The following is a 115,343-nucleotide window of genomic DNA, read 5'->3' as shown; positions in this document are numbered from 1 at the left end:
TGGGAGCCGCCAGATCCAGGAAAGCCAGAGGCCCCGCGGGAGAGAAATCCTCTTTCCGTATAATCAGATGGGGCGAAGATGTGGCGCTGACCACAATTTCACACTGTCTGACAGCCTGCCTCCAGTCTTCGTAAGGAATTACCTCCAGCCGGGGAAATTCCTCCCGGAGCTTTTTCGCATGGGAATAATTCCTGCTGCAGGCAATGACCTGGATTCCCTGATATTCATATATGTATTTCAATGCAAGAGACGCTGTTTTCCCGCTGCCGATGACCAGAATCCGTTTCCCCCCGATACCGTAGTCCTCCTGCAGCTTCCGCACACCGATATAACTGACAGACAAAGGCTTTTCGCTGACCTTCCATTCCGTTTTAATCTGCTTTGCGCAGGTGATGGCGTCCCGCACCACTTTATTCAGTTCCTTTCCGCTGTAACCCATGGTTCTGGAATAATCCAGCGCCTCTTTTACCTGCCCCAGAATCTGGTCTTCCCCCAGCACCAGGGATTCCATGCCTGCGGCAATCCGGAACAGATAGCCCATGGCTTCCTTCCCGGACAGCTTCATCAGATATTCTTTCAAATCCACATCCGGAAACATGGATTCATATATTTCCTGTATCTGCCTCTGCTGCTCCTCTGTCTCATACAGATAATAGACCTCGCTTCTGTTACAGGTGGAAAGCACCATACACTGTTCCACCCCTGCCTTTTCCCCTTTCTGGAAAAATTCCAGCTTCATGGCATCTGTGAAAGAGGTCTTATCCCGGACGTCAAGTCCGGCTTTCTTATAGTTTATCCCCAAAAAACCAAACTGCATGGTTTCCTTCATCTCCTTGTGGCGTTTTATAGAAAAAGAATGCGCCTGCGCATTCTTCGCGCGCGAGCGGATTGCCTGGCAATAAATTTCCTCTCCGCGAGCTGTGCATATTAATTTTTATCTTATAGGAAGACACTTTCACGCTTTAGCGTGACAAGGTCTTTCCTGTCTTTCCTATAAGATAAAAAACGAGGCTGCACATCCGGCAGCCCCGCTTATGCTTATTCAGCATAACATATTTTTCGTCATATAGGAAGATAAATTATTCCTCCGGCGTCTCTAGCCAATATACCCTGCGAAAAGGAATGCAAAGATATAGGAAGATGCGGCCACACATGCCCAGGTAATTCCCCCCAGAGCAATGGGCTTGAGGCCTTTGGAAAATACATCCTTAAACTTAATCTTAAATCCTACGCCCGCCAGTGCGGAAGCAAACAGGAATTTACTTACCACTTTCAGCAGATTACTTCCCACATCGCTGAATACACCATATGTATTCAGGCCTGCCATTACCACAAACCAGAGAATGAACATGGGGAATGTTTTCTTTACTACTGCCAGAATGCTGTCGTTGCTTCCTGCTTCACCATTCTTCTTAGCGTCTCTTGCCATCAGAACAGTCCATACGATAGCCACAAAAATCAGCATGGTGGTACGCACCAGTTTTACATTCAGAGCTCCGCTGAATTCCGGATTGCCAATCATGGCCTGGTAAGTTGCCTGAGCTCCGGCCACAGAAGATGTATCATTGATAGCTGTTCCTGCCACAAATGCAAACTGATTCTCGGTAAATCCGATTGCCGGTGCAATATACGGATAGGAGAATGCTGAAATTGTATCAAACAGGAAGATTGCCGCCATACCAAATGCGATTTCCGCATCTGTTGCCTTGATAATACGGCTTAAAGTAGCAATTGCAGTTCCGCCGCAGATACAGGTTCCGCCGCCTACCAGAACAGAAGTATTCTTTGTAACTCCGATTTTTCTGCCCACCAGCATTGCAACTGCAAAGGACAGACAGATGTTGAACAGGATTAAAGGCAATGCCCTTACGCCGGTTCCCATAATGTCAGCAAAGCTCAGTGTTCCGCCGGTCATGATAATACCCCAGTTCAGAAACTGTTTGCTGCAGTAGGTAGTTCCTTCTTTAAAATCCTTATCCACAGAAGGGATAATGTTGCAGATAATCATGGAAACTAATAATGCAACCATCGGTCCGCCCATAACCACGCGCCCGAATACGGAAGACTGCAAATCTGTAGATTTTGTCGCCAGATATCCAATCACCAGGCACAGTATGATGGCGCCATATTTTTTCTTTGAACCCATCTCTCAAATTCCTCCCAAATTAACAGGTTGCTCCTCCTGCCAGATGAAGCTGTGCATCCAGTATTTCCTGTTTTCTTTCTAAAATATCATTTGCCATAAGCTGTTTTTCCACTTCCTCAAATCCGATTCTCGCAATGGTATCTGCGAAACGCTCTCCCGTCTTGCCCTGTTCACGGAAGAACAGAATTGCTTTTTCCACGGTATCCAGAAGTTCTTCTTCCGTGGTGAAAATTTTGGATAAAGGCTGTCCGTGAGCAACTTTCTTGCCCCATCTTCCGCCTATGTAAATCTTATATCCCGGTGTTCCCTCTTCAATCACATCAAACGGACACTGCTCGATACAACGTCCGCAGTTGTTGCAGGTATCTTTGTCAATGGCAAGTTCACCGTCTTCCACTTTTGCCGCGCCCATGGGACAGGCAGTTTCCACCTGGCATTTCTTGCAGCCGTTGCACATATCTTCGTCCACGTTCGGAATAAGCTGGCCCACAATACCCAGATCATTCAGGTCAGGTTTTACACAGTTGTTGGGGCAGCCGCCTGTTGCAATTTTAAATTTATGCGGCAGCTTCACGGTATGATATCCCTTGTAGAAACGCTCATGGATTTTCTGAGATAAATCAAAGGTATCATACAGTCCGTACTGGCAGGTGGTTCCCTTGCAGGATACTACCGGACGAACCAGCGAACCGGTACCGCCGGTTTCAAGGCCAGCCTTTGCAATGTACTCACGGAACGGCTCAATATTGTCAAAATGAATTCCCCGTACCTCAACGGTAAGACGTGTGGTAAATTCCACATCGCCGTTTCCGAACTTCTCTGCTGCCTCTGCAATCACTTTGGTCTGTTCTGCTGTGATTTTACCATTTACGGTAATCACACGTCCGTTAAATAAATCTGTTCCTTTGTTGTTCAGAAATCCGAGTCCTTTTACTCTTTTGATTTCTTCCGGTTTAATTGTGCATCCCATGTCTCTCAATCTCCTTTTTCTGTTTTTTATGCTTCCACATCATTAAATGTAATACCGCCTTCCAGCACCTTTGTATTCTTATAGCCGTAGAATTTCAACCGGTTCTGGAGCAGGTAAGCTCTCTTGCCTTTATTACATACCAGCAGTATCTTATCATCCGGCTCCAGACCTTCTACAGGCCCTTCCACTGTGGTCAGCTCCACATAAGGCGCTCCCTCAATGGACGGCGCCAGGCAGGCGTCCACTACCTTATAGCCTTCTGCCGCCCCTGCCGCATATTCCGCCGGGGTAAATGTCTCGAATTTACCGTTGATTTTGTTCATCAGAACATTCAGCGTATGCTCGAAGGGGTGAATGGCTGTGGAAAAAGGCGGTGCATAAGCCAGATCCATATCTGCCAGGTCGGTAAGGGTTCCTTTCAGCATAATACCTGTAACTGCAATATCCACTACCTTATCCACTGCTCCTGCGCCGATTACCTGTACGCCCAGAAGTTTCAGGGAATCCTTATCTGCAATCATTTTAATTAGTGTCTGCTGATTAGGTTTAAAACACTTGATTTTACCGACTTTTACCGCATTTTATGGTATAATACCTGCAAGGATTTTGATAAAATCAAACCGTTTTTCTTGCAGTTATTCTGCATATTTTATGTATAAAGGGGCTAAATCAATGTACAAACCTATTAACAAGTTACACCACTCGTTTCTCGATTTCAACCAGCCTATGGGACTCCACATGAACTCGGATAACCGCTGGATCAAACTGGCTGACCGAATCCCATGGGATGAATTTGAAGTAAAATATGCCAGACTGTTCCCGAGTGGTACGGGTAATGTTGCCAAGCCATTTCGGATGGCGTTAGGAGCCCTGATCATCCAGACCAAGTTCCAGTATTCTGATCGTGAACTCGTGGAACAGATCACAGAGAATCCATATCTGCAGTACTTTATCGGACTTCCCGGCTATCAGGAAGAAGCTCCGTTTGATGCAAGCACACTGGTTCTTTTTCGCAAACGCATTTCTGCTGAAATGCTGATGGAAGTAAATGAGTATCTTCTTGCTCACAAAGATGATGACAACAATACACCACCATCTTCCGGAAACTCCGGCGATAATGACGCTTTGAAAGAAGACACAAACAAAGGAACACTGACACTGGACGCAACCTGTGCACCGGCAGACATCCGTTATCCCCAGGATATTTCACTCCTGAACGAAGCAAGGGAGAAACTGGAAACCATCATTTACCGTTTTTGCAAATCCTATGGTCTTCCACTGCCAAGACGCTATAGAAGACGTGCCAGAAAAGATTATCTTTCATTTGCCAAAAGTAAAAAACATAGTGCAAAGAAAATCAGGAAGGCACTGCGCAAACAGCTTGGTTACGTTGCAAGAGACATCGGATATCTGGAAAAGTTCATGAGCGACGGATATGCGATGACAGATAAAGAAATTAGTTTGTATCTGACTATCATCACGCTGTACGAGCAGCAGAAGTACATGTACGATAACAAAGTACACTCAGTGGAACATCGTATCGTAAGCATCTCGCAGCCATGGCTTCGTCCTATTGTCAGGGGGAAAGTAAAAGCCCCAGTTGAATTTGGTGCAAAGTTTGATCTAAGCCTTGACAGTGAAGGATACGGACGCATCGAAAAAATATCGTTTGAAGCATATAACGAGAGCACCTGCCTGATTGAAGCGGTAGAACGCTTCAAGGAACGCACCGGTTATTATCCGAAACGTGTGCTGGCAGATCAGATATACCGGACCAGAGAAAACAGGAGTTATTGCAAAGAGCATGGGATCCGTCTGTCAGGACCAAAACTGGGCAGACCAAGTGCTGCAGTAAAAGTTGATAAAAAACAAGAGTATCAGGATAATACTGACAGAATCGAAGTGGAACGTACTTTTAGCTTAAGCAAACGCTGCTATGGCATGGACTGTATTACCACCAAGCTGGAGGAAACGCAGTTAACTTCTGTCGCATTATCTGTATTTGTGATGAATCTATTCAAGATTCAGAGGCGAATACTTTATGCTCTTTTGTATCTGATCCGATTTTGGTGTAACTGGAGCAGATGTAAGAGTTGGAAGTTGCAAATATTTGCTTAATCAGCAGACACTAATTACAAAAGTGCCTGCTCCGGGGAAATAATGTGCTTTGTCATCCACAACAGTAATTACGCTGACCGGATGGAAGCCTTCTGCCTCAGCCTGCGCTTCTGTCAGTCCGGTTCTTCCCACGTTCAGTCCCGGCAGCTTACATACGGCAGTTCCCAGCACACCCCGGTATCCAAGATTTGCGCCCATGATATTCTGAGCAATCAGACGTCCGCTGATGTTGGCTGTGGAGCCCATGGGGGACCATGCAGCCTTTCCGGTCAGAGCGTTGTGAACCATTGCACAGTCTCCTGCCGCATAGATATCGGGAAGATTTGTCTCCCCGTTCTCATTTGTCATAATGGTTCCCTTAAACATTTCCAGTCCGATTCCCTCCAGAAATGCCGTGTTGGGCCGGATTCCGGCACTGAGTACCACCAGATCCGCCTTGTATGCTTTCTTACTGGTAATTACCTTTTCAACTTTTCCGTCTCCTTCGATTCCGGTTACCGCCACTCCCGTTACCACCGGGATTCCGCTTTCCTGCAGTTTGCCTTCCACATATTCAGCCATCTCCGCGTCAAATCCGGGAAGAGCATGTTCCGCCATATCCAGCACGAAAGGACGAACGCCCTGCAGTTTTAAATTCTCTGCAATTTCCAGGCCAATGTAACCTGCGCCTACTACTACGGCACGTTTTACATTTCCCGCATCCACCACGTCACGAATCTGAATGGCGTCTTCCGGCGTCCTTACAAAGAACACATTTTCCAGATCACAGCCTTCCATGGGAGGTTTCACAGGGCTTGCTCCAACGGAAATAATCAGTTTGTCGTACTCATGAACCTGTTCCTCTCCGGTCTTCAGATTCCTGGCCACAACTTTTTTTCCTTCCGGGTCAACCTTTACCGCTTCCGTCTCTGTCAACACGGTAACGCCTGTCAGTCTGGAATACTTCTCCGGTGTGTTCACAATCAACTGCTCCCGGTCCTCAATCACATGGCCCACATAATAGGGAAGGCCGCAGCCTGCATAGGAAATGTCAGCCCCTTTATTCAGGACAACCACTTCATTCCCGCGGTCTTCCCGCATCAGTTTTGCAGCCACTTTGGTTCCGGCAGCAACACCTCCAAGAACTAATACTTTCATCTCATACCTCCTTCATCTATTGAAAATCGACAAAATTTTCTATATTATTATGATAGCACTTGTTAAATTCCGCGTAAAATAGTAAAATTCAAATAGTACCATAGGCATTATCCTATAGATAAACGGAAGAAAACGGAGGAGTCATTATGGCTACTTTAAAACAACTGAAAACCTTTATTGCAGTAGTGGAATATAAGAAGATGAGCGAAGCCGCCAGACGTCTGTACATTTCCCAGCCCACCGTAAGCCAGATTATCTCAGACCTGGAAAACGAATATCAGACCAGACTGTTTGAACGGTTCCCCAGAGAGCTGAAAATCACCCCGGCAGGTATGCTCCTGTTAGACAGCGCCAGAGAAATTGTCGCAAGCCACGAACATCTGGAACAGTCCATGAAACATGCCAATTCCCTGCGCCCCCTGCGTATCGGCGCAACCCTCACCATCGGCAATACCATGATGGGCGCACTGGTGGAAGAGCTGAACCGCCTGCACTCCGACATTGACGTAACCGTATTTGTGGACAATACCAAAATCATTGAACACCGGATGATTAACAATGAACTGGACATTGCACTGGTAGAAGGAATCATCGTCCGGCAGGAAATTATGACGGAACCTGTTATCGAGGATTCCCTCTGCGTCATCTGCGGCAATAAGCATCCCTTTGCCTCCAGAGACTCCATATCCATCGAAGATCTCAGACATCAGGATTTTATTATGCGGGAAAAGGGAAGCGGAACCCGTGCCATTTTTGAAAATATCATGCTGACCCATCACATTCCTTTTGTAACGAGATGGGAATGCAGCAGCCGCTGCGGGATTGTGGATGCAGTACGCCATAACCTGGGCCTTGGCATCCTGTCCCGGCGCTGTATCACAGAGTATGTGGAAAAGGGTGAAATCCGTTCCCTGCCTCTGGAAAATGTATCCATGAAACGGTATTTTTATCTCTGCCATAACCAGAGCAAGCCTGTTACCTCCCAGATGCAGGATTTCATCCAGCTTGTGGAATCCCTGCCCCGTACACAAACATAACCCCTCTGCCAGATTAATCTCCTGACATAAAAAATCTTTCTGTTTTATTTTCCCGGTTAAATTCTGCCAATATGGGAATACTGTTTCCGTATTCGTATTATCTGTCATCCTAATTTCACAGGAGGTCATTATGTCCAAAGATTATATAGCAGAATTTCGGGGAGATTTGCAGGAATTCCATGAAATGACGGAAAAATTTTACCGGAAAGACATAAATATCGCAGAATATAAGCGCTTTTCCGGAGGTTTCGGAAGTTATGCCCAGAGAGGCGGCGCCTCCAGTATGCTGCGTCTTCGCCTGACCGGCGGAGAAATCCGCAAAGAACAGCTTCTGTTTATTGCGGAAAGTATCGAAAAATACAAAATTACACTGGTACATTTTTCCACCTGCCAGAGTCTGCAGCTTCACAACCTGTCTGAGGCGCAGGTCTGCGCCCTGATAGAAGAATCCTTCGACCATGGCATTATCACCAGAGGCGGCGGAGGCGACTATCCCAGAAATGTCATGTGTTCCCCTCTCTCCGGCGTACAGAAGGGAGAATATTTTGACGTTCTTCCCTACGCAAAAGCTGCCGCTGACTATCTGCTTGGATTTATCCATACCGTAAAACTTCCCCGGAAGTTAAAGGTATGCTTTTCCAGTTCTCAGGAAAACATCACTCATGCCACATTCCGGGATCTGGGGTTTGTGGCCACAGAACGAAACACCTTTGACGTATACAGCGCAGGAGGTCTGGGCCGGGAGCCCCGCATGGGAGCTCTGGTGGCCTCTGATGTGGAGCCTTCCGGAATCCTTTACTGTATCAAAGCAATGGTGGATACCTTTGTCACTTACGGGAACTATGAAAACCGCGGAAAATCCCGTACCCGCTTCATGCAGGATACTCTGGGATGCGAAGGTTATATTCAGGCATTTCAGGAAAAGCTGTCTCTGGCATATTCCGAAGAACATCTGGATATTCATCCTGATATTCCGGTAACAGCCAAACCGGGGGACGGAACCACTCCCCGCCATCCCCGTATAATCCCTCAGAAACAGGAAGGGCTGTACGCCCTGCACTACCATCCGCCCGGCGGCAGCCCTCACCCGGAATTTTTCCGCAGCCTGTACAACGCCATCCTTCCCATGGAGGATGCGGTGCTTCGGATTTCTCCGGACCAGAGCCTTTATATTCTCAATCTGACCGGCTCCGAAGCGGAAAAGCTGCTGCCCCTGACTGCAGACAGCGCGGAAACCTTATTTGAAACTTCCGTATCCTGTATCGGCGCTTCCATCTGCCAGATTGGCGCCAGAGATTCCCAGGCTCTGCTGGCTGCCTGCCTGAAACGTGTCCGTCAGGAGCATTTTCCTGACGGAGTGCTTCCCAAAATTCATATTTCCGGCTGCCCCTCCTCCTGCTCCGGCCATCAGATTGCTTCTCTTGGCTTTCGGGGCGGCGTCCGGCAGACTCCGGACGGACCGCGCCCGGCCTTTGCCGTATATGAAATGGGCTGCCCCCTCCGGGGCCGGGAAGCATTCGGCACGGAACTGGGCCTTATGCTGGAATCTGAAATTCCTGAATTTCTCGTGGAACTGGGAACGGAGATTGCTGCCCGCAGCATGACTTACGAACAGTTTGTGAAAGAGCACCATGATGATTTTCTGAACATTGTAAAAAAATATCTGTGATTCCGTTCTGACAGAATTCACACATTTTACGGACTTTGCAGCAGGTGCAAAGTCCTGTTCTGAACTGTTACCGAAAACTTTCCCATTTTCCAAAAAGAAGTTGCAAAAACCTTAATTCACATTATAATGGAGTTATATCATACGGAGGAATCTATACTGCCACCGGAGTCCACCTGTACAGTTCCACCGATTTATACAACTGGACAGACGAGGGCGTTGTCTTAAAGCCCATGTCATCCGAAAATGATTTCCGGACAGATTATTTCCGTAATCTGTATGGAGCACTACAACAATCAATATTATATGGTGGATTCCGGCCTGCGCCAGTACGCTGTGGCAGACAGCCTGTACGGCCCATGGTCCTCCCATCCCCTTATGATGTGGAACGGAACAGAAACCACCCCTGTTGACTATCACACGGAAAGCAGCAGCGTGCTTCCGGTACCCACGAGTCAGTGCTGTACTTATATCCACATAGGCGACAGCTGATTTCTCTTTCACTCCATATTCCCAACCCCCTGCAGATTCTGTTCATAAAACCTCTGCCGGTCCACCGGCTTTCCATAATAGAAGCCCTGAATATAATCGGGACTCAGCCTGCGCAGCTTCATCAGTTCTTCCTCCGTCTCTATTCCCTCAAAGCAGACGCCCATGCCAATGCTGTGAGCCATGTCCACAATATGGCCAATCAGCTTATAGTCGAAATCACTGGAAACTGCCTTGGAGGTAAAGCTCCGGTCCAGTTTCAGCAGATTCACCCGGAGATTCTTCAGATAAGCAAGGGAAGAATAACCCGTCCCAAAATCATCCAGCGCAATCTTGACCTGATTCTCATTCAGCACATCCAGCAGCCGCTGCACCGAATCATCATAGGAAATCATCCCGCTTTCGGTAAATTCAAACAGTACCGTTCCCGGATTGATGCCCAGCTCCCGAATTGCCGCCATAATTCCGCTTACCACATCCGACTTGCAGATCTGAATAAAAGAAAGATTGATATTGATGCGGAAATTCGGTATCATTTCCTGCCACTCCATCCCCTGACGCATGGCAGTCTGATACACCCACTCTCCCACCGGAATAATCAGGCCGCTCTCCTCCAGAATGGGAATGAAAATTCCCGGGGAAAGCATTCCGTATTCTCCACAGGAAAACCGAAGCAATGCCTCCGCACCCACAATCTGTTCTGTCTTCACGGAAATAATGGGCTGATAAAACACTTCAAATCCTTCGAACCCGTGATTCACCGCATAACGGAGCTTCTCCTGAATATCCAGACTCTTCATATAAGCCTTATAATCTTCCTCCCGGAAAATATAAGAACAGTTCTTGCCGTTTTTCTTGGCCATGCCCAGCGCAAATTCAGAATAATTGCTCAAATCCTCAAAATCCAGCTCTTCACTGGAAAATCCCACCACGCCGGAAGAAATGGTATAAAAGTTCCGGTATCCCTGCTCCCTGCGCTGTTCTTCAATCAGAATCCGGACCTGGTGATATTTCTTCCGGGCCTCCTGCACGTCATCTTCCATAAACAGTACCAGAAATTCGTCTCCGTTTACTTTATAGCAGCGTTCTGTCCCGCTGACCTGCTCCATACACTGGGCAATCATTTTCAGAACACCGTCTCCCACCTCTATCCCATAGCGCTCATTCACTTCCTTAAAATTATCCACGCCGATGCGAAGCAGCGTTCCCCGTCTTCCTTTCTTCCTGATTTTCTTATAATCCAGCTGAAACTGACGTTCCGCAAACAGTCCCGTCACATCATCTGCCTTGCGCTTGCTTCCGATTTCCGTAATTCTTCCCACCAGCATCCGGCTCATTTCCCTGGTATCCTGAATTACCACACCGCGGCAGCTGATCCAGACCAGGCGCCCCTCCCGGTCCATCCATCGGTATTCCATATCATGTTCCGTCCCGCCCATATATTTCAGACGGTCCAGATCTTCCGATAAAGCCGGAAAATCCTCCGGATAAATTACCTGCTCCAGCACCTTGCCCGCATTGGAAAAATGCGTGGAAGGCAAATTAAACTTTTCCAGTGCACGCTGAGAAATAATATAATCCCCGTTGTCCAGATCCAGCAAAAACAGATAATCGTCGGTGCACCTGCCGAACACTTCCATGATATGCTCAAATTCTTCTTTCCCTGCAAGATTAAATGACGCCTTTTTCTCCATAACTCTGCCTCACATCTTTTCTTATACAAATTCTTACCTTTATTGTATCATTTTTTATCTGTTTTTCAACAAAATCTGATAAAATTCTCTCATTTTTTGTACAAAATGCAAAAATAGTTCTTGACCGATATACCGGTATATCGTATAATGGGATTATAAAATAAAAAAGGAGGAAGTTATGAGTAAAGTTGGTTTTATCGGTCTCGGCATTATGGGAAAACCCATGGCCCTGAACCTGTTAAAAGAAAAGGTTGAGCTCCTGGTATGCGACCTGAACAGAGAAGCGGTGGAAGAAGTGACAGCGGCCGGCGCAGCTTCCGGTACCTATGGGGAAATTGCCGCTCAGTGCAGCATAATTTTCCTGATACTTCCCAATGGAGACATATCCAAAGACGTCCTGTTTGGTAAAAGCGGGCTGGCCTCCGCCATGACCAGCGGAACTATCGTCTGCGATATGAGTTCCGTCACCCCTGTGGAGTCCCAGGAATGTTACAGCGAGCTGGCAAAAATCGGCGTGGGCTTTGTGGATGCTCCCGTATCCGGCGGTGAACCCGGCGCCATCAACGGAACACTGGCCTTTATGGCGGGAGGCGACCGGAAAGATTTCGATGCTCTGACGCCCTATTTTGACATTATGGGCTCCTCGGCAGTACTGATTGGCGGCAGCGGCAGCGGTTCCGTTACAAAACTGGCCAACCAGATTATTGTCAACAACACCATTGCCATTGTCTCCGAGGCTTTTGTCCTTGCCACAAAGGCCGGCGCAGATCCTTTGAAGGTATACCATGCCATCCGGGGCGGCCTTGCCGGAAGCGCTGTGCTGGACGCCAAAATTCCCATGATTGTGGAGCGGAATTTCGTACCCGGAGGCAAAATATCCATCAACCACAAAGACATCAAAAATGTAGTGAACACCGCCCACTCTCTGGATGTACCCATCCCCTACTCCGCCCAGTTGTATGAAATCCTGCAGACCCTGAAAATCCACGGGCATATGAACGACGATCACGGCGGAATCGTACAGTATTTTGAAGGGCTGGCTGACGTGCAGGTGAAAAAAACAGAAGAATAGAAAGGAGGTCCCCATGTCATTACATGCAGATGTGCTGAATTCTTACGCTCCGGTGGACGAATCCCTGGCCGATACGCTCCTGGAGCAGGAAATTTCCAAAAACAGCAAAAAAATTGTGGTGCTGGATGACGACCCTACGGGCGTCCAGACCGTCCATGACATTTCCGTATATACCAGCTGGACAAAAGACAGCATCACCCAGGGATTTGCAGAAGAAAACAAACTGTTCTACATACTGACAAATTCCAGGGGATTTACAGCGGCGCAGACAGAACAGGTGCATAAGGAAATTGCAGCTGTTGTGGATGAAGTTTCCAGGGAAACCGGAACCGAATACATTTTTATCAGCCGAAGCGACTCCACCCTCCGGGGACATTATCCCCTGGAAACCGCAGTCCTGAAAGAATCTTATGAAAAAAACACCGGAAAACCTGTGGACGGTGAAATTCTCTGCCCCTTCTTCCGGGAAGGCGGCCGCTTTACCATTGACAACGTCCATTACGTCAAAGACGGCGACCGGCTGATTCCCGCAGCCGAAACAGAATTTGCCAGAGACAAAACCTTCGGCTACACGGTTTCCAACCTGAAGGAATACGTGGAGGAAAAGACAAAAGGAGCTTTCCGGAAAGAATCTGTCACCGCCATCTCCCTGAAAGACCTGCGGGAAATGCGTCTTGACGCCATAGAACAGCAGCTTATGGAGGTCACCGGATTTAACAAAATCATAGTCAACGCCATTGACTATGCCGACATCAAAGTATTCTGTATCGCGCTGTTCCGGGCCATGGCCAGAGGCAAAGTCTTTCTGTTCCGCACCGCTGCCGCCATTGTTAAGGTAATGGGCGGCGTTTCTGACCAGCCCCTGCTGACCAGAGACCAGATGGTAGTCCGGGAAACCGGCAACGGCGGAATTATCGTGGTGGGTTCCCATACGGAAAAAACCACCCGGCAGCTTGAAATGTTAAAGGAGAATCCTGACATTGCATTTGTGGAGCTGGACGCCACGCTGGTCAGAGAGGAAGATGCTTTTGACAGAGAGGTAGCCCGCTGCCTTGCTCTGGAAGAAGAATATCTGAAAGCCGGAACCACGGTCTGCGTCTATACCACAAGGGCTCTGATTACCGCAGATACCGGAGATAAGGAAGACGACCTGCGGCTGTCTGTAAAAATCTCGGACGCGGTACAGTCCCTGGTAGGCAGATTATCCGTAGTCCCCGCTTTCGTCATCGCCAAAGGAGGCATTACCTCCTCAGACGTGGGCACCAAAGCCCTTGCTGTACAGAAAGCCAGCGTACTGGGACAGATTAAGCCCGGCATTCCCGTATGGCAGACCGGGGCGGAAAGCAAATTCCCGCTGACTCCCTATGTCATCTTCCCCGGAAATGTAGGAGAAATTTCCACCCTGAAAGAAGCCGCTGAAATCTTAATGCAGCCATGAAACATGTGCAAAACCATATTACATATTAAGGAGGAATTATTATGTTTCTGTTTTTATCTCATCCCCTGGACCCGGAAGGATATGCATGGCCGGGAGAACCCGTTGTTCAGGTAAAGCAGTGTACAGACGTGTCAGAGGACTGTCCTTTCTGCAGTTTTACCTCAGAACTTCCCAACCACTGCGGTACCCACATGGATGCGCCCCGTCATTTTGTAAAAGACGGACTGAACATCAATGAACTGCCCATAGAGTATTTCTGCCATACAAAAGTAGCTCTGCTGGAAATCCCAAAAGGCCCTGCTGAAGGTATCCACAAAGCAGACCTTCTGCCTTTTGCAGATACTTTATCAGAGGTTTCCTTTGCACTGATTCGCACGGGAATGGAGCAGTACCGGGATACCAACCAGAATCTTTACCAGAACGAAGGCGCTTATATCGCACCGGATGCAGGCGACTACCTGACAGAAGAATTTCCCAATCTGAAAGGTGTGGGCATGGATTTCCTTGCCATCGGCTCCGCCTCCTCCAAATGTCCCGAAGGAGAACTTCCGCCGGACTGCCACAGACATATGCTTGGATATTATACCGGAAAATTTGTCACCGGCGTAGAAGACATGCATTTATCCGAAATTCCAAAAGGTGCAAAAATCACAAGATTCTTCAATGCTCCCCTCAGAATCAAAGGACTGGATTCCAGTCAGGTGGTATGTATTGCTGAAATCGAAGATTAGTAAAAATCAGAAAGGCGCCTTTTCGTAAATTCCGTTTTGACAAATATTATTTACAGAAAAGGCGCCTTCCCCAAAATCAGAGCTGCAACTTCTGATTTCACTGTCAAGTATAGCGCAGATAACCTGTAAAATCAATAGTTTCATTCATGTATATACACGTATATATTTATTGTATTGCATTCAATCACAGGAGGTATTATTACTTATGATAAATATTTTATGTCTTATTGCTGCATTCGGAGGCGGTGTATTTGCCGCTTCTGTCGGCGGACTGGCATCATTCGTCCTGACCGGTGTTTTCGCCATTGCAGGTTCTGTGGCCAGTATGTGCGGCGCAGGCGATGCATCCAATATCTTACTGAACTATGTTGCGTTCGGACCGTTTTTCGGACCTTATGTGGCCTTTGCCGGAGGCGTGGCCGCTTCTGCTTTTGCCAAAAAGAAAGGTATCACAGAAAACGGCGCCGATATCATTACGCCTCTGTCCGGGCTGAACGAACCCGGCGTACTGCTGGTGGGCGGTATCTTCGGCGTAATTGGCTTTCTGTTCAAAGAACTGGTGGCGGGAAATCTCTTTGCCGGGACGATTTCTCCCCGTCTGGTTACCGATACCCCAGGACTTACCGTATTCTGCTCTGCCATCCTGGTCCGCTTCCTGTTCGGCGGAGGAAAACTGAGAACGGGAACAGCACTCATCAGTAAAGGCAAGGCCTTCTCCACCACCCTTCTGATTAGCATGGCTTACAGCCTTGTGGTGGGCGGCGTCTATGTGGGAGCCGTTTATGCAGGCGTTCCCATCGACGGGTTTGGCGGCTGCTATCCCCAGCTGATTTTCGGTATGGCCGCATTCGGCCTGGCTTTCGCAGCCATGGGCCACAACTTCTTTGGCTGCCATCATATTGTAATCATCGCCGCTGCCGCCGTGGTACAGTCTTACGGGGCAACCGGCAATCTGTATCTTGCTCTTGCAGTCAGTATCCTGTTCGGCACGCTGTCCGGGCTCCTTGCCGATATCACAGGCAATATGGTCAACAGCGGAACCGATTCCCATATTGACCCGCCGGCAACTGCTATTTTAATTATGACCTTTCTGATTAACGCCTGCTTTCCCATAGGTTAATGTCAGACGTATTCTGCAAAATAACATAAGTTTCCTTTTATCAGAAGGAGCCCTTTCCACTGCCTGGGAAAGGGCTCCTGCCTGTTATATCTGCCGCCATTTTCATTAAATTCCATTCAGTTATATTTAAAAGGAATCTTCCATTTTGCCGGATAATTGCTGTTTTAACTGTTCTTCCTTTTTCTCCAGAAACTGCAGATTGATATTCTGGGCAATGGTAAGATGGTGCTCAATCAGCCATTCCAGTCTGTCCAGATCCCGTTCCCGTACGGTTTCCAGTATGGTTCTGTGTTCCGTAATGGTATCTTCCATTCGTCCCTCTCTGGCAAAAGAAGTAACGTTCAGCCAGAAAATCCGATACATAAAACTGCGGTAAATTTCCAGCATGGATTCATTTCCAAGATACTGGACAACGCTCCGGTGGAATTCATAATCCTTTCTTCCAAATTCCTCACTGGAACCGGTGGAGTGAAAAATTTCTTTCTGCTTTACGACTTTATTGGTCATTTTCAGAATGTACTCCTGCCCTCTGGCTGTGTCAAGGTGCAGCGAAAGCTGTTTAAAGCAGTAAGATTCAATGGCGTTTCGAATCTGATAGGTCTCCTGAATATCTTCTTTTGTCATACTATGTAAGATAAACCCTTTGCTGGGCAGCATGTCCAGGTAACGTTCCTGCTCCAGCCGCAGCACCGCATCGCGAAAAGGGGTTCTGGAAACCCCGGCCTTCCTGGCCATTTGATTCAGAGAATATATCTTCCCGGCTTCCAGTTCCCCGTCTTTTATCATTTCAATCAGATAATCATATGCCTGCCCCTGCAGTGACTGCGCTTCTTTCATAACGTATTCTCCCATACCAGTAGATTTTATTTCTATATATTATGAACGGAAACCCCGCAGCCGTCAAGTGAGGAAACTTACTTTAATTTTTCTGCAAAGTCTGCCATGGCCTCTGATATTTTAATCTGCTGAGGGCAGACTGCCTCACAGCTTCTGCAGCCCACGCAGGCGTCCGGATGTTTTTCTTTCGGCACCGCCATCAGCGCCATGGGCGCAATAAACCCACCCCCGGTAAAATTATGCTCATTGTAAAGCTCCAGCAAAGAGGGAATGTCCAGTCCCTGCGGACAGTGGCTCACACAGTAGCGGCAGGCGGTACAGGGCAGCGTTCCGTTCAGCATCCCTTCCGCCACTGAGAGCAGCATATCCATTTCCTCCTGATTCAGCGGAATATCTTTCTCAAATGTTCTGATATTTTCTTTCATCTGACTCAAATCTGACATACCGGAAAGCACCACCGTCACCTCCGGCAGCGACTGGAGAAACCGGAAGGCCCAGGCCGGAATCCCTTCCTCCGGACGAAGATTTTGCAGGATTTCCGTCTCCTTCTCCGGCAGTTTTGCAAGTTTTCCGCCTCGCAGCGGTTCCATCACCCACACCGGAAGGTTGTAATCCTTCAGCAATTCCATTTTTTCTTTCGCTTCCTGGAAAGACCAGTCCAGATAATTAAGCTGAATCTGGCAGAATTCCATGTCTTTTCCATATGCCTCCAGGAAGCGCTTCATCACCTCCAGGCTTCCGTGAGCGGAAAATCCCAGGTGACGGATACGCCCATTTTTCTTCTGTTCCGTCAGATACCTGTAAATTCCGTATTTCTCATCCAGATAAGCGTCAATATTCATCTCACAGACATTGTGGAACAGATAAAAGTCAAAATAAGAAACCTGGCATTTTTCCAGCTGCTTTTCAAAAATTTCTTCCACCTTGTCCATATTGGAAAGGTCGTACCCAGGAAATTTTGTGGCAAGATAAAAGTTCTCCCGCGGATAGCGGCTCAGTGCCTTTCCCATTACCAGCTCTGAGTTCCCATTGTGGTAGCCCCATGCGGTATCATAGTAATTCACACCCTGCTCCATGGCATTTTCGATTCCATATTTTACACTTAACCTGTTAAAGAATATAATATTTTTTTCCATGATGCAAATACTTTTTCCGTATACACTACCATAGCTGGCGGGTATACTCTTCTGATTTCTTTTTCTCTTATCCGTGCCTGCATAAAATACTGCCCTTCACATATACTGTCCCTGAGGTGATTTTTCATGAAACAATTAAAATGCTATTTTCTGACCGGCATCCTTTTCGTTCTGATAACAGGAACCCTGTCTCACTTTCTGTATGAATGGACCGGCAGAAACTTTCTGGTGGGCCTGTTTACTCCTGTAAATGAATCTGTCTGGGAACATCTGAAACTGTTGTTTTTCCCAATGCTGCTTTTCTCAGCCATAATGATTCGGAACCTGAAAAAAACTTATCCCTGCATTGCCTCCTCTCTTTGTTTCGGAATTCTGGCAGGGACACTTTTTATCCCGGTCTTTTTTTACAGTTATACGTTTATTCTGGGAAAAAACGTGTTTGTCCTGGATCTTCTCTCTTTCCTGCTGGGCACTGTCCTTGCATATTTCAGCGCTTATAACCTCACTCTGTCCTGCAGACTCAGCCCTTACCGCCTTCCCCTGTATTGTGCTGTACTTCTCCTGTTCCTGTGTTTCATGCTGTTTACCTGTTATCCTCCGGACTCCGGCATATTCACCGTATATTCTCCATAACCCTGCAAAATACTATTTTACTATTGACAAATGATGGAAAACCACTAAAATTAGAATTAGAACAATTCTAATTTTAGTGGTTTTTTATCTTAACAGGAAAGACCTTATTACGCTAAAGCGTGAAAGTGTCTTCCTATAAGATAAAAAATAATACGCGAACATGTCTTCCTGTTTCAGCGGAGGTGCTATGACGAAAAATGCTGCAAATATTCTGGAAATCATCAACAATTCTGAATGCCACTTAACGCCAGAACAGATATATCTGCGTTTAAAAGACAAAAACCAGACCGTGGCTCAGGCTACTGTTTATAACAATTTATCTTCTCTGTATCATCAGGGACTGATTCGGAAAATTTCCGTTGAAGGATATCCGGACCGTTATGACAGGGCGACCCGGCATGACCATCTGGTGTGCAGAAAATGCGGAAAACTGTCAGATATTGTACTGGAGGATCTGACTGCTTCTCTGGAAAAACAGATAGACGTACCCATACTTTCCTATGATTTAAAGATAAACTACATATGTGACGCATGTTTAAAAGAAGAAAAGGACAAATAACCATGAATTTAAGAAAAAAATCTTTATATGCTGCTCTTGCATCTGTTTCCAGGCTGACTGACATGCAATATGAGCCGGCCAACGGAGAACTGAACAATATCCATCAGCGTCTGATGAACGGGCGGAAAGAATTTGAACAGGCCGTGACAAAAACCATGGACGCAGTCATCCAGATGAGTTCCATGGATTTGACGCTGGAAACGAATGTGGCCACTGTGGAACAGATTAACACTTCTATTTCCGCCTCTGCAGGCGCCATCAGCGAATCGGCAGAACTGACAGCCGGCATTACCACGGAAGTGTCAAAGGCCCATGATAATCTGACTGCAACCATTATCGAAGTTTCTGACGAATCCGGCAAAATCATGGAAGATATCCGGAACTGTGAAAACGAACTTACTTCTATTACCGATTTGTCTTCTTCCGCCATCTCCACCGCTCAGGGAATGAAGCAGGATATTTACGGACTCCTGGAAATCATTCAGCATATGAATGAAGCAATTGAAGCAATCAATGCCATTTCAGAACAGACCAACCTTCTGGCCTTAAACGCTTCCATAGAAGCCGCCCGTGCCGGTACCGCCGGCCGGGGATTTGCTGTTGTGGCGGAAGAAATACGGAAACTTGCAGATGAAACAAGAGCTCTTACAGGACGTATGGGCACTTTTGCAGACAGTATCCAGGACGCCTCCAGAAAAAGTTCTTCCAGCGTGGATACCACCGTCTCCGAGCTGGAACATATCAATGAAAATATTCAGAACGTATGGAAAATTACCAGAAATAACCGGGCCGGAATGGACAGCATTACAGATTCCGTTTCTTCTCTGGCCGCTGTCAGCGAAGAAATCAGCAGTTCTATGAATGAACTGGACAACCAGATGCAGCATGTAAACGAACAGTGCCAGAATCTGAAAGAGGACACAGATTCCCTGACCCTTTCCAGCGATTCCATTGCAGAACTTGTGGAACCATCCAAAATAATTGAAAAACACCTGGATGAATCCACAAAAATTATGGGAAATATGGCAAGAGATGCATTTTATATGCTGGACAACCAGATTATCCTCAACTGTCTGAATAACGCCATAAAAGCCCATCAGGACTGGTTACATACATTAAAAGATATCGTTCAGACCGGACAGTTAAAAGTATTGCAGACGGACTGCACCAGATGCGGCTTCGGCCATTTCTACTATTCTTTCAAACCTGTAAACCCGGCAGTCACGGAACTCTGGAAAGGCCTTGAAAGCAAACACAAAACCTTCCATTCTTATGGAACGGAAATGATTGCCGCTGTCCGTTCGGGCCGCACCGAAGAATTACCCCGGATATATGAAAAGGCAGAATGCTGCTCCAAAGACCTTCTGTCTGACTTCCATTCGCTGACCCGGACCATTGAGACATTGTCAGAAAGTCACATTCGGATTTTTGAATAATACTTCGTCCGGTCAGGCAGCATACATAAAAACAAAGAGGCTGTCGGAAAATAGAAGATTTACGCAATATATAGCTGTGAACCGTTGAGTTTCTCTGCATATATTGTCTGCAAATTTCATTCTCCGACAGCCTTTCTGACGCTCTGAAGCGACATTATTCCATTCCTGCGGGTGTGCATAATAAAACATTTTACGCTCCCAGGTTGGTATACCCCATCAGGCTGGCGTCCACTGCTCTGGCGGCTTCCCGGCCTTCCCGAATGGCCCACACCACCAGTGACTGGCCTCTGTGCATATCTCCGGCAGCAAACACATGTTTTACACTGGTCTCATACTGTTCTTTTCTGGTCTCCACATTGGTCCGCTGATTCAATGCTACCCCGAATGCGTCTGCCACATATTTTTCCGTTCCCAGAAATCCTGCCGCAATCAGTACCAGATCCGCATCCAGCTTTTTCTCGGAACCCGGCACCTCCGCCATTACCATGCGTCCCGTTTTTTCGTCTTTTTTGCTCTCCAGCTTTACGGTGGTCAGGCCGCAGAGTTTGCCGTTTTTATCCTTCAGAAATTCTTTTACCGTAGTCTGATAAATACGGGGGTCATGGCCAAACACAGCAATAGCTTCTTCCTGACCGTAATCCGTCTTGCAGACCTTTGGCCACTGGGGCCAGGGATTGTCTTTTGCCCTCTCATCGGGCGCTTTTGGCATCATTTCAAGCTGGGTAACAGAAGCTGCCCCGTGCCGGATGGAGGTGCCCACACAGTCGTTTCCCGTATCTCCGCCGCCGATAATCACCACTTTTTTCCCTTTGGCGGAAATATATTTGTTATCTTTTAAATCAGAATCCAGAAGGCTTTTCGTGGTGGCTGCCAGGAAATCCACCGCAAAGAAGATACCTTCGGCGTCCCGGCCGGGAACTTTGATATCGCGGGGATTTTTGGCGCCGCAGGCCAGAATAACCCGGTCGTATTCCTTCATAAGTTTGGAGGCTTTTACGTCTTTTCCCACGTTCACGCCTGTAATAAATTCTATTCCTTCTTCTTCCATGATGTGGATTTTCCGGTCAATCACATGCTTTTCCAGCTTCATATTGGGAATTCCGTACATGAGAAGTCCGCCCACCCGGTCGTCCCGCTCATATACGGTAACCTGATGGCCCCGTTTGTTGAGCTGGTCTGCCGCCGCAAGACCTGCCGGGCCGGAGCCTATCACAGCCACCTTCTTACCTGTGCGGACTTTCGGGGGTTTTGCTCTGGCAAAGCTCTGCTCATAAGCATTCTCAATAATTCCGTATTCATTTTCTTTCACGGAAACTGCGTCTCCGTAATGGCCGCAGGTACAGGCCGCTTCACAGAGAGCCGGACATACTCTGGAAGTAAATTCCGGAAAATTATTGGTTTTCACCAGGCGGTTATACGCCTGCTCCCAGTTGCCCGTATAAACCAGGTCATTCCACTCCGGCACCAGATTGTGCAGCGGACAGCCGGAGGTCATCCCCATCAGTTCCATGCCGGACTGGCAGAAAGGCACGCCGCAGGCCATGCACCTGGCTCCCTGCCTCTGCTGTTCTTCTCTGGTTAAAGGAGTGTGGAACTCCCGGTAGTTCCCAATACGCTCTCTGGGTGAAGCCGCCTCTGCTGTCTGTCTGTCATATTCCATAAATCCTGTTGGTTTTCCCATGTTCGCGTCCCTCCCTAATGTTTCATATTGGCATAGAATGCTTCAATCTGTGCCTGTTCTGAGCTTAAGCCTTTTTCTTCCATCTGTACAATGGCCATCATCATACGGTTGTAATCATACGGAATGATTTTCTTGAATCTGGGCAGATATTCACTGAAATTGTCCAGCACTTCCTTCCCTTTCCGGGAATTGGTCAGTGTTACATGTTCTTTTATCATATCTTTCAGTTCCATCACGTCGTATTTGGAAGTGATTTCTTCTGAAAATACCATCTCTTTGTTGATTCTGGTATATAAATCATTCTCTTCGTCCAGCACATAGGCAATCCCGCCGCTCATGCCTGCCGCAAAGTTTTTCCCGGTTTTGCCAAGAACAACCACCCGGCCGCCGGTCATGTATTCACAGCCATGGTCTCCCACGCCTTCCACCACCGCAACGGCTCCGGAATTGCGGACGCAGAACCGTTCTCCGGCCACACCGTTGATAAATGCCTTGCCGCTGGTGGCTCCGTAAAGGGCCACATTTCCGATAATAATATTTTCATCCTGCTTAAATTTCACCCCGGTGGGCGGATAGACCACCAGTTTGCCTCCGGACAGCCCTTTTCCAAAATAGTCGTTGCTGTCGCCCACCAGTTCCAGTGTCAGGCCTTTGGGAATGAAAGCCCCAAAGCTCTGTCCTCCTGCTCCGGTGCATTTTACCAGGAAGGTATCTTCTTCCAGCGTATCGTCGAACCGTCTGGTGATTTCTGAGCCGAAAATCGTTCCGAAGGAACGGTCCGTATTGCTGACTTCCAGATCTATACTGCGTTTCTGGCCGCTTTCCAGCGCCGATTTCAACTGTTTCATCAATACTTTTTCATCTTTGGTCTTCTCCAGTTCAAAATCATAGACCTGCTTCGCATCAAAAATAACCTTTGATTTTGGCCCTGCGAATGGATTGTTCAGAATCCGGGACAAATCCAGTTCTTTTTCCCGCTCGGTCAGATCCTCCCGCACTTTCAGCAAATCGCTTCTTCCCACCAGCTCGTCTACCGTACGGATTCCCAGCTTCGCCATATATTCCCGCAGTTCTTCCGCAATAAACCGCATAAAATGGATGACATATTCCGGTTTGCCTGCAAAACGTTTCCGCAGTTCCGGATTCTGGGTGGCAATTCCCGCCGGACAGGTATCCAGATTGCAGACCCGCATCATGACACAGCCCATGGTTACCAGGGGCGCTGTGGCAAAGCCGAATTCCTCCGCACCCAACATGGCCGCAATGGCCACGTCCCGGCCCGTCATCAGCTTTCCATCTGTCTCAATCCGCACTTTGTTGCGCAGACCATTCAAAATCAGCGTCTGATGGGTTTCAGAAAGTCCCAGCTCCCAGGGCAGCCCCGCATTGTGAATGGAACTGCTGGGGGCAGCCCCGGTTCCACCGTCGTAACCGGAAATCAGCACCACCTGGGCCCCTGCTTTGGCAACGCCTGCAGCCACAGTTCCCACGCCGGCTTCTGAGACCAGCTTCACGGTAATTCTGGCATTTTTGTTGGAATTTTTCAAATCATATATCAGCTGCTCCAAATCTTCAATGGAGTAAATATCGTGATGGGGCGGCGGAGAAATCAGAGATACCCCCGGCGTGGACAGTCTGGTACGGGCAATCCATGGATAAACCTTCTGTCCCGGCAGATGGCCGCCTTCTCCCGGCTTGGCCCCCTGAGCCATCTTAATCTGGATTTCTTTCGCGCTGACCAGATAGCGGCTGGTAACGCCGAACCGCCCGGAAGCCACCTGTTTGATGGCGGAACAGCGGTTCTTCCCGTCAGGGCCTGTCACCAGACGCTCCGGACTCTCTCCGCCCTCGCCGCTGTTGGATTTCCCATGCAGGCGGTTCATGGCGATTGCCAGTGTCTCATGGGCTTCCTGAGAAATGGAACCGTAAGACATGGCCCCCGTCTTAAACCTGGTCACAATGGAATCCACACTCTCCACTTCTTCCAGAGGAATTCCTTTCTTCGGATAATTAAAATCCATCATTCCCCGGATATTGGCTTTCTTCTCCTCCGCATTTGCCGCTTCCGTATACTGTTTGAACATCTGGTAGTCCCCCCGCTTCGTGGACTCCTGCAGAAGATGAATCGTGAGGGGATTGTACAGATGGCTGTCGGCGCCGCTGCGCATTTTATGGCGGCCCCTGCTTTCCAGAGTCAGATCTGTTTCCAGTCCCAGCGGGTCATAGGCGCTGGAGTGAAGGGCGTCCACATCCTGCTCAATATCTTTTAACGTAATGCCGCCGATTCGGCTTACGGTGTTGGTAAAATATGTTTCAATAACATCGGAGCTGATACCGATTGCCTCAAAAATTTTGGCTCCCTGATAAGACTGAATGGTGGAAATTCCCATTTTTGCCGCAATCTTTACAATTCCGTGAATAATCGCATGATTGTAATCTGCAATGGCCGCATAGTAATCTTTGTCCAGCATATGGTCGTCGATAAGCTGCTTTACCGTATCCTGTGCCAGATAGGGGTTGATGGCGCAGGCCCCGTAACCCAGCAGAGTTGCAAAATGATGTACCTCTCTCGGTTCTCCCGATTCCAGAATCACCGCCAGTGCGGTACGCTTTTTCGTCTTGATTAAATGCTGCTGCAATGCGGACACCGCCAGCAGAGAGGGGATGGGCACATGATTCTCATCCACGCCCCGGTCCGACAGAATCAGAATATTGGCTCCGTCCCGGTAAGCCCGGTCCGCTTCCACAAACAGGCGGTCAATGGCCTTTTCCAGGCTGGTATTCTTGTAATAAATAATGGGGATTTCCACTACTTTAAACCCTTCCACCTTCATGGCCTTGATTTTCATCAAATCCGTATTGGTGAGAATGGGATTTTCAACCTTTAATACCTGGCAGTTGGCAGGCTTTTCTTCCAGCAGGTTCCCGTCTTCCCCGATATATACGGTGGTGCTGGTCACCACTTCCTCCCGAATGGAATCAATGGGCGGATTGGTTACCTGAGCGAATTTCTGCTTAAAATAATTGAACAAAGGCTGATGGTCGCCTGCCAGCGCTGCCAGAGGCGTATCAATTCCCATAGCTGCTGTGCCTTCCCCACCGTTTCTGGCCATGGGAAGTATGGCTTCCTTCAGAGATTCGTACGTATAACCAAAGGTTTTCTGCATCCGCTGGCGTTCTTTTTTTTCATATTCCGGCACCCGCTGGTTTGGAATTTTCAAATCTGCCAGATTGATTAAATTCCGGTCCAGCCATTCCCCATAGGGCTGCCGGCCGGCATATTTTTCCTTTAATTCATCATCGTCGATGACCCGGCCCTGCACCGTGTCCACCAGAAGCATTTTTCCCGGACGCAGACGCTCCTTTGCCACAATTCTGGTGTGGTCAATATCCAGCACTCCCACTTCCGAGGAGAGAATCAGGTTGTCGTCATCGGTGATATAATACCGGGAAGGGCGCAGTCCGTTCCTGTCCAGAACTGCTCCCAGAATATCCCCGTCGCTGAATACAATGGAAGCCGGACCGTCCCAGGGCTCCATCATGGTAGCATAATACTGGTAAAAATCCTTTTTTTTCTGACTCATGAGACCGTTGTTGGCCCAGGGCTCCGGAATGGTAATCATCACCGCCAGAGGAAGCTCCATACCGCTCATCACCAGAAATTCCAGGGTATTGTCCAGCATGGCGGAATCGGAACCTTCCGCATTGACCACCGGAAGTACCTTCTGCAGCTCTCCCTTTAAATACTCGGATTCCATGGTTTCTTCCCTGGCCAGCATTTTATCCGCATTTCCCCGGATGGTGTTAATCTCCCCGTTATGGACAATCAGACGGTTGGGATGGGCCCGCTCCCAGCTTGGATTGGTATTGGTGGAAAATCTGGAATGCACCGTAGCAATGGCGGATTCATAGTCCCGATCCTGCAAATCTGCAAAAAACAGGCGAAGCTGCTCCACCAGAAACATGCCCTTGTATACAATGGTACGACTGGACAGGGATACCACATAGGTGTCGTCGCTGGACTGCTCGAAGACACGCCTTGCCACATAAAGCCTCCGGTCAAAATCCAGTCCCTGTTCCACCCCTTTGGGCCGCTTCACAAACCCCTGCATGATATAAGGCATACAGTCCACGGCTTTCTGGCCAAGCTGATCCGGAGCAATGGGTACGTTCCGCCAGCCCAGAAATTCCATGCCTTCTTTTTTTACAATGACTTCAAACATTTTTCTGGCCTGGTTCCGTTTCAGTTCATCCTGGGAAAAGAAGAACATGCCGATTCCGTAATCACGTTCCTCTCCCAGCGTGATTCCCGCTTCCTGGGCGGCCTTTTTAAAAAATTTATGGGAAATCTGCAGCAGAATCCCCACACCGTCTCCGGTCTTGCCTTCCGCGTCTTTTCCGGCTCTGTGCTTTAAATTCTCTACAATTTTCAATGCGTTTTCCACCGTCTGATGGCTTTTGACTCCTTTTATATTGACAACTGCACCTATTCCGCAGTTGTCATGCTCAAAACCGGGGTCATACATACCCATGGCTGTTCTTTTTGTTTCCTGCATGTTCTCATCCTCCCTGCTGTCCATTCCTGGCACTTTATCATGGTAAATCATTGCTCTGTCTGAACTAAGTATACACCTTTTTTCCTTCGCTGTAAACAGTTTTTTTCTTTTTATTTTCAGATAATATGATTATATATAAATATAAATAATTATTTTCAGATAATATAAGGAAGTATTTTATAAAAAGCAGTGATTACAAACAATTCACTGCTGATATTTCCTGATTTTTCTTTTGTCTTACCGTTTAAAATCCGGAGGAAATTCAGATTTTTACGAATTGTGTGAGAATTGTGTAAGAATTGCAGACTGGAAGACATCATTTTTCCGGATATTCTTTCTCTTTCCAGTACCACCAGTTTAATTTTTCCTCTTCGTGCTGTTCATGCTCCGCATAATATACTGCGCAGCGGTATACATACAGGGCGCACCTGTCCTCCTGAAACCCTTTTTTCAGACAGTCCTGTCCATAGAGTTCTTCCGGATCTTTTCCATTTAAATCTTCAATACGGTGAATTCCAATATTTTTCAGATGCTGTTCCATTTTTTCCCGATTCCCGGAATATTTTTCAGATCCCCGGTGGGAAGTCCCGCTCCTGAAGTGTTTTTCGGTGCTTTCATTTGATTTTTCTCCTTCTCTTTCCTTTTCAACATCAGCCTCTGTCAGGCTCTCCTGAATACGAATTGTATGTGGGGGGGAAATTCCATTCGCTGACCTGACTATATCATACGGAAAATTTTTTTACAACTGAAAAAATTTATACAGTCCGCACGAGTGCGCATCCATATTTTTATCTTATAGGAAAGTCATGGACTTTAACGCTTTATAGCGGCAAGGTCTTTCCTGTAAGATGAAAAAAAGACGCCGGCTCATTCCGGCGTCTTTTATATTGCAGCATATCATACTGTCTGCTGAATAACAGGCTGCACTGCTTACTGAAGCAGGGACAGTACACCCTGTGTGGACTGATTTGCCTGTGCAAGCATGGACTGGCCTGCCTGTGCAAGAATATTGTTCTTGCTGTATTCCACCATCTCGGATGCCATATCCGTATCACGGATTCTGGATTCTGCTGCTGTGGTATTTTCCACAACGTTATCAAGGTTGGCGATGGTGTGCTCCAGTCTGTTCTGAACTGCACCGAGAGCAGAACGCTGAGCGGATACTTTGGAAATTGCGTCTGCAATGGCGTCGATTGCATAGGTTGCGGCTGTTCCGGTTTCATCGGATACATTCAGGTTCTTTACACCCAGTCCTGCTGCGTCCATGGCGTCGATATCAACAGTAATCTTATTGGTCATATCGGCGTCAGAACCTACATGGAGGTTGAAGGACAGGGATTTTTTCACTTCCACAGAGCCCTGTGTAATGGTGAATTTTCCATTTCCATCATTTGTTACAGCAGCTGCCTCGTCGGTTCCAATACTGGAAGCCTTCTGCAGTTCTTCTGCCATCATGGAATAAGCCTCTTTGGCGCTGATTACTTTTTCATCGCTCTTTGGCAGGGCAATGTCACCGATAACAGTATTGGTGGTTGTTCCTCCGTCTGTGCTGACACTGTCACCGTCATGAATCTTTGCCAGAATCGCATCTTTTGTAAGTTTAAAGGCTTCTTCATCCACATCTGCTTCGTCAACGATGGTATAGGTAACCTGGTCTGTACCGCTTCCAACGATTACCGTGTCTCCAACGTCCAGTGCATTGACTGCGTCATATACGTCTTTTGCCGCAATCGGAGTCTCTGCCGTAGCAGTTGTGGTAACGCCGGCTATGGTAACGCTGTCTCCTGTGTCGAAAGTTGCAGCTGTTGTGGAAAGTCCTGCACCTGCTTTTGCAATGGTTGCTGCTGTTTTGTCTACTACTTTTGCGGAACTGATTTCTCCTGCTTCCAGAGCAGAAACTATGGTAAAGTTTCCCGCCTTCGTCACATCTGCAGCAGCAGTAGTACCCGCTTTTGTTTCAGATACGGTCACATTGGTTCCCACAACCTGCTTTCCGTCTGCCAGGGCAGATTCCACAAATTTTGCAACTACATCCACACCAACAGTTCCTGCCGCTTCATCAGGGGCGCCGCTGCCGGCAGCTACTGTAAATTCCACACCTCCAACCTTTACTTTATCACCTGCTTTCCATTTCAGGTCATCAGCCGCAATTTTATCGGTTAAAGTATAGGTATTTCCCTGATAGGTTACGCTGTCTCCTGCATTCAGCGTAGTTGTGATAAAAGGAGCAACCGTAGATTTTACATACCCGTCCGTAGAAGTATTCAGTTCCCCGGCTTCTTTATGGTTTTCTGAGGTACCAATGGTATATTCCTGTCCGGCAATGGTAACCTTATCCCCGTTTTCCAGAGCTTTATCCAGCGCGAAGGTGGATGTTCCGCCGCCCAAATCGGTGAGTGTTCCCTTAAGGCCTGCGTCATGGGCTGCCACTTTCTGCGTGGTCACTGCCCCGGCACGGTTGCCTTTCAGCAGATAGATTTCATTGAATTTGGTCGTCTCAGCCACACGGTCGATTTCTGTAGTCAGCTGGTTGATTTCCGCCTGAATGGCATCCCGGTCAGACTCTGAATTGGTTCCGTTGGAAGCCTGGGTAGCCAGTTCATTCATACGCTGCAGCATGGAGTGCACTTCTGTCAGAGCTCCCTCTGCTGTCTGCACTGCAGATACACCGTCTTCTGCGTTGGTGGACGCACGGTCCAGACCGCGAATCTGTTTTCTCATTTTCTCGGAAATAGTCAGTCCTGCCGCATCGTCTGCCGCACGGTTAATCCGGTAACCGGAAGATAATTTTTCCGAAGATTTTGCCTGAGCGCTGGTGGTAACTCCCAGCATTCTGTTGGAATTCATTGCTGTTAAATTGTGCTGTACTACCATTGACATAATTTTTCCTCCTTGTCTTTAATGCCGCAAATCCGTTTGCGTGCATGTGGGCCGCCTCCCGCCTCTCTCTTGCAGGAGGCAGCGGATGTTGTTATACTCCGGCACTGCTGCCGGCATTTATAATAAGCAGAGGATTGCTCCGCATTATTACCTGTGCAGCTCCGTCGCCCGCTCCTTCCGGCGTGCTTTCCTGCGCTCCGCCATGAGAATGGCTTTGATTTTCTCCTTTGCCTCCGGAGAAAGTTCTCTGTCCCGGTAATGCTTTACCTCATTGCCCGGATCCGCTGCCATTCCGTAACGCTCCAGCGCCTCGCTTCTCACAATGTTATAAGCTCTGGGAGCATCAATCAGAATCCGCAGATTGTTGGAACTTCCTCCCGCAAATACCAGCTTGATATCATCCCCAATCAGCACATATTCTCCCGGCCTTACTGATAATTTCAGCATTTCAACCTCCTGTTCTCTCCCGGAATCCAGTTTTTACCGTTGCAATCCGGGGCTGCATGATTCCTGTTACCGGAAATCCCTGTACTTTTGCACTTTACCATGATAAAATTTCTGTCATATGGGAAATCCAAAGAACTTTTTACTTAAGAAAAACGTTTGCAACAGTTCTTACAATAATGTTGCAGAATGGAGGTATGGAATATGGGAACAACACAGCCAATTCGGGGAAAAGATGATTTGAAAAAATTTCTGGATTATTATCAGAACTGCCAGCCCAACATCAGGAACTATGCCCTGGTCCTGTTCGGACTGCACACCGCTCTGCGTATCAGCGACATTCTGAATCTGAACTGGGAAGATGTGTATGATTTTGAGGAAAAATGCTTTCGGGGGCATTTATTTCTCAGGGAGCACAAGACCGGAAAAGAAAATATGGTGGCCCTGAATGACCACCTGAAAGAAACGCTGCATCTTTACATGAAAAGCCGCAATCCGGCTCCGGAAGATTATATTTTCACAAAAACAACCGATTACAGAAGGCCTCTGAGCCGCTCCCAGGCCTTCCGCATTATGAAAAAAGCGGCGGAGGAAACACTGCACACCTCTCATGTGAGCTGCCATTCCCTCCGCAAAACTTTCGGTTATCATGCATGGAAACAGGGGGTTCCCCCTGCTCTTTTAATGGACATTTTCAATCATTCTTCCTACCGGGTCACAAAAAAATATCTTGGAATTGAACAGGACGAGCGGGATTCTGTTTTTACAAAAATTGATTTGTCATAAGAATTTCTCCTGAAAAATAAATTCAGGGGCTAAAGTTTTTCAGAGAAGCTCCGATATAAGAACTGTAAAGAAAAATGCAACATTATTGTAAGAAATGTTGCATTTTTAGTATAACCATTTTATAAGATTTCAATCTCCGCCTGTTCTGCCGGAGATTTTTTATGTTACAGGAAAGATTTTCCTGCAACATAAAAAGAGCTGTATTTTGCAACAGCTCCTTTTCTTAAAATATCACGGTACGGCCAAATCTTTCAGCCGATACTCCACGTCTGGTTATTGTAGCGGCCATGGCAACAGAAAATGGTCATACAGCAGGACAGCCGCTCTTTTAACCGTCTGTTACATCCTGTCCCTTTCTGTTCTGCAGCCAGATTGCTCCAATCAGAACAATTCCCGCCAGACCAAGTCCCGCTGTGGCTCCTGCAAACACGCCTCTGCTCTGCTCCATCCAGTCAAACAGTCTGGTCTCCACCCGAAGCACAGAGGTGAGATTGGCACCCATGTGGGCCAGCAGCGCTCCGTAAAAATGCCCGGATTGTTCCATAAACCAGGCCAGAAGAATACCAAGTACCCCTGCATAAACGAACTGCACCAGATTCATATGCAGCACTCCGAACAGCAGAGCCGAGAATAACATTGCTGTGAACCGGCTGCGTTTTTCCCGTTTTGTGCCTTCTTCCGTCTTTTTTTCATTGTTCAGAATCATCAGATCACAGAGCCTTCCATACACCACGCCCCGGTAAAGCAGTTCTTCCAGAAAAGGCGTCAGAAAGCAGGCGCCCAGCAGTTCAAAGAAAATACCGCCCGCAAAGAAATTCTCCGTTGCCTCCTGATACCCTTCTGAAATTTCCTCCAGGGTGGTCAGAGCCAGCACATTGTTCAGCGCCATGCCGATGACAGCTCCTGCCAGGAACATCAGCACTCCGTTGATGATTTTCTGAGCACGGGTTTTCCCGGCAAATTCCATCCCCATATGTTCCCAGAATACCGTAGGCTCTTTTCTGTCCCTCTGATAATATCTGGCAATAAATGGTATGGTTACCGCCACCGCTGCTGTCTGCAGAGCCATGTACTGTTTCTGGTAATCAGCCCCCAGAACAGAAGCCAGCATGGCAAACAGCGACATGGCCAGATTTGCCACCACAAAATAGATAAATATGGGATAAATGACATTCCACGATTTAAACATTGCGTTGTTACTGTAAGGATTATTCTTCTGATTCATGTTCTCCTTCCTTTTCCCGGTTTTGCACAGCTTTTTCATGGGATTCCTCTTTTTCCTGCTCCAACGTCTGTACCGGACCGGTCTTTCCATGTTCTTCCGGCGTTTTTTCTTCGCCGATTTTTTTATCGTCTTCCCCCGGTGCTTTCATTTCACCGGTTTTCTTATCTTCTTTTTCCAAAACCTGCTCTCCGCTGGTGTCATCCTCAATCTGAAGTTCTGTCTGCCGCACCTTCGCATCCTGGGCAAGAGCCTGCATAATCCGCCGCACATCTGCCGGAGAAAACATACCGATGGCTTTCACCAGCCCGTCGATATTGTTCCGGTTTACCACCAGGCTGCCGCCTTTTTCCAGAGGGATATTCAGACAGTTATCCGGATTGGACACATCTCCCAGACAGAGCCTGTTATTTTCATAATCACAGCGGAAGATTACTCCATTATAAATTATCTCCCCGTTTCCGTCTGCCAGTATGGAATAGGGCGCATTTCGGTCCCCGGTCAGTTTCCGGACTGCCGCTTCTTTTGTCTCAGGAGATATATGTTTCATCATATCCTGCTGTTTTTCCTGTCCGTCCTTATCGCCATCATACGCTTCCTTCAGATTCTGAGCATCCCCGGAGAAAAAGTTGCCTTTCCACATGCCGTCTGCCCCGTAACCTCTGTATTCCACGGCAGAATGATCCATCTCATCCAGAATTCTTGCCTGTTCCATGCGGGCGTATTCCGCCGCCAGCTTTCCGCCGAAAGCTCCCTGCTTTTTTTCTTCCTGTATTACTCCTGCGGCATAGCCCTGTACTGTCTGTGTAAAATAACTGTTTCCGAAAGTTCCCTGTACTTTATCTGACATAATGTTTCCTCCTTAAAAAAGAATGCCTTTCCTGCAGCATAATGGTTTTATCTTATAGGAAATCTATATACTTTAGCACTTCACAGTAACACGGTATTTCCTATAAGATAACAAAGTGGCCATGCCCACAGCAACTCCCCATCCCCTCATCCATGAGGGGCGCTGGACATCCTGTGGATGTCCGTTTAGCGCGGACCGAAGCGGAGCGTAGACCTGAACACTTTGCTGCGCCGAGTGCGGATTTGTCCTAAGGGGTACCAGGCTTGCCTGGGGGATACCTTAGGACGGTCACGAAGTGACATTTTCCTCTTGCACGAGTGCGCATCTTTGTTTTTGTCTTATAAGATAAAAAATGGCACTTATTCCCATCCTCCCTGGAAATAAATGCCATCCGTAGCTAAAGTACATATCGGCAGTTTCCGGAAAACCCTTTATATCTCTTTTATTAACAGCCACTTATCAAACGCTACCTTCAAAGAACTGCATTTTCCTGTAATTATGAAGCAATATTCGCCTTGCTTTTACATTTCATTTTGAAAACCGTAATTTCACAGTCAGCCTTAGAAAAACAGGAAAAACTCACACAAAAACCTCCGTATTCCCACTATAAATTCTACCTGCTACAGGTAGAATAGGTTCTGAATTTCTGATGAATTAATCCTGCTTCAACAAACTCATCTATTTCTGCCTGAACATATTCCTGAGACAAATTTAGTTTGTACTCCTGCAATTCTCCAACAAGCTGTGGAATTGTGAACCTATAATTCTTTTTTGAGAAAAGATGATTATAAATTATAAATTCTGCCTCTCTTTTAGAATTGCTTATTACTACTCTACACATATTTGCTCCTCCATTTCATTTATTCTTTTTTTAAGTGCTTCAATTATCTTTTGAACAATCATATTGCCTATTCTGTTTCCTATTTTTCCCAAAAGCTCATCTCTCTTTTCTTTTATTATAGAACTTCCATCTTTCATCAATACGTAAATATAAAAAACCGGCAAATAATCGGCATCAAGCCTCAATATATCAGAAATCCCACTTATTTCATCTAATATAGATATATTTCCATAATTATCATAAAAGTATATTGGCTGATCCAACCCAATAGAAATACTTTTAAATACAACAATTGTATCATATAGTTCTACATTAACAAACATATTTTGTGTTTCTTCTGTAACAATATCCCGTATAAGCGTTTCTATAGAACTCATTCCTATCGCCTTATAATGTTTGGAAATAAAAGACATTACAAATCCTCCGGCAGCTTTGGCCGTACCGCCTAAAATTTCATCAATAAAATCCAAAGTTGCACTCATATCCACCATAGTACCATCTGGTGGTGCAGCTAATCCTGACTGACCGGACAATGTATTCACTTTTAAAACAATTTTTCCAATAGCCTCCTTACTTCGTAACAAAGTTTCCTTTACAGCATCATCAATAGTCTTAAAATTCTCACTACGTTTAATCAGAGAATAATAACATTTGTTATTACGCAATAATTCGGATAATCGCTGTGATAAAATGTATTCTGATGAACCTTTTTTTATATTTTTATTACGATAATATTCCGTATAAAAAATTTGTTTTAATACGGTCATCAGCCACGAATCATTCCATTGTGACAACGCATTTGATTTTTCCACAGTTGTAGCGTTGCCTAATGGAAACCATAATCCTGACACATCAAAAGGAATTACTACTTTATTATTTTGATGATTTGGTTCTTCAGACTGCTTACTTAGATATTCTTTAACAAGATCCCTTACTGTATACTCCAGTAAATAATCTGTTTTAATGACTCTGTGATGGTAAATAATATCCTTATATATATTAAAACGACGTTTAATGAAATCCTCTACAGAGTTAACCGCTTTCAGAGGAATACAAAACAAAATTTCTTCTCCATTTACTATTAATTGCATATCATTAATAATTCTTGTATAGTCAATCTGTCCTGAATTCATTCCTGAATTAATGGAATCTCTTGTTACATAATCCAGTCTGTCTCCATCGAGACTGCTGTCAATTATTCTATGCAACGAGCCAAATGCACCTTTTTCCTGAAAAATTCTTTTCACGCTTTCCCAAACAAGAACTTCAAATAAATTTTCATTATATCTCTCATATTCATCCGTAATTCTTGTTATTATTTCTGATAGTATACTATTACTTATTTCGTCACCCATTTGTTCATGAAGTTTCTTATTATCTTCAAAATATTTAGACATAATTTCCAAATACTTCTGAAGATTATGATTGTCAGTGCTCTCAAAACTTTTGTATTCCTGATAAACCGCTTTTAAAGCATACTCAACAACGTGGCTAAAGGGCGGATGCCCAATATCATGCAGCAATGCCGCTGCCCGAATCGCCTGAATTAAAATAATGTGGATAATCTGATATTCAGAGGACACATTATTAGGTATCAGCGAATGCCGCAATTTATCAAAATCAATTTGAGGCATTTCTCCCGGAGTTACTCCTCCTAACTTCTGATCACAAAAATCTGGTTTTTCTTTTATTTCCCCTAAAATCTCTGAAAACTCATTCTCAAAAATTTGATACATTTTATCCAACATTTCTTCAGATGCGTTCAATACAGAATAAAAAAACATATCTGAACAAAGTTTCATAGTCCCAATAGAATGCTCAAAACGCTTTGTTCTGTTAGTCGGAAATGTAAGATAAACTGTTGAATTCTGATACACATCATGCAAACGGTTAAAACCTATAGTAGAAATAATTCTCTTTTCATACTCAGACAATGCAACCAAACCATGAATAGTATCATTCAGATAAATGCCTTTTCTCAAGTATTTTTACCTCCCCTTCATTTGTTATAGCAATTATAATTCTTTTTCCGTATATATTCCACCATTTTTTTCCTGTTTTATGCATAAATATCACATATCCCATCAATCCATATATTCATTAGATTGATGGGATATGACTCAAACCTTTTAAAAATACAACATATACTCTACTATAGAAACGGAATCGTTAAATAAAATTAAATCAATCATTCCAACCCTTTACAGCAAATGCTTCCGCAGTTCCTCCCCGCTCCGGGCACTGAGATAAGCCGGTGCAACATCAAATACGGTTTTGCATCCCGTCTGTCCTTCCTGCGCCAGACGGTAAGCTGCTCTGGCATAGGCTGCAATCACACTGGCGGTAAATTCCGGATTGGAATCCAGTTTCAGGCTGTATTCAATCACGTGGCTGTGTTCCTGTTCCCGGCCGGTTTTACCGGAGCGGATGACAAATCCTCCATGGGGAATCCCGCTGTGATTTTTCAGCAGCTCTTCCTCACTGATAAAATGCACCGTTGTATCATAATCTGCAAAATAATTGGGCATGGTCTTAATGGCTTCTTCCACTTTCGCCCCGTCTGCTCCCTCTTCCAGCACCACAAAACATTCTCTGGTATGTTTCTGTCTTGTGGTAAGCTCCGGATTCTCCCCGGCCCGTACAGCGTCCAGGGCGCTGTCCACCGGAATGGTGTACTGCTTTGCATTTTTCACGCCCGGAATCCGGCGTACAGCGTCCGAGTGGCCCTGGCTGACGCCCTTTCCCCAGAACGTATAGTCTTTCCCTTCCGGCAGAATTGCATTGGCGTACATGCGGTTTAAGGAAAACATACCAGGATCCCAGCCCACAGAAATAATTCCCACGTGCCCGTTTTCTTTTGCAGCCGCATCCACATTCGCAAAATGCTCCGGAATTTTTGCATGAGTGTCAAAGCTGTCCACCACATTGAAATATTTCGCATACTCCGGCGTCTGCTCCGGCAGGTCCGTGGCGCTCCCACCGCAGAGAATCATTACATCAATCTTATCTTTCCATTCCTCCGCCTGAGAAACGTGGCATACAGCCGCTTCTTTTGTGAGAATGGAAAGGGATTCCGGCTCCCTTCTGGTAAATACCGCCGCAAGCTCCATATCGGGATTCTGTTTCACCGCACACTCCACGCCTCTTCCGAGATTTCCATAACCTGAAATACCAATTCTAATACTCATCTTCCCTGCTCCTTTCCAGATACTCAATTACCTCCGCCAGCGTATCAAAGATTTCCGTTACCCCGGCTTTTCTCATTTCCTCAAAATCTTCCTCAAATCCATAGGAAACACCGATACAGTCAATGCCCGCCTCTCTGGCTCCCCTGGCGTCATACCGGCTGTCTCCAATCAGCACCACTTCTTCCTTATGGGAAATGCCGAGACGTTTCATAACGTCATGCAGCACTTCTATCTTGGTGCCTATATTTTCTTTCAGTCTGGCTCCCCCTATCAAATCGAAATACTGAGCCACGCCAAGGCGTTCCAGAATCCGGCGGCAGGGCACTTCCTCCTTCGAGGAGGCCACGCTGATTTTATATCCTTTTTCCTTCAGAATTTTTAATGCTTCTTCCACACCGGGAAACAGCTCACATTCAAACAGTCCGATGGTTTCATAACGTTCCCGGAAAACCAGATCCGCCTCTTTTGCCTTTTCCTCGGAAAACCCGTATTCCCGCTGAAAAGAATCTGCCAGAAGGGGGCCGATAAATCGTCGGATAGTGGCTCTGTCCGGTTCCGGTATTCCATATTTATCCAGTGCGTACCGCACGCTTTTTCCAACACCCTCTTCCGTATTGACCAGCGTTCCGTCCAAATCAAAGAGAATCGTTGTCTTTCTCATAGTGTCTCCTTTCTTCCTGTGCAATATTTCAGGCAATTGCGAAACTATCTGATTATCAAAATTTCATGTACAATTTCTACACTTTCCATGAAATATTTTCATCATACGAAAAGGCCGAAATGCCGGACGCACCGAACATTCCAGCGAGCCTTTGACTACGAAAGAGCATGTCAGCAAAGGCTTCCATTCTCTTTTAAGTCTCGCTTCCATGGTGCTGAAATGCATTTCTCACCTTTTGCATGAGGAAAACATTTGTACTCAAATTCACCGAATTGTACATGAAATTAGTACAATTATTGAGTTTCGCAATTGCCTGCGTGCAATATTTCTACTCCAGCCGCTCCAGCAGTTTCCTGCGCTTTTCATCAAACAGCAGTTCCCGGTTATACCGGTAATACCGTTCACAGCCGCCATTCTGCAGAAATCTTACGCTGTAATATCCGGAATTCAGCTCTGTGATAAACATAACCAGTTCCTGTCCGGTGCCGAAAGCTCCTTCCAGGAAGTCAAAGGCGTATTCCAGCGTCTGCAGGGCCAGTTCCTGCTGCCTCTCGTAGCTCTGATTTTCTCCTTCAAACAGCTCTCTGACACGCCAAAATGCTTCTTTGGGTTCTCCGGCCGGTTCCAGTTTCAGGGTCTGTAAAAATCTTTCCATGGTCTGAATCAGTCTGCGGTACTGTCGTTCTTCCTCACGGGCGAGCAGTTCCGCTTTTCGCTTATTAGTATAATCTGTATTTAATTTCCGGCACACGCATTCAAACAACTGGCCGCCTTCCGCTGTTGCAGAAGCTGCTTCTGTCAGTTCCCGGAACTCCAGCAGGCAGGACTGCAGCATTTCCATGTAGTCTTCCCGCTGAACCGCCTTTTTCAGTTCTTCATTGACTCTGGAAAGAATCAATCCCAGAACGCTGAGACGCTCGTCAAAGGAAGCATGGGCAATTTTTTTCAGCAGGATTTCATCCGGCCGCCCCTGAAAAATCTCATCCATCTGGTAATCCGTCTGATATTTATCATATAATTCCAGATAGTTGGCAAAATCTTTCGCGATTTTCGGAAACTGGATATACTGACCCACCACTTCCCTGTCCACGGTTTTCCCAAGCTGCCGGTACACTTTTATAAAATCAGACAAATCCTCCCAGCCTCTGGGAGTGGCAAAATTCCTTCCGTCTATGGTGGTTTCCATCTGGTAAAAATGCTGTTTTCTGGTATTCAGATAGGAAATCACAGCCCCATGGATTCCCTGATGGTAAGCGTACTCCTTCCATACCTCGAAATCTGCTTCCACCTCTATCTTTTTCACCCGGTCCATGGTCACCACGTCGAATTCCCGGACGGATTTGTTGTATTCCGGGGGATTCCCGGCCGCCACAATCACCCAGCCTTCGGGAATCTTATGGTTGCCGAAGGATTTGCATTGCAGAAACTGCAGCATGGCCGGCGCCAGGGTTTCCGATACGCAGTTAATCTCATCAATGAACAGAATTCCCTCTCTCAGGCCGGTCTGCTCCATTTTATCGTAAATGGAAGCCACAATCTCACTCATGGTGTATTCCGTCACCGCGTATTCCCGGCCGCCGTATTGTTTTCTGGAAATAAAAGGAAGGCCAATGGCGCTCTGTCTGGTATGATGGGTAATCGTATAGGCTACCAGCCCGATTCCGCACTCTCTGGAAATCTGTTCCATAATCTGGGTTTTGCCCACGCCGGGAGGCCCCAGCAGAAGCACCGGACGCTGGCGGATGGAAGGGATTTCATAAGCCCCGAACGTATCTTTTTTCAGATAAGCCTCTATGGTGTTTCTGATTTCTTCCTTCACTCGTCTGATATTCATAATCTTATGTCCCTCTTTCTCATAATGTCTGCAGTTCTTCTTCTCCCAGAATCAGTTTGATGGCCCAGGGAGGCACGTCCACATCCTGATAATCTTCCCGGAAAAATACAAAGGCTGTATCATACACCGGTTTTTTCAGGGGATAGATTCCATATCCGTCCGTAAAATAAATCAGTCCCCGGAGCTTTTGGAAACTCTTTTTCTCCAGAAGAGTATTTACATAGGAAAAAGCCGGACGGAAATCCGTGCCGCCCATGCCCTTCAACTGGAACTGCTCCATATATTCCTCAAGCTGACGCCGGTTTTCTATCTCCACATCCGACTGCACCCGCTCGTCGCACTGGATGATATGAATGCAGAACCTGCGGTAAAAAGATTCCGACTGGCTTAAGATACTGTAAGTCTCCTCCAGAAATTTCCGCACCAGCACTGCCTTGCAGGACATGGAGGTGTCAATCACAATCACAAAATCTTCGATTTTCTGCATTTCACGGGTCTCCTGGTGCTCAATCAGGGGCATATTCCCATATAATTCCATGCCGTAATTGTAAAAGATATAGTCAAAACTGTCCAGATCCACCTGCATTTCTTCTTTCAGCACACAAAACTTTCTCAGAAACTCCCGGTAATCATACCGTTCCCGGTTCTCCACCCGAAGCTGTTCCTGCAGCCCTCTGGAATCCTCCGCTGCCTCTTTGGAAAAAGTCTCCAGCTCCGTCTCCATTTTATCCCGAATCTCCTGCCAGCGGTTCTGCTGCTCCAGGGGAGATTTCGGCCCGGAAGGCTCCCGCTGCCAGAGCATATGATCATCCACGGTAAATTCCTGTATCAGTCTGGCTGTCACCCGGATATCAGGCTCTGCTTTCTGCAGCAAATGAAACACTCCCTCCCCGTGAATCACCGGAATTTTTTTCATGAGACCGTCGTAGACCGCCCGGCGGTAAGGTTTGGGAGGATTGCGCAGACACCGCAGAGGCAGGCTGTCCAGCACGTATTCCGCCGCAATGTCACAGGCAAGATTCCAGTACATAAGTTCTTCTTCCTGCCTCTGTTTCCAGATATGCCCATACAGGCAGTGCAGGATACTGTGGAGATAACAGCGGTTCACCGGCACCGTCCCGATTTTATACTGCCCGGCAAGAAATTCCGGATTATAACGATAGAGAAGACCATCTGTGGCCGCAGTCCTCAGGGCCATGGAAGGCTCCGGCTCCAGGCTGTGCAGGGCCACATCCAGAAACCGCAGATTCAGATACAGTTCACTTCTTACGTCCCGCAGGATTTCGTTGCAGATATCCACTTTTTCCAGTAATGCTTCCTCAAACATCATGACATCCTTTCATAAAGAATCACAAAGCGAACCGCTTCCGCTTCCCCGGAAACCGCCGGTGAGAGATATCCATCAGACTGCTTAAAACTTCCGTGTCCTTCCGAACCCCGGCTGCCTGCACCAGAAGGTCCAGCTCCTCTTTTGTCTCCGCAAAAGATTCGGCCATCCACTTTATTTCTTCCCGCTGTCCCTGTTCCAGGAAATATGCCGCCCCTTCCCGGATGTGCTGCCTCAGCCAGGAAGCATATCCGGCTTCGGCATCTTCCGATAATTCCCAGGGGCAGGAAAGCCTTGCCGCAGATATCTTTATATTATCTGTTAAATCCATATTATATTTCCCTGTTTCAAAAAGTTTATCATACTCCGCAAAAACAATTCCGGTATTCCGAAAGGTATTCCGGTACTGGATGCCCATGCCATGGGTCTGGGTGGAAATAATTCTGGCCGGGGTATTTTCCACGGCTTCTTCAAAAAATTCCGGATAGACCAGACGGCACCTGAGATTTCTCCTCTCAGAACTGCCTTCCGCCTCCCCCCGCTGGTTCTGGCTGTCCGAACCCCCGGCAGCCGCCGGAGCCCTGTCCCAATAACAGTCCACCACCACCGACTGTTTCAAATCCTGCAGGATTTCCCGGAGACAGGAGGGCCCGTCCTGCTGATAACACACAAGATGAGCCAGATTTCCGCATCCGGTAAAGCCGCCGGCTCCCATATACGCAATGTTGCTGTAAAAGGACAGCTTCCGAAACCCGGTACAGTTATAAAACACATACCTGCCCAGCCGCCGGACAGTCTGAGGCAAATCCAGTTCTTCTAATGCGTCGCCGCAGATACAGGGCAGGCCGCTGGTATTTTCCGGCTCCCAGTCCATCTCTTCCGCAAAGGTATAATCTGCCACCTCCGTCACCGGGAGGCCTTCCAGTGCCTCCGGAATGGTTACTCTGCCGCTGACGCCGTAACATCTCAGAATACGGATTCCATCATTTACTTTTTCAAAGGCAAAGCTCTGTGCTTCCATCCCAATCCTCCCTGTGCCCTTCGTTACGATTCCTTTCCAAACTCAGCCGAAACAGGCTCCAGCCCCTGTTCCGTCAGCCGGTAAACCTTCTGGCAGACTTCAGCCACATAATTCCTGTCGTGAGACACGCTGATAATGGCTCCTCCATAATTTTTCAGAAGCTGCCGGATGACCGGGCCTGACAGGGGCGAAAAATTCCGGGTTGGCTCGTCCAGAATCAGCACGTCATTACCGTCCATGCTCATTTTCAGGAAAAGCAGCTTTGCTTTCTGTCCCCCGGACAGCTCCGAGATACTGTGCCCCATTTCATCGGACGTATATTTCATACTGCCCAGATACGTGCGGATTCTGCCATATTCCTCTCTGTCACAGGATTTCTGCAGAAATTCCACCGGAGTTTTTTCCATCTCCAGCAGTTCTTCATAATTCTGAGGCATACAGGCCGCATGAATATCGGTTCTTTTCAGCAGTTCCTCTGCAATCCTGGAAAGAAGCGTGGTCTTCCCCGCTCCGTTTCTGCCCACAATACAGATTTTTTCCGGGCCCTGTACCCGCAGATGAATATTCTCCGCCAGTTTCTTTCCATATTCTTCTGTGTACAATGTGTCAATAGTTAAATCCAGAATTATTTTCCCGTTTGGAATTCGGATATCTCCGGAAAATGCGGCAAAAATAGCTTCTTCCGTATCCGGCAGTTCCGTCCGGTTTTCCTGCTGCTTTTCCAGCCTTCTGCCCATGGCTTTTACGCTGTGCATTTTCTTTTTCAGCATCTGTCCTCCATGGGGATCCTGTCTGGTTATAACATTCTGCTGATGCTCCACCTTCTGCTGAATCTTCCGGTACCGCTCCATCTGCTTATCATGCTCACTGCGCTCTTTGCGGGCAAGCTGTTCCTGCCGCTGCAGACCGTTCAGCCGTTCCCGGATATACTGGTCGTACCCCATTTTTGCTATGGTATGCCTGGCCGCGGTTTTGCGCTTCACCTGTTCCATATGAACAATCACATTGGCAGTCCGCCGGATGAACGTCTCGTCATGGGATACATAGAGCACCGGCAAATTACTCCGGCTGATAAACCGCTCCAGCCACTCCAGCGTATTCAAATCAATGTCGTTGGAAGGTTCGTCCAGCAACAGGATATCCGGCTGGTTCAGCAAAATTCCCGCCATCTGCATTTTTACCTTTTCTCCGCCGGACAAGGTACGGATTTCTCTGTCTTCAAAAAAGAAACTTCCGGAAAGTCCCAGCTCTCTGGCCAGGGCTCCCAGCTCTTTGGGGGTCTTTTCAAAAAATACGGGAATCTGATAAAAATATTCGTCTACTCTTCCCCTCTTCTGCTCCGGGGACAGTTCCTGGGCCAGATAGCCCATACGGTTGCCATTGCGGATAATTTCTCCGGTATATTCCGCATAGGGTTCTATCAGAGCTTCCTGATAAATCAGCTTCAGCAGCGTGGATTTCCCGTTTCCTTCTTCCCCGATGATAACCGCCTTATCTCCCGGATGTAATACAAAGGAAAAATCCTTTACGATTTCCCTTAAGTCTTTTCTATGTGTAATGGTTATATTTTTCAACTGTAACATAATGATACCTCCTCCTGTACGGCTCCGGAACCGGAATTCAGAAAATTCCCATGTTCTGAAATACGTCAAAATCTGCTTTCACCTGAAGGCAAGGATTGCCGCCGAAAGCAGATTTCTCCCGGACATGATTCCGGTATCACATCATAAATTTTCCCGTAGTACTCTGCGTACAGACAATTACCTGTCTGTGCAGACAACATTCGGAATATCACGTACAGAATCCGCTTCGGCAAACAATCAGAAAAAATTTTCTGTTGATACAAAATGGATTATCTGAACATGTTATCCCTCGCTTTTCTTCTTATTCTCTGATTCTGTCAGGCTCTGTAAGATTAACACCCAGGCTCGATAATGTAACTTTCAGCTCAATATAACATTTATACATCATATCTTCCAGTTACCGCTCCTATTATATCAGACGGCCTTTAAAGTGTAAAGCCTGTTTCTTCCGGTTATGTGTCCATCTGCTGCAGTTCCGCCAGCATCCGTGCCGCAGTTTTACCCAGCAGAGGATGACGGAACTGAGGCGCCAGCTCTGCCAGCGGTTTCAGTACAAACTCCCGGTTCTTCATATCCGGGTGGGGAATGGTCAGATCCGGTGTGTCAATGACGCAGTCATCATAGAAAATAATATCCAGATCCAGCGTTCTTGGCCCCCAGTGCACCAGACGTTCCCGGCCGGCCTCCTGTTCTGTCCGGTGAAGCTGCTCCAGCAGTTCCCAGGGCGTCAGCAGCGTCCGCAGTTTTACCATTCCATTCAGGAAATCCGGCTGGTCTGTCATCCCGTAAGGCCTGGTCGCAAGAATCCCGGACACCTGTTCCACCTCACAGTCCTCCAGGTTCTTCAGGGCTGTGACTGCCTGCTGCAGGTATTCCTCCCGGTTTCCCAGATTGGAGCCCATAGCCACAAAAGCCTGGTGCCAGCCCCGCTCAATCTCCACAGATACGGATTCCAGGGGCAGGCCGATGGGAGCCCAAGGTTTTACAATTTCAAGCCGGATGTTCTCCAGGGCCGGAAAGGCAAGGAGCAGGGCGCGGGCCATCTGCTCCGCTGCCGTCTCAATAAGCTGAAAGGTATGCTCCATCATAAAAGAAGACATAAAACGCGAGACTTCTCCATAATGAATTGTCTTTGTTAAATCGTCTTTTAATCCGGCTTCTCTGGTATGGGTGTAAAGAACTGCATTAATCTGAAATTTCTGTCCCAGTCTGTTTTCTTCCGGCAGTACCCCGTGCTTTCCAAACACTTCCAGGTTCCTGATGTGTATTTTATCCGGATTTCTGCTATTTTCCATATCCGTCGTCCTTTCCCTCTTTCCTTTCCCGCATCTGCTTCCCTTTTCTTCCACTTCTGTCGTTTCATACAGGCCTTTGTCCGGGCTTTATCTTTCCGCCTGTACCTGCTTCCATCCATCCCGGACTGCCTCCGCCATCTGAATGGCCCGTTTATTCTCCCGGATATCGTGGACTCTCACAAACGCACATCCGCTCATGACTGCCTGCACCGTGGTAACCAGCGTGCCCTCCATTCGCTCTGTTACAGGAAGGTCCAGGGTCAGGCCAATCACAGATTTTCTGGAAGCTCCCAGCAGTATGGGAAATCCCAGGCTTTTCAGTTCCTTCAGCTTACAGATTACCTCCAGATTGTGCTCATATGTCTTCCCGAACCCAACCCCTGGATCCAGGATAATTTTCTCATCTGAAATTCCTCCTGCTCTGGCAATTGCCAGGGTTTCCTGCAAATCAGATTTCAGTTCTTCCATCAGATTCCGGTAAAGGCTTTCCTTCCGGTTGTGCATCAGGCAGCAGGCAGCCCCGGAGCTTCCAATCAGTTCTGCCAGTTCTCTGTCGTATTTCAGGCCCCAGACGTCGTTAATCATATCGGCCCCCGCCTCCAGAGCAGCTCTGGCCACCTCCGTTTTGTAAGTGTCTGTGGAAACAGGAATGTCAAACCGCGCTTTTATTTTTTCAATGACAGGAGCTGTCCGCTCCACTTCCTCCTCCGCTGAAATCTGCTGATGTCCCGGCCTGGTGGATTCGCCGCCCACATCAATGATATCGGCCCCTTCTGCCGCCATCTGCTCCACATGGGCAAGGGCCCGGTCAAAACTGTTAAACCGGCCCCCGTCAGAAAAGGAATCCGGCGTTACATTCAGAATTCCCATGATATATGTGCGGGTTTCCGTGTCAAAAACTCTGTTGCCTATCTTTATACTGTTCTTCATGATGTCTCCTCTCACTGCTGTCTTATTATCATCGCCCCATCATCCGCCAGAATTCTTCCTGTAGCTTTTCCTCCTGCGCAAAAGCCCCTCTGGTTACCAGTGTTACGGTCTGAGTGCCGGGCTTTTTCACACCCCGCATGGTCATGCACATGTGCTCTGCCTCCACCATTACCATCACGCCTTTCGGCCGCAGATATTCCATCAGAGCGTCTGCAATCTGAGCTGTCATCTGCTCCTGAAGCTGAGGCCTCCTTGCATACACCTCCACGGTTCTGGCCAGTTTGCTTAACCCCACCACTTTTCCGTCGGGAAGATAGGCAATGTGCGCCTTTCCGTAAAAAGGAAGAAGATGGTGTTCGCAGGTGGAATAAAACACAATATCTTTTTCCAGCACCATGCCGCTGTTTTCCACCGAAAATGTCCTGGTGAGATATGGCTCCGGCGTCTGGTCAATCCCTGCAAAAATCTCCTCATACATTCTGGCAATCCGGCCAGGTGTCTCTTTCAGGCCTTCCCGGTTTACATCCTCTCCCATTCCTTCCAGCAGAAGGGTTACAGCCTGTTCTATTTTCCCTTTATCTATCATGGCACATGTTCTCCTTAATCTCTCTCAGATACGACAAAGAGCCAAAGGCAAGTATCATGGCATGTTCCTGCTCCGCCAGGGCCAGCGCAGCCGATACCGCTTCCGAAACCTTCCGGCAGCAGGTCACATCATCGTGATACCGGCGGGCCTCCTGCGCCAGAATCTGTCCGTCCAGGCCTCTGGGATGATCCGGCGTAACGGTAAATACTTTCCAGGCCAGAGGCAGCAGGAGCTTTAACATTTTCTCATGCTCTTTATCTGCAAGTACTCCTATTATATAGATTATTTTTCCATTTGTAAAACCCATTTTCAAAGTTTCCCGCAATTTTTTTGCCGCGTCCTCATTATGGGCCCCGTCCAGCAGGAACAAAGGCTTCCGGCACACCGCAGAAAACCGCCCTTCCCAGCGGGCATGTTCCAGCCCTCTGACCAGAACTTCTCCGGAAATATCCCATCCCATTTTTCTTAATACTTTCACGGTTTCCAGTACGCAGACTGCATTTTCCACCTGATACCTCCCCGTCATGGACAGCCGGATTTCTCCCGTTTCCTCACAGAAAAAGCAAAGCTGTCCCTGCTCCCTGCGCACCTGAGCGGCCCGCTCCGGTTCCCCATAATAAAGCACTGCCTGACGCTTTCTGCACGCTTCTTCCAGCACCTGTCTGACCTGCTCCTGCCGGGGCCTGAGAACCACTGCTGTTCCGTGTTCTTTGATGATTCCCGCTTTCTGGCGGGCGATTTCCTCCGGACTGTTTCCCAGAAATTTCATATGGTCCATGCTGATGGATGTGAGAACGCTCACCAGAGGTTTCCTTATTATATTGGTGGCGTCTTCCGCTCCCCCCATGCCTGTCTCCAGTACCACCGCCTGGCAGCATTTCCGGTAAAAATACAGAAAAGCCGCTGCTGTTTCAATCTCAAACACCGTGGGCAGCCGGCCGCCTTTTGCCCTGACCTGTTCGCAGCCTTCTTTCACATCGCTTATCACCTCTGCGAACTCCGCCGGGGTCATCCATTCCCCGTTCACCTGATACTGTTCCCGCCTGTGAAATACCGCCGGGGACGTATACATGCCCACCCGGTATCCTGCTTCCTGCAGCACGGAGGAAAGCATGGCGCACACAGAGCCTTTCCCGTTGGTTCCCGCCACATGAATGATGTGCAGCTTATCCTGCACATCGCCCAGTTCCTTCATCAATGCCCGCATGACAGCAAGGCCGGGCCGAATCCCCCCTGTCCGTCCTGTCTCTTCCAGAAATTCCTGTGCTTCTTTTTCATTTAACATATTTCTTTCCTCTCCGTTCGTATAATAAAAAAGATAATAAATTTCTTTGGAAATTTCACCAAATTTATAAAGAAATTCTTAATATTTATTATGGTATGTATAAAAATTGTATTTATCAGTTGACTTTTCCCAAAAAGTAAGCTAATCTTTGCTATGGAAATTGCAATATTCATATTTTGTTCACAATCAGTTCACATATTGGATTTTCAGCATAAATTAAGGATGGTGACGTAATGTTTTATACCGCAAAAAACACTTTACAGAAAGTTGCAGCAAAATACAAGGCTTTTCGGGAAAAAAGAAATGCACGTCCCCGGAAGCATATCCTGAAACCGGAACAGAAGAAAGCTCTGATACATATCCTGAACCGCTATTCTCTGGTATTTCATTATCTGCTGGCCTGCAGTATCTGCTTTTTCATAGAAATGATTTCCAGACATTCTTTTGTGGATGCTTTTCAGTTTATGTTCGACCGGAGCCTGGTATTTTTATATAATTCCATGATTGTATTTACCTCCCTGCATCTGGTATATTTCTTCCGCAGGCGGGCCCTGATGCGTACCGTCATCTGCGTGGCATGGCTGTTTCTCGGAACCATCAACGGATGCATCCTTGCCAAACGTGTCACACCCTTTACCTATACGGACGTAAAGCTGATTAACGACCTGTTTACCATGCAGAGCAATTATTTCAGTAAAGGCGAGGCCCTTGCCGTAATCCTTCTGGTTGCGGTCGTACTGGCGGGAATCATTGTATTATGGAAAAAAGGCCCCCGGTATCAGGGGAAACAGAACCGTTTTGCCAGTATCGGCGCCATTGGGATTTTCGCATTTTTCATTCCCATGGTAACGCAGGCCGCAGTGAGCAACAACATACTGGCCGATTATTTTGAAAATATTGCCGAGGGCTATGAGGACTATGGATTTGTATACAGCTTTTCCGCCAGCGTGGTGGACCAGGGCATGACCGCCCCCAGAGATTATTCTCAGGAAACGGTGGACGAAGCTCTCTCCGCTGCAGAAGACAAACCTTCCGCAACAGAAGACCTGCCCAACATTATCTGCGTGCTGCTGGAATCCTTTACGGACCCCAAAGAAGTAAACTTTCTGAATTTTTCCGAAAACCCGGTGCCTAATTTTGATAACCTGTACAACAACTACTCTTCCGGTTACCTGACCGTTCCGGTGGTAGGGGCCGGCACCGCCAACACGGAATTTGAAATTCTCACCGGTATGGGTATGCAGTATTTCGGACTGGGCGAGTATCCCTACAAGACCATCCTGAAATCCACCTCCTGTGAAAGTGTTGCCTCCGACCTGAAAAATCTGGGCTATGGCTCCCATGTGGTACATAACAACGGCGGTAACTTCTACAGCCGGAGAAATGCTTTTACCCAGATGGGATTTGACAGCTTCATCAGCAAGGAAATGATGAACATTCAGGAGTATACGCCTCTGGGCACATGGCCCACCGATGATATCCTTATCGGGGAAGTGGAAAAAGCACTGGATTCCACAGAACAGCAGGACTTTATTTATACTATTACCGTTCAGGGACACGGTGCATATCCCACAGAAAAAATCATTGAAAATCCGGAGATTACCGTGACCGGAGGGGAAACAGAAGCCAGAAACAACGAATGGGAATATTATGTAAATCAGATTCATGAAGTAGATAAATTTATTGCCAGCCTTACGGATATGCTTTCCAGACGGGATGAAAAAACACTGGTGGTATTTTTCGGAGACCACCTGCCCACCATGGGACTCACCGACGAGGATATGAAGAGCGGAAGCATTTTCAAAACCAAATACGCCACCTGGAACAATTTTGGTATGAAAAAAGTAAATCAGGATTTGACTTCTTATCAGTTACTTGCTTCTGCCATGAATCAGGTGAATATCCATGAAGGAACCATGTTCTCTTTCCATCAGAACAACGGATTTCAGATTACAGAGGACTCCTCCGGAGACATGGAACTTCTGCAGTATGATATTCTGTATGGGAAGCGCTACGCATACCATGGAGAGGACTTATACCCTGCTTCTGACATGCAGATGGGCGTGCAGAACGTAACTGCGGAACGTCTGGAAGAACGGGAAGACGGAATGCACATTTTCGGCAGCAACTTCACTCCCTGGAGCAAAGTATTTATCAATGACACCAAAGTCTCCACTTCCTTTGTCAGTGACACGGAGCTGGTGATTTCCATGAGCAGCTTTGAGGAGGGCCCCAACACCATTGTGGTCAACCAGATGGGTTCCTCTGATACCATATTCCGAAGCTCCAATGAAATATCCTGGCTGAAACCTCTGACTGAGCAGCCGGAAAACACAGAAGAAATTCCGGTGGACGACACTGTGGAAAATACTCCCAGCAGCATTGACAAAGCTGTCAACGGGAACCGTTCCGACGAATCTTCGGAATCGGAATCTTCGGAATCTGCCGATGAAACAGACGGTACGGAGGCAGAAGGCAGCGATACTTCAGATGCAGAAAATGACAGAGCGTCCAGGTCCGCTTCAACTCTTTGAATCTCTCAATCATGAGGGAGCTGGACGGTTTGCTGCGCCATTTGCGGTGCGTCAGAGCATACGCAGTATGCTGAACGTATCGCGTTTATAAGAATTGCAAAGCAATATTTTCCTCCTGTCGCACAATAAAAAGAATCCGGCAAAGCCGGATTCTTTTTATTGTGCGCATTTTACATACTGCCTGCTCAGGGCTTACACCTGCCGCAGGGTTCATACCCCTGTTCTATCAGTTCCTGCCTGCTGCAATCGGTGTATTCCCTGTTTTCCTCCTGCATTTGTACGACACTGCCGCAGGAAAGCCGATGAAATTTTCCGGTATTGGTATTGAGCACATACTCCGTTTCCGCATCGTCTTCCCCTGAGAGGTTCCTGCCTGCAGTGTCCTGGCCTGTACTGGCGGCCTGTTCAGGTTCTGCCTCCTGCCCTCCTCCAGGCTCTCCGGCTTTCCAGCTCTCACTGGGGGAGCAGTTCCAGGTGATTCCCTTTCCGTCGGAAACTGCCACAATGGTTCCCTGTTCATCAGTACGGTATACTTTCGCTCCAATACTGCGGAAATTATTCATGGCCCCGGCTCTGGGATGGCCGTAGCTGTTTCCTTCCCCGCAGCTTATTACTACAGCATCAGGCTCTACTTCTTCCAGAAATTCCATGGTGTTGGCCGTATCGCTGCCATGATGAGCTGCTTTTAACACATCCGCAGACAAATCCAGCCCTTCTTCCATCATATCCTGTTCTGCCTGTTCTTCCGCATCCCCGGTAAAGATAAAGCGATTTTCTCCAAACTGCAGAAGAATCCCCACAGAATAATCATTCCAGTTATCCCCGTAATCCTCTTTTGCCGGAGCTATAATGGTATATTCTGCCTCGCCCAGCTTATAAACAGTACCGGCGGCGGGATAAGTAATCTTCTTTCCCTGTTCTGCAATCACGTTCAGTACATCCTGATACGTCCTGGTATCCTTCTCCAAATCCGGAAGGATAACCGTATCCCAGGGAAATTTATACATAACCACATCCAGCCCGCCCACATGGTCGGCGTCAGGATGGGTTCCGATTACATAATCCAGATGTTCAATCCCCTGGTACTGTAAGTAAGACTGCAGAGCAGTGCCCTTATCATTATTTCCGCCGTCAATCAGCATGGCATGACTGCCCTGCCGAATCAGCGTAGCATCCCCCTGGCCCACGTCTATATAGTGAACTTCCAGCGTTCCGTCACTGCTGCCGCCGGCTGCGCCTTTTTGGCTGTTTTCCGCCTGCAGGCTGTCCTGCCCCGTACCACGTTCCCACTGGCTGTTCTGCCCGGCCGGGCTTTCCTGTAAAAGATTTCCGCAGCCTGCCATCCAAAAGCTGGCAAATACAGACAGCAGCAGGATTCTGCCCCGCATCTGTTTTCTTCTGTTTTTCAACGTCTGTCTCCTCCTGTACAAATTTCCACCGTTATCCTGCTGGCATATTTCCCTGAATATACCTGTTCCTCTATGTGGGCCTGTGCATAAAACAGAAAGCCAGTCCCTGTCAAATAACATTGAAGGTCTGGCTTTCTGCTCTGTTTTCAAACAAATTCCAATCAAAACTCCGCAGCACCGGCAATGTCTGCAGCGCCTTTTATAAATTAAAGTCTACTACAATTCCTTTTATCTCTTCCGGCAGCAGACTCTGTTCTTCCAGAATCAACTGGGTATTTTCCAGAATTTTCTGCTGCTTATTCCGGAGTTCTTCCACCGGGGCAAAGGATGCTGACTGGGGTATATGCCTGCGCTCCCTGGTCTGTTTCTGCTTCTCCAGTGCTTCTTCGATTTCCTGTGCCTGTTTTTCCTGCTCCGCCTGTGCTTCCTTTATTGCTTCTTCCTGCTCAGTCTTTTCCTCTTTGGCTTCTTCAGCCTTCTCTACGGTCTCTTCCTGTTTCTTATCCACCGTATCCTTTGCCTCATTCAGCAGCATTCCCACCATTTCTTTGCTGGCAGCTTCCAGGGTCTCCTCAGCCGCTTTCGCAGCATCCACCATACCATGGTGTTTCAGGGCTTCCTGCTTCATGGACTTAATGGCCTTCGTGGAATCGGAAACCGCAGACTGGCCCATTTCCATTTCTTTCTTCCAGTGGCCTGCCTGTTCATTTAAATCCTTCATAAAAGCGTCATATTCTTCGCCGCCGTCGGGATATTCTTCCTTCAACTGTGCTTTCTGTTCCTCAATACTTCTCAGTTCTCTCGAAGCCTCCAGGGACTGCTCCTTCCCTTCTGCAATCTGAGTCCTGCACTCATCCATCACTGCATCTACTTCAGAATCTGATGCAAACTGCTGCTTTACAAAATCCATGGCATCCTGCATTGCCTTTTTCTTCTTATCTGCAATCCCGTCCTGGAACAGATTCAGCTCGGAAGCCTGAATGCTCCGGCCCTGTTTCTCTTTTCCCTGTTTCTCCTCTGCCTGATGTTCCACACGGTCTTTTCCATACCCGTTTCTTACAGGCGTCTCCTGTTCTGCTGCCTTTCCTATTTTCATGCCTCTGCCCCTTTCTGCTGTCAGAAATCCAATCACGTCATTGTTTACCTGTATTATATATCGGTTTCTCCCGAAATTTCCTTAATTTTCTAACATAGCATGGTGCAAAAAGGCAATTTCCTGTCATAAATGGAAGTTCTGTCAGATTACATAATCCACCGTTCCCCGAAGTTCCCGCTCCCATTCTACCAAATCTGCCAGCGTCACTTTATCCACCACTTCATTTATGGCGTCATACAGCATCTGCCAGACCCGCAGCGTAACACATTCGCCCCGGCGGTGACAGTCATTTTCCGGCTGCTCCAGACAGCTTACCGGGGCCAGGCTCCCTTCAATCTGACGCAGAATCATCCCCACCGTATATTCTTCCGGCTTTCTGGCAATGGTATAACCTCCGCCCGGTCCCCTCATGCTTTTCACGTAGCCGCATTTTTGAAGGACAGAAATAATCTGCTCCAGATATTTTATGGAAATTTCCTGTCGCTCTGCCACATCTTTCAGTCTGACAATCTGATTTTCTTCCAGTGCCAGATCCAGCATCAAACGCAGGGCATACCGCCCCTTTGTAGAAATTTTCATATATTTTTCCTTCCTGTTTCAGACAGCTAATCCTGTTTTTCTTCCTGTTTCGGGCAGTTAATCTTCTTCTGCTTTCTTTTCTGTCAGACTTCTCTGATAATTCATATGAGAAATAACCATCAGGGCAATTTTAAACAACATGGCGTCCTCGAAAGTACGGATATCCAGGTCCAGCACCTTTTCGATTCGCTCCAGACGGTACACCAGCGTATTCCGATGCACGTAAAGCTGGCGTGCTGTCTCCGAAATATTCAGATTATTTTCAAAAAATTTGTTAATTGTTACCGTAGTTTCCTCATCAAAAATATCCGGCACTTTTTCCCCGAACACTTCTTTCAGGAACATTTCACATAAACTGGCAGGAAGCTGGTAAATCAGCCTTCCAATGCCCAGATTGCTGTAGGAAACCGTGTGGTCTTCCGCGTAAAAAATGCTTCCTACCTCCAATGCCATCCTGGCCTCCTGATAAGAACGTGCAATGTCCTGCAGCAACTCCACACGGTTGCCGTAACCTACCCGCACTTTTACCAGGGCTTCCATCTGGAGATTATCCACAATCATCTCCGCAAGATTTGCCAGCTCTTCTTCCTGGGGAAGTTCCCGTACATCTTTCACCAGAATCACGGATTTCTCATCTACCTCCGTAATAAAATCCCTGGTGGTGGAAGCGAAAAGATTCTTCACTGTCTCCATCACAATTCCGTCTTTTTTGCCGGATACTTCTATAATAAATACCACGCGCTGAGCTGTCTCAATATGCAGTTTCTTGGCTTTGTTATACATGTCCACCACCAGCATATTGCCCAGCACCACATTCTGCATAAAGCTGTTCCGGTCAAACTGCTCCTGAAAAGCACTGACCATATTCCGAATCTGGCAGGCCGCCAGCCTTCCAATCATGTAGGCTTCCTCACTGCCGGCCCGCGCCAGCAGAATATATTCCAGTTCATTTTCTATCATAATCTTAAAAAAGTGGCATCCGGAAAGCATCTGGCTTTCCGCCATGGAATCTGCAAAAAACCGGATGGCATCTTCCATTTCCTCTTCCGGCTGATACGTGGAAGCCAGCAGCTTTCCCTTGTCGCTGTAAAGAGCCAGATCCACTCTGGATATTTCTTTGATTTCTTCTAATGTAACCTGTAATTTATGATTTGACAGCATATGTTTTCTCCTGAAAATGTTTTCATTTACGGTATGTCAGAGCATACGAATACGGAACAAAAAACGGAAGCAACACATCTCTGCATCGCTTCCGAACATTAGTGTTATGAAATTATATTACCGGATTAGTGGGTAATTGTCAATTCAGTTTCTTTATCGAAAATATGAATCTTTTCAATATCCATTGCAAGCTGGATGGAATCGCCGAGACGGGCCGGTGTTCTTGAATCCACTTTTGCAGTCATGCTGGTTCCATTGATGGTGTAGTATAACAGTACTTCGGAGCCAAGTAATTCGTATCCGGTAACTTTTGTGTTAAAGATACTGTCTTTATGAGTCTCCAGAGCAATCTGGGAATCGTCAATATCTTCCGGACGGATACCGATTACAACTGTCTTGCCATTATAATGACCGTCAATCAGTTTCCTGCCCTTGGAAGGCGGTAATGTAATGGCTGTATCGCCAACCTGTAACTTAACCGTATCTCCCTCTACCTTACATACAGCATCCAGGAAGTTCATCTGAGGAGATCCGATAAATCCTGCTACAAACAGGTTATCCGGCTCGTTGTATAACTTCTGAGGAGAATCTACCTGCATGATGATTCCGTCTTTCAGTACAACGATTCTGGTTCCCAGTGTCATAGCCTCTGTCTGGTCATGGGTTACATAGATAATCGTTGCGCCCAGTCTCTGATGAAGGGAAGCAATCTCTGCACGCATCTGCACACGAAGTTTTGCGTCCAGGTTGGATAACGGTTCGTCCATCAGAAATACCTTTGGTTCACGGACAATTGCACGTCCCATAGCAACACGCTGTCTCTGTCCACCGGACAAAGCCTTTGGTTTACGGTCTAACAGTTTCTCCAGATCAAGGATTCTTGCAGCTTCTTCCACTTTCTTCTTGATTTCATCCTTCGGAACTTTTCTCAGCTTCAGACCAAATGCCATATTGTCAAATACGGTCATATGGGGATACAGCGCGTAGTTCTGGAATACCATTGCAATATCTCTGTCCTTGGGCTCCACGTCGTTTACCACTCTTCCGTCGATGGAAAGTTCACCGGAAGAAATCTCTTCCAGACCAGCCACCATACGAAGTGTTGTGGACTTTCCGCATCCTGAAGGTCCTACGAAAATGATGAATTCCTTGTCTTCAATCTCAAGATTAAAATCTTTAACTGCTTCAAATCCGTTCGGATATTTCTTACAGATATTTTTTAATGATAAACTTGCCATTTTTCATTTCCCTCCTGTAATATTCTGCTCTGTGCAGAATTGTTTATGTGAATATACTAACAGACTTCCAGTGGAATTACCACCCGCCAACTACACAAAAAGAAGTACCCTTTCCTGTCACATTCGCCAGAAAAGAGTACTTCTGTCCTGTCTCTTCGTTACTTTAACGAAATTACTGATGTTTTCTGTACAAATTGACGAAATACCTATTTTACCCCTGTAGTTCCAAAACCGCCTCTGTTTTTATTTTCCAGAACTTCCGTCTCCTCAAACACAATGGCAGGCTGGTTTTCCACAATCCGGAACTGGCAGATACGGTCATTTTTATGGATTACCGTATCTCTGGTGGCATAGGCCGGCAGTCGCCACATATCTTCATTTCCGCAGTAGCTGCCATCTATGATACCGCAGCTGTTGACCTGCAGAATTCCGTAATTCTTAAACGTGGAGCTTCTGGGCACCACATGGGCTTCATATCCCGCCGGAAGCTCCATGGCAACACCAAGGGGAATCAGTTTAAATTCTCCTGCTTTCAACTCTGTGGTCTCGCTGGCACGCAAATCAATCCAGTCCGATTTTCCGCCGATATAAGTCAGTTTTTCCAGCTCGGAATCAAAATACTTTATTCTGATTTTCTCCATCAGAAGCCGCCTCCCAGCAGGTTCATGGCTACCGGATTATAGGAAAGGTCCTGATATGCACGCCAGGAATCGTTCTGTTCCTGCTGCTGTTTCTGTTCTTCCTCTTCTGCCTTTTCCTGCTGTGCTTCCTGTATCTTTGTATATAAATCAATAAATTTCAGATAATCCTCATAGGAAAAAAGCTGTTCCAGAATGCTCTGATAATAGCTTTCCTCCGCTTCTTCCACAGAAGCCGCCGCCACATTGCCGCTGCCGCCTGCCGCACCGGCATTTATGCTATAGGAAGCATTGGGGGCTGAAACGCCCTCATTCATGTACTGGGTTACTTTTACCACATAATTCTGCGTTTCTTTGAAAGGCGGAATCCCACCGTATTTTGCCACATTATTGCTTCCTGCATTATAGGCAGCAAGGGCCAGGCTCACATTTCCGTCATATTTTGCAAGCATCTGGCTGATATATTTGGTTCCTCCCATAATGTTCTGATAAGGGTCATAGGCGTCTGTCACGCCCAGTTCCCGCGCTGTGGCCGGCATTAACTGCATAATTCCCTGTGCGCCGGCTTTGGAAGTAGCGTCAGGCCTGAAATCCGACTCTGCCTTTGCAATGGCCTTAATCAGATTTTTGGGCACATTGTAGGTTCTGGCCGCCTCGTCAAATATCTGCTCCAGTGAAGCTGTGGTCTGCAGATAGGAAGAAAAATCTCCATTCTGTGCCGCCACAGGGGCCGCTGTCTGGTTTCCGGTACTGTCTGTACTCTGTACTCCGTTTACTCTCATGGAACGGACTCCTTTCTGTCACTTCTGAATTGTTACAGTTTAATTTTGGAAAGCAGATCTCCCAGGCTGGTAGAAGCACTTTCATGAGATACATATTCTTCCACTTCTTCCGGCCTGTCCACATCCACCATTTCTTCTTCCAGTGCCTTCATGCTGAGGCTTACCTTATTATCATTGGTATTGAGCACTTTTACTTTTACTTTCTGGCCCACGCTTAATACTTCGGAAGGCTTTCCGATTCTCTTTCTGGAAATCTGGGAAATATGTACCAGTCCGCTGATTCCGTCTCCCAAATCCACAAAAGCTCCATAGGGCATCAGAGATTCCACCGTACCCTCCAGAATGCTTCCCGGTACCATCATGGCGATTTTCCGATTGTGTTCTTCCTGCTGCTGTTCTTTCAGAATCACCTTGGCGGAAAGCACCAGCTTCTTTTTGGATTCATCCACAGTGATGACTCTTACCTTCACTTCTTTTCCAAGCCATTCCTCTGTGGCTTCCACATAGGAAAGGGCAAGCTGGGAAGCGGGAATAAAGCCGCGAATTCCTTCCACATAAGCCACAACGCCGCTGGGTACGATTCCAGCCACTTTTACGGAAAGTTCTGTGCCTTCCTCCAGGCAGGTATGCAGTTTCTCCCAGGCCAGAATATCGTTGGCTTCCTTTTTGGAAAGCTGAATATTTCCTTCTCCGTCGTCCGTCCGTACCACGGTAGCTTCTATCACATCTCCCGGATGTACTTCTTCCATAATACGAAAAGCCGGGTCGTTGCTCAAATCTTCTGCTTTAATAATTCCCTGGGCATAGTATTTCAAATCCAGTGTCACTTCTTCTTCGCTTACACCGATGACAGTCCCGGAAACAATATCCCCCTCGCTGATTTTCCGGAAGGAGGCTTCCAGTTCTTCCTTGTAATCTTCCATAGATTCTGCCATAATCAACACTCCTTTTCCCCATGGCCTGGCCATGTATATTACATAATTATGTTTATTTTAACAGAAACAGCGGAAAAATACCAGAAAAATATTGATTTTTATTACAACAGTTCAGCCATAGCCTGTATTATGTGTACAAGATTCTTACAGGAGGAACCATCAGGGCTCTTCCCACTTCGTGGGTCCCTCCTCATGGTAAATACATGAATGAGCTCAGAATGCTGTCTGAAGAGGCGCGGGCTGAACTGGTACATTTATCAACAAATCAGGGAAGCCAACATTTCCTGCCGCGCTTCCCTGATTTCTCCCTGCTATTTATTATGTGATTCGGGGCCTCTGACAACCGAACCTTATATTATAGTCTTAATTTACGAATTGACAACGGCAATCTTAAGGCCGCCCATACGGATATTTGTCTCCATTGCCTCGTTGATTTCATCTAACGGGAATTTATGGGAAACCAGTTCTCCTACAGGCCATCCCTGTTTCATGGCTTCTTTCAGCATTTCCATTGCCTGCAGCCAGTCTTTGGTCTGACAGGTCCAGGAACCCACTACTTTGATTTCTTTGTTGCAGATATCCAGATGGGGATTGTAAACTGCGTCGCCGTTGTTTACGAAAAATCCCAGTTCGCACATGGAACCGCCCCGGCACACATAATGCCATATGGTGGAAGCAATGATATTCCGGCAGCCCATGGTCCGCACGGTTGCCAGAAGAAGCAGGCCGATGGGGCCGCAGCCCTGTACCAAAACATAAGAATTGTGTTTGAAATTAAAGATTTCTTTTGCTTTTTCCACTGCATGAACCACAACTGCAGCAGGTTCAATCAGCAGACGGCTGTCCAGATCTTCCATATCGGACACATTGAAAATAACTCCCCGTCATTGATTTTGATATATTCTCCGAACCAGCCGTTAAAAAAATGTTCTTCCCCGGCCAGAAGACCGAAAATCTCTCCTCCGTCGCACAGGTGAATCTGTTCCGGATGTTTTGTACAGGTATCACAGGTTCCGCAGGGTTTCAGCCCGGTTACAATCTTATCTCCACTGCCAGAGGCTTACCGGAATAATCTGCGGTTACATTTTTTCCAATCTTTACCACCGTACCTGTACCCTCGTGGCCAAGCTGGATCGGGATATACCCGAAAGGGTCTCCTTTACGGTAATCCGGTCCAGCTGTTCCTGTTCCATCAGCGATATCAGTTCCTTTATAAATTTCCGTTTGATTTTTTCAGATGAATTCATTCGTAAGGATTCCTCCTCAGGTATTGTTCTGGAACAGAATGCCCCGGCAAAGCAAGGGTACCCGTGCGAACATATATTTTGATTCTTTTAACAGCAAAAAAACCTTGATTCCTCAAGGTTTTCCAAAGCTGCTGACGGGAATCGGACCCGTGACCTCCGCACTACCAATGCGACGCTCTACCGACTGAGCCACAGCAGCGTTTCTTCTGTCTGCTGGTTTCCCAACCGACTTGTCTACTATACTATATTCTGAATGGGTTGTCAATATTTTTTACAATATTTTTGCAAATTTTCCCCGGATGCGCTGCAGGGCATTGTCGATTGCCTTGGGCTCTTTTTCCAGAATACCGGCAATCTGGCGGTAATTCATACCGCCAAGATACAGGCCAAGGACCTGCTGTTCCAGAGAACTGAGGCTGTTTTCCAGCTTTTCCTGTATGGCTCTGGCGTTTTCCCGGTCAATAAAAAGCTGTTCCGGATTGGCATTTTCAAAAGATTCCAGCAAATCCAGCAATGTGTCGGTTCCCTCTCCTCCAAGCCCCGTATCCAGCGAAATATAGCTGTTCAGAGGCTGATGTTTCTTCCGCTGAGACGCTTCCACCGCACGATAAATCTGTCTGGTAATACAAATATCTGCAAAATGATAAAAAGAAGTGTCCTTTTCTTTCCGGTAATCCCGGATTGCCTTAAACAGCCCTATCATTCCCTCCTGGATTAAATCATCCGTATCGCCGCCAATAAGGAACATTGCTTTGGCGCGCCTGCGCACCAGATACTTATATTTTTCCATAATGTAATCAATAATATCCGGCTGTCCCTTCCGCCATTCTTCAATTAACACCTCATCGGTCTGGTTCTGGTATTCGGTATCTCTCTGCACTGATTTTTCCCCTGATTTTCTTACTGTTTACTTCCCATCGGATTTGGGTAATCAATTTACTTCGTAAATTGGTTACAAACGTTGCCGCACAATTTCATAGGCCAGAACGCCTGCGGCCACGGAAGCATTCAGTGAATCAATTTCCCCTGCCATGGGAATGGCCGCGGTAAAGTCGCAGTTTTCCCTGACCAGTTTACTGACTCCGTCGCCTTCACTGCCAATTACCAGCCCGATTGGCCCTTTCAAATCCAGCTCATACATGGCAGTTCCGTCCATATCGGCGCAGACAAACCAGAGTCCCCGCTCTTTCAGCTCCTTAATGGTACTGGAAAGGTTGGTGACTTTTGCCACCGGCGTGTAATTGATGGCTCCTGCTGAAGTTTTGGCCACGGTAGCTGTCAGGCCCACGGCCCGGCGTTTGGGAATAACGACGCCATGGGCTCCCGCCAGGTTGGCGGTACGGATAATGGCCCCCAGGTTGTGGGGGTCTTCGATATTATCAAGGAGAATCAGAAATGGCGGTTCTCCCTTTTCCTCCGCCCGTTTGAGCATATCTTCCACTTTGGCATATTCGTAAGCCGCTGCAAAGGCAATGACGCCCTGGTGTTTTCCCGTTTCTGAAAGCTGGTCCAGACGTTCTTTTCTGACAAAATTCACAATGGTATCATGTTTTCCGGCTTCTCTGGTGATAGAGCGCACAGGCCCGTCCTGGCAGCCCTCCAGCACAAACAGCTTATCTATGGTTTTTCCGGAACGAAATGCCTCCATCACTGCATTTCTTCCCTCAATGGTCAGTTCCTCATATCTCATGACTGTTTTTCCTTTCCTGTGTTCCGGCACCTGGTTTCCGGCCTGGTTTTGCAGACGCCTGTTTTCTTCAGGCCCCGCAGAATCAGTTCCATCATACGTTCTGTCCTGTTCTCCAGATACAGATATCCCATCAGGGCTTCGAATCCCGTAGCCCGGCGGTAATCTGCCACCGTTGCATTTTTAGCCATAGTAAAGGATTTGGCATTTCTTCCCCGCCTGTACACGGAGAGTTCTTCTTCTGTCAAATCCGGCAGCAGGGCCTCCGCCATCTCTGACTGGGCATGGGCCTTTACAAGCTGGGATGTTCTCTTATGCAGAATGTTCACATGGGTATTTCCCCGGCCCACCATTATGGTGCGGATAACCAGATCGTAGATAGCATCCCCGATATAAGCCAGCACCAGAGGCGAATAGCTGCGGATATCCGCCTGCTGCATACCGAATTTTCCTAAAATATATTCATTTATGCCCTTTTCCATTTTACCCCTTCTCTGGTATCTTCCAGAATAATCCCCTGCTCCAGCAGGATTCCGCGGATTTCGTCTGCTCTGGCAAAATTCTTTTCCTTCCGGGCTGCCTGGCGTTCTGCAATGAGCCGCTCAATTTCCTCATCCAGGATTTCTTCTTTCTCCTCCAGGACAATGCCCAGAATACCGCATAACTGCTCCATTCTCTGAGAAAGCTGCTCCAGAAGTTCCCGCGAGGAGGTTTCATCTGCTTTCGTATTGATATATTTTACCAGCTCAAAGACGGCAGAAATTCCGTCCGCAGTATTGAAATCGTCATCCATGGCATTCTCAAATTTTTCCACAAATCTGCCGCTTTCTTCCAGAATTGCTTTTTCCGAATCTGTCATCTGCTCCGTTCGGGCATTTTGGGACAGATGTTTCAGGTTTGAGGCACCGTTGCGGATTCTTTCCAGGCTGTTTTTGGCTGCTTCCATCAAATCCGCACTGAAATTCAGAGGGCTTCTGTAGTGGGCGCTCAGCATGAAAAACCGCAGTACCTGCAAATCATATTTCTCGCTGATTTCCCGTACCGTAAAGAAATTGCCCAGTGATTTTGACATTTTTTTATTGTCGATATTCAAAAATCCGTTATGCAGCCAGTATCTGGCAAATATTTTACCGTTGCAGGCCTCGCTCTGGGCAATCTCATTCTCATGATGAGGAAAAATCAAATCTTCGCCGCCTGCGTGGATGTCAATTTCCTCGCCCAGATATTTTCTGGACATAACGGAACACTCAATATGCCAGCCCGGCCTTCCCTGGCACCAGGGAGACTCCCAGTAAGGCTCTCCTTCTTTTTTGGGCTTCCACAGCACAAAATCCAGCGGATCTTCCTTTTCTTCTCCGGTGACTTTAATATCCCGGTGGCCTGCCTGCAGGTCATCCAGATTCTTATGGGACAGCTTGCCATATTCTTCGAATTTGCGGGTACGGAAGTAAACGGTCCCGTCTGCCGCCGGATAGGCAAATCCTTTTTCAATCAGGTTGGAAATCATTTCCAGCATACCGTCTATCTCCTCCGTTGCAAGAGGGTGTGTGGTTGCCGGTTTTACGTTCATGGCCTCCATGTCTTTTTTGCACTCAGCAATATAACGCTGAGAAATTTCCTGGGCGGTAACTCCTTCCTCCAGCGCTTTTTTGATAATCTTATCGTCCACGTCCGTAAAATTGGACACAAAGTTCACTTCATAGCCCTTGTATTCCATATAGCGCCGCACCGTGTCAAACACAATCATGGGCCTTGCATTTCCAATGTGTATCAGGTTATACACGGTTGGGCCGCACACGTACATTTTTACCTTTCCTTCTTCCAGAGGAATAAATTCTTCCTTCTGTCTGCTCAGGGTGTTGTATACTCTCATAAGTTCTTCCTCCTGGTTATTTTCCGTTCTTATTTTTCAGTTCCCGCAGTTCCTTTTCCAAATCTATGATTCGGTTGCAGAGGGCGGAATTTTCATGCTGCAGAATGGTAATGTCTTCCATCACCGGATCCGGCAGATGAATCTGGTCCATATCGCTCCTTGGAACCTTGATGTTATCCCGCTTTACAATTCTCCCCGGCACGCCTACCACCGTACAGTTGGGAGGAACCTCCTCCAGCACCACGCTTCCCGCACCGATTTTGCTGTTTTCTCCTATGGTAAAGGAGCCGATAATCTTGGCTCCGGCACTGACCATCACATTATCGCACAGGGTAGGATGACGCTTGCCCGTCTCCTTTCCCGTACCGCCCAGAGTCACTCCCTGGTAAAGGGTTACATTGTCTCCGATAATGGCTGTCTCACCGATAATCACACCGCTTCCGTGGTCAATAAAAAATCCTTTTCCTATGACTGCCCCCGGATGAATCTCGATTCCGGTCTTCCTGGCTGCTTTCTGGGAAATTCTTCTGGCCCGGAAATAATGGCCCCGCAGATACTGTCTGTGAGCCTTTCGGTAGCTTATCATCACCCGAAAGCTGGGATAAAGCAGCACCTCCCAGGGAGACTTTATGGCAGGATCCCGCTCCCGGATAACTTCAAATTCTTCTTTCACATGCTTCCAGAATCCCATTTTCTGTCTGTTTTCCTTTCTGTCAGGATAACTCCATCTGGGTGCCCGTATACAATCGAGCAGGGGTATGCACTTCTCCGCTGCTCGCTGCGCCGGGCGTCCGTCAGCTTTAGCTGACATATTTCCTCCGGACGCCCGTGTGCATAAAAAGCGGATAATCCATCTCACTAAGAGACGAAATTATCCGCGGTTTCAGCCGGTTCACAGATTTCTGTTCTCTTCCTGTTAGTTTATGCAGAAACCTCCTGTTTGTCAATAGAAAAGTCATACCCATTCCCGAAAATCCAGATAAATATCCTGCAACAGTTCCAATGCCAGCTCAGAAATATCCAGTTCCGGCAGTTCTCCCCTGTCCGGGATTCTTTCCAGCTTTCCTCCGTCTGCGTTCAGCGTAATCCGGAAACATCCGCAGTTGGCTTTCACCGCAGAATCCCTGACCTTCACCGCAAAAGACCAGGCGCGTTCGCTTTTCAACATGGAGACCAGGGTTTCCAGACTGGCGATACGCACCATCATCCGTGGTCTGCTGAACGAAATTTCACAGCCTGGCAACGCTTTTTCACAGAGGGTTCTGAGTTCCTCCGGTTCTGCCGGAAAGGCCTGCAACAGTTCTTTTATCTCTGCAGCAGGCCTTTCTGCCCCTTCCATTCCATACACAAGGATTCCCCGGATGTTCCCCGGCGAAGTCAGGAAAAGAACTCCGCCCTGTTCAGCCTGGGTTTCCGCCAGCAGACGCTGATAATATGCCCTGTCCCGGACTGCAAATATCTGGCTGTTTCTCTGCAGAATACTGTTGGACAGCTTTACCAGTTTCGGAATATCTGCTTCCCCGGCTTTCCGGACTTCCAGTCCCCGTATTGTTTCTGCGGACCTCCGGACTTCCGGCTTCCGTACCGTTTCTGCGGACCTCCGGACTTCCGGTTTCCGTACCGTTTCCGCGGACTTCCGGACTTCCGCTTCCGCAGCTTTCAGATGGGGTTCCGCCCGGAACATTTCCCATTCGTTCTGTTTCGGCACAAATACAAATCCCTGGCTTTCATAATAAGCCGGGTCTGCAGGCAGAAGTATGGCAAAGGGACATTTCTGCTGTTCCAGATCCTGCAGCAGGCGGTTCATCAGCCGCCTCATCTTTCCCTGCCTGCGGCAGTCCGGCCAGGTTGCCACTGCTACGATATAGGGTATCTGCTGCCTGACTCCGCAGATTTGGAAGGTATAGGGATTCAGATGAATCATCACCTGAATCCTGCCCTCTTCTTCCATTACCAGAATACGGTTGTCTGCTGTCTTCCACTGATAATAATAGTCCACAAAAGCACCGGAATCTTCCGGAAAAGCCCTTTCATATAATGTTCTGGTCTGCTGTTTTTCCGTCTGTGCCAGATAACGTATGGTCTCCATTATCTGCTGCCCTCCGAAAGTTCCGCCTGCCTGCCGCACCCGCCGCAGTCCCCGCAGGTTCTGCCGCTGTCATATACAGCCGCGCTGCTCTCATACAAACCTGCCAGCATACAGACAGCCTGGGCGGAAATCCCTTCCTCTCTGCCGGTAAATCCAAGTCTTTCTTCGGTGGTTGCTTTTATATTAATCTGATTTCCGGCAATCTGCAGGGTATGGGCAACGTTTTGCTCCATCTGCTCTATATAGGGGCGCAGCTTTGGCTTCTGGGCAATGATGGTAACGTCAATATTCTCCACCACATATCCTTCCTGCTGCAGCAGTTCGCCTACACGGGCCAGCAGTTTCAGACTGGAAATCCCCTTATAAGTATCATCCGTATCCGGAAAATGCTTTCCGATATCTCCAAGGGCCGCCGCTCCCAGCAATGCATCCATTACGGCATGTACCGCCACATCTGCATCGGAATGGCCGTCCAGCCCCATGGAATGAGGGATTTCCACGCCGCCCAGTATCAGTTTTCTGCCTTCTTTCAATCTGTGCACATCATACCCTGTCCCGACTCTCATATATGTTTCCGATTCTCCTTTACTAATTTCCTTCGTATGTAATAAGACTTTCCACATCGTAACCGGATAATTTTTCTTTTCCTTTTAATCCGGCCAGTTCCATCACAAAGCAGATTTTCACTACTTCTCCGCCTAACTGCTCAATCAGGCTGATAATAGCTTCAATGGTTCCTCCCGTTGCAATCAGATCGTCGATAATCACCACTTTCTGACCGGGCTTTATGGCGTCTTTGTGCATTTCAATGACCGCACTTCCGTATTCCAGAAAATATTTTGCTGAAATGGTCTCGCAGGGGAGCTTGCCCTGTTTGCGCACCGGCACAAAACTTTTATGTGCTTCATAGGCCACCGGCACGCCGAAAATAAATCCTCTGGATTCCGGCCCCACCACCACGTCGTATTCCACGTCTTTCAGGCTTTCTGTCAGACCGTCGATGGCAAGATGAAGCCCGTCCGCATCCTGCAGGATACTGGTCACATCCCGGAAAATAATCCCCGGTTTCGGAAAATCAGGTATACTTCTCACATAGTCTTCTAATTTTTTCATTTTGGGTTCCTCCAATCCTTCCTCTTATAGTTTTCAGACTTTTATGAGTTCCCGTGCACACTGCAATGCAGCCTCCACAGTATCATCCATATCGTAATATTTATACTGTCCCAGCCTTCCGCCGAATATTACGTTTCCTTCCCGGCAGGCAAGCTCTCTGTACTTTTCATAAAGTCTGATATTTTTTTCATCATTCATGGGGTAATATGGCTCGTCCCCTTTGTGCCAGCTCTGAGGATATTCTCTCGTAATCACAGTTTTAGGCTGCGTCCCGTATTCAAAATGCTTATGCTCAATAATTCTGGTGTAAGGAATCTCATATTCCGTATAATTAACCACCGCATTGCCCTGATAATTTTCTTCTTCCAGAACTTCTGTCTCAAATCGGAGAGAGCGGTATTCCAGTTCTCCGAAACAGTAATCAAAATATTCATCTATCATACCCGTATAGATGATGGTTTCCGCCATATCCTGATAATATTCCCGCTTTTCCAGAAAATTTTCCTGAAGGCGCACTTCCGTTCCTTCCAGCATCCGCTCAATCATCCCCGTATAACCTCCAATGGGAATGCCCTGATAATTATCGTTAAAATAATTATTATCATAGGTAAACCGCACCGGAAGACGTTTGATAATAAAAGCCGGAAGTTCTGCTGCCCGCCTGCCCCACTGTTTTTCCGTATAACCTTTCACCAGCCTGGTATATACGTCTGTCCCCACCAGATTAATGGCCTGTTCTTCCAGATTCTTCGGATGTTCCACTGCATGGGCCCGCTTCTGCTCTTCGATTTTTGCCTTCGCTTCCTGGGGCGTCACCACACCCCACAGCTTATGGAATGTGTTCATATTAAACGGCATATTGTATATTTCGCCTTTATAATTTGCCACCGGCGCATTGGTATAGCGGTTAAATTCTGCAAATTTGTTCACATATTCCCAGACTTCTCTGCTGGAAGTGTGGAAAATATGAGCGCCGTATTCATGCACCTGAATGCCTTCCACCTCTCTGGTATAAATATTTCCGGCAATATGTTCCCGTTTGTCAATCACAAGACATTTTTTCCCTGCCTTTTTTGCTTCCTGTGCAAAAACCGCACCGAACAGTCCCGCACCCGCAATTAAATAATCATACGTTTTCATTTTCTCTCCTTATTACAAATCTCCGTATCCTTATTCAGTATAGTATACACCGGCCATTTATACAAGAATTTTTTCTTTTTGAGCTTCTTCGTCTCTTATCGTCACATTTTCTGTAGAAATCTCTGTTTTTTGCGGGAAAAATGTCGGAAATTTCCCATTTCTTTCCACAATTTTAACACCCAACCGGCGGCTGTTCTGGTATAATAAAAATGAGGTGATTACATGGCAGTTAGCAATATTCTCAAAAGCGATAATATGGAACTGTTAGAAAAATTACAAACGGAAAACCGGCTTTTACTGGAAGAAAATAAAAAACTAAACGACACAGTGGGCTGGATGCACGACACCATCTGGCGTCTGGTCCGCAAGCAACGTACAGAAAATTCATAATAATCCCAGGGCCCGGCCGGGCAAAGGACAGGCCGGGCCTGCTGCCGGGAAGACCGGCTAATCTTCTCTTTTCTTCACCAGCACAATTTTCGTAATCCCATTGCTGGAATCATCTTTCCTGGTCTGAAGCTCCGGAAAAGATTCAATGAGCTTTCCAAATTTATGATATCCGTAATTCCGGCAGTCAAAATCTGAATACATTTTCTGAATCATATTTCCAAGTTCTGACAGATACATCCATCCGTCCTCGTCTGAATTCTCATCCAGAAGAGAAATTACCATTGCCTTGATGGATTTCAGATTGGTAATAGGCTCCGCGTCTTTCACCGGCGGTTTCTCCGGCTCCGCATTTTTCCCATTCTGTCTTCTCCCTCGCTCCGGAGGAGCCGCTTTTGGCTCAGGGCTGGTGTTTTTGGGCTGCGGATTATTATTTTTATACAAAACATCCAGTGTTTTAAACTGTTCGCAGGCCCGGACAAAAGGAGTGGGCGTCTTGCTTTCTCCCATACCAACCACGCGCTTTCCCGATTCCCGCAGCCGCATGGCCAGCCTGGTAAAATCGCTGTCGGAAGATACCAGAATAAAACCGTCTACCGGACTGGTATACAGAATATCCATGGCGTCAATAATCATGGCTGAGTCAGAGGAATTTTTCCCTACCGTATAATTATACTGCTGAATGGGTGACAGGGAATTTTCCAGCAGGGAATCCTTCCAGGAATTTTTGGAACTGGAAGTCCAGTCACCGTATATCCTTCGTATTGTGACATTTCCCAGCGTCTGGGCTTCTTTTGTGACAATTTCAATATACCTGGAAGATACATTGTCCGCGTCAATTAATAAAGCGTACTTCTTTTCATCATCCATCTTACCTCTCCTTTTGCGCTGTCATTTCATGCAGGCAATTGCGAAACTATTAAATTATCAAAATTTCATGTACAATTCCTACACTTTCTATGAAATATTTTCATCATACAAAAAGGCCGAAATGCCGGACGCACCGAACATTCCAGCGAGCCTTTGACTACGAAAGAGCATGTCAGCAAAGGCTTCCATTCTCTTTTAAGTCTCGCTTCCATGGTGCTGAAATGCATTTCTCACCTTTTGTATGAGAAAATATTTACATTCGAATTTTTTAAATTGCACATGAAATTGGTACAATTATTGAGTTTCGCAATTACCTGTGTCATTTCATGGAAGCACTGATTTAATCAGCGCTTCCTCAGGCTCCATTATAATACTTTCTTCCTTCAGGCACAATCACCCAATGGAAAAAGAATAAATTTTCTGTTTCTGCACCATACTATACCGAGGTGATTATATGGCATCCTATGTAGCTCCCGGTTTACGGGATCAGTTTGACACACTGTCGTCAGAACTGCAGGACTGCATTCTGGCGCGGAACGTTCAGTTAAATACCCTTCAGGACCTGATTCTTGTTCTGGAAGAAATCGTCAGAGAAGGGGAAGGCTGATATGTCCGTAAAAAAGAATGCGCTGTGCGCATTCTTTTTTACGATTTAATGGTCATACAGTTGCCAAGCTGAGCCATGGCTTCTCTGACCGGACGGCGCAGTTCTTTCTCCTGTGCGCTGCTGATAAGCTCAAAAGTACTGTACAGTCCCGTAATCTGCTGATCCAGTTCATACAGGTCTTCCCGTCTGTTCCGGTGGCTGTTTTCTTCCCTGAGCCTGTGTTCCACTTTTTCTTTCAGATACTCTGTTTCAATATTTATCATATGGTATCTCCTCCTGCCCTCTGATCGTTTAAAATGTTCCATCAATAGTATGTACTGAATTCTTTTTTTCATGCTATAATAAAAAGGAATCCTGCAATAACTGTGTTTTTATATAAGATGGAGGATATATTTATGAAACGTTTTTCTTTCCTGTTCCTGCTGATGTTGTCCTGTCTGCTCTTTCCCGGCTGCGGAGGCAGTCAGCCGGAAAAAGCACCCGCATCTGCAAAAAAGCATCCGGCTGCAGACCAGTTCAGAAGCCCTTCCACCTCTGTCCCGTCAGAAGAAATTGATACCGGTTTTTCTTCACCGGAACTGGATGTTCTGGACGGAATAAAAGTGAAACAAAAAGATTCGGCGGTAGAGCTGAATATTCCCGCCGATTTCCTGGGCCCGGTCACTCAGGAGGATTTGGAGCAGATTGCTTCTGACGCCGGCTACCCCTATGCCGCTTTACATGATGACGGCAGCGTCACCCTGCGCATGAGCCAGCAGCAACATCTGGATTTGATGGAAGGTATGGCAGATTTTATCCGTGAAGGACTGGAGGATATGACTGCTTCGGAAGAATATCCCAGATTCCGGGAAATCAGTACAAATGAAAATTTTACAGAATTTACCGTCCTCCTTTCTTCGGAAAAGCTGGAAACATCAGATTCTTATTCCGCCATGACGTTTTTTATGTACGGAAAACTCTATGGCGCCTTCTCCGGAGAAGATACGGAATCTGTACATGTGGAGTATGTCAGCCAGGATTCCGGACAGGTTATCCGAGCCTTCGATTCTTCTGATGTACAGGAGTGAGCGGATTGCCCGGCAACAGATTTCCTCTCCGCGAACTGCGCATCTCGCCCGGAGGGTTTTATTTTACAGGAAATACTATGTCACGCTAATGTGCGAAAGTGTTTCCTGTAAGAATCGAGCAGGGAAGAGCTATCTTCCTCTGCTCGCCGCGCGACCCGTGCGCCGCATAGCGGCATGTCTTCGCTGCACGGAGCTGTGCAGAACAAAGTGGGCAAGCCCACTTCAACTTCCCTGCCCCTCAGTCTTGAGGGGATTGCACATTTTGTCGCGCCGAGTGCGGTCACGTAGTGACATCTTCCATTCGCACGAGTGCGCATAATGGTTTTATCTTACAGGAAGACATTTTCACGCTTTAGCGTGGCAAGTTCTTTCCTGTAAGATAAAAAAACACTACCGATTCATCATTCGGTAGTGAACTTATATAACTGATATTAAAAATAGCGGAAGAGGGATTTGAACCCCCGACACCACGGGTATGAACCGTGTGCTCTCGCCAACTGAGCTATTCCGCCACAACCATAAATTCTGTGAAGAATCACAAAATGGGACCTACAGGGCTCGAACCTGTGACCCTCTGCTTGTAAGGCAGATGCTCTCCCAGCTGAGCTAAGATCCCATGGTTGTCTGCAGTCTTGACTGCCGACTGCTTGACTATTATAATACGATATGAAGACAAATGTCAAGAGGTTTTTACAATTTTTTTGTAACAGTTCAGACATCGCCAAAATTATGAGCGAATCATGCTGGCATGAAGGAGCTCATAATGACGGCGATGAGCGGAACGCCCCTTAAGCCTCAGACAGGAGCTGCGTCAGCAGTGAATAGCCTGCTTGCAGGCGGTCTGTGGCCTGTCTGAGGGGCGTGGACTGAACTGTTACTAACAATCCAGACATCGCCAAAATTATGAGCGAATCATGCTGGCATGAAGGAGCTCATAATGACGGCGATGAGCGGAACGCCCCTTAAGCCTCAGACAGGAGCTGCGTCAGCAGTGAATAGCCTGCTTGCAGGCGGTCTGTGGCCTGTCTGAGGGGCGTGGACTGAACTGTTACTAACAGTTCAGACATCGCCAAAATTATGAGCGAATCATGCTGGCATGAAGGAGCTCATAATGACGGCGATGAGCGGAACGCCCCTTAAGCCTCAGACAGGAGCTGCATCAGCAGCGGATAGCCTGCTTGCAGGCGGTCTGTGGCCTGTCTGAGGGGCGTGGACTGAACTGTTATCACATGGAGGATTTTTTATGAATGCAAAAAGAAAGTTTCAACTGGTCGCCCTGGATTTGGACGGTACGTTGTTCAACTCTGAAAGCCAGGTTTCCGATGAAAACAAAGCTGCTATCCGGGAAGCCGCCCGCCGGGGCATTACTTTTGTGATATCCACCGGACGTCCTTACAGGGGACTTCCTCTGGAACTGATGACCGAACTTGGCATCCGGTATGCCATCACCACAAACGGAGCCGGTATTTACAAGGTTCCGGAAAAAGAATGTCTGTTTGAAAACTGCATGTCTGCCAGCCTGGCAGCCGATATTGTGGAAGAACTGCTGAACTTGGAAATTCACATGGATTTGTTCATCCATGGCGACGCCTATACCCCCGAACAGTGCCGGGAAACCTTTCTGAAAATAGACAGTCTCCCGGATTCTCTGAAACAATACATTCTCTCCACCCGTGAAAGTATCCCGGATATGGTTTCTTTTCTCCGGGAACATCAGGCTCCCGTCCAGAAGCTCACCTTAAATTTTCTGACAGACCTCGACGGGAACTACACAGACCGGGATAATGCCATCCGGATTCTGGAGCAGTATCCGGACATCAGCTATCTTTCCGGCGGCTACGGCAATCTGGAATTTACCGGAACAGGCATCTCCAAGGCCAGAGGTCTGTCACTGCTGTGCAGTTACCTGGATATTTCAATGGAACACACCATTGCCTGCGGAGACAGCGAGAACGATTTGGACATTATGAAAGCTGCAGGACTGGGCGTGGCCATGGCAAATGCTCCGGAAGAAATTCGCAGCCAGGCTGACGACGTCACTTTGAGCAACGACCAGCATGGAGTAGCCGCCATGCTGGAAAAGTGGACAGGCTGAGCTTCGGGAACAGGGATAGCATTTCACCCTTTTTGTAACAGTTCAACCCGTGCCATTCGCAAAACGCACCTGCGGTGCTTCTCCGTTGCGCTGCAACTACTTTTGCTCATGAAAGGGCGCTCCGCTCGTAGCCTGCATTCTGTGCGCATACATGCAGGCATGACTTACACAGAACACAGGCTATGGCTGAACTGTTACTCCTTTTTTCACATTTTTTTCACAAAATATTGACATTTCCAAAGTTATGTTATAAATTATAAGAGACAGGATAAGATGTGACAGTAGCTTTATATATACAGGAAATCATCATCCGTTTTCTGGTTATATGAAAGTTAAAGTTCCTGTCAGAATTTAATCAGGAAAGGAATGTACATTATGAGAGAAGGAAAAAAATGTAACAAAATTGTAAGTCTTGTACTTGCAGCAGTTATGATGGTTTCCGTATTTGCTGTGGCAACTCCTCAGCAGGTGGAAGCAGCAGAAGATTTGAGTTTTAACGGTAAGGGAACATCTACTGCTACAATTTCAGATGAGGAATGTTGGGGTGCAACCAAAGAAGCCAATTTTATCAAATTCAAATCTAACGTAACCGGTTATATTACCATCAAGATATCAAATAACAGTTCCGTTGTTTCCGGCGGTGCCTATGGTTATATTACATTTAACAAAAGCAAAACTTCTGCTCTTGGCCAGACCCGTGAATATTTCGATACCAGCGAATCAGCTACAAGATATTACACACGGACCTATGGAGTAAAAAAAGGAAGCACCTATTACTTCAAAGTAGAGAGCATGGGCGGTGTAAAGGTTAAAGCAACTGTGACTTCTCTTAAGAAAGGTTCCAATACTTCCAGGGGGAAAGCAAAAACGCTGAAAGAGGGAAAAACTGCAACGGGCGTTATTATCGCAGGCGATAAAACTGTTGACTGGTATAAAATCAAACTGACCAAAAAGCAGAAATTAAAATTAACTTACAGTGCTAAAACAAACGGTGCTGTTTTATCTTCAAGCGGTACCTCTATTTATTATAACAATGGAATTAAATTCACTCTTTGCGCAAGCAATGGTAAACCATTTGTATCGGGAAGCAATAACTATGACCTGGCAAACCTGAAAGTTTCAAAAGATTCCACTTCCTATTACATTGAGGAAACCAGAAATGGAATACCTACTGGCAGAACTTTTGGTATTGACCCTGGTACTTACTATGTAAAAGTAGAACGTTATAATAAAACTTCTTCCGGATATTATACCCTTAAGTGGAAATAAAAACTTTACATAATGCTAACCACTTTTTCACAACATAAAAAAACCATTATAACCAAAGAAGCGTTCCGTCTGTGATATTCATGGACGGAACGTTTCTTTTTTCAACTGTAAATTATAACTTATTGTGTCGGATGTCCTTGAAGCCTGGAAATGCCCGAATGTCCACTTTATTCCCACGAGCAATGGGCCATGCAGCTGCGCCTGCCGGATATTTGACGAATTATTAAATTTTTCAGGCATATATATCTCCATCATCTTTTCATCAGATACCCCTTCGCCTCTTCTTCCATAAGTCCATATTTCTTCATAAGCACTGTCTTTATTTCCCCATCTCCATGACCGAATTCCCGGAGGGCTTCCACTGTTCCCCGAATCCCTTCTGTTCTTTCTTCCATTCTTATCTTCGCTTCCCTCATTTGTATCTGGGGCTCCATGATCTCCATCAGCGTTTCAAACATATCTTCATCCCCTTTCCAGGTTTCTATCTTCTTACGATTTGCCTCCAGCATGACTTTCAGCACCGAATCTGCCAGTTCTCTTTCTTCTTTTCCTTCCAGCAGTTTTATCGTAACAATTCAGCCATAGTCTGTATTCTGTGCAAATCATGCCTGCATGAATGAGCACAAAATACAGACTATGAACGGAACGTCCCTTAAGCCGCAGACAAGAGCTGCGTCAGCAGCGGACAGCCTGCCTGGCAGGCGGTCTGTGGCCTGTTTAAAGGGGCGTGGGCTGATCTGTTACGTTTTACCTGGTACTTTTTCCTGCTGTCTCTTTTTCCACTTTTCCGGACAATGCCCTCAGCCAGGTATGCTTTTCCACATCCAGCTCTCCTGTTACCACAATCTGCGTGGGAAACAGCACATTTCCTTTCACCTGATAGATTCCCTCACAGGATTTTAACAGCTCGTGTCCATGTTCCCGGAAATACCGGAACAGTCCTTCCGGCCTTTTCTCCCGAACAAAAGTGATGGTAATATCATAGGCTTTTCGCTCATCCAGGCTTTTTCCATAGGATTTGTACAGCCCGGCATAAGCTGTTACCTTATAAAAGGTGTCCACATCCAGATGGTCTTCCGGTGATTTATATTCCAGAAGGTTGTGGCCGCGGAAAACTTTCCGATTTCATTCCTGATTTCTTCCGTCTTTTCCTTTCGGATAATCAGTACGTCTACTTCCAGCGGCTTTGTGTTCAGGTTGTATTCACTCTGAATCAGCAGGTTCTCCCGATTCTGCTTCAGCTCCAGGGTGATTGCCGCCACAAATCCCGGATGCCACTGCACTTTTTTATTTTTCATCTATGTAGTTATGTGAAATTCTCTCTCAGGCACAGAGTTCTCTGTACTGCCATTATAACGGGTCCGTGTGACTTTATCAATTGTTTTGACAGAAAAACGACTATGAAATCAGAATCATCTCCCACTTCATAGTCATTTTCATAATGCTTTTATTATTTTGCTGTTTCAATATCAATTCTTTCATCTTCTGAAAAAATAACTGCAAAGCATGTACCTTTTCCTGCTTTCTTTTTCTGCTTAAAGCGTGCGATATAATTGGCAAGAGAATTATATCGTGAACCACGCCCCGGATCACCTCTGACTACTGCATCCCCATCCAGAATTGCACCAATTGCACAGCACATTCCATCCAGATTGGCCATTAACGCACCATCTATGGCAGTAATTCCCATTATCATCCCATCTTCCTGCTCCATGAGTTGAAATGCTTTCACCTTATGTAATCTGTTCAAACCGGCCAGACGTTCTATTTCATCCTTCAAAGATCTTTCATCTATAAAAACCACAGATGTTCCGTGAGGTTGCCTGGAAAGTTTTTCTATAATCTTCTTAATATTCTCTCTTTTACCACCGTCAAGGTCCATTTTATTCAGTTTTTGAATATGTTCCGGCTCTGCCTCTCCCAACGCCGGAAACTGATATTCTCCGCCTCGATACCAAAGTACATCTTTCCCTTCTATAATAACTTTCCAGTTCAAATGTCCCTGAAAGTGAATACATACCCTCGCAATCTTTTCACAATCTTCCTGTCCGGCAATCTTCCGTATTACATATTCCTTCATTGATACCAAAATTCCCTGACCATCATGAGCCGCTTCCATCAGTTTTCTTACAGTTCGCAGATTTTTCTCTGAGAGCTTATATTTTTCTTCCCATTTTTCATCTGAACTATCGCCTTCCAGCCGAACACATGGCACATCTGAAAAAGTATCATCCGGAATAAAATATAACCTTGTGTTCAATGGGCGTTTTTCATAAAGCCGGGAAGATATCTGCACTAACAACTGCCAGGGAGGAAGTTGATTCTTCTTAAGTATCTTTTTTACACATTCATTTCGCAGCTTTTCACCATCCTGGATAAATCCAAAAAAATACTCTCTTCTTCTGTCACTTAGCTCTTTTCCTTTTATCCATTCGGAACTTATGGATTCCAATCTCTCAATATAAAGATAATCTGTAAATTTTTCCTGTAATTCATCCAATACCAGTTCTGCCAGTGCCATCGCTGCTTCAGACGTCCCCTTTGCCAGAAACAACCAACAGACCGCTTTTTCCTTTCCCCAGCCCTGAACACGGGAATCCTTTAAAACAGATGTTTTCTCAGCCAGTATTTCATACCCTTCTTCAAAGCCTGTTATACTATCATTGCTTTTTTCTCCACAAAGTACATATATCTTAATTTTTCCCTTTAATTCCGAAAAGTTTTTTTCCAAAAGAAATACTGCATATCTGCAAATATTCGGTTCATATATTTGCCTTCCTGTTTTTTCCATAATCCTTCTCCCCGGCTAATCCTCTCATCTTTTCAGTCACGACATTCTGATAATCAAATATATATTTCTGTACTCCCAAAATAAATGTTTCAATATTATTTTCCCGCTGCAATTTATATACATCTATCAGTTCTTTTTGTTGAAACCTTTTTTCCATATTATTACGTTCTTCAAAAGTTTTTCTGCATACAGATAAATACATTCCCAATTCCTGCAGAACAAATGCATCATACAGGATATTCACAGCACTCTTTTTATAATCAGCTATTTCAGGAAATTTTGTCTGAGATTCTTTCTCATAAAAATACTCCTCTAAAAACTTGCCTATACTATTTTTAAACTTAACGACTCTCTCATCACCAGATTCATTGATTTTCTGCAGTTCCTCGCGGCTCCAGTAATATCTCAAATCATCCCCTGATTCTGTCATACAATAAACAACCAATGCGCATCTTACCAACGCTTTTGTATTCACAATATCAACACGTCCCTGGTCTGAGTTGCTTTGAATAACAGAATCCAGATAATCAAACATGGAAAGCCGCAGCGTTAAAATTCCTATCACATCTGCCACACATTCCTTGAAATTCTCTATGAGCAAGTCCATAGACGCTGATAAATTCGTCATGGTCTTATTCCAGGGAGACTCCGTAAGCCATTCATTCGTAATTTTCTGAATTTTTTCCTCAGCCTTTTTCGTTCCTGCTCTGCATTTTTTGAATCAGATTTCTCCAGCGTTCTCATAAATATATCTTCCAGAAGATAAGAAAACAGTTCTTCTGATTCTTCCAGAATTTCTTTCATACTCTCCTGCAGTAACAGATTCAGTATACTGCTATATACCCCGTATTTTTCCAGTTCTTCTTCCATTTTTTCTATTTCTTTTTCTGATATGCCCAGATACCTGCTCTGTATATAATCCCTGCTTTTCTGCTGTCCCATCTTTTTCTGTAAACGAACTTCTACTACTTTTTCCAGTCCCTTCCAGTATTCTTCCGGAATTTCTTCCAGCCGCTCTCCCTGAAGGGAAATCCTGTAATAACGAATAGTAATTTCCATCGTCATTTTCCATGGAATTCAAATATTCTTTCAGATTATAAATATAGGCGTTATAAAATGCATTCAACTTTACCGGGGTTTGATAAATTCTGATATTATAATCCAGAGACTGTGTAAATTGCCGATCGGATTTTACCGAATTCTGCGCATATAAACTGATTCCTTTGAACAAATCATAAAAAGATTCAAATAACTTATCCTTTTCCTCTATTGTACATGCCTTTTCCATAATATTTTTTACCATATGCAAGGGCATAAGCAATGTTCGGAATACATAATCTGAAAAAGAAGTCGTTTCAAATCTCTGCAATACATTCAATGTCTGATACAAATCCTTCTTCAGATTGTGACAACGCACACAATCCGTACTATTAATTAATTTCATCTCACCAAATGCATTACGCAGCATACTGCTTAAACTTCCGGAATCCGCCTGCTTTTTATCTGATTTCGGCGCACTGGTAAATGTTTCATGTACCGCTTTTTCCCTCTGATTAGGATTTCCTATAATAGTGGTCACTCCTGTCAGGCAATTTTGATAAGTATAGCGTCATCCCAAAAACTTCCTTCCCAACTTCCGTCTTTCTCGCTCCGAAATCCATAGATTACCTGTTCCTGACACTTTCCTGTCATCAGGGTACTCCGTTCTACAAAATATTCCCATAACTTTTTTTAATCAATCGTTCCGTCTGAAAAAAGATTTTTCCCTACTGAAATACCGTCGTAATAACCATAAGAAAGATAGTCCCAGTCCTGATGAACCTCTCTTGACGGCGGAAGAAAATCATTGTGTAAAACAAATGGCCTGCAAATATTATACATATATACTACCCTCTTTATTGTACTTTATAAATTTGTCCTATGGCATAAAAAGAAAGGACCCTGTCTCAGAATAATAAGGGTCCTTTCCGTCAAATACTTCTTCTTATATAATCACCAAATGAATCGTAATTTTTTAACTTTGTTTCATCTTGTATGCATTTTTTGTTAAACTGTCAATTAAAACATATTTCGCCGCATTCTTTTTGTACATTATATGCAAATTTCCCTTCTGAATATACGTATTTTTTATATATTTTCCCGCTATACCCTTCTGTAATTTCCAACAATCATCGTTAATTTTCTGATTTTTTTATTTAAAATACGCCACGCCGCTCTCGAACAGCTTCATATCCTGTTCTCCATAGATATTCACTGCCACGCTTCTGCCCCGGCGTTCGGAATGAGCCATTTTACCCAGAACCCTGCCATCAGGGCTGGTAATTCCTTCAATGGCCATATAAGAACCGTTGATATTCCATTCTTCGTCCATGGTGGGCTGTCCTTTTTCATTCACATACTGGGTCGCCACCTGGCCGTTTGCGAACAGTCTGTCCAGCCATTCTTTCGGCGCAACAAAACGTCCTTCCCCGTGGGAAGCGGGGTTACAGTATATTTTTCCCGGTTCTGCCTGTGCCAGCCAGGGAGATTTGTCGGTCACTACTTTCGTATAGACCATTTTGGAAATGTGGCGTCCAATGGTATTATAGGTCAATGTGGGAGAATCTTCACTCTGCTGGCGGATTTCCCCGTAAGGCACAAGGCCCAGTTTCACCAGTGCCTGGAATCCGTTGCAGACACCCAGCATCAGGCCGTCCCGTTCCTGTAAAAGACGATTGACAGCTTCTGCCATTTTCGGATTACGGAAGGCATTGGCAAAAAATTTCGCGCTTCCCTCCGGCTCGTCCCCGGCAGAAAATCCCCCTGGGAACATGATAATCTGGGACTGCTCGATGGCTTCCACAAATTCATCCACGGACTCCCGGATATCCGTTCCGCTCAGGTTCCGGAACACTTTTACAATGGTGTCTGCTCCGGCCCGCTCAAAGGCTTTCGCACTGTCATACTCACAGTTTGTCCCTGGGAATACGGGAATGAACACGGTTGGCCTTGCCACTTTATGTCTGCACACATATACTTTATCCGTATGGAACAAATCTGTCCTGACTTCCTCTTTTTCTTTCACCGCAATGGTAGGGAATACGTTTTCCAGGGTGCCTGTCCAGGCCTCAATGGCTTCTTCCATGGAAATTTCCGTGGTTCCGTAAACAAATTTCTGCGAATCATTTACCTGGCCGATGATTCTGCAGTAAGACAGATGGCCGCAGCCGCCCTCCTCTGTTTCCGCTTTTGCCCAGGGCTCCATGACCTTCTCAATGGTTTCTGTCACAAAATCTGTTTTCTCCGCCGGAACTTCTGCAATAAGTTTTCCAAAATGAGGAGAAAACATACAGTCGCTGCACACATCGGATTCCATGGTAACGCCCAGCTTATTCCCAAAGGCCATTTTGCTCACTGCCGCCGCAATTCCTTTTCCGTCCAGGGCATAGGCGGATACAATGGCTTTCTGCTGAATTAATGTATGAATGGCCTCATACAGTTTCATAACCTGGCCATATACCGGCAAATCGTATTTATCTGTGGCAATTTTAAAAATCATCAGCTTATTGCCCGGCTGTTTCAGCTCCGGTGTGATAATATCCCCTTCTTTTGCCACATCCACCGCAAAAGAAACCAGGGTAGGCGGTACGTCAATCTCATTAAAAGTACCGGACATGGAATCTTTTCCTCCGATGGAAGGCAGTCCGAATCCAATCTGGGCGCTGTAGGCTCCCAGAAGGGCCGCAAAAGGCTGGCTCCAGCGGGATGGATGTTCGTTCATCCGGCGGAAATATTCCTGGAACGTAAAACGAATCTTCCGGTAATCGCCCCCTGCCGCCACAATCCTTGCCATGGATTCCAGTACGGCATACACTGCTCCGTGGTAGGGACTCCAGGAGGACAGCTCCGGGTCAAATCCGTAAGCCATCATGGTAACCGTATCGCAGTTCCCTTCCGCCACCGGAAGTTTTGCCACCATGCTCTGGGTCTCTGTCAGCTGATATGTTCCGCCGTAAGGCATAAATACGCTGCCCGCGCCGATGGAGCCGTCAAACATTTCCACCAGGCCTTTCTGGGAACATACATTGAGGTCGGAAAGGGTCGCAAGCCACGCCTTTTTCATATCGCCTTTTTTCAGAGCTTCCGCCACTTTGGGAATTTCTTTTTTCTCAAAGAAATTTTCCTCCTGTGAGGGAATATCCACTTTCACAGAGGTTTCCTGATGGGCCCCGTTGGTGTCCAGAAAAGCTCTGGAAATATTTACAATTTCCTTTCCTCTCCATTCCAGCACCAGCCGGGGTTCTTCTGTGACCACAGCCACTTCCACTGCTTCCAGATTTTCCTCTTTTGCCCAGGAAAGGAACTGCTCCTTATCTTCCGGGGCGATAACCACCGCCATACGCTCCTGGGACTCGGAAATTGCAATTTCCGTACCGTCCAGTCCCGCATATTTCTTCGGAACCTTATCCAGGCAGACACGCAGTCCGTCAGCCAGTTCGCCGATGGCCACCGATACGCCTCCTGCTCCGAAATCGTTGCACTTTTTGATGATATGGGCTACTTCCTCCCGGCGGAACAGACGCTGAATTTTCCGCTCTGTGGGTGGATTTCCTTTCTGCACTTCCGCGCCGCAGACTGCGGTGGATTCCGTATTGTGGGCTTTGGAGGAACCTGTGGCACCGCCGATTCCATCCCTTCCGGTACGTCCGCCCAGAAGGATAATTACATCACCGGGGTCGGAGGTAAGGCGCTGCACGGCACGCCTTGGGGCAGCCCCCATCACCGCACCGATTTCCATCCGTTTTGCCACGTAATCAGGATGATAAATTTCTTTTACATATCCCGTCGCCAGCCCAATCTGGTTCCCATAGGAACTGTAACCGTGAGCGGCTCCCCGCACCAGCTTTTTCTGAGGCAGTTTGCCTTCCAGGGTATCCCGCACCGATACGGTGGGATCCGCGGCTCCCGTTACCCGCATGGCCTGATAGACATAAGTACGCCCGGACAAAGGATCCCGGATAGCTCCTCCAAGACAGGTGGCCGCGCCGCCGAAAGGCTCAATTTCCGTGGGATGGTTGTGGGTTTCATTCTTGAAATTTACCAGCCATTCTTCTGTTTTCCCGTCCACTTCCACCGGAACCACAATGGAACAGGCGTTGATTTCGTCCGATTCTTCCTGGTCTTCCAGCTTTCCTTCTTTTTTCAGCCGTTTCATGGCCATCAGAGCAAGGTCCATCAGACAGACAAACTTATCCTCCCGGCCCTGGTACATTTCCTTATGGGTGTTCAGATAATCCTGGTAAGTCTCTTCCATGGGCTCCCGGTAAAATCCTTCTCCAAAGGCAACGTCTTTTAATTCTGTGGAAAAGGTGGTGTGACGGCAGTGGTCAGACCAGTAGGTATCCAGCACACGGATTTCCGTCATGGACGGATTTCTTTTTTCCTCTTTCTGAAAATAATTCTGAATGTGCCGGAAATCTTTAAAAGTCATGGCAAGTCCCAGAGAATCATAGAAATTCTTCAGTTCTGCTTCCGGCAACCCGGTAAATCCATCCAGAATCTTCACATCTTCCGGCTCCTCAAAGTCATCCGTCAGCGTTTCCGGCTTCTCCAGCCCGGTTTCTCTGGAATCCACCGGATTGATACAGTGGTTTTTGATGGCCTCAAGCTGCTCCGGGCTCACCTCGCCCTCAATCACATAGGTGGTGGCAGAACGGATAATGGGATGTTCCGTCTCATTTAACAGTTTCACGCACTGCTCTGCGGAATCCGCCCGCTGGTCATACTGTCCCGGCAGGTATTCCACGCTGAATACCTGGGCAGAACCGGCCTCAAATGCTTCCTCATATACATCATCCACCGGAGGCTCGGAAAATACCGTTGCAATAGCCTTCTGATACGTTTCCTCAGAAATATTCTCCACATCATAACGAATCAGCACCCGCACACCTGTCACAGAGCGAATGCCCAGATAGCTTCTGATTTCTGACTGGAGCTCCCTGGCCTGAATGGCAAAATCCGGTTTCTTTTCCACGAAAATTCGTCTTACGTTGCTCATTGGTTCCCTCCTTAATTTGTCCTGTTACCACACAGTATAACACGAAATGTATAATTAGTACAATTAATATATTTAATGCTATTTATATTTATTTCTTATTTATTTTTCTCCTATTGACATATTTATAATCCATACTTATAATAAAAGCAGATTTCACTTATAACATTGAAACATCCGGACTGTTACGAAGGGGGAACTGCCTGTGGACATTAATTATGAACTGTACAAGGTATTTTATCATGTGGCTTCCTCCCTCAGTTTTTCAGAGGCTTCCAGGAAACTGTTTATTTCCCAGTCCGCCGTCAGCCAGTCCATCAAGACGCTGGAAAAGAAACTGGAACAGCCTTTATTTATCCGCAGCACCAAAAGGGTTCAGCTTACCTCTGCGGGACAACTGTTATTGAAACACATTGAACCCGCCATCAACCTGATTGAGCGGGGCGAACAGCAGCTTACGGATTCCGGTACTCTGGGTCTTGGACAGCTTCATATCGGCGCCAGCGACACCATCTGCCGCTATTTCCTGGTGCCTTATCTGAAACAGTTCCATGAGAAATTTCCCCAGGTTCCCATCAAGGTGACAAATGCCACTTCCTTAAGCTGCGTGGATTTGCTCGCTCAGGGAAAGGTGGATTTGATTGTGAGCAATTATCCCAATTCCCGCATGGACAGTTCCTGTATCCGGAAAACTGTGGCTTCTTTCCGGGATGTGTTTATTGCAAATCCCGCCTGCTTTCCGCTGGAGCAGCAGGAAATTTCTTTTGCAGAATTAAACAAATACCCGATTTTAATGCTGGACCGGAAAAGTACCACCAGTGAATTTTTGCATAACCTGTTTTTACAGCACCAGCTGGAGTTGATTCCGGAAATGGAGTTAAGCAGCAACGATCTGCTGACTGACCTGGCCAAAATCGGTATCGGCATTGCTTTTATCCCCGATTACTGTCTCTCGGAACATATGACGGAACTTTACATTGTCCGGACCAGGGAGAAAATGCCCCCGCGCCGAATCACAGCGGCCGTCAATCCCGAACTTCCGGTTTCACCCTCCACAGAGGAATTTTTAAATCTGCTGCCAGAACTTAACGACCATATATCCGGCCTTTAAGGGCAGCAGTTCAGTCATAGCGTATGTTCAGCCTGAACATGGGCTGTGTCCGGACTGTTGCCTTTAAACCGGCTTCTGTAACCTGAGAGACAAAAGCCCTTTATCCGTTGCAGAAGTCCAATAACCATAATATATCAAGGAGGAATTGCTATGTCTTTTAAAATGGTTCATGAAAACTATAACGTACAGGATCTGGACAAATCCATCGCTTTCTATCAGGAAGCCTTCGGCCTGAAAGAAATCCGCCGCAATGAGGCTGCTGACGGCAGTTATATCATTGTATTTCTTTCTAACGAGGAAAGCACTTTCGATCTGGAGCTGACCTGGCTGAAAGAAAAAGAAGGCCCCTACGATCTGGGCGACTGCGAATTCCATCTGGCCTTCGAGACAGAAGACTATGACGCTGCCCATGCAAAGCATGAAGCCATGGGATGTATCTGCTTTGAAAATCCTGCCATGGGCATTTACTTTGTCACAGACCCGGACGGATACTGGCTGGAGGTTATTCCTGCGAAAAAATAAGGGGTTCGCGCCCTTTGACACAGGGGCACGGTTGCTTTAACGCGGCAATATATTTTCCGTCAGAACAGAAGAAGAGACGGCTGCAAACGGCAGCTTATTTACACTATATACATCAGGCTCCCTGGGGCCGAATGCCATATCCTGTATACAGCGGTTGCTTTGCGGCTGTCTCTCCCTTATCCTGATTTTATTCCGGCCCCTGTTTTACTCTGGCTTTCCCCGTCTCACTCCATCCTCTGTAATACAATCTGTTTCCGGACTTCTTCCAGCTTCGGATTCTCACATAATACACTTTCTTTTTCTTTAATTTCCGGATGGTTTTCTTCTCTTTGTTTCCGGAACGGAGTTCCAGGCTGACAGACTTTTTGAAATTCCCAGACCGGGAATACTGAAGCTGGTAACCGTCCGCTTTCCTGTTTCTTTTCCATGTTACCGTCAGTGTCCCTGGGGATTTGCTGTTTATCTTTGCCAGCTTCGGCATATACAACCGTACGGTTTTTCTGCCGGAATCATCATAACCGCTGCCCGCTTCCACTTCCCGCCGGGCGTCCTGCGGTATATATCATACCCGTCAGCGCCTGATACTTTTTCCATTTCAGCCGGATACCGGATTCCTGATTGGATACATGATACAGCTCTGGCATGTTCAGTTCTTCCTGATCTGTCACCGCCTGAACCGTTATTTTACAGGAAGCAGTCTTCCCGTTCCGGGTCTTTGCTGTAAAAATATTTGCCAGGGTAACCCCTTCCGGATAGCTGAATCCTGCGCAGCCGCTGCCTGCAGTCCCGTCATAGTGGTAATTATACTGATAATTTCCCGTCCGCTCCAATTCAAAAAAGTAAAATTTTTCAGACGGACAGAAGTATCTTCATAGGAAATCCAGATATATCCCTGATTTCCATGTTTTTCTCCCTTGTTGTCTTTGGCAAGCCAGGCTCCGTTGGCAGCGGGCCGGAAATTGCTGTTAAAATTCTCCCGCGGATAATTATCGTCCCAGCCCACCACATGGCCTGTTTTATTTTCCCTGCTGTAAAAAGCTCCCGTTTTGGGATTATAATAATTCCCTGTCAGTTCTCCGGAATTCCTTCGTTTCATACACTCCTCCTGTTCCAGAACGCTTCCACCGCATGGCGTACCCCGGAAAGGCGGACCGGCTGGTATGACTCCCACTCTCTTGGAAACAGAGACTGATATTCCCGCTGCTGAAAACGTTCGTCCAGCAGCAGAATAATGCCCCGGTCTTCTTCCGTGCGGATTACCCGCCCTGCCGCCTGCAGCACTTTATTCATACCGGGATACCGGAATGCATAGGCAAATCCCGCCTGTTCCCGTTCCTCATAAAACTGTTTCAGTATTTCCCGCTCGTTGCTGATTTGAGGCAGCCCCGTGCCCACAATCACCACGCCAATCAGGGATTCCCCTTTCAAATCAATGCCCTCTGCAAAAATCCCTCCCATTACGCAGAAGCCAATCAGGGTTTTCTCTCTTTTTTCCGAAAACAGTCTCAGAAATTCCTCCCGTTCCTGTTCTGTCATCCCGCTTTCCTGGCAGACACAGTCCAGCTCCTCCCGGATTCCTTCCCGCGCCTGAAACTTTTCCCATACCTGTTCCATCATTTTATAGGAAGGGAAAAAGACCATATAATTTCCGGTTTTCCCTCCGGAAGCCTCATAAATGTAATCTGCAATTTTCTGAAATTCCGATTCTGTTCTCCTGGTATATCTGCTGCTCACATCCGTGCCCACTGCCAGAAAATGCTGTTCCTGCTGAAAAGAGGTGCGGGCATACACCGCATAATTATCCTCTCTGGCGCTCAGCAGCTTCTTGTAATAGTTTATCGGCAGCAAAGTGGCGGAAAAAAAGATGGTACTGCGGCTTTTATCCAGACATTCCTGCAGATTTACCGCCGGATTCACACAGAACAGCTTCAGCTTAAAACTCCTGTCCGTCTCATGCTCCGTGTAAATCACATAATTTTCATCCAGCCGCTCATGCGTGTTCAGAAAATGCCGCAACTCCAGATAAAATTCCTGCACTTCCTTTTTCTCCGGAAATGCAATATCCTTTAAAAAGAATTCCTCCATTGCGGCCCCAAGCTGCATAAGGGAGAAAATCAGCGGGCTGATACTTTCCAGCGTCTCACAGTTTTCACACTCCCGTTTCATTGCCAGCAGATGTTTATTGCACCGCTCCAGCCCCCGGACGCATTTCAGGCTGTGGTTCTTTAAAATCTTTTTCACACGGAGAAAATCTTCCTTATACAGAACTGCGCTGTACATTTCTCTGGCCCGGTCCGCCAGATTATGGGCTTCATCCACCAGAAACAGGTATTCTCCTTTTACTCCTTCCGCAAAAAAGCGTTTCAGATAAACATTGGGGTCAAATACATAATTATAATCACAGATAATATCATCCACCCAGAGGGCCGTGTCCAGACACATTTCAAAGGGGCACACCTGAAATTCCTCCGCCTGACGTATCAGAATCTCCCTTGTAATTTCATATTCTTTCCGGAGCAAATCAAAAACTGCGTCGTTTACCCGGTCATAATGGCCCTTTGCACAGGGGCAATGCACCGGATTGCAGTCCATTTCCTCACAGAGGCAGAGCTTTTCCTTCGCAGTAATGGTGAGAATCCGTCCCCGGTACCCCAGGTTCCGCAGCAGCCCGAAGGCTTCTCCCGCCACAGTCCTGGTAATGGTTTTGGCTGTCAGATAGAAAATCTTGTCTGCCAGCCCTTCTCCCACAGCTTTCACCGCCGGAAATACCGTAGTGATGGTCTTGCCTGTTCCGGTAGGCGCCTGGATAAACAGTGTTTTCCTGCGGTGAATGGTACGATACACGTCGCCGGCCAGTTCCCTCTGCCCCTCCCGATAGGGGAAGGGAAATTCCAGCCCGGCAATGGATGTATTCCGTTCCAATCTGGCCTCATACTGAAATTCCGCCCATCTTCCATATGCACGAATCAGTTCTTCAAACCATTCCTCAAGTTCTTCCAGCGTGTAATGCTCCTGAAATCTGCGGATTTCCTCCGTATCCAGATTACAGTAGGTCATCTGAACAGAAATTTCCGGCAGTTCCTGTTCCGCAGCCACCATATAAGCATAGCATTTTGCCTGGGCCAGATGAACCGGAACCGGCCCTTCCATGAAATTCACATCCTGGTACACCCCTTTTATTTCATCAATGGTTACTTTTTCTTCCTCCGTAATTACACCGTCCGCCCGTCCTTCCAGAACCAGAATGTACCGCTCCCGCGCCAGTTCCGTTTTCAGAAAAACCTCCGGCTCATAGGAAGCGCCCATTCTCCTCTGGATTTTCCGGTGTATTCTGCTGCCCTCCTGCATGGCCTCTTTCTGCATGGCCCGGCCTTTTCGATTGTCAATATCGCCGGAACGCAGAATAAATTCCACAAGATTCCGTATCGAGATTTTTATTCGTTCCATCTGTTTTCTGTCCCTTCCTATATGCGCTGCTGACTGGACTTTCGGGTATTTTATTCCCGCGAGCAATGAGGAAAATAGCCATGCTTGCATGGCTATTTGACGAATGCCGCGAGGGGTGCTGTGTGCCAGTGGCACACGTTCAGCACCGACCGAAGCGAAGCGGAGACCAAATACCCCGTTGCTTGCAGCGGGGTATTTGATTGCCGGAGTAATATAAATATTATAGTATGACAGAAAAGGCTTTTGCAAGCGTAATTCCTGTAAAAAAGAATGCGCAGGCGCATTCTTCGCGCGCGAGCGGATTGCCTGGCAATAAATTTCATCTCCGCGAGCTGCGCATCCCGCCCGGAGAGCTCTATCTTATAGGAAATCCACATGCTTTAGTACTTCACAGTGGCACGATATTTCCTGTAAGAGAACAAAGTGGGCAAGCCCACTTCAACTCACCTGGCCCCCTCAATCCTGAGGGGCGCTGGACATCCTGTGGATGTCCGTTTAGCGCGGACCGAAGCGGAGCGTAGACCTGCAAAACAGGGCCGCCGCACCATGTTTCCCGGTACAGCAGCCCTGTTTCACCTGATTCTGTTCACATTGCGGAATGTTCCTTATGCTATGGCATACTTGCTCAGAACATTCTCAAAGGTAAGGTCTTCCCCGCCATATTTTACAGTCAGTTCCTTCTTCACTCCCAGGCCCATTACTCCCAGAATTGATTTGGCGTCAATTACCATGCGCTGGTCCGAAATATCTATATCAAAGTCACACATACCAGCAGCACGTACAAAATCACATACTTCATCTGCATCTGCCAATCTAATAACTTTTTCATTCATCATAGTTCTCATCCTTTCTGATTCTGCACTCTGGAACCGTCATCCATGTGCATTTACAAACACAGTTAAGTTCTTATCTGAACTTGTGGCAAATTATGCCACCTTTTTATCATTTTGTCAACTCCGTATTTTCCGTCTCTGCAGGTAATATTACTAAAAATATATAGCTTTTTTACTAATATTCTTTCGTTTTATCCATATTGTTATACCTGTCTCTGGTACTTTATGTCTGTTCTTTCTTTTTGACTTTGTATAAATTCCCATGATTTTCTATTATTTTATAAAAAAACTGGCATTTTTCACATTTTTTCAAATAATTCGGCGGACAGGCTCGTGACAGAAAATTTTTTATATTTTCCGGAAAAGTAACAGTTCAGCCATCGCCGAAATTATGGGCGAATCATGCCTGCATGAAGGTGATACCAGCTCTTCCTTGACTATTCTGTGATAAAATTCTATAATTATTCATAACTATTCAGACGGAGGTGAAGCTGCCATGGAATCAAAACATATACTGTCCGTTTTGCAGCAGGTGCAGGAAGGCACCCTGGACATCCATACTGCTTATGAAAAGTTAAAAATCAGCCCTTTCGAAGATTTGGGATATGCCAAAATTGACCATCACCGGAAAATCCGTCAGGGAACTCCGGAAGTGATTTACGGCGCCGGAAAGACAGCGGAACAGATGGAGGGTATCATCCATTCTCTGTTATCCCACTGTTCGGAAAATATTCTGATTACCCGGCTTTCCGAAGAATCTGCTTCTTACCTGTCCCTGCATTTTTCCCTTACTTATGATAAACTTTCCCGTATCGGAATCGTCAACCGCAGGGAATACCGCACTGCTTCCGGCACCATTCTGGTAGCTACCGGAGGCACCAGCGACATTCCGGTGGCAGAAGAAGCAGCCCTTACGGCAGAAGTACTGGGCAATCAGGTGGAACGCCTCTATGATGTGGGCGTTGCCGGAATCCACCGGCTGCTATCCCATGTGGACAGCATTTCCCAGGCCACCGTTATTGTTGCGGTTGCCGGAATGGAAGGAGCCCTTGCCAGCGTAATCGGAGGCTTAAGCGACTGTCCGGTCATCGCGGTTCCCACCAGTATCGGATACGGAGCCAATTTTCAGGGCCTGTCCGCACTGCTTTCCATGCTGAATTCCTGTGCCAGCGGCGTCAGCGTGGTAAATATCGACAATGGATTTGGTGCCGGCTATCTTGCCAGCATGATTAATCATACAGGAGGTAATCAGATATGAAAACACTTTTTATTGAATGCAACATGGGCGCTGCCGGAGATATGCTGATGGGCGCTCTCTATGAACTTTTACCGGAATCGGAACAGAACCGGTTTCTGGAAACCATGAACGGTCTTTTTCCGGACGAAATTATGCTTTCCGCCAGCCCTTCCGAGAAATGCGGAATCTGGGGCACGAAAATGAACGTGGTAATTCTGGGACAGACGGAGGAAGAACTCCTCTCTCAGGAAGACCGCCATTCTCATCCGGAAGACGTCCAGCACCGCAGCCTTCACACCACTTATCCGGAAATGCTGGCCAAAATTGACAGCCTGCCCCTTTCCTCTTCCGTAAAAGAACACACAAAGGCTGTGTACACTTTGCTTGGAAATGCGGAAAGCACTGCCCATCACACAGATATTTCCCAGATTCATTTTCATGAAGTGGGAACACTGGACGCACTGATGGACGTTACAGGCTGCTGCCTTTTACTGGAACTTCTGAATCCGGAGCAGATTATCGCCTCTCCCGTTCATGTGGGAAGCGGCAGCGTCCGCTGTGCCCACGGGATTCTTCCGGTTCCTGCCCCGGCCACTGCGGAAATTCTGCGTGATGTTCCCATTTACTGCGGCACCATTGAGGGCGAACTGTGCACCCCCACCGGCGCCGCCCTGTTAAAACATTTTGCCAGCCAGTTCATTACCATGCCTCCCATGTCTGTGGAAAAGACAGGCTACGGCATGGGCGCCGGAGATTTTCCCTCCGCCAACTGCCTGCGGGTATTCCAGGGAAACATGAACCTGTTTCCGGTTCCCTCTCCCAGACAGCTTCCCGATTCTTACAGCTCCAGACCCCTGGCCCGGTTTACGGAAGAAGAAACGCACCCGGATTTTTATACGGAACAGTTCCACAACCTTGACCAGATTCTGGAACTTTCCTGTAATCTGGACGATATGACGCCGGAAGCAATTTCCTATGCAGTCAGCCTTCTGATGGACGCGGGAGCACTGGATGTTTTCACCACTTCCGTGCATATGAAGAAAAACCGCCCCGGACTTCTGCTGACCTGCCTGTGCAATCTGGAAGAAGAAAGCCGTTTCAGCAGACTGATACTGACCCATACCACCACAAGAGGCATTCGTATCCAGCCCTGCTACCGCAGAACACTGGAGGCCCAGTTCCGTAAAGTCCGCACCCCCTACGGAGAAATTACAGTCAAAATCAGCACCGGATACGGCATCAGCAAATACAAACCGGAATATGAAGATGTGGCTGCCGCCGCCAAACAGTGCAAAGTGCCCTTTTCCAGAGTATACGAGGCCGCCATGGACGCCTGCGGACATATGTAACAAAGATTTTCCTGTAAAAATCGGGCAGAGGAGGTTCCTCTTTCCCTGCTCGCCGCGCGGACCGAAACGGAGTGTAGAAGACCCTGCGCATAATGGTTTTATCTTATAGGAAGACACTTTCACACTTTAGCATGACAAGGTCTTTCCTGTAAGATAAAAAGAAACCCCGGAGAGTAATCCATCTGGATAGCCCTCCGGGGTATGTATTTCCTGATTTTAAATTTTCTGTCTCAATTATGGGGTCATGGAAGCTGCATCCGTATCAAACAGGCTTTCCTGTAATTTTACGATATCATCTTCGTTGGGTGTCCACACATTGTTCACCAGTTCTACACGTACCGTTACGGTTTCTGCATCTTCGTAAGTAACGTTTGGCAGTGTCTCTTTAAATGCATCTGCCAGCATGGTTACAATCGCTTCATTCAGTGCGGCTTCATCTTCGGTATCTCCGTCATATGCTTCTGCTGCAGCATAGAAACTCTCCATGGTAGGCCCGAAAATATTCATCTTCTCGCATTTTACTTCCACTTCATATGTCTTGCTGTCTTTCTTGTTCGCATCGCCCACAGTATACTTCACATTCTTGTATACGTCTTCCAGAACTGTCCGGAACTCTGCTTCCAGGTCTTCCGGAACTGACATTCCTGTCGTAATTGACGCCATCTCCGTATCAATTCCTTCGGTATAGAGCTTTTCTGCTTCTTCTTTGGTACCCACTTTTTCTTTTACAAAAGCCTCTGAATCGTTTTTGTAGGAATTGTCCAACAAAGCCTTCACATACTGGCTGGCATCAAAAGAGCCGCCGCATCCGCCTAACATCGCTGCTACCAGCATTGCTGCCAGCAGAACCATTACTTTTTTCATTTTCCTCATAATATTACTCCTTTTCGTAAATTTAGCTACATTACTATAATAATCGCTTTTCCCCTGTCCGTCAATCATTTTTTCATCAAAAAATTCAGTCAATATGCATAATATGCCAAATATCGGACATACTGTGATTATGAAACGGAATTTTTTACTTTGTGGATTAACCGGATGGTGTCTGGAAATACTGTTTACTTCTTTTGACTCCTTCCGAAAACGCGAACTGCAGCTTATGGGGCAAACCTCCCTGTGGATGTTCCCTATTTACGGCATGACAGCATGTTTCAGGCCCTTCTGCCGCCTGCTGAAACACTGTTCCCCTGTGATTCGGGGAGCATTTTATTCATGCCTTATTTTTCTTGGAGAATACGTGAGCGGAAGTATTTTGAAAAAATACCGGATGTGCCCCTGGGACTACAGCGGCGCAAAAACCAGTATAAACGGAGTAATCCGCCTGGACTACGCCCCTTACTGGATGATTGCCGGGCTTATTTTTGAAAAGCTCCTGATTCGTACTTCCGAAACATCCGGCAAATCTCTCCGGAATACCTGACTGACGGGCAGCAGGCAAATCTGCCGGATTTCCGGAAAAGCCTTATACTTCTTCCATATCTGAAATGCCGATGTCCAGCGTATTCATGGTTCTCCGCTTCTGTCTGGCCTCCTCTGCCGCCTCCAGAATAAAATCTTTGATTTCCCTGGCGTTTTTGATATGGGTCAGGGAAATCTGAGGATGCGTTACGTCACCGGTATAACATACAACCGTAGCCAGGCCGAAGATACGCTCCATCAGTGTGGTGGTCAGTTTTACATCCTGCACCTTATACATGTAACAGTAATTCTCCTCTGTCCGAAGCAGCCCTGTGTTGATGGTCAGAATTTCCTGGCCAATGGTGTATTTCGTAAAGGTCCATGGAAGCCCGAAAAACAAAACCCTCTTTTTTTCCTGATATTCTCTGTTCTCGCTCATAAAACACCTCTTTTATTTCTGTTCATCAATTTTCTGATTTACGCTGTTATTCCAATTGTACTATACTTTTCTTTTCTCTGCAATTTTTATCTTGAAATTTATAATCTTCTGTTATATGATAGTAAAAATCATTGTTAAAAATCAGGAGGAAAACTATGCAGCATTTAATGAGCCCGCTGGATTTGTCTGTGGAAGAACTGGACCGATTGCTTACACTGGCAAATGATATTGAACGAAATCCCGGCAAATATGCCCATGCATGTGAGGGCAAAAAACTTGCAACCTGCTTCTATGAACCCAGTACCAGGACAAGACTCAGCTTTGAGGCTGCCATGCTGAATCTGGGCGGAAGCGTCCTTGGCTTTTCCAGTGCGGACAGCAGCTCTGCTTCCAAAGGGGAAAGTGTTTCCGATACCATTCGCGTCATTTCCTGCTACGCAGACATATGCGCCATGCGCCATCCCAAAGAGGGAGCACCTCTGGTTGCTTCTCAGAAATCCGGAATTCCCGTCATCAACGCCGGAGACGGCGGGCATCAGCATCCCACCCAGACCCTTACCGACCTGCTTACCATCCGTTCCCTGAAAGGGCGTCTTGATAATCTCACCATTGGACTTTGCGGAGATCTGAAATTCGGACGTACGGTTCACTCCCTCATCCATGCTCTGATTCGTTATCCGCATATCCGGTTCATTCTGATTTCACCGGAAGAACTGCGTGTTCCCGGCTATATCCGGGAGGATGTGCTGAAAAAGAACAATATTTCTTTCCAGGAAGTGGAACGTCTGGAAGACGCCATGGGCGAGCTGGACATCCTGTATATGACACGGGTACAGCGGGAACGTTTCTTCAACGAAGAAGATTATGTGCGGATGAAAGATTTCTATATTCTGGACAAAAAGAAAATGACTCTGGCCAAAGACGATATGATTGTCATGCATCCCCTGCCCAGGGTAAATGAAATTTCCGTGGACGTGGACGACGATCCGAGAGCCGCTTATTTCCGGCAGGCTCAGTATGGAGTCTATGTGCGGATGGCTCTGATTCTTACATTACTGGAGGTGAAAGTATGCTGAACGTAGGCGCCCTTACAGAGGGATTTGTATTAGACCATATTCAGGCTGGCTGCAGCCTGTCCATTTACCATGACCTGAAGCTGGACCAGCTTGACTGCTGCGTCGCCATTATCAAAAACGCCCGCAGCAACAAAATGGGGAAAAAAGATATCTTGAAAGTGGAATGTGATATCGACACGCTGGATTTGGATGTACTTGGTTTTATCGACCACAATATCACGGTCAACATTATCAAGGGTGAAAAGATTGTGGAAAAGCGGGAGCTTCATCTTCCAAAAGAAATTAAAAATATCGTACGCTGCAGGAATCCGCGCTGTATCACTTCCATTGAACAGGAACTGGATCAGATTTTTGTGCTGACCGACCCTGCTACGGAAACTTACCGCTGCAAATACTGTGAAGAAAAATATGAAGGACACAAGCGTGTAAGATAGCAGCTTCCGCCGCCCTGTTATACAGTTATACATTATAGGGATAAGACCGTGCGGTCCGAATATTTTAATGCTCAGGATGTCAAAAGGTACTTCTGACACCCTGAGCATGTAATGTATATCATGGCTTCAACTCTTTTTAATAAATTCTGTTTTACATTTCGGACAGGTAATACAAATCTTCCCCTTTCCCTTCGGCACCCTTACTTTCTGCCTGCAGGAAGGACACTTGTAAAAATGGTAAATTTTCCTCTGCTGCGCCTGCTCTTTTCTCCGGTTCTTCTTCACTGCCAGCCCGTAACGCCAGTTCAGAAATTTCTGATTTTCCTGATACCGCTTCTCCACTTTTCTGGACAGCATACGGTAATATTCATACCCCATCAGCCCCAGAGCCAGTACATAAAAAATATTCCACCGGGAAAACAGGGAAATAATCAGAAATACCATGGAAATTCCCAGGTATACCTGTCCAAGCTGGTCTGCTCCATATCGTCCTGCCATAAAATGCTGCATCTTTTGTCTCATATGCTCAACTCCTGTCTTTCTTTCCGTTGCAGTTAATGGTAGCGCAGAACTTCCGGGAAGTCAATGGAGTTATTTTCTTTTAAGAATTTTTTATACTTTGTTAATTCCTGGTATTATGTGGGAACAAAGAATGCGCAAGCGCATTCTTCGCGCGCGAGCGGATTGCCTGGCAATAAATTTCCTCTCCGCGAGCTGCACATAAAAACCCCCGCAGCTTCGCTGCGGGGGCAGGCAGGGCTGTAAGCCGGGTTATGTCGTGGATAATCATCTATCTGGTCTGACTGTCACCAGTCAGCTCAAGCGACCTACCTGAAGCTGGCGGGCCGCGTCAACGCTTCTGTTCGGTCTTGCTTCGGATGGGGTTTACATGTGCCCCGGCTGTTGCCAGCCGGGCGGTAGTCTCTTACACTGCCCTTCCACCCTTACTGTCAGTTCTGACAGCGGTACATTTCTGTTGCACTGTCCCTGGAGTTGCCTCCGCCGGCCGTTAACCGGCATCCTGCCCTGTGAAGCCCGGACTTTCCTCACCTGCGGTCTTTCGACACCTGCAGCCGCGATTATCCACCCTGCCTGTTTTTCTCAGTTATCCTAACATATCTGACGGTGGAAAGCAAGGCTTTCCATATGAACTTTATACAGCCCCTCCTCAGACATTAAAACAGCTTCCTCCGATAAATTCCCTTAAAATCGAATTTTTCGCAATATCCTCGCTGGGTACCGGCAGGAAATAATCCAGAAATTTCAGAAGGCGCTTTGCCTCCATATATTCCGGACAGTCCTTGCCAATCTGAAACAGCAGAGGCTCCGCATACTGTTTCAGTACGGCCAGCTCGTAAATCAGCGCCGAATTGAACATAATATCCGCCTCATCCTGGAAAGGAAAAATATACTGTTCCTCTCCTCTGCGCACAGAACCCCACATGGCAATGGTTTCTTTTGCGGAAATATTTCTGGTTCTGGCGTCCCTGACCATCCGGCGTATCATTCTCCCGTCTGTGGTAGGCAGACTGTTATGTTCGTCAATATTAAGCTGTGTCAGGGCGCTGATATATATTTTCAGTTTACTGGATTCCGGAAGGGAATAAGACAGCTTGCCGTTCAGTCCGTGAATGCCTTCCAGCACCAGAATATCATTCTTTCCAAGTTCCTTGAAAATCCCTTTATATTCTCTTTTTCCGGTACGGAAATTATATGTAGGAAGTTCGATTCGCTGTCCCTCCAGCAATGCGGACATATCACGATTGAACAGCTCAATGTCCAGCGCCTCCAGGCACTCGAAATTATAATTTCCGTTTTCATCTTTGGGAGTGTCTACCCGGTCCACATAATAATCATCCAGTGCAATGGGATGGGGCTTCAGTCCCTGGGCCATCAGCTGAATGGAAAGCCGATGGGAAAAAGTAGTTTTTCCGGAGGAGGAAGGCCCTGCAATCATAATAAATTTCTTATCCGGCTGAGAGGCAATCTGTTCTGCCAGCGTACCGATTTTGCGCTCCATCAGCGCTTCCGCCACAAGAATCACATCCCGGATTCTTCCCTGGGCAACTGCGTCATTCAGGGCTCCTATGGTGCCTATGTCCATTTTCCTGCCCCAGTCCGCCGATTCCTTCAATACGTGAAACAGTTTGTGAGAAGGAGAAAATTCTGCCGCTTCCCGTGTATTTTTATCAGGAAACAGCACCACAAATCCTTCTTCATACCGTTTCAGCTCGAAATATTTCAGATAGCCGGTATCTGGTACCATGTATCCGTAAAAATAATCCTTGTAATTGCCGATACTGTATATGTTTACCCTGGAACTTCTGCGGTAGGCAAACAGACGCTCCTTATCGTGCATTTCCAAATCCCGGAACAGCGCTACCGCGTCGTCGGTGGAAATACTTTCCTTCCGGAGAGGAATCTCCTGCCCCGCCAGAGCTCTCATTTCTTTTCCCAGCCGTTCCAGATACATCTCGTCAGGAGTTTCCCCTGTTAATTCGCAGTAATATCCCTGGCTGATAGAATGGGATACCGTCACCGTCACATGCTTTTTATCTTCTCTGGCAAGATTGTACACCGCCCGCTGCATCAGAAATGTTACGCTTCTGCGGTAGGCCTTTCTTCCTGCCCGGTCTCTGGTGGTCACAAAGAACAGCTCCCCGTCTGATTTCACCTTCCGGTTCAGCTCCCGCAGACGGTTATTAAACAGTACCAGTACAATATCGTCTTCATACTGTTCCTGATATGCCTCTGCAATCTCCCGATAAGGCGTCCCCTTTTTATACTGTTTTTCCTCCCCGTTGATTCGAATACGATATATGGTTTCCTCCATCCTGCTCTACCTTCTTTCTCCCGTCCTGCAAATCTACCGGTACAGAAATGGCTGTTTTTCCGGCTGTGCAATAATCCTGATTCCTGAGGTACGTTCCTTCAGATATGTCTCCATATAGGAAATAAACATTTTCTCCACCCCATAATGACCTGCGTCAATAATGGCAAGGCCCTGAGCCGCGCTGTCGATTCCGTCGTGATGGTCGATATCCCCGGTAATCAGAACCTGGGCTCCTGCAGCAATTGCTTTTCCAATTACGCTTTTTCCGGAACCGGGACAGATTGCCGCTTTTGCCACTCTGTCATCCGGCCTGCCGAAAATCTTCACCAGCTCTACCCCAAAAGCCTCTTTCACTTTCCCTGCACACTCTGCCACTGTCATGGTGCAGGGAAGCAGGCCGGCTTTCCCGATACCTTCTTCCTGTTCTTCCTGACAGGTGACATCCAGAACCTGACAGTCAGTAAGGCCCATACGTTCGGCGCCAAGCTGCGCCATGCCTTTCACGTCAAAATTTGTATGCATGGCATAACAGGAAATATCATTCTGAATCAGAGTTATCACTCTGCGTCCTGTAAAATCTTCGGTATTTACTTTTTTCAGGCCCTGAAAAATCAGAGGATGATGGGTCAGCAGCAAATCAGCTTCCGCTTCCGCCGCCTCTGCAATGGTTTCCTCCGTGGCGTCCAGCGCGATATAAACAGTATTCACTTCTTTCTCAGGATTTCCCACCAGAAGTCCCACGTTATCCCAGTGGCAGGCATACCGTTCCGGCGACTGCTCCTGTAATATATCTATGATTTCCCGACAAATCATATGATTCTCCTTTCCTCCGGACATTCAAACCATTCCAGAGCCTTTCTCACATCCTCCAGTTCCTGCTGTACTTCTTCCATACGGCCTCTGGCGTTCTGCCTGGCATTTTCCCTTAAATGAAGCAGAATTTTCTCTTTTTGCTCCTTCTGGTTCAGCAGGTATTCCCTTAACACCGGATGGTTCTGTGCCAGCAGCATGGGCCCGTACCGGAAGGCTATCCTTGCGTACTGTTCTTCGGAAATGTGCCCCGGCAGATTTGCAGGCAGATACGGTTCCCGTCCGGCTGTCGTAGATTCCTCTGACATGCCGGCTGAGGCTGCGGTACGCGCCTTTATCACAGGATAGTATTTGCCGTCTTCCTGCACCATGGTTTCCGCTTTGATTTCATATCCGTTTTCATACAGAAACTCCCGGAAAGCCATCAGTTCTGACTGGGGCTGCAGCACCAGAGATTCGGCGGTTCTGACAACCTGCTCTCCCTGCCGGAGAATTTCCATCATCAGGCCGCCTCCCATTCCGGAAATCACAATCACATCCGCTTCTCCGGGCTTCAGTGCGCTGCATCCGTCAGACAGCCGGGTCTCTATCCGTTTCCCCATGCCATACCGGCGGATATGTTCTTCGGCCCGCAGCAGCGGCCCCTGATTCACATCCATTGCAATAGCTCTCCTGGCTTTCCCCCATTCCACCAGACAGACAGGTATGTATCCGTGGTCAGTGCCCACGTCCGCCAAAATACCGCAGTTATCCACAAAATCTGCCACTGCCTGCAGTCTTTTCGATAATTGTACCATATTTTATACAAACTCCTGCTCTGTTTCGTCAATACTCATCTTTTTATAAATTTCAGTCCAGATAATCTTTCAGCTTGCGGCTTCTGCTGGGATGGCGCAGCTTCCGCAGTGCCTTGGCCTCAATCTGACGGATTCTCTCTCTGGTCACGTTAAATTCTTTTCCCACTTCTTCCAGTGTTCTGGCACGCCCGTCGTCCAGGCCGAATCGCAGCCGCAGCACTTTCTGTTCCCGCTCCGTCAGCGTCCCCAGCACTTCCACAAGCTGTTCTTTCAGCAGGGTAAATGCCGCCGCATCTGCCGGAACCGGCACATTGTCATCCTGAATGAAGTCTCCCAGATGGCTGTCTTCTTCTTCTCCGATGGGTGTTTCCAGAGATACCGGCTCCTGGGAAATCTTCAGAATTTCCCGGACACGGTCTACCGGCATATTCATTTCTTCCGCGATTTCCTCCGGAGAGGGTTCCCGGCCCAGTTCCTGCAGCAACTGTCTGGAGACACGGATTAATTTGTTAATGGTTTCCACCATATGGACAGGAATCCGAATCGTTCTGGCCTGATCCGCAATGGCTCTGGTAATGGCCTGACGAATCCACCAGGTCGCATAGGTGGAAAATTTGTAGCCTTTCCGGTAATCGAATTTTTCCACAGCTTTAATAAGCCCCAGATTCCCTTCCTGAATCAAATCCAGAAACAGCATCCCGCGCCCTACATAACGCTTTGCAATGGATACTACCAGACGCAGATTGGCCTCTGCAAGACGTTTCTTGGCCTCCTGGTCTCCCAGCTCCATGCGCTTTGCCAGCTCAATTTCCTCCTCTGCACTGAGCAGAGGCACCTTACCGATTTCCTTTAAATACATACGAACAGGATCTTCGATGGAAATTCCATCCGGAACGGAAAGGTCGATATTCTCAACTTCTACTTCTTCCTCTTCATCTATGAGGATATCGTCATCGTCATCATCGGAAATCCGCAGCACATCAATATTGTTGGCTTCCAGAAAGTCAAGGATTTTTTCAAATTTTTCCGCATCCAGTTCCATGTCATGAAAAAAGTCGCTGATTTCCTGATATTCCAGGACATTCTTTTTCTTTTTCGCCATGGATAACAACTCCTGCAGCTTTTCGATAAATTTACTTTTTTCTTCCATTTCGTTTCATCCTTCCATTCGTTGTTTATATTTTGTCCTTATTCGTTGGAAATATTCAGTTTGCCATGAGGGCTCTTCCCGGCAGCATCCGGCAGCCGTCTCCGGCGGCTGTCATCTACCAGGAAAATTCCACCTTCTGAAGCTGCTGCATGTTCTTTTTATCAGCAACCAGCTTTTGCAGCCCCTCCATATCCGAAGGCTCCAGATGACGGGAACGGTAGCTGATACTGTTCTCTTTCAGTCTTATGACCGTTTCTTTCAGGGCTTTTTCCCGTTCCGGCTGTGTGGTAACCTTCTCCAGCCTTGCATGGAACAGCCCGGCTATCTCCTGCTGCTGTTCCTCCTCATCAAACATACTGATAATTCTGGCAGGGTTCACCACTCCTTCCTCTCTGTACTGGGTAAAAACAGCTTCTGCTGCTTTCCGGTAAAGGTCTTCCGTAAAATCCTCCGGCCCGATATACGGCTCTGTCAGCCGGAACAGTTCCGGTTCTTCCAGAAGCCATGTCAGCATCAGTTTCTGGGACTGCTTCATCCCGTCCTCTTTCGGCTTTTTATTCTTCTCACTGACGCCTGATTTCAATGGGCGGGTATCTCTGGCAATGCCCACTTTTGTTCCCATGTGAAGCACCAGTTTCCGCAGGTTTTCAAATCCCATCTGGTATTTCCCGGCAATGGCTTCTATATAGTTGTTGCGCTCCAGTTCTTCCTCAAATTCCAGCAGCTTTTCAGCAATGGCATTATAAAACGCTGTTTTTCCTTCCGGGTCTTTCAGGTCATAGTTCTGCTCAAGCACCTCAATTTCAAACATAAAACTGTTCTTTGCACCATCAATTCTCCGCTGATACTCTTTTGCTCCCTGGGCTTTGATAAATTCATCCGGGTCTTTATACGGCCTCATGTCTATGATTTTCGCGGTAAGCCCTGCTTCCTTTAATATGGGAATGGCCCGCAGCGCCGCCTTAATCCCGGCTCCGTCGCTGTCAAAGGTACAGTATACCTCTTTGGTATAACGCTTTAAAAGATTTGCATGGCCCTGAGTAAATGCGGTGCCCAGCGACGCCACCGCATTGTCAAATCCTGCCTGATGGAGCGCTATCACATCCATATAGCCTTCGCACAGCAGAATGTAAGGCCTTTTGGAAGCTCTGGCCAGATTCAGGCCATACAGATTCCTGCTCTTGTCAAAAATCATGGTTTCCGGTGAATTCAGGTATTTGGGTTCTCCTTTTCCCATCACACGTCCGCCAAACCCAATCACCCGGTGGTTCACATCCATAATAGGAAACATCACCCGGTTCCAGAACTTATCCTGGCCACCCCGCTTCTCATCAATGGACACCAGCCCGGAATCTTTTAACAGGGAATCCTCATATCCCTGCTGCCTCAGATATTTATATAAATCATCACTGAACTTATTGGCATAGCCCAGTCCGAATTTCTTCATAATCTCCCCGCTCAGGCCCCGGTTTGCAAAATACTCCATTCCCGTCCGGCCCTGTTCCATCCGAAGCTGGGCATAAAAATATTTTGCCGCCGCCTTATTGATTTCCAGAAGCCGGGCCCGCCTGTCTGCTTCCTGTCTGGCTCTGCCGGACAGCTCCTGTTTCGGGAGTTCAATTCCCGCTTTCCCGGCCAGAGTCTCCATGGCTTCCTGAAAGGTGGCGTTTTCGTACTGCATCAGAAATGTAATAACATTTCCTCCGGCTCCGCAGCCAAAGCAGTAATACATCTGTTTTCCCTGAGAGACGGAAAAGGACGGCGTCCGTTCACTGTGAAAGGGACACAGCCCAAAATGCGTACTGCCCTTCTTCTGCAAACGCACATATCCTGAAATCACATCTACAATATCATTGGCAGAACGCACTTCTTCTATTAATTCCTCGGAATAAAAAGGCATTTACTTCTCCTTTCCTGTCCGTACACATGTGAAACCCTGCCATTCGGCCGGTTTGCCACTTTAATTTACCTGCCAGGCTTTCGGCATGAAATATTCTTCAAATTTGGCAATGGCATAGCGGTCTGTCATACCTGCAATATAATCGCAGACCACACGTTCTTTCTTCTCTCCCTGCTCCATCATCTGAAGATACTGTTGGGGCAGGCAGTCCGTATGCCTGTTATAATAGATAAACAGCCGGCTTAACAAATCCTTGGCCCGTTCCTCTTCTCCTTTTGCCACCGGATTCCGGTATACATTCTGAAACATAAATTTCCGCAGGCCCTTCATGGCCTGCTCCACATCCTCCGACATACAGATATCGTTCCTGCCAAGGCTGTTGGTAATAATATTATGTATAAAAGTATCCAGCCTCTTCCGGGTGGTATCTCCGAGAATCTCCCGGTACTCTGCCGGTATGTCTTTCTCAGAAAGCACCCTGCCCCGAATGGCGTCATCTATATCATGGTTAATATATGCAATTTTATCAGAAAGACGCACAATTTTTCCTTCCATGGTAGAGGGCATCAGCCTGGTCTGATGATTCATCATTCCATCCCGTACCTCCCAGGTCAGATTCAGTCCCTGTCCGTCCTTTTCCAGCTTCTCTACAATGCGGACACTCTGCTCATTATGCCGGAACCCGCCTTCGCAGATTTCATTCAGCATATGTTCCCCTGCATGTCCAAAGGGCGTATGCCCCAGATCATGGCCCAGCGCAATAGCCTCCACTAAATCCTCGTTGAGCCGCAGAGCCTTTGCAATGGTGCGGGCATTCTGGGATACCTCCAGAGTATGGGTCAGTCTGGTACGGTAATGGTCGCCCCTTGGCGTCAGAAATACCTGCGTCTTATGCTTCAGCCGCCGGAACGATTTGCAGTGGAGAATCCTGTCTCTGTCCCTCTGAAATACCGGACGGATATCACACTGAGGTTCCTCTCTGTCACGTCCCCTGGAATTCTGGCTCAGCGTAGCAAAGGGGCTTAAATAGGTTCGCTCCAGCAGCTCCATATTTTCTCTGATAAGCATTTCCCATCACCTCTCATATGATATATTCCGCACAAATTCCTCATTTCCTTTATTTTTCACAAAAAATCCGCAGATTTTTACAAAACCCGGACAGAGGAGCAGCCTGACATGAAAAATATGGTCGAAATCCGAGGGTTCCCGGCGCCCTGTCAGTAATTTCCAATCCGCCCTGCAATGGCCTTTGCCAGCTTCCAGGCAGGTGTTTCCATATGCTTTTTCACCTGTTCCAGCTCCTCCCGGATGGAAATTTTCTGAGGGCAGTGCTGTTCGCATTTCCCGCATTTCAGGCACCCGGAAGCATTGGTTGGATTGGTGCGCAGGGTGGTGCACATGAAATAATCTTTCATGCCGCTGAACCAGCTGTCTGTGTACCTGGTATTATATGCGGCAAAACAGCCCGGTATATCCACGCCGCCGGGGCATGGCATACAGTAGCCGCAGCCTGTACAGGGCACTTTCATACATCGGTTGATTTCCCCTTTCACCTGTTCCAGAACCGCCATTCCCTTCTCTGTCATACAGCCCGCCCTGGCCTTTGAAGCAATCCGTACATTTTCTCTCACCTGCGCGGCGTCATTCATGCCCGACAGCACTACCGTTACCTCCGGCTGGTTCCAGAGCCAGCGCAGTCCCCATTCCGCCGGACTGTACCCGGTTTTTTCCAGAATTCTGGCAGCCCTTTTTGGAAGCCCCTGCACCAGACGTCCGCCCCGCAGAGGCTCCATAATGATAACAGGGATTCCTTTTTCATGGGCGCGTTTCAGTCCCCGCCTTCCCGCCTGGGAATGCTCATCCATATAATTGTACTGAATCTGGCAGAAATCCCAGTTATATGCCTCCAGTATTTTCAGAAAATTATCCGTATTTCCATGAAAAGAAAAGCCGATATTCCGTATCTGGCCTTTAGCTTTTTTATCCGCAATCCATTCTTCGACGCCAAGTTCTTTTATTCTTTCCCAGGCCGCCACATCGTTCAGCATATGCATCAGATAATATTCCACATGATCTGTCTGAAGACGATCTAACTGCTCCCTGAAATACCGCTCCATATCTCCCGGCTGTTTCAGATAATAATGGGGCAGTTTTGTGGCAATATTTACCTTATCACGGTGGCCTTTCGCCAGAAATTTACCCAGACAGGCCTCGCTTCCCCCATATGTATAGGCTGTGTCAAAATAATTTACCCCGTTTTCCAGAGCAAGGAGCAGTTCACGCTCTGCCTTTTCCTGGTCGATGGAGGTACCTTTTTTTGAAAAACGTAAACATCCGTACCCTAAAACAGACAACTGCTGCTGATTCTTTGGATTTGTTCTGTATAACATAGTACTCCTTTCCGGTATTTCTTTGCATTTGCGTGGGCATCTTAATTTTTATTCTACAGGAAGACACTTTCGCGCATTAGCGTGACAAGGTTTTTCCTGTAGAATAAGAAGAAAAAGAGCTATTGCTATCTGCAACAGCTCTTCTTGAAATTCAAATGCAGGAGATGGGACTTGAACCCACACGATATTGCTACCACAGGCACCTGAAGCCTGCGCGTCTGCCAATTCCGCCACTCCTGCACAACTGACAATAGCTATTATATCTGCTATGGGGAAATTTGTCAACACCTTTTTTTCATTTTTTTTACTTTTTTTGTAACGGCAGCGGTCAGCCTGCCTGACAGGCGGTCTGAGGCTTGTCTCAAGGGGTGCGGCTGAACTGGTTTTCTTTTTCTTCCAGGCACTTCTCCATAAACTGCAACACTGCTGTTTCGTATGTTTTATAATCCGTCATTGCACTGTTCGCATGGTCGGCATTTTCAATCGTCACCCATCTCCTGGTTCCGGCACAGGACTGATAAAGTTCCTTCCCCATGGACAGGGGCACAATGGTATCCTGTCCGCCGTGGAAAAACAGAACCGGAATATTTAATTTTTGAGCAGCTTCCAGCCCGGTGGCGGCCTCCAGATTGAAGGAGCCAAAGAGACGCGCCCCATACTTCAAAAGCAGATATACCGGTTTTACCGGAAGTCCCATTGATTTCACTGTTTCCATTATGATTGCAGCCGGCCTGGAATAGCCGCAGTCTGCCATAAGGCCCCGGACATTCCGGGGCAGGCCCAGCTCAGAGGACATGATAACAGAAGCTGCGCCCATGGATACCCCCGCAAGGAAAACATCTGTCCAGGTTCCAAATCGCTCCATAGCATATTCACTCCAGGTTTTACAGTCATACCGCTCCATAATCCCGAAAGTGATGACTCTGCCCTGACTCTTTCCATGGGCCCGCTGATCTGTCATAAGAATATTAATCCCGTTCTCCATGCAGGCTCTGAAAAATCCGTATCCGTCCCAGGCCGCTGTTCCGTGGTAGCCGTGGCAGAAAATAACAATCGGCGCACCCTTTTTTATATAATATAATTTTCCATACAGACGAAGACCGTCCTGGGAAAGAACAGAGACCTCCTCATAAGGCCCCTGCTCCATTTTCTCCACAATTTCCAGCATCCGGGTGCGGTGCTGCCGGTAGAGCCTGCTATTGGGAATGCTGCGTACATCGGGACGTTTTTCCGGCGGAAAACAGAAAACATAACGATACAGGCCATACATCAGCAAAAAAACTGCGGCTGCCAGACCGGAGACCCATCCTGCAACGACCTTAAATCTTTTCATCCCCTTCTTCCCTCCCTGCTCTGCTTTTTATTCTCATACATACGGGCGTCTGCTGCTTTTACAACCTCTGCAATATCCCTGCCCTTTCCAGATGCATATCCCACCGCGCCTGATATCTGAACTCTTTTGTCTCTGTTTTCAGCTTCCAGCTCTCTGTGCACCGTCTGTATGATACGCTCCGGCTCATTTTCCTGCGGATTGTCCAGTATCATCAGAAATTCATCTCCGCCAATTCGGTAAATGCGGCAGTCATCACCGGAATGGGCCAGAAGAATCGCTGACAATGTTTCTATGGCCTTATCTCCTGCGGCATGGCCATATACATCATTAATACATTTCAGATTATTTAAGTCCCAGAATAATACCCCTATCCGCTCCATCTTCGGATAATATTCCTCCGACATTTCCACATATTTATTTTTATTGAACACCTTTGTTCCCATATCTGTCTCTTTGAGGCAGGTGAGCTGCGCAATCCGATACGCATCTTCATTGCTGCTGACCACAGAATACTGCAGCATAACCGCAAATACCAGAAGGATAACACTTCTCGGAAACACTTCAAATACAAGAATAATAAAAACCGGATTTTCATTAAAGGGAATGTTCAGCCCGTTCTCCGTAATAATATCCAGATACCAGCTTCTGACATGCTGGCTTTCCAGCAGAAGATTCAAATCACAGATTCCGTAAAAAAAGCTGATAAGGGAGCTGACAAGCATGGTAACCGTATTGACCCCGTACACAAACCAGATGGTACTGCGCCTTCTGTACAAAACAGCAAACAGCAGAGGCGCCACGTACAGCAGCACCGCATGAAAAGATAAAAAGGAGACAATCACTGCCGAGCCCACACAAATCAGCGACAAGAGAAAATATTTAATCCATGCATCGGACAGATTACTCTACAATAAACGACGATTGCCGGAACAAATAATACAAGGTTGGATAAAAAGGCAATTGTAATCAGCCTTTTATCCACCTCAAAAAAACCTGTCACTGTCAGCAGCCACATAAAAGCCGTTGCCATGAGAAACCAGCAGTATCCTTTTATGGTATATCTGTTTGATCTGATTTCCTGATATGTCAGCTCATTCTGATACTGTTCCATGAAATTATCCATCATTTTCCCGCCCTCTCCGCGTCCGTTTCCTCACCCTGACCCTCTATATGCTACCTGGCGTCAATATGCCCCACATTTTTAATCAAAATTGAAATGCTCCCGTCCGGACTGGTGATAAACTCAATATGTTCTCCGTCCCGGTACTGCTCCATGGGAATTTTGATTTCCACTCCGGTATCGGTAGTCAGATGCTGCTTTTCAAATTTACGGGTCGTATGCTCCGACTGCGGCTCAATCCGGACATCCGTTCCCATTTTGTATTTTTCCAGCTTTTCCTGCACTTCTTCTTTGTATTCTTCTTTTTCCCGGAACACCTGATCCAGCACAAAAGGCACGTCTACCGCTCCCGTTTCCGCCAGCTGTTCATGAATAATCTGCTTTGTTTCCATCTGTACCTCAAACTGTTCCCCGTCGTTAAAATACTTTTTCTGCACCGTATCAATGGCACGGGTGACAATGGAAAGCTGGGATTTTGGGGACAGGGCCCCGCTGCAGTTTAAAAACAGTTTTGAAAAATAATTTATCTTTGTCCCGTTGACCTCATATTTCTTCTCCGTCAGGAAAATCGTATAATCTGACAGGCTGATAAGGGCGGCCTCCGACAGTTTCTGGGTCTCTGTGGGAAGAATTGCCCGGAATTTAATAATTTCATTGGTATTTCCAAAAGCATCCGACTGGGTCTGGTGGGTATAGGAGGTTCTGTAATCCATTTTCAGCAGCGCAAGATATTTTTCTCCATCTGTCTCAAACAAAGCTACTACAAAATCCGCCTGAGGAATCTCAATATTTTTATTCATGATTCCATACAGGCGTTCTGCCAGACGTCGGCTTGTTTCCACAAACATTTCATCGCTCATTCCTGCTTCCGCAAAAGCCTGCAGCTGCCGGTACACCTCTGACTCCTCTCTGTGAAACCGGCAGGTTTTCCTGTCATCTGTGGCTGCGACTCTGTAAATATGCTCCCGCAGGAAATCTCCAAAGTCGGAACCGTACTCCAGCAGCGTATCGGAAAGCACCGGCATTCCCACTGTGGAATCCAGGATATGTACAATAACGTTCCGAAGTCTGATTTCTCCTTTTTCCATTTCTGTTCCTCTCTGACGTAAACGCAGGATTTGACGCAGACATATTCTGTTTCCATGCCTGCGCGCAAATCACATAAAGATTATACCGTAAGGGATCCTGTCTCCAGCTCCACCGGACAGTGATCGGAACCGAACACCTCCGTGTGAATTTTCGCATCCACAAGCCTGTCCTTCAAATCTTCCGACACCACAAAATAGTCAATCCGCCATCCCGCGTTTTTCTCTCTGGCTTTGAACCGATAAGACCACCAGGAATACACCTGCTCCAGCTCCGGATAAAAATGCCGGAACGTATCCACATAACCATGGTTCAGAAGAAAGGTAAATCTCTCCCGTTCCTCATCGGTAAATCCTGCATTCTTCCGGTTGGTTTTGGGATTTTTCAAATCAATTTCCTGGTGAGCCACATTCAAATCTCCGCAGTAAATTACGGATTTCTGCTTTTTCAGGCCATCCAGGTACCCAAGCAGAGCTTCCTCCCACTCCATGCGGTAGGGAAGCCTTTTAAGCTCATTCTGAGAATTGGGCGTATAGCAGGTCACCAGATAAAACACCTCATATTCCAGCGTAATCAGCCGACCTTCCATATCATGTTCCTCCTGTCCCATTCCGTAAGAAACGGACAGAGGTTTATGCTTCGTAAAAATGGCTGTACCGGAATATCCTTTTTTCCGGGCATAATTCCAGTATGACTCATATCCTTCCGGCAAATCCAGGGAAATCTGTCCCTCCTGCAATTTTGTTTCCTGTATACAGAAAAAATCTGCGTCCGCTTCTCTGAAAAATTCCAGAAATCCTTTCTGGACACAGGCCCGCAGGCCATTTACATTCCATGAAATAAATTTCATTTCCAACTGCTCCTTTCCGGCTGCACTGCTTCTTTTCCTGATTATAACATCCTTTTCCGTATTTTTCCATCTTTTCCGATACGGATACCCTTCCTCCCCGACAGGGAAACCGCAGTCTGAATTATTTTTCTTCATACCGGATGACTTCTTCTGTATATTTCCGCTCCATCTCATGTCTTGCTTTCCGGTATTCCACGGTTTCAAAAAGTATGGATTTCTTTTGCGCTGTGCTCTCCTTCCGGCAATATTCTCCTGCCGCCTGTGAGTCAGGCTCCCCGGCAGTTCTGCCTTTTGCCTGGTTCTGACAGACCGCCGAACGGACTTTCTGCAAGCTCCTGGCTCTCTGCTGCCGATATTCCCAGGCTGCCTGTTCCCCATAGGCGGCGCAGACTGCATTCTGCAGCATACGTTCCGGCATTCCCAGCCTGTCTGCAATATAAAACGCACAGCTCTCCCCGGCTTCTCCAATCACCATCTTATAGGTGGGCCGCAGCGTCTCCCTGTCAAAGGTCATCCTGGCATTTATCATGCCCTGCGCTGTCTTTGCGTATTCCTTCACCTCCGGATAATGGGTGGTTACCAGGAAATTCGCCCCGGTGTTCCGAAGTTCCTCCAGCACCGCCACCGCTATGCCCATGCCTTCGGCCGGGTCCGTACCGGACCCCAGTTCGTCCATAATAACCAAACTGTCCCGGTCTGCTTCTTCCAGAATTTCCAGTACGCTTTTAATGTGGGCGGAAAAAGTGGAGAGATTTTCGGAAAGGTTCTGTCCGTCGCCGATATCGCACAGATATCCGTTATTCATACAGATATTTCCTTTCCGGCAGGCCGGGTGCAGGCCGCACTGGGCCATCATGCAGTTTAACATCACCGTCTTGATTGCAACGGTTTTTCCTCCGGTATTGGGCCCGGTAATCACAACACCGTGAAATTCCCCGCCCAGTTCAAACTGCAGAGGCACATTGACTGCAGAATCCATCAGAGGATGCCTTGCGTCTTCCAGATATATCCTGCGCTCCGTATTGATATCCGGCTCTGTACCGTTCAAATCCATGCTCAGTTTCCCTTTGGAAAAGATAAAATCCAGCTTTTCCATTATTCTGATATTTTCCTGTATTTCCTCAGCCGCATCTGCAACCATTGCTGTCAGTGTGTACAAAATCCGGTACACTTCATTTTCTTCCTCAATTTTTAACATCTGCAGTTCTTCGTAATATTTTCCCACAGCAGCCGGTTCCACAAACAAAGTATTTCCCGTGGCCGATTTGTCTGCCACGCTCCCCGAAATCTTCCCTCTGTATTCTTTTTTCACAGGTACGCATATTCTTCCGTTCCGGAGGGTACAGTAACTGTCAGCCATATAGTTCTGATTCGCCCGCATTATCTGCTCCGCTTTCTGCTTCATCTGCTCCTCACATTTTGTTATCCGGCTCCGAATCTGATGAAGTTCCCCGGAAGCGTAATCATCCACCGCTTCACTGCGAATCTGCCTGCTGATTTCTTCCCCCAGTTCTTCCGCCACATACAGATTTTCTTCATAATATGCCAGCGGGTTCTCATACATTTTCCCCCTGTCCAGATAATCTTTCAAACGCCGGATGGCTGTGATTCCTTTTTCCATCCGCTCCAGCTGCCAGGGCGTCAGACAGTCCCCTTTCTCAGAAATCGCCAGGATTTCCCTGATTTCTTCCACCTCCTGCAAAGGCGGCATACCCAGTTTCTCCAGCAGCTTCCTGCTGTTGGTAGTGTCTCTGATTTGTTTTCGCAGTTCTCCCTCCTCCAGAATAAAAGTTGCCTGCCTTATTTTTTCTCTGGCAGACTCCGTCATTGCAAGACCCATCCACAAATCTTTTACTTTATCAAATTCAATCTGTTTTTCAAAATTCACGATTCTTTCCCTCTCTGTCAGTTTTTCTATGGCCATACAAATCCCTGAGCTGCGCATCCTGCCCGGAGGGCTTTTCTCTTACAGGAAATACTTGCGTGCTTTAGCGTGACAAGGTCTTTCCTGTAGAATAAAAAAAACATGGCCATACAGCCATGCTTTCCTATCGTCCGCTATAATACAGGAACGCGTCCCTGTTCTCCCCGGAGTTCCATTGACACACATGATGATTCAGCAATTGTAAGGCGAAATTATGACAGGCCCGTTCCATCCTGAAAATGGACAGACTTCCAGACGAAAGCAATACCTGTCTGTGCAGTATTTATTTTGCTGCTTTCTCCATTACAATTGCAATTAACATACATGTTCCTCCTGAAATAATTTTTGTCAATTATACATGCAAAAATTTTTTCTGTCAAGGAAAAATGAAACGGTTCTTTTCTTCAGATATTTTTCCCGGCGTTCATTTCTCCAGCCTGCGTCATTTTTACAATGCCATACGGTATATTTCTTCCACATCATCCTGATACAGTATTTCAGCCGACCCTTTCTGTCCTCCGCAGGCTTTTGCACACCGCACAGCTATTTCATGAATCTGTTCTTCCGTCGGCGCTATGCCTGATTCTTTCATATTGATAAATGGATTATATCAAAAAAAGCAGATTGAAAATATGAGTTTGGAGACTTATAATATAAATATAAAGACAAAACGGCGAATATTTTTATAATAAATCAGTTTTCAGTAATCGCAGAAGAAGCCCTGACATAATGTGGGAGGACATACAATGAATCACTCGTTTATACAGGATGCAAACGCAGTGGAACAGATTGACGGGATTACATATGAGTTCCCATACACCATGCATGAAAGAGATTTGACCAGTTTTACGATTCCCTGGCACTGGCATGAAGAACTGGAATTTAATTATGCGTATAAAGGTTCTGTTATTGTGGAAACGGTAAACCGGACGTATGCTATCCGGCAGGGAGAAGCCTGTTTTATCAATACCAATATAATGAACACAAAGAGGAAAGCGGAAGGGACGTCCTCCGCCATTGAACACGCCCACCTGTTTCACCCCATCCTGCTTGCAGGGCATTACCGCAGCATTTTTGAAACGAAATACCTGAACCCGGTCCTGCAGAATCAATCCATTGAAGTTATTATCATAAAAGAAGATACAGAAAGCAGGAAAGAATTCCTGGAACTTTTACACTCCTTAACCAGGATGCGCCAGGCTGTTCATACCCATGAACGCATCAAAGATATTTTAAGTTTTATCCATAAACATTATCAGGAAAACATAACGGTTGCCAGCATCTCCGAGTATGCAAACATCAGTCCGAAAGAATGTATCCGCTCGTTTAAGAATGCCTTTCACCAGACGCCTGTGGATTATCTCATTCATTACCGGATTGAACAGGCAAAACGTCTTTTGCGGGAAACAGATGAATCTGTCACAAATATAGCGTTTATGACAGGCTTCCATAACAGCGCTTATTTTGGAAAAATGTTTAAAAAACTGACCGGAATGACGCCAGGGAAATTCCGGCAGACCCACAAAACAGTTTTTCCGCTGTAAATTGCCACCTGCGCCTGGCAGGCCCATTTGGTATACAGAAGTTATTCTGAATCTGAACAAATATGAAAAGGATGATAAAATTGAGAAGAAAAGAACGTGAAATCAAAAACATCAATGATATTTTTGCCGTAATCGAATCCTGCGATGTGATACATATTTCCATGGTGGACGAATCCGGTATGCCATACGGAGCCGCCCTGAATTTTGGCTTTGACCGCCGGGGAACAGAGCTGGTTTTATATCTGCACAGTGCAGAAGAAGGCAGGAAAACAGACATCTTAAAGAAGAACCCCAATATCTGGTTCCAGATGGACTGCAAAAATGAACTTGTTTGCGGCACACCGGACAACCCCTGCAGCTACAGCTTCAGATACAAAAGCGTTGCGGGAAGCGGCCGCGTTGTCTTCCTCACAGAAACAGCTCAAAAGGAACACGCTCTGAACCGTATCATCCAATGTCTTACAAAGTCAGGGAATTCTTTTGATTTTCCGCCGCAGGCACTGGAAAAAACCTGTATCTGGCAGATTGTATCAAAGGATTTTACCGGAAAGGAACACTTCTCGTAATGGGAATTGCCTTGCTGGCCCTCTCTCAGACCCTTGGCGGTTCTTCGGTAAAGGATTTTCTCTCCGGCCTTTTACTTGGTTTATCCGCAGGTGAAATGCTGGCCGGCGTTTATTTCGTGGGAAAAAATGTGGCGGACGCTAAACCGTTTTCACCTGTCAGGGGACAGGGCCTTTCCTGCAAAACAGGAAAAGAACCTGTTCCTTCACATATCTGTCTGCCCCTCCGTTTCTGAGCCTTTGTCATCAGAAACGGAGGCCGAAAAACTCCCCGTATCCTGTCCGGAACGCTCAGCTTCCTCCCGGCTCTCATTGGGCAAATCTGTGGGCTTTGAAATTTCAAGGCTCATGGTTGTCTCCATTCCCCCTGTGTGCACAGTCACCACCAATACCCTGGAGCCGTCCGGTTTCACAATAATATCCGTGTCCGTTTCGGAAGTTATATTCTCCTCTGATATGGATTTTTTCTCCCTTTCCCGCTGTTCTTCCGGTTTTTCCAGAGAAAATTTTTTCCTGCTTTCTGTAATATCCCTGTTCTTCTGGTTCCCTCTGTTATAAATATCCGGTAAAAACATCTGACCTGCTGTATAACCTGTTACTTTCATGTACATTTCGCCTCCTGTCTCCGGGTTATACCGGTTTTATCATTTTATATATCGGAATCCGGAAGACATATGAACAGCTTTTTTACTATATCGGTGTTCCTACTTCAATCAGATTGCCGTCCAGATCATAAAAGCGTATGACCTTCTGCCCCCATCTGTGGGTCATAAGCCTGTTCACATACCGGACGGAAGGATACAGTCGTTCCAGTTTTTCCAGAAACCCTTCTATATCCGGTTCCTCAAAATACAGTTCACAGGAATTATTTTCTGCAATAATATCTTTTCCCAGAAATTCCTTCCAGATTTTTTCATCCTGGAGCACAAGGCCTTCCGTCAGAATCATATTACCCTCGTTGTCAAGTATCATATCGAGTCCGAACAGTTCATGATAAAACTGTCTTGATTTTTCAATATCTTTTACGACAATCAGAATATTTTTTAATTTCATTGATTTTTTCCTCCTGAACTGCGGTTGTAAAACAACTGTTTTACAGTCCCTGACTTTGAAACAATTGTTTCATTTCTTCCGAAGATTCCTGCATTCCTCTCTGAAACCATACTTCTGTCCAGCCATACAGGCTATATGCCACAAATGCTTTCGCATAAGCCTCTCCGCCGGGCAAATCCGGCCTTAATCCCATAATGTCCAGAATAACGTCCTTCAGTAAATAAATAAGATGACGTTCATTCAGCAGTTGATAAAAATCTCTGTGCTGCTCAAAATGTTCGAATATCATACCAATCACCGCGCTGAGAGGCATGTTGTTATTCTGCTCCCAGTCATTTTTCCATCCGTAAAACAGCTGATTGATATATCCCCTGAGAATATCTTCCTTACTGTTAAAATTGCGGTAAAAAGAAGCCCGGCCAACGCCTGCACTGCCGCACAGTTCACTGATGGAAATATCCTCAATTGCCTTATCCTTCAGCAGTGCCAGGAGAGATTTCGTGATATGCTCTGTCACATAAGTATTTCTTCCTTCATTGCTCATGGGTGATACAGTTTCCCCGTTTTGTCTCATTTTTTTCCTCCTGTTGACATTTCAAATATGGATGATACAATTGTATTGGCGATACAGATATCTCACCGAAATCGTAACATACAGGATTTCAAAAGTCAAGAAATCAGAGAGGAATGATAACATGATAAGAAGCGAGGAAAGCGACGCTGCCGCGCGGGAAATGTTCGGAGCAATGGCTGGCAAAGAACTCAAAGCAGAATTCGGCACTCCTGAATACGAAGAAGAAATCCGGGACATTTCCCCTCTGCTCTGGATAAACGAAGACAGTGTTCCCACGCTCCTGGCATATGGGAAATATGATAAAATCCAGCCATACGAAGGCTCCCGGAGACTTCTGAAGGCCCTTGAGGACAACAAGGTGCCCCATGATTATTACTTATGTGAGCATTCGGGCCACGGCCTGCAAAATGACAATCAGATATATGGCGCATATATGCGGAAAATACCGGAATATCTTGATACTTATATGCCAGTAAAATAGCTTCTTTATTCTCTCAGATTTCCCTTCCGGATATTATCCCGGATGATTCTGTCTGTCACTTCAAACAGTTTATCCGAACCCGCTCTGGTCTTACGCTGTCTTTGGTACACCTGCTCAGCAGTAACATTGTGCTCCCGCCAGTCACTGCCGTTGTTGCTGTTATTCAGTAACAGCGGCTGGAGATTGTCCATGGCATGGGCAAACTTCGATTCCGCAGTTTCATATGTCTCGAATTCATCAAATAATGCTGTGAATTCTTCCTTCTGTTCTTCGGGCAGCATGGAAAATATCCGCTCTTTGGCGGCGTCTTCTCTGGCTTTCTGTGTTTTCAGCCCTTCCGTATCATATGCATAGGTATCTCCTGCGTCAATTTCAACAATATCGTGAATCAGGCACATTAACATTACCTTTGCAATATCCACCTCTTCATTGGCATATTCTTTCAGCAGATATGCCATCACTGCCAGATGCCATGAATGTTCAGCATCATTTTCATTTCTTCCGTGTGAAGATAAATGAGTCTGTCTGAATATATTTTTTACCTTGTCTATTTCCAGAACAAATGCTATCTGCTTTTTTAACCGTTCTTCCATGTCATCACCTCTCCGAATCGCAATTTTATCTTTCGTCCGTATGCAAACTTCTGTGGTTATCATATGATAAAAGATACGGAACGATTTGTTTTATGAATCACACACACGCCTGCAATAAACACACATGCAAAAAATATTACTAACCCCCAGAATATACCGCCCGAAATATCTGGCTTATTATAAAGAATAAAGTCTGGCAAATTCGCAACGGCATGAGCTATAATACATACCCATAATGACTTAAATTTATAAAATATATACCCGAAAACCAATGCCATCAATGCCGCACCCGTTACCAGCAAAAATCCGCCTGCCACAAAATGCATCAGGCCAAACAAAACAGAACTCACTATAATAGCTGTTACTGCATTTGTGGTCTTTTCAACTCTTGTATATACAATTCCTCTAAATGCAATCTCCTCTGCAACAGGAGCTATTACTAATAAATTAGCTACCATCATTACGGTACCGGACAGTGGGGTTATTTCATTATAAAAATCAACTGATTTGGATATCATCATTGAGACCATTCGCCGAACCTGCTGCCATAAATACTATTGATAACAGCATTTGTAAAATTATTGTTAATCCGGAATACAAAACAAAATAAGTCATTGCCTTCCATATACCTTTCATACTTTCAACCCTTTCATTACTAAAGTAATC

At 46.8% G+C, this 115,343-nt stretch carries 108 protein-coding genes, 4 tRNA genes and 1 other RNA gene (1 of these 113 only partly in view); 28 read left to right on the top strand and 85 right to left on the bottom strand.

The window, feature by feature from the left end:
• The 4 genes from hemA to VSQ32_02505 form a co-directional block, all read right to left on the bottom strand.
• On the bottom strand, window positions 1-817 hold the 5' portion of the coding sequence (hemA, locus tag VSQ32_02520) for a glutamyl-tRNA reductase (GenBank protein MEH2941752.1). 410 nt of this gene lie to the left of the window's left edge; 817 of the gene's 1,227 nt are visible here — the first part of the coding sequence; it begins with the start codon at window positions 815-817; its stop codon lies off the left edge, out of view.
• A 279-nt stretch (window positions 818-1,096) separates the two neighbouring features.
• A complete protein-coding gene (locus VSQ32_02515; GenBank protein MEH2941751.1) occupies window positions 1,097-2,146 on the bottom strand; it encodes a putative sulfate exporter family transporter in 1,050 nt (349 codons plus the stop codon).
• Between the two features lie 19 nt (window positions 2,147-2,165).
• Window positions 2,166-3,116 (bottom strand): 4Fe-4S dicluster domain-containing protein, encoded by a 951-nt coding sequence (locus VSQ32_02510; protein ID MEH2941750.1) that lies wholly within the window; start codon window positions 3,114-3,116, stop codon window positions 2,166-2,168.
• 26 nt (window positions 3,117-3,142) lie between these two features.
• Window positions 3,143-3,637 carry a rhodanese-like domain-containing protein gene (locus VSQ32_02505; protein ID MEH2941749.1) on the bottom strand — a complete coding sequence of 165 codons (495 nt, stop codon included), beginning with the start codon at window positions 3,635-3,637 and terminating at the stop codon, window positions 3,143-3,145.
• Between the two features lie 151 nt (window positions 3,638-3,788).
• Between VSQ32_02505 and VSQ32_02500 the strand changes: the two genes are divergently transcribed.
• A complete protein-coding gene (locus VSQ32_02500; GenBank protein MEH2941748.1) occupies window positions 3,789-5,234 on the top strand; it encodes an IS5 family transposase in 1,446 nt (481 codons plus the stop codon).
• Here the strand turns inward: VSQ32_02500 and VSQ32_02495 are convergent, their stop codons facing one another.
• Window positions 5,235-6,371 (bottom strand): FAD-dependent oxidoreductase, encoded by a 1,137-nt coding sequence (locus tag VSQ32_02495; GenBank protein ID MEH2941747.1) that lies wholly within the window; start codon window positions 6,369-6,371, stop codon window positions 5,235-5,237.
• 146 nt (window positions 6,372-6,517) lie between these two features.
• Between VSQ32_02495 and VSQ32_02490 the strand changes: the two genes are divergently transcribed.
• From VSQ32_02490 to VSQ32_02480, 3 genes are all read left to right on the top strand, one after another.
• Window positions 6,518-7,408 (top strand): LysR family transcriptional regulator, encoded by an 891-nt coding sequence (locus VSQ32_02490; protein ID MEH2941746.1) that lies wholly within the window; start codon window positions 6,518-6,520, stop codon window positions 7,406-7,408.
• 130 nt (window positions 7,409-7,538) lie between these two features.
• Window positions 7,539-9,077 (top strand): nitrite/sulfite reductase, encoded by a 1,539-nt coding sequence (locus VSQ32_02485; protein MEH2941745.1) that lies wholly within the window; start codon window positions 7,539-7,541, stop codon window positions 9,075-9,077.
• A 243-nt stretch (window positions 9,078-9,320) separates the two neighbouring features.
• A complete protein-coding gene (locus VSQ32_02480; GenBank protein MEH2941744.1) occupies window positions 9,321-9,566 on the top strand; it encodes a hypothetical protein in 246 nt (81 codons plus the stop codon).
• Between the two features lie 8 nt (window positions 9,567-9,574).
• On the opposite strand, the gene VSQ32_02475 is transcribed toward VSQ32_02480, so the two are convergent.
• Window positions 9,575-11,257 (bottom strand): GGDEF and EAL domain-containing protein, encoded by a 1,683-nt coding sequence (locus tag VSQ32_02475; protein ID MEH2941743.1) that lies wholly within the window; start codon window positions 11,255-11,257, stop codon window positions 9,575-9,577.
• Between the two features lie 178 nt (window positions 11,258-11,435).
• On the opposite strand from VSQ32_02475, the gene garR reads away from it, so the two are divergent.
• From garR to VSQ32_02455, 4 genes are all read left to right on the top strand, one after another.
• The gene (gene garR / locus VSQ32_02470; GenBank protein MEH2941742.1) at window positions 11,436-12,329 is read left to right on the top strand and encodes a 2-hydroxy-3-oxopropionate reductase; all 894 of its coding nucleotides are present in this window, start codon (window positions 11,436-11,438) and stop codon (window positions 12,327-12,329) included.
• Window positions 12,330-12,342: 13 nt separating this feature from the next.
• On the top strand, window positions 12,343-13,767 hold the full coding sequence (locus tag VSQ32_02465) for a four-carbon acid sugar kinase family protein (GenBank protein ID MEH2941741.1): 1,425 nt from the start codon (window positions 12,343-12,345) through the stop codon (window positions 13,765-13,767).
• Window positions 13,768-13,808: 41 nt separating this feature from the next.
• Window positions 13,809-14,498: a cyclase family protein gene (locus VSQ32_02460; GenBank protein ID MEH2941740.1), complete on the top strand. Its 690-nt coding sequence runs from the start codon at window positions 13,809-13,811 to the stop codon at window positions 14,496-14,498.
• Window positions 14,499-14,703: 205 nt separating this feature from the next.
• Window positions 14,704-15,618, top strand: coding sequence for a hypothetical protein (locus VSQ32_02455; GenBank protein ID MEH2941739.1), 915 nt, complete (start codon window positions 14,704-14,706; stop codon window positions 15,616-15,618).
• A gap of 126 nt (window positions 15,619-15,744) precedes the next feature.
• On the opposite strand, the gene VSQ32_02450 is transcribed toward VSQ32_02455, so the two are convergent.
• Both VSQ32_02450 and VSQ32_02445 read right to left on the bottom strand, forming a co-directional pair.
• A complete protein-coding gene (locus VSQ32_02450; protein ID MEH2941738.1) occupies window positions 15,745-16,455 on the bottom strand; it encodes a GntR family transcriptional regulator in 711 nt (236 codons plus the stop codon).
• Window positions 16,456-16,532: 77 nt separating this feature from the next.
• Window positions 16,533-17,591, bottom strand: coding sequence for an aldo/keto reductase (locus tag VSQ32_02445; protein MEH2941737.1), 1,059 nt, complete (start codon window positions 17,589-17,591; stop codon window positions 16,533-16,535).
• A 126-nt stretch (window positions 17,592-17,717) separates the two neighbouring features.
• Here VSQ32_02445 and VSQ32_02440 point away from each other — a divergent pair, with 126 nt between their 5' ends.
• From VSQ32_02440 to VSQ32_02430, 3 genes are all read left to right on the top strand, one after another.
• A complete protein-coding gene (locus tag VSQ32_02440) occupies window positions 17,718-18,224 on the top strand; it encodes a DUF6512 family protein (protein ID MEH2941736.1) in 507 nt (168 codons plus the stop codon).
• A 187-nt stretch (window positions 18,225-18,411) separates the two neighbouring features.
• Complete coding sequence (locus VSQ32_02435) at window positions 18,412-18,783, top strand: transcriptional repressor (protein MEH2941735.1); 372 nt, start codon at window positions 18,412-18,414, stop codon at window positions 18,781-18,783.
• A gap of 2 nt (window positions 18,784-18,785) precedes the next feature.
• Window positions 18,786-20,219, top strand: coding sequence for a methyl-accepting chemotaxis protein (locus tag VSQ32_02430; protein MEH2941734.1), 1,434 nt, complete (start codon window positions 18,786-18,788; stop codon window positions 20,217-20,219).
• 190 nt (window positions 20,220-20,409) lie between these two features.
• On the opposite strand, the gene VSQ32_02425 is transcribed toward VSQ32_02430, so the two are convergent.
• The 5 genes from VSQ32_02425 to VSQ32_02405 form a co-directional block, all read right to left on the bottom strand.
• Complete coding sequence (locus VSQ32_02425; GenBank protein MEH2941733.1) at window positions 20,410-21,900, bottom strand: glutamate synthase subunit beta; 1,491 nt, start codon at window positions 21,898-21,900, stop codon at window positions 20,410-20,412.
• Window positions 21,901-21,914: 14 nt separating this feature from the next.
• Window positions 21,915-26,456, bottom strand: coding sequence for a glutamate synthase large subunit (gene gltB, locus VSQ32_02420; GenBank protein ID MEH2941732.1), 4,542 nt, complete (start codon window positions 26,454-26,456; stop codon window positions 21,915-21,917).
• A gap of 316 nt (window positions 26,457-26,772) precedes the next feature.
• Complete coding sequence (locus VSQ32_02415) at window positions 26,773-26,997, bottom strand: helix-hairpin-helix domain-containing protein (GenBank protein MEH2941731.1); 225 nt, start codon at window positions 26,995-26,997, stop codon at window positions 26,773-26,775.
• Between the two features lie 389 nt (window positions 26,998-27,386).
• Window positions 27,387-29,336 carry a flagellin gene (locus VSQ32_02410; protein MEH2941730.1) on the bottom strand — a complete coding sequence of 650 codons (1,950 nt, stop codon included), beginning with the start codon at window positions 29,334-29,336 and terminating at the stop codon, window positions 27,387-27,389.
• Window positions 29,337-29,483: 147 nt separating this feature from the next.
• On the bottom strand, window positions 29,484-29,783 hold the full coding sequence (locus VSQ32_02405) for a carbon storage regulator (protein ID MEH2941729.1): 300 nt from the start codon (window positions 29,781-29,783) through the stop codon (window positions 29,484-29,486).
• A 201-nt stretch (window positions 29,784-29,984) separates the two neighbouring features.
• On the opposite strand from VSQ32_02405, the gene VSQ32_02400 reads away from it, so the two are divergent.
• Window positions 29,985-30,566, top strand: a complete 582-nt coding sequence (locus VSQ32_02400) for a tyrosine-type recombinase/integrase (GenBank protein ID MEH2941728.1) — start codon at window positions 29,985-29,987, stop codon at window positions 30,564-30,566.
• A 328-nt stretch (window positions 30,567-30,894) separates the two neighbouring features.
• Here VSQ32_02400 and VSQ32_02395 read toward each other — a convergent pair whose 3' ends face one another.
• From VSQ32_02395 to VSQ32_02330, 14 genes are all read right to left on the bottom strand, one after another.
• Entirely contained in the window at window positions 30,895-31,791 is an 897-nt protein-coding gene (locus VSQ32_02395) for a type II CAAX endopeptidase family protein (GenBank protein MEH2941727.1), read from the bottom strand.
• A complete protein-coding gene (locus tag VSQ32_02390; GenBank protein ID MEH2941726.1) occupies window positions 31,775-32,638 on the bottom strand; it encodes a hypothetical protein in 864 nt (287 codons plus the stop codon). The genes VSQ32_02395 and VSQ32_02390 overlap by 17 nt, the downstream gene beginning before the upstream one ends.
• 613 nt (window positions 32,639-33,251) lie before the next feature.
• Entirely contained in the window at window positions 33,252-33,479 is a 228-nt protein-coding gene (locus VSQ32_02385) for a hypothetical protein (protein ID MEH2941725.1), read from the bottom strand.
• Window positions 33,467-35,461 (bottom strand): HD domain-containing protein, encoded by a 1,995-nt coding sequence (locus tag VSQ32_02380; GenBank protein MEH2941724.1) that lies wholly within the window; start codon window positions 35,459-35,461, stop codon window positions 33,467-33,469. The genes VSQ32_02385 and VSQ32_02380 overlap by 13 nt, the downstream gene beginning before the upstream one ends.
• Window positions 35,462-35,680: 219 nt before the next feature.
• Window positions 35,681-36,667, bottom strand: coding sequence for a diaminopimelate dehydrogenase (locus VSQ32_02375; GenBank protein ID MEH2941723.1), 987 nt, complete (start codon window positions 36,665-36,667; stop codon window positions 35,681-35,683).
• On the bottom strand, window positions 36,657-37,328 hold the full coding sequence (locus VSQ32_02370; protein MEH2941722.1) for an HAD hydrolase-like protein: 672 nt from the start codon (window positions 37,326-37,328) through the stop codon (window positions 36,657-36,659). The genes VSQ32_02375 and VSQ32_02370 overlap by 11 nt, the downstream gene beginning before the upstream one ends.
• Window positions 37,329-37,656: 328 nt before the next feature.
• Window positions 37,657-39,162, bottom strand: coding sequence for an AAA family ATPase (locus VSQ32_02365; GenBank protein MEH2941721.1), 1,506 nt, complete (start codon window positions 39,160-39,162; stop codon window positions 37,657-37,659).
• A 19-nt stretch (window positions 39,163-39,181) separates the two neighbouring features.
• Window positions 39,182-40,489, bottom strand: a complete 1,308-nt coding sequence (locus VSQ32_02360) for a VWA-like domain-containing protein (protein MEH2941720.1) — start codon at window positions 40,487-40,489, stop codon at window positions 39,182-39,184.
• A gap of 22 nt (window positions 40,490-40,511) precedes the next feature.
• Window positions 40,512-41,510, bottom strand: a complete 999-nt coding sequence (locus tag VSQ32_02355) for a leucine-rich repeat protein (GenBank protein ID MEH2941719.1) — start codon at window positions 41,508-41,510, stop codon at window positions 40,512-40,514.
• A 23-nt stretch (window positions 41,511-41,533) separates the two neighbouring features.
• Window positions 41,534-43,093 (bottom strand): ATP-binding cassette domain-containing protein, encoded by a 1,560-nt coding sequence (locus VSQ32_02350; protein ID MEH2941718.1) that lies wholly within the window; start codon window positions 43,091-43,093, stop codon window positions 41,534-41,536.
• A 452-nt stretch (window positions 43,094-43,545) separates the two neighbouring features.
• A complete protein-coding gene (folK, locus tag VSQ32_02345) occupies window positions 43,546-44,388 on the bottom strand; it encodes a 2-amino-4-hydroxy-6-hydroxymethyldihydropteridine diphosphokinase (GenBank protein ID MEH2941717.1) in 843 nt (280 codons plus the stop codon).
• 87 nt (window positions 44,389-44,475) lie between these two features.
• Complete coding sequence (folP, locus tag VSQ32_02340) at window positions 44,476-45,306, bottom strand: dihydropteroate synthase (GenBank protein ID MEH2941716.1); 831 nt, start codon at window positions 45,304-45,306, stop codon at window positions 44,476-44,478.
• Window positions 45,307-45,346: 40 nt separating this feature from the next.
• Window positions 45,347-45,904 carry a GTP cyclohydrolase I FolE gene (gene folE, locus VSQ32_02335; protein MEH2941715.1) on the bottom strand — a complete coding sequence of 186 codons (558 nt, stop codon included), beginning with the start codon at window positions 45,902-45,904 and terminating at the stop codon, window positions 45,347-45,349.
• Complete coding sequence (locus VSQ32_02330; GenBank protein ID MEH2941714.1) at window positions 45,894-47,189, bottom strand: folylpolyglutamate synthase/dihydrofolate synthase family protein; 1,296 nt, start codon at window positions 47,187-47,189, stop codon at window positions 45,894-45,896. The genes folE and VSQ32_02330 overlap by 11 nt, the downstream gene beginning before the upstream one ends.
• 233 nt (window positions 47,190-47,422) lie before the next feature.
• On the opposite strand from VSQ32_02330, the gene VSQ32_02325 reads away from it, so the two are divergent.
• Window positions 47,423-49,723, top strand: coding sequence for a sulfatase-like hydrolase/transferase (locus VSQ32_02325; protein ID MEH2941713.1), 2,301 nt, complete (start codon window positions 47,423-47,425; stop codon window positions 49,721-49,723).
• Window positions 49,724-49,908: 185 nt separating this feature from the next.
• Here the strand turns inward: VSQ32_02325 and VSQ32_02320 are convergent, their stop codons facing one another.
• From VSQ32_02320 to glf, 20 genes are all read right to left on the bottom strand, one after another.
• The gene (locus VSQ32_02320; protein ID MEH2941712.1) at window positions 49,909-51,132 is read right to left on the bottom strand and encodes an MBL fold metallo-hydrolase; all 1,224 of its coding nucleotides are present in this window, start codon (window positions 51,130-51,132) and stop codon (window positions 49,909-49,911) included.
• A gap of 199 nt (window positions 51,133-51,331) precedes the next feature.
• The gene (locus tag VSQ32_02315) at window positions 51,332-52,228 is read right to left on the bottom strand and encodes a hypothetical protein (GenBank protein MEH2941711.1); all 897 of its coding nucleotides are present in this window, start codon (window positions 52,226-52,228) and stop codon (window positions 51,332-51,334) included.
• Between the two features lie 141 nt (window positions 52,229-52,369).
• Window positions 52,370-52,807 carry an Rrf2 family transcriptional regulator gene (locus tag VSQ32_02310; protein ID MEH2941710.1) on the bottom strand — a complete coding sequence of 146 codons (438 nt, stop codon included), beginning with the start codon at window positions 52,805-52,807 and terminating at the stop codon, window positions 52,370-52,372.
• A 57-nt stretch (window positions 52,808-52,864) separates the two neighbouring features.
• Window positions 52,865-53,968: a helix-turn-helix domain-containing protein gene (locus tag VSQ32_02305; GenBank protein MEH2941709.1), complete on the bottom strand. Its 1,104-nt coding sequence runs from the start codon at window positions 53,966-53,968 to the stop codon at window positions 52,865-52,867.
• Between the two features lie 125 nt (window positions 53,969-54,093).
• A complete protein-coding gene (gene ugpC, locus VSQ32_02300) occupies window positions 54,094-55,206 on the bottom strand; it encodes a sn-glycerol-3-phosphate ABC transporter ATP-binding protein UgpC (protein MEH2941708.1) in 1,113 nt (370 codons plus the stop codon).
• A gap of 206 nt (window positions 55,207-55,412) precedes the next feature.
• Window positions 55,413-55,847 carry a dUTP diphosphatase gene (locus VSQ32_02295; protein MEH2941707.1) on the bottom strand — a complete coding sequence of 145 codons (435 nt, stop codon included), beginning with the start codon at window positions 55,845-55,847 and terminating at the stop codon, window positions 55,413-55,415.
• A complete protein-coding gene (locus VSQ32_02290; protein MEH2941706.1) occupies window positions 55,847-56,626 on the bottom strand; it encodes a lytic transglycosylase domain-containing protein in 780 nt (259 codons plus the stop codon). The genes VSQ32_02295 and VSQ32_02290 overlap by 1 nt, the downstream gene beginning before the upstream one ends.
• 32 nt (window positions 56,627-56,658) lie before the next feature.
• The gene (locus VSQ32_02285) at window positions 56,659-57,561 is read right to left on the bottom strand and encodes a S1 RNA-binding domain-containing protein (protein MEH2941705.1); all 903 of its coding nucleotides are present in this window, start codon (window positions 57,559-57,561) and stop codon (window positions 56,659-56,661) included.
• 368 nt (window positions 57,562-57,929) lie between these two features.
• Window positions 57,930-58,427: a hypothetical protein gene (locus VSQ32_02280; protein ID MEH2941704.1), complete on the bottom strand. Its 498-nt coding sequence runs from the start codon at window positions 58,425-58,427 to the stop codon at window positions 57,930-57,932.
• Between the two features lie 231 nt (window positions 58,428-58,658).
• Window positions 58,659-58,808 carry a hypothetical protein gene (locus VSQ32_02275; protein ID MEH2941703.1) on the bottom strand — a complete coding sequence of 50 codons (150 nt, stop codon included), beginning with the start codon at window positions 58,806-58,808 and terminating at the stop codon, window positions 58,659-58,661.
• Between the two features lie 126 nt (window positions 58,809-58,934).
• A tRNA-Thr gene (locus VSQ32_02270) sits at window positions 58,935-59,007 on the bottom strand.
• A 72-nt stretch (window positions 59,008-59,079) separates the two neighbouring features.
• Window positions 59,080-59,688, bottom strand: a complete 609-nt coding sequence (gene sigH, locus VSQ32_02265) for an RNA polymerase sporulation sigma factor SigH (GenBank protein ID MEH2941702.1) — start codon at window positions 59,686-59,688, stop codon at window positions 59,080-59,082.
• A 72-nt stretch (window positions 59,689-59,760) separates the two neighbouring features.
• Window positions 59,761-60,498 (bottom strand): 23S rRNA (guanosine(2251)-2'-O)-methyltransferase RlmB, encoded by a 738-nt coding sequence (gene rlmB, locus VSQ32_02260; GenBank protein ID MEH2941701.1) that lies wholly within the window; start codon window positions 60,496-60,498, stop codon window positions 59,761-59,763.
• Window positions 60,495-60,977, bottom strand: a complete 483-nt coding sequence (locus tag VSQ32_02255) for a ribonuclease III domain-containing protein (protein MEH2941700.1) — start codon at window positions 60,975-60,977, stop codon at window positions 60,495-60,497. Before VSQ32_02255 ends, rlmB begins: the two co-directional genes overlap by 4 nt.
• Window positions 60,962-62,368, bottom strand: coding sequence for a cysteine--tRNA ligase (cysS, locus tag VSQ32_02250; GenBank protein ID MEH2941699.1), 1,407 nt, complete (start codon window positions 62,366-62,368; stop codon window positions 60,962-60,964). Before cysS ends, VSQ32_02255 begins: the two co-directional genes overlap by 16 nt.
• A 16-nt stretch (window positions 62,369-62,384) precedes the next feature.
• Complete coding sequence (gene epsC / locus VSQ32_02245) at window positions 62,385-63,059, bottom strand: serine O-acetyltransferase EpsC (GenBank protein ID MEH2941698.1); 675 nt, start codon at window positions 63,057-63,059, stop codon at window positions 62,385-62,387.
• A gap of 264 nt (window positions 63,060-63,323) precedes the next feature.
• The gene (locus VSQ32_02240; protein ID MEH2941697.1) at window positions 63,324-64,457 is read right to left on the bottom strand and encodes a GNAT family N-acetyltransferase; all 1,134 of its coding nucleotides are present in this window, start codon (window positions 64,455-64,457) and stop codon (window positions 63,324-63,326) included.
• Window positions 64,457-65,023, bottom strand: a complete 567-nt coding sequence (gene ispF / locus VSQ32_02235) for a 2-C-methyl-D-erythritol 2,4-cyclodiphosphate synthase (GenBank protein MEH2941696.1) — start codon at window positions 65,021-65,023, stop codon at window positions 64,457-64,459. The genes VSQ32_02240 and ispF overlap by 1 nt, the downstream gene beginning before the upstream one ends.
• Window positions 65,024-65,045: 22 nt before the next feature.
• On the bottom strand, window positions 65,046-65,570 hold the full coding sequence (locus tag VSQ32_02230; GenBank protein ID MEH2941695.1) for an adenine phosphoribosyltransferase: 525 nt from the start codon (window positions 65,568-65,570) through the stop codon (window positions 65,046-65,048).
• Between the two features lie 33 nt (window positions 65,571-65,603).
• Entirely contained in the window at window positions 65,604-66,710 is a 1,107-nt protein-coding gene (gene glf / locus VSQ32_02225) for a UDP-galactopyranose mutase (protein ID MEH2941694.1), read from the bottom strand.
• Window positions 66,711-66,932: 222 nt separating this feature from the next.
• Here glf and VSQ32_02220 point away from each other — a divergent pair, with 222 nt between their 5' ends.
• The gene (locus VSQ32_02220) at window positions 66,933-67,100 is read left to right on the top strand and encodes a hypothetical protein (GenBank protein MEH2941693.1); all 168 of its coding nucleotides are present in this window, start codon (window positions 66,933-66,935) and stop codon (window positions 67,098-67,100) included.
• A 57-nt stretch (window positions 67,101-67,157) separates the two neighbouring features.
• On the opposite strand, the gene VSQ32_02215 is transcribed toward VSQ32_02220, so the two are convergent.
• The gene (locus tag VSQ32_02215) at window positions 67,158-67,967 is read right to left on the bottom strand and encodes an NYN domain-containing protein (protein ID MEH2941692.1); all 810 of its coding nucleotides are present in this window, start codon (window positions 67,965-67,967) and stop codon (window positions 67,158-67,160) included.
• A gap of 454 nt (window positions 67,968-68,421) precedes the next feature.
• Between VSQ32_02215 and VSQ32_02210 the strand changes: the two genes are divergently transcribed.
• On the top strand, window positions 68,422-68,574 hold the full coding sequence (locus VSQ32_02210) for a hypothetical protein (protein ID MEH2941691.1): 153 nt from the start codon (window positions 68,422-68,424) through the stop codon (window positions 68,572-68,574).
• A gap of 38 nt (window positions 68,575-68,612) precedes the next feature.
• On the opposite strand, the gene VSQ32_02205 is transcribed toward VSQ32_02210, so the two are convergent.
• Complete coding sequence (locus tag VSQ32_02205; GenBank protein MEH2941690.1) at window positions 68,613-68,837, bottom strand: hypothetical protein; 225 nt, start codon at window positions 68,835-68,837, stop codon at window positions 68,613-68,615.
• A 132-nt stretch (window positions 68,838-68,969) separates the two neighbouring features.
• Here VSQ32_02205 and VSQ32_02200 point away from each other — a divergent pair, with 132 nt between their 5' ends.
• On the top strand, window positions 68,970-69,641 hold the full coding sequence (locus VSQ32_02200; GenBank protein ID MEH2941689.1) for a hypothetical protein: 672 nt from the start codon (window positions 68,970-68,972) through the stop codon (window positions 69,639-69,641).
• A 438-nt stretch (window positions 69,642-70,079) separates the two neighbouring features.
• On the opposite strand, the gene VSQ32_02195 is transcribed toward VSQ32_02200, so the two are convergent.
• Both VSQ32_02195 and VSQ32_02190 read right to left on the bottom strand, forming a co-directional pair.
• Window positions 70,080-70,153, bottom strand: a tRNA-Met gene (locus VSQ32_02195).
• A gap of 31 nt (window positions 70,154-70,184) precedes the next feature.
• Window positions 70,185-70,257: transfer RNA gene (locus VSQ32_02190), tRNA-Val, on the bottom strand.
• Between the two features lie 627 nt (window positions 70,258-70,884).
• On the opposite strand from VSQ32_02190, the gene VSQ32_02185 reads away from it, so the two are divergent.
• Window positions 70,885-71,736 carry a Cof-type HAD-IIB family hydrolase gene (locus VSQ32_02185; GenBank protein MEH2941688.1) on the top strand — a complete coding sequence of 284 codons (852 nt, stop codon included), beginning with the start codon at window positions 70,885-70,887 and terminating at the stop codon, window positions 71,734-71,736.
• 375 nt (window positions 71,737-72,111) lie between these two features.
• Window positions 72,112-73,005: a hypothetical protein gene (locus VSQ32_02180; protein ID MEH2941687.1), complete on the top strand. Its 894-nt coding sequence runs from the start codon at window positions 72,112-72,114 to the stop codon at window positions 73,003-73,005.
• A 251-nt stretch (window positions 73,006-73,256) separates the two neighbouring features.
• Here the strand turns inward: VSQ32_02180 and VSQ32_02175 are convergent, their stop codons facing one another.
• The 7 genes from VSQ32_02175 to VSQ32_02145 form a co-directional block, all read right to left on the bottom strand.
• The gene (locus tag VSQ32_02175; protein ID MEH2941686.1) at window positions 73,257-73,514 is read right to left on the bottom strand and encodes a hypothetical protein; all 258 of its coding nucleotides are present in this window, start codon (window positions 73,512-73,514) and stop codon (window positions 73,257-73,259) included.
• A 238-nt stretch (window positions 73,515-73,752) separates the two neighbouring features.
• A complete protein-coding gene (locus VSQ32_02170) occupies window positions 73,753-74,067 on the bottom strand; it encodes a hypothetical protein (GenBank protein MEH2941685.1) in 315 nt (104 codons plus the stop codon).
• On the bottom strand, window positions 74,046-74,303 hold the full coding sequence (locus VSQ32_02165; GenBank protein ID MEH2941684.1) for a hypothetical protein: 258 nt from the start codon (window positions 74,301-74,303) through the stop codon (window positions 74,046-74,048). The genes VSQ32_02170 and VSQ32_02165 overlap by 22 nt, the downstream gene beginning before the upstream one ends.
• A gap of 152 nt (window positions 74,304-74,455) precedes the next feature.
• Window positions 74,456-75,796: a hypothetical protein gene (locus VSQ32_02160; protein MEH2941683.1), complete on the bottom strand. Its 1,341-nt coding sequence runs from the start codon at window positions 75,794-75,796 to the stop codon at window positions 74,456-74,458.
• On the bottom strand, window positions 75,768-76,331 hold the full coding sequence (locus tag VSQ32_02155) for a hypothetical protein (protein ID MEH2941682.1): 564 nt from the start codon (window positions 76,329-76,331) through the stop codon (window positions 75,768-75,770). Before VSQ32_02155 ends, VSQ32_02160 begins: the two co-directional genes overlap by 29 nt.
• 89 nt (window positions 76,332-76,420) lie before the next feature.
• Window positions 76,421-76,855, bottom strand: coding sequence for a hypothetical protein (locus VSQ32_02150; protein ID MEH2941681.1), 435 nt, complete (start codon window positions 76,853-76,855; stop codon window positions 76,421-76,423).
• Window positions 76,856-77,987: 1,132 nt separating this feature from the next.
• Window positions 77,988-81,833, bottom strand: a complete 3,846-nt coding sequence (locus VSQ32_02145; protein ID MEH2941680.1) for a phosphoribosylformylglycinamidine synthase — start codon at window positions 81,831-81,833, stop codon at window positions 77,988-77,990.
• Between the two features lie 202 nt (window positions 81,834-82,035).
• Between VSQ32_02145 and VSQ32_02140 the strand changes: the two genes are divergently transcribed.
• Window positions 82,036-82,941 (top strand): LysR family transcriptional regulator, encoded by a 906-nt coding sequence (locus tag VSQ32_02140; protein MEH2941679.1) that lies wholly within the window; start codon window positions 82,036-82,038, stop codon window positions 82,939-82,941.
• 150 nt (window positions 82,942-83,091) lie between these two features.
• The gene (locus VSQ32_02135; protein MEH2941678.1) at window positions 83,092-83,463 is read left to right on the top strand and encodes a VOC family protein; all 372 of its coding nucleotides are present in this window, start codon (window positions 83,092-83,094) and stop codon (window positions 83,461-83,463) included.
• A 187-nt stretch (window positions 83,464-83,650) separates the two neighbouring features.
• On the opposite strand, the gene VSQ32_02130 is transcribed toward VSQ32_02135, so the two are convergent.
• The 5 genes from VSQ32_02130 to VSQ32_02110 form a co-directional block, all read right to left on the bottom strand.
• Window positions 83,651-83,998, bottom strand: a complete 348-nt coding sequence (locus VSQ32_02130; protein MEH2941677.1) for a fibronectin type III domain-containing protein — start codon at window positions 83,996-83,998, stop codon at window positions 83,651-83,653.
• Window positions 83,976-84,107 carry a hypothetical protein gene (locus VSQ32_02125; protein MEH2941676.1) on the bottom strand — a complete coding sequence of 44 codons (132 nt, stop codon included), beginning with the start codon at window positions 84,105-84,107 and terminating at the stop codon, window positions 83,976-83,978. The genes VSQ32_02130 and VSQ32_02125 overlap by 23 nt, the downstream gene beginning before the upstream one ends.
• Window positions 84,108-84,142: 35 nt before the next feature.
• A complete protein-coding gene (locus tag VSQ32_02120; protein MEH2941675.1) occupies window positions 84,143-84,559 on the bottom strand; it encodes a hypothetical protein in 417 nt (138 codons plus the stop codon).
• Complete coding sequence (locus VSQ32_02115) at window positions 84,556-86,910, bottom strand: ATP-dependent DNA helicase (GenBank protein MEH2941674.1); 2,355 nt, start codon at window positions 86,908-86,910, stop codon at window positions 84,556-84,558. The genes VSQ32_02120 and VSQ32_02115 overlap by 4 nt, the downstream gene beginning before the upstream one ends.
• Before the next feature lie 605 nt (window positions 86,911-87,515).
• Window positions 87,516-87,743 (bottom strand): HPr family phosphocarrier protein, encoded by a 228-nt coding sequence (locus tag VSQ32_02110; protein MEH2941673.1) that lies wholly within the window; start codon window positions 87,741-87,743, stop codon window positions 87,516-87,518.
• A gap of 496 nt (window positions 87,744-88,239) precedes the next feature.
• On the opposite strand from VSQ32_02110, the gene larB reads away from it, so the two are divergent.
• Together larB and larC are read left to right on the top strand one after the other, a co-directional pair.
• The gene (larB, locus tag VSQ32_02105) at window positions 88,240-89,001 is read left to right on the top strand and encodes a nickel pincer cofactor biosynthesis protein LarB (protein MEH2941672.1); all 762 of its coding nucleotides are present in this window, start codon (window positions 88,240-88,242) and stop codon (window positions 88,999-89,001) included.
• Entirely contained in the window at window positions 88,998-90,329 is a 1,332-nt protein-coding gene (gene larC / locus VSQ32_02100) for a nickel pincer cofactor biosynthesis protein LarC (protein MEH2941671.1), read from the top strand. The genes larB and larC overlap by 4 nt, the downstream gene beginning before the upstream one ends.
• A 234-nt stretch (window positions 90,330-90,563) precedes the next feature.
• Here larC and VSQ32_02095 read toward each other — a convergent pair whose 3' ends face one another.
• Entirely contained in the window at window positions 90,564-91,202 is a 639-nt protein-coding gene (locus tag VSQ32_02095) for a hypothetical protein (protein MEH2941670.1), read from the bottom strand.
• 94 nt (window positions 91,203-91,296) lie between these two features.
• On the opposite strand from VSQ32_02095, the gene VSQ32_02090 reads away from it, so the two are divergent.
• Window positions 91,297-91,749 (top strand): hypothetical protein, encoded by a 453-nt coding sequence (locus tag VSQ32_02090; GenBank protein ID MEH2941669.1) that lies wholly within the window; start codon window positions 91,297-91,299, stop codon window positions 91,747-91,749.
• Between the two features lie 42 nt (window positions 91,750-91,791).
• Here the strand turns inward: VSQ32_02090 and VSQ32_02085 are convergent, their stop codons facing one another.
• Entirely contained in the window at window positions 91,792-92,166 is a 375-nt protein-coding gene (locus VSQ32_02085; protein ID MEH2941668.1) for a PH domain-containing protein, read from the bottom strand.
• A 155-nt stretch (window positions 92,167-92,321) separates the two neighbouring features.
• Between VSQ32_02085 and pyrB the strand changes: the two genes are divergently transcribed.
• Together pyrB and VSQ32_02075 are read left to right on the top strand one after the other, a co-directional pair.
• Window positions 92,322-93,242, top strand: coding sequence for an aspartate carbamoyltransferase (gene pyrB, locus VSQ32_02080; GenBank protein MEH2941667.1), 921 nt, complete (start codon window positions 92,322-92,324; stop codon window positions 93,240-93,242).
• On the top strand, window positions 93,236-93,676 hold the full coding sequence (locus tag VSQ32_02075) for an aspartate carbamoyltransferase regulatory subunit (GenBank protein MEH2941666.1): 441 nt from the start codon (window positions 93,236-93,238) through the stop codon (window positions 93,674-93,676). The genes pyrB and VSQ32_02075 overlap by 7 nt, the downstream gene beginning before the upstream one ends.
• A gap of 126 nt (window positions 93,677-93,802) precedes the next feature.
• On the opposite strand, the gene VSQ32_02070 is transcribed toward VSQ32_02075, so the two are convergent.
• The 15 genes from VSQ32_02070 to VSQ32_02000 all read right to left on the bottom strand — a co-directional run bounded on the left by VSQ32_02070 (window position 93,803) and on the right by VSQ32_02000 (window position 109,833).
• Window positions 93,803-94,198, bottom strand: a complete 396-nt coding sequence (locus VSQ32_02070; protein MEH2941665.1) for a hypothetical protein — start codon at window positions 94,196-94,198, stop codon at window positions 93,803-93,805.
• Window positions 94,199-94,422: 224 nt separating this feature from the next.
• Window positions 94,423-94,771, bottom strand: an RNA gene (gene rnpB / locus VSQ32_02065) — RNase P RNA component class A.
• Between the two features lie 73 nt (window positions 94,772-94,844).
• Window positions 94,845-96,509, bottom strand: a complete 1,665-nt coding sequence (locus tag VSQ32_02060) for a nucleoside kinase (protein MEH2941664.1) — start codon at window positions 96,507-96,509, stop codon at window positions 94,845-94,847.
• Between the two features lie 33 nt (window positions 96,510-96,542).
• Entirely contained in the window at window positions 96,543-97,322 is a 780-nt protein-coding gene (locus tag VSQ32_02055; protein ID MEH2941663.1) for a Nif3-like dinuclear metal center hexameric protein, read from the bottom strand.
• On the bottom strand, window positions 97,319-98,116 hold the full coding sequence (locus VSQ32_02050; protein ID MEH2941662.1) for a class I SAM-dependent methyltransferase: 798 nt from the start codon (window positions 98,114-98,116) through the stop codon (window positions 97,319-97,321). Before VSQ32_02050 ends, VSQ32_02055 begins: the two co-directional genes overlap by 4 nt.
• 52 nt (window positions 98,117-98,168) lie before the next feature.
• Window positions 98,169-99,266 carry an RNA polymerase sigma factor RpoD gene (gene rpoD, locus VSQ32_02045; protein MEH2941661.1) on the bottom strand — a complete coding sequence of 366 codons (1,098 nt, stop codon included), beginning with the start codon at window positions 99,264-99,266 and terminating at the stop codon, window positions 98,169-98,171.
• A 115-nt stretch (window positions 99,267-99,381) separates the two neighbouring features.
• Window positions 99,382-101,166, bottom strand: coding sequence for a DNA primase (dnaG, locus tag VSQ32_02040; GenBank protein MEH2941660.1), 1,785 nt, complete (start codon window positions 101,164-101,166; stop codon window positions 99,382-99,384).
• A 60-nt stretch (window positions 101,167-101,226) separates the two neighbouring features.
• Window positions 101,227-102,234, bottom strand: coding sequence for a deoxyguanosinetriphosphate triphosphohydrolase (locus VSQ32_02035; GenBank protein ID MEH2941659.1), 1,008 nt, complete (start codon window positions 102,232-102,234; stop codon window positions 101,227-101,229).
• 149 nt (window positions 102,235-102,383) lie between these two features.
• Window positions 102,384-103,556 carry an aldo/keto reductase gene (locus VSQ32_02030; GenBank protein MEH2941658.1) on the bottom strand — a complete coding sequence of 391 codons (1,173 nt, stop codon included), beginning with the start codon at window positions 103,554-103,556 and terminating at the stop codon, window positions 102,384-102,386.
• A 156-nt stretch (window positions 103,557-103,712) separates the two neighbouring features.
• Window positions 103,713-103,796: transfer RNA gene (locus VSQ32_02025), tRNA-Leu, on the bottom strand.
• Between the two features lie 121 nt (window positions 103,797-103,917).
• Window positions 103,918-104,889, bottom strand: coding sequence for an alpha/beta hydrolase (locus VSQ32_02020; GenBank protein MEH2941657.1), 972 nt, complete (start codon window positions 104,887-104,889; stop codon window positions 103,918-103,920).
• Window positions 104,886-105,731 (bottom strand): diguanylate cyclase, encoded by an 846-nt coding sequence (locus VSQ32_02015; protein MEH2941656.1) that lies wholly within the window; start codon window positions 105,729-105,731, stop codon window positions 104,886-104,888. Before VSQ32_02015 ends, VSQ32_02020 begins: the two co-directional genes overlap by 4 nt.
• Window positions 105,732-106,062: 331 nt before the next feature.
• Entirely contained in the window at window positions 106,063-107,097 is a 1,035-nt protein-coding gene (locus VSQ32_02010; protein ID MEH2941655.1) for a nucleoid-associated protein, read from the bottom strand.
• An 80-nt stretch (window positions 107,098-107,177) separates the two neighbouring features.
• Window positions 107,178-107,945, bottom strand: coding sequence for an exodeoxyribonuclease III (locus VSQ32_02005; protein ID MEH2941654.1), 768 nt, complete (start codon window positions 107,943-107,945; stop codon window positions 107,178-107,180).
• A gap of 121 nt (window positions 107,946-108,066) precedes the next feature.
• On the bottom strand, window positions 108,067-109,833 hold the full coding sequence (locus VSQ32_02000) for a DNA mismatch repair protein MutS (protein MEH2941653.1): 1,767 nt from the start codon (window positions 109,831-109,833) through the stop codon (window positions 108,067-108,069).
• A 782-nt stretch (window positions 109,834-110,615) separates the two neighbouring features.
• Here VSQ32_02000 and VSQ32_01995 point away from each other — a divergent pair.
• The gene (locus VSQ32_01995; protein ID MEH2941652.1) at window positions 110,616-111,413 is read left to right on the top strand and encodes an AraC family transcriptional regulator; all 798 of its coding nucleotides are present in this window, start codon (window positions 110,616-110,618) and stop codon (window positions 111,411-111,413) included.
• Between the two features lie 80 nt (window positions 111,414-111,493).
• Window positions 111,494-111,979 (top strand): pyridoxamine 5'-phosphate oxidase family protein, encoded by a 486-nt coding sequence (locus tag VSQ32_01990; GenBank protein MEH2941651.1) that lies wholly within the window; start codon window positions 111,494-111,496, stop codon window positions 111,977-111,979.
• A gap of 203 nt (window positions 111,980-112,182) precedes the next feature.
• Here VSQ32_01990 and VSQ32_01985 read toward each other — a convergent pair whose 3' ends face one another.
• The 3 genes from VSQ32_01985 to VSQ32_01975 all read right to left on the bottom strand — a co-directional run bounded on the left by VSQ32_01985 (window position 112,183) and on the right by VSQ32_01975 (window position 113,603).
• Entirely contained in the window at window positions 112,183-112,581 is a 399-nt protein-coding gene (locus tag VSQ32_01985; GenBank protein ID MEH2941650.1) for a hypothetical protein, read from the bottom strand.
• An 85-nt stretch (window positions 112,582-112,666) separates the two neighbouring features.
• Window positions 112,667-113,029, bottom strand: a complete 363-nt coding sequence (locus VSQ32_01980; GenBank protein ID MEH2941649.1) for a VOC family protein — start codon at window positions 113,027-113,029, stop codon at window positions 112,667-112,669.
• Window positions 113,030-113,069: 40 nt separating this feature from the next.
• Window positions 113,070-113,603, bottom strand: coding sequence for a TetR/AcrR family transcriptional regulator (locus VSQ32_01975; protein ID MEH2941648.1), 534 nt, complete (start codon window positions 113,601-113,603; stop codon window positions 113,070-113,072).
• 121 nt (window positions 113,604-113,724) lie between these two features.
• Here VSQ32_01975 and VSQ32_01970 point away from each other — a divergent pair, with 121 nt between their 5' ends.
• A complete protein-coding gene (locus tag VSQ32_01970; protein MEH2941647.1) occupies window positions 113,725-114,084 on the top strand; it encodes a prolyl oligopeptidase family serine peptidase in 360 nt (119 codons plus the stop codon).
• A gap of 5 nt (window positions 114,085-114,089) precedes the next feature.
• Here VSQ32_01970 and VSQ32_01965 read toward each other — a convergent pair whose 3' ends face one another.
• Window positions 114,090-114,677 (bottom strand): HD domain-containing protein, encoded by a 588-nt coding sequence (locus tag VSQ32_01965; protein ID MEH2941646.1) that lies wholly within the window; start codon window positions 114,675-114,677, stop codon window positions 114,090-114,092.
• Between the two features lie 59 nt (window positions 114,678-114,736).
• Window positions 114,737-115,207, bottom strand: coding sequence for a CPBP family intramembrane glutamic endopeptidase (locus VSQ32_01960; GenBank protein MEH2941645.1), 471 nt, complete (start codon window positions 115,205-115,207; stop codon window positions 114,737-114,739).
• Window positions 115,208-115,343: the final 136 nt, after the last annotated feature.

The organism is Lachnospiraceae bacterium JLR.KK002 (genome assembly GCA_036941025.1).
Lineage (GTDB): Bacteria > Bacillota > Clostridia > Lachnospirales > Lachnospiraceae > Petralouisia.
The sequence above is the reverse complement of the archived record's forward strand: the minus strand, read 5'-3'. Positions and strand labels throughout refer to the sequence as shown.

Bases quoted from the DNA above. Each gene is read 5' to 3' on its own strand.
- VSQ32_02515 (MEH2941751.1), bottom strand. From the start codon at position 2,146: ATGGGTTCAAAGAAAAAATATGGCGCCATCATACTGTGCCTGGTGATT.
- VSQ32_02510 (MEH2941750.1), bottom strand. From the start codon at position 3,116: ATGGGATGCACAATTAAACCGGAAGAAATCAAAAGAGTAAAAGGACTC.
- VSQ32_02505 (MEH2941749.1), bottom strand. From the start codon at position 3,637: ATGATTGCAGATAAGGATTCCCTGAAACTTCTGGGCGTACAGGTAATC.
- VSQ32_02500 (MEH2941748.1), top strand. From the start codon at position 3,789: ATGTACAAACCTATTAACAAGTTACACCACTCGTTTCTCGATTTCAAC.
- VSQ32_02495 (MEH2941747.1), bottom strand. From the start codon at position 6,371: ATGAAAGTATTAGTTCTTGGAGGTGTTGCTGCCGGAACCAAAGTGGCT.
- VSQ32_02490 (MEH2941746.1), top strand. From the start codon at position 6,518: ATGGCTACTTTAAAACAACTGAAAACCTTTATTGCAGTAGTGGAATAT.
- VSQ32_02485 (MEH2941745.1), top strand. From the start codon at position 7,539: ATGTCCAAAGATTATATAGCAGAATTTCGGGGAGATTTGCAGGAATTC.
- VSQ32_02480 (MEH2941744.1), top strand. From the start codon at position 9,321: ATGATTTCCGGACAGATTATTTCCGTAATCTGTATGGAGCACTACAAC.
- VSQ32_02475 (MEH2941743.1), bottom strand. From the start codon at position 11,257: ATGGAGAAAAAGGCGTCATTTAATCTTGCAGGGAAAGAAGAATTTGAG.
- garR (MEH2941742.1), top strand. From the start codon at position 11,436: ATGAGTAAAGTTGGTTTTATCGGTCTCGGCATTATGGGAAAACCCATG.
- VSQ32_02465 (MEH2941741.1), top strand. From the start codon at position 12,343: ATGTCATTACATGCAGATGTGCTGAATTCTTACGCTCCGGTGGACGAA.
- VSQ32_02460 (MEH2941740.1), top strand. From the start codon at position 13,809: ATGTTTCTGTTTTTATCTCATCCCCTGGACCCGGAAGGATATGCATGG.
- VSQ32_02455 (MEH2941739.1), top strand. From the start codon at position 14,704: ATGATAAATATTTTATGTCTTATTGCTGCATTCGGAGGCGGTGTATTT.
- VSQ32_02450 (MEH2941738.1), bottom strand. From the start codon at position 16,455: ATGAAAGAAGCGCAGTCACTGCAGGGGCAGGCATATGATTATCTGATT.
- VSQ32_02445 (MEH2941737.1), bottom strand. From the start codon at position 17,591: ATGGAAAAAAATATTATATTCTTTAACAGGTTAAGTGTAAAATATGGA.
- VSQ32_02440 (MEH2941736.1), top strand. From the start codon at position 17,718: ATGAAACAATTAAAATGCTATTTTCTGACCGGCATCCTTTTCGTTCTG.
- VSQ32_02435 (MEH2941735.1), top strand. From the start codon at position 18,412: ATGACGAAAAATGCTGCAAATATTCTGGAAATCATCAACAATTCTGAA.
- VSQ32_02430 (MEH2941734.1), top strand. From the start codon at position 18,786: ATGAATTTAAGAAAAAAATCTTTATATGCTGCTCTTGCATCTGTTTCC.
- VSQ32_02425 (MEH2941733.1), bottom strand. From the start codon at position 21,900: ATGGGAAAACCAACAGGATTTATGGAATATGACAGACAGACAGCAGAG.
- gltB (MEH2941732.1), bottom strand. From the start codon at position 26,456: ATGCAGGAAACAAAAAGAACAGCCATGGGTATGTATGACCCCGGTTTT.
- VSQ32_02415 (MEH2941731.1), bottom strand. From the start codon at position 26,997: ATGGAACAGCATCTGAAAAATATTGGAATTCACCGTATTGAAGATTTA.
- VSQ32_02410 (MEH2941730.1), bottom strand. From the start codon at position 29,336: ATGTCAATGGTAGTACAGCACAATTTAACAGCAATGAATTCCAACAGA.
- VSQ32_02405 (MEH2941729.1), bottom strand. From the start codon at position 29,783: ATGCTGAAATTATCAGTAAGGCCGGGAGAATATGTGCTGATTGGGGAT.
- VSQ32_02400 (MEH2941728.1), top strand. From the start codon at position 29,985: ATGGGAACAACACAGCCAATTCGGGGAAAAGATGATTTGAAAAAATTT.
- VSQ32_02395 (MEH2941727.1), bottom strand. From the start codon at position 31,791: ATGAATCAGAAGAATAATCCTTACAGTAACAACGCAATGTTTAAATCG.
- VSQ32_02390 (MEH2941726.1), bottom strand. From the start codon at position 32,638: ATGTCAGATAAAGTACAGGGAACTTTCGGAAACAGTTATTTTACACAG.
- VSQ32_02385 (MEH2941725.1), bottom strand. From the start codon at position 33,479: ATGTGTAGAGTAGTAATAAGCAATTCTAAAAGAGAGGCAGAATTTATA.
- VSQ32_02375 (MEH2941723.1), bottom strand. From the start codon at position 36,667: ATGAGTATTAGAATTGGTATTTCAGGTTATGGAAATCTCGGAAGAGGC.
- VSQ32_02370 (MEH2941722.1), bottom strand. From the start codon at position 37,328: ATGAGAAAGACAACGATTCTCTTTGATTTGGACGGAACGCTGGTCAAT.
- VSQ32_02365 (MEH2941721.1), bottom strand. From the start codon at position 39,162: ATGAATATCAGACGAGTGAAGGAAGAAATCAGAAACACCATAGAGGCT.
- VSQ32_02360 (MEH2941720.1), bottom strand. From the start codon at position 40,489: ATGTTTGAGGAAGCATTACTGGAAAAAGTGGATATCTGCAACGAAATC.
- VSQ32_02355 (MEH2941719.1), bottom strand. From the start codon at position 41,510: ATGGAAGCACAGAGCTTTGCCTTTGAAAAAGTAAATGATGGAATCCGT.
- VSQ32_02350 (MEH2941718.1), bottom strand. From the start codon at position 43,093: ATGTTACAGTTGAAAAATATAACCATTACACATAGAAAAGACTTAAGG.
- folK (MEH2941717.1), bottom strand. From the start codon at position 44,388: ATGGAAAATAGCAGAAATCCGGATAAAATACACATCAGGAACCTGGAA.
- folE (MEH2941715.1), bottom strand. From the start codon at position 45,904: ATGATAGATAAAGGGAAAATAGAACAGGCTGTAACCCTTCTGCTGGAA.
- VSQ32_02330 (MEH2941714.1), bottom strand. From the start codon at position 47,189: ATGTTAAATGAAAAAGAAGCACAGGAATTTCTGGAAGAGACAGGACGG.
- VSQ32_02325 (MEH2941713.1), top strand. From the start codon at position 47,423: ATGTTTTATACCGCAAAAAACACTTTACAGAAAGTTGCAGCAAAATAC.
- VSQ32_02315 (MEH2941711.1), bottom strand. From the start codon at position 52,228: ATGAAAATAGGAAAGGCAGCAGAACAGGAGACGCCTGTAAGAAACGGG.
- VSQ32_02310 (MEH2941710.1), bottom strand. From the start codon at position 52,807: ATGAAAATTTCTACAAAGGGGCGGTATGCCCTGCGTTTGATGCTGGAT.
- VSQ32_02305 (MEH2941709.1), bottom strand. From the start codon at position 53,968: ATGCTGTCAAATCATAAATTACAGGTTACATTAGAAGAAATCAAAGAA.
- ugpC (MEH2941708.1), bottom strand. From the start codon at position 55,206: ATGGCAAGTTTATCATTAAAAAATATCTGTAAGAAATATCCGAACGGA.
- VSQ32_02295 (MEH2941707.1), bottom strand. From the start codon at position 55,847: ATGGAGAAAATCAGAATAAAGTATTTTGATTCCGAGCTGGAAAAACTG.
- VSQ32_02290 (MEH2941706.1), bottom strand. From the start codon at position 56,626: ATGAGAGTAAACGGAGTACAGAGTACAGACAGTACCGGAAACCAGACA.
- VSQ32_02285 (MEH2941705.1), bottom strand. From the start codon at position 57,561: ATGGCAGAATCTATGGAAGATTACAAGGAAGAACTGGAAGCCTCCTTC.
- VSQ32_02275 (MEH2941703.1), bottom strand. From the start codon at position 58,808: ATGAATTCATCTGAAAAAATCAAACGGAAATTTATAAAGGAACTGATA.
- rlmB (MEH2941701.1), bottom strand. From the start codon at position 60,498: ATGAGATATGAGGAACTGACCATTGAGGGAAGAAATGCAGTGATGGAG.
- VSQ32_02255 (MEH2941700.1), bottom strand. From the start codon at position 60,977: ATGGAAAAGGGCATAAATGAATATATTTTAGGAAAATTCGGTATGCAG.
- cysS (MEH2941699.1), bottom strand. From the start codon at position 62,368: ATGAGAGTATACAACACCCTGAGCAGACAGAAGGAAGAATTTATTCCT.
- epsC (MEH2941698.1), bottom strand. From the start codon at position 63,059: ATGGGATTCTGGAAGCATGTGAAAGAAGAATTTGAAGTTATCCGGGAG.
- VSQ32_02240 (MEH2941697.1), bottom strand. From the start codon at position 64,457: ATGGAGACCATACGTTATCTGGCACAGACGGAAAAACAGCAGACCAGA.
- ispF (MEH2941696.1), bottom strand. From the start codon at position 65,023: ATGAGAGTCGGGACAGGGTATGATGTGCACAGATTGAAAGAAGGCAGA.
- VSQ32_02230 (MEH2941695.1), bottom strand. From the start codon at position 65,570: ATGAAAAAATTAGAAGACTATGTGAGAAGTATACCTGATTTTCCGAAA.
- glf (MEH2941694.1), bottom strand. From the start codon at position 66,710: ATGAAAACGTATGATTATTTAATTGCGGGTGCGGGACTGTTCGGTGCG.
- VSQ32_02220 (MEH2941693.1), top strand. From the start codon at position 66,933: ATGGCAGTTAGCAATATTCTCAAAAGCGATAATATGGAACTGTTAGAA.
- VSQ32_02215 (MEH2941692.1), bottom strand. From the start codon at position 67,967: ATGGATGATGAAAAGAAGTACGCTTTATTAATTGACGCGGACAATGTA.
- VSQ32_02210 (MEH2941691.1), top strand. From the start codon at position 68,422: ATGGCATCCTATGTAGCTCCCGGTTTACGGGATCAGTTTGACACACTG.
- VSQ32_02205 (MEH2941690.1), bottom strand. From the start codon at position 68,837: ATGATAAATATTGAAACAGAGTATCTGAAAGAAAAAGTGGAACACAGG.
- VSQ32_02200 (MEH2941689.1), top strand. From the start codon at position 68,970: ATGAAACGTTTTTCTTTCCTGTTCCTGCTGATGTTGTCCTGTCTGCTC.
- VSQ32_02185 (MEH2941688.1), top strand. From the start codon at position 70,885: ATGAATGCAAAAAGAAAGTTTCAACTGGTCGCCCTGGATTTGGACGGT.
- VSQ32_02180 (MEH2941687.1), top strand. From the start codon at position 72,112: ATGAGAGAAGGAAAAAAATGTAACAAAATTGTAAGTCTTGTACTTGCA.
- VSQ32_02175 (MEH2941686.1), bottom strand. From the start codon at position 73,514: ATGCTGGAGGCAAATCGTAAGAAGATAGAAACCTGGAAAGGGGATGAA.
- VSQ32_02165 (MEH2941684.1), bottom strand. From the start codon at position 74,303: ATGAAAAATAAAAAAGTGCAGTGGCATCCGGGATTTGTGGCGGCAATC.
- VSQ32_02160 (MEH2941683.1), bottom strand. From the start codon at position 75,796: ATGGAAAAAACAGGAAGGCAAATATATGAACCGAATATTTGCAGATAT.
- VSQ32_02155 (MEH2941682.1), bottom strand. From the start codon at position 76,331: ATGTTTGATTATCTGGATTCTGTTATTCAAAGCAACTCAGACCAGGGA.
- VSQ32_02150 (MEH2941681.1), bottom strand. From the start codon at position 76,855: ATGGAAATTACTATTCGTTATTACAGGATTTCCCTTCAGGGAGAGCGG.
- VSQ32_02145 (MEH2941680.1), bottom strand. From the start codon at position 81,833: ATGAGCAACGTAAGACGAATTTTCGTGGAAAAGAAACCGGATTTTGCC.
- VSQ32_02135 (MEH2941678.1), top strand. From the start codon at position 83,092: ATGTCTTTTAAAATGGTTCATGAAAACTATAACGTACAGGATCTGGAC.
- VSQ32_02125 (MEH2941676.1), bottom strand. From the start codon at position 84,107: ATGCCAGAGCTGTATCATGTATCCAATCAGGAATCCGGTATCCGGCTG.
- VSQ32_02120 (MEH2941675.1), bottom strand. From the start codon at position 84,559: ATGAAACGAAGGAATTCCGGAGAACTGACAGGGAATTATTATAATCCC.
- VSQ32_02115 (MEH2941674.1), bottom strand. From the start codon at position 86,910: ATGGAACGAATAAAAATCTCGATACGGAATCTTGTGGAATTTATTCTG.
- VSQ32_02110 (MEH2941673.1), bottom strand. From the start codon at position 87,743: ATGAATGAAAAAGTTATTAGATTGGCAGATGCAGATGAAGTATGTGAT.
- larB (MEH2941672.1), top strand. From the start codon at position 88,240: ATGGAATCAAAACATATACTGTCCGTTTTGCAGCAGGTGCAGGAAGGC.
- larC (MEH2941671.1), top strand. From the start codon at position 88,998: ATGAAAACACTTTTTATTGAATGCAACATGGGCGCTGCCGGAGATATG.
- VSQ32_02095 (MEH2941670.1), bottom strand. From the start codon at position 91,202: ATGAGGAAAATGAAAAAAGTAATGGTTCTGCTGGCAGCAATGCTGGTA.
- VSQ32_02090 (MEH2941669.1), top strand. From the start codon at position 91,297: ATGCATAATATGCCAAATATCGGACATACTGTGATTATGAAACGGAAT.
- VSQ32_02085 (MEH2941668.1), bottom strand. From the start codon at position 92,166: ATGAGCGAGAACAGAGAATATCAGGAAAAAAAGAGGGTTTTGTTTTTC.
- pyrB (MEH2941667.1), top strand. From the start codon at position 92,322: ATGCAGCATTTAATGAGCCCGCTGGATTTGTCTGTGGAAGAACTGGAC.
- VSQ32_02075 (MEH2941666.1), top strand. From the start codon at position 93,236: ATGCTGAACGTAGGCGCCCTTACAGAGGGATTTGTATTAGACCATATT.
- VSQ32_02070 (MEH2941665.1), bottom strand. From the start codon at position 94,198: ATGAGACAAAAGATGCAGCATTTTATGGCAGGACGATATGGAGCAGAC.
- VSQ32_02060 (MEH2941664.1), bottom strand. From the start codon at position 96,509: ATGGAGGAAACCATATATCGTATTCGAATCAACGGGGAGGAAAAACAG.
- VSQ32_02055 (MEH2941663.1), bottom strand. From the start codon at position 97,322: ATGATTTGTCGGGAAATCATAGATATATTACAGGAGCAGTCGCCGGAA.
- VSQ32_02050 (MEH2941662.1), bottom strand. From the start codon at position 98,116: ATGGTACAATTATCGAAAAGACTGCAGGCAGTGGCAGATTTTGTGGAT.
- rpoD (MEH2941661.1), bottom strand. From the start codon at position 99,266: ATGGAAGAAAAAAGTAAATTTATCGAAAAGCTGCAGGAGTTGTTATCC.
- dnaG (MEH2941660.1), bottom strand. From the start codon at position 101,166: ATGCCTTTTTATTCCGAGGAATTAATAGAAGAAGTGCGTTCTGCCAAT.
- VSQ32_02035 (MEH2941659.1), bottom strand. From the start codon at position 102,234: ATGCTTATCAGAGAAAATATGGAGCTGCTGGAGCGAACCTATTTAAGC.
- VSQ32_02030 (MEH2941658.1), bottom strand. From the start codon at position 103,556: ATGTTATACAGAACAAATCCAAAGAATCAGCAGCAGTTGTCTGTTTTA.
- VSQ32_02020 (MEH2941657.1), bottom strand. From the start codon at position 104,889: ATGAAAAGATTTAAGGTCGTTGCAGGATGGGTCTCCGGTCTGGCAGCC.
- VSQ32_02010 (MEH2941655.1), bottom strand. From the start codon at position 107,097: ATGGAAAAAGGAGAAATCAGACTTCGGAACGTTATTGTACATATCCTG.
- VSQ32_02005 (MEH2941654.1), bottom strand. From the start codon at position 107,945: ATGAAATTTATTTCATGGAATGTAAATGGCCTGCGGGCCTGTGTCCAG.
- VSQ32_01995 (MEH2941652.1), top strand. From the start codon at position 110,616: ATGAATCACTCGTTTATACAGGATGCAAACGCAGTGGAACAGATTGAC.
- VSQ32_01985 (MEH2941650.1), bottom strand. From the start codon at position 112,581: ATGAAAGTAACAGGTTATACAGCAGGTCAGATGTTTTTACCGGATATT.
- VSQ32_01980 (MEH2941649.1), bottom strand. From the start codon at position 113,029: ATGAAATTAAAAAATATTCTGATTGTCGTAAAAGATATTGAAAAATCA.
- VSQ32_01975 (MEH2941648.1), bottom strand. From the start codon at position 113,603: ATGAGACAAAACGGGGAAACTGTATCACCCATGAGCAATGAAGGAAGA.
- VSQ32_01970 (MEH2941647.1), top strand. From the start codon at position 113,725: ATGATAAGAAGCGAGGAAAGCGACGCTGCCGCGCGGGAAATGTTCGGA.
- VSQ32_01965 (MEH2941646.1), bottom strand. From the start codon at position 114,677: ATGGAAGAACGGTTAAAAAAGCAGATAGCATTTGTTCTGGAAATAGAC.
- VSQ32_01960 (MEH2941645.1), bottom strand. From the start codon at position 115,207: ATGGTCTCAATGATGATATCCAAATCAGTTGATTTTTATAATGAAATA.